Origin of the sequence: uncultured Litoreibacter sp. (assembly GCF_947501785.1) — a bacterium.
Classification (GTDB): domain Bacteria; phylum Pseudomonadota; class Alphaproteobacteria; order Rhodobacterales; family Rhodobacteraceae; genus Litoreibacter.
Genome location: NZ_CANMXB010000001.1, coordinates 3,717,663 through 3,833,005, shown reverse-complemented (window position 1 = coordinate 3,833,005; position 115,343 = coordinate 3,717,663). Strand labels below are relative to the sequence as shown.

106 protein-coding genes and 1 tRNA gene (2 of these 107 cut by a window edge) are annotated in these 115,343 nt (G+C 60.3%); 53 read left to right on the top strand and 54 right to left on the bottom strand.

The window, feature by feature from the left end; translation table 11 throughout:
- Positions 1–606: the 5' portion of a hypothetical protein gene (locus Q0899_RS19065; RefSeq protein WP_299195125.1), read on the bottom strand. 117 nt of this gene lie to the left of the window's left edge; 606 of the gene's 723 nt are visible here — the first part of the coding sequence; its start codon is at positions 604–606; its stop codon lies off the left edge, out of view.
- The gene (locus Q0899_RS19060; RefSeq protein ID WP_299195122.1) at positions 603–1,925 is read right to left on the bottom strand and encodes an AAA family ATPase; all 1,323 of its coding nucleotides are present in this window, start codon (positions 1,923–1,925) and stop codon (positions 603–605) included. The genes Q0899_RS19065 and Q0899_RS19060 overlap by 4 nt, the downstream gene beginning before the upstream one ends.
- Between Q0899_RS19060 and Q0899_RS19055 the strand changes: the two genes are divergently transcribed.
- The 3 genes from Q0899_RS19055 (at position 1,843) to Q0899_RS19045 (ending at position 8,399) form a co-directional block, all read left to right on the top strand.
- Positions 1,843–2,355 carry a BRO family protein gene (locus tag Q0899_RS19055; RefSeq protein WP_366942112.1) on the top strand — a complete coding sequence of 171 codons (513 nt, stop codon included), beginning with the start codon at positions 1,843–1,845 and terminating at the stop codon, positions 2,353–2,355. The two genes, Q0899_RS19060 and Q0899_RS19055, sit on opposite strands and share 83 nt — an antisense overlap.
- A gap of 913 nt (positions 2,356–3,268) precedes the next feature.
- Positions 3,269–4,447 (top strand): hypothetical protein, encoded by a 1,179-nt coding sequence (locus Q0899_RS19050; protein ID WP_299195115.1) that lies wholly within the window; start codon positions 3,269–3,271, stop codon positions 4,445–4,447.
- A gap of 196 nt (positions 4,448–4,643) precedes the next feature.
- Positions 4,644–8,399 carry a hypothetical protein gene (locus Q0899_RS19045; protein WP_299195111.1) on the top strand — a complete coding sequence of 1,252 codons (3,756 nt, stop codon included), beginning with the start codon at positions 4,644–4,646 and terminating at the stop codon, positions 8,397–8,399.
- A 901-nt stretch (positions 8,400–9,300) separates the two neighbouring features.
- Here Q0899_RS19045 and Q0899_RS19040 read toward each other — a convergent pair.
- From Q0899_RS19040 to Q0899_RS18985, 12 genes are all read right to left on the bottom strand, one after another.
- Complete coding sequence (locus Q0899_RS19040; protein WP_299195108.1) at positions 9,301–9,981, bottom strand: recombinase family protein; 681 nt, start codon at positions 9,979–9,981, stop codon at positions 9,301–9,303.
- 121 nt (positions 9,982–10,102) lie between these two features.
- Complete coding sequence (locus Q0899_RS19035) at positions 10,103–12,163, bottom strand: ATP-binding protein (RefSeq protein WP_299195105.1); 2,061 nt, start codon at positions 12,161–12,163, stop codon at positions 10,103–10,105.
- A gap of 298 nt (positions 12,164–12,461) precedes the next feature.
- Entirely contained in the window at positions 12,462–15,764 is a 3,303-nt protein-coding gene (locus Q0899_RS19030) for an error-prone DNA polymerase (RefSeq protein ID WP_299195102.1), read from the bottom strand.
- A gap of 69 nt (positions 15,765–15,833) precedes the next feature.
- Positions 15,834–17,363, bottom strand: a complete 1,530-nt coding sequence (locus Q0899_RS19025; RefSeq protein WP_299195099.1) for a DNA polymerase Y family protein — start codon at positions 17,361–17,363, stop codon at positions 15,834–15,836.
- Positions 17,266–17,958 carry a hypothetical protein gene (locus Q0899_RS19020; protein WP_366942111.1) on the bottom strand — a complete coding sequence of 231 codons (693 nt, stop codon included), beginning with the start codon at positions 17,956–17,958 and terminating at the stop codon, positions 17,266–17,268. Before Q0899_RS19020 ends, Q0899_RS19025 begins: the two co-directional genes overlap by 98 nt.
- 147 nt (positions 17,959–18,105) lie before the next feature.
- Positions 18,106–19,995, bottom strand: a complete 1,890-nt coding sequence (locus Q0899_RS19015; protein WP_298293063.1) for an acyl-CoA synthetase — start codon at positions 19,993–19,995, stop codon at positions 18,106–18,108.
- Between the two features lie 153 nt (positions 19,996–20,148).
- On the bottom strand, positions 20,149–20,589 hold the full coding sequence (lysM, locus tag Q0899_RS19010; protein WP_298359668.1) for a peptidoglycan-binding protein LysM: 441 nt from the start codon (positions 20,587–20,589) through the stop codon (positions 20,149–20,151).
- 68 nt (positions 20,590–20,657) lie between these two features.
- Positions 20,658–22,445, bottom strand: coding sequence for an ABC transporter transmembrane domain-containing protein (locus tag Q0899_RS19005; protein WP_298293067.1), 1,788 nt, complete (start codon positions 22,443–22,445; stop codon positions 20,658–20,660).
- Between the two features lie 87 nt (positions 22,446–22,532).
- The gene (locus Q0899_RS19000; RefSeq protein WP_299195094.1) at positions 22,533–23,795 is read right to left on the bottom strand and encodes a urate hydroxylase PuuD; all 1,263 of its coding nucleotides are present in this window, start codon (positions 23,793–23,795) and stop codon (positions 22,533–22,535) included.
- Between the two features lie 237 nt (positions 23,796–24,032).
- Positions 24,033–24,106 (bottom strand) — tRNA-Gly (locus Q0899_RS18995).
- 96 nt (positions 24,107–24,202) lie between these two features.
- Positions 24,203–24,820 carry a hypothetical protein gene (locus tag Q0899_RS18990; RefSeq protein ID WP_299195091.1) on the bottom strand — a complete coding sequence of 206 codons (618 nt, stop codon included), beginning with the start codon at positions 24,818–24,820 and terminating at the stop codon, positions 24,203–24,205.
- A gap of 138 nt (positions 24,821–24,958) precedes the next feature.
- Positions 24,959–25,597, bottom strand: a complete 639-nt coding sequence (locus tag Q0899_RS18985; protein WP_298359680.1) for a TetR/AcrR family transcriptional regulator — start codon at positions 25,595–25,597, stop codon at positions 24,959–24,961.
- Positions 25,598–25,712: 115 nt separating this feature from the next.
- Here Q0899_RS18985 and Q0899_RS18980 point away from each other — a divergent pair, with 115 nt between their 5' ends.
- From Q0899_RS18980 to Q0899_RS18965, 4 genes are all read left to right on the top strand, one after another.
- Entirely contained in the window at positions 25,713–27,674 is a 1,962-nt protein-coding gene (locus Q0899_RS18980; protein WP_299195088.1) for an MBL fold metallo-hydrolase, read from the top strand.
- Positions 27,671–28,591: a DMT family transporter gene (locus tag Q0899_RS18975; protein ID WP_299195085.1), complete on the top strand. Its 921-nt coding sequence runs from the start codon at positions 27,671–27,673 to the stop codon at positions 28,589–28,591. Before Q0899_RS18980 ends, Q0899_RS18975 begins: the two co-directional genes overlap by 4 nt.
- A 266-nt stretch (positions 28,592–28,857) precedes the next feature.
- Positions 28,858–29,277 (top strand): secondary thiamine-phosphate synthase enzyme YjbQ, encoded by a 420-nt coding sequence (locus tag Q0899_RS18970; protein WP_299195081.1) that lies wholly within the window; start codon positions 28,858–28,860, stop codon positions 29,275–29,277.
- 289 nt (positions 29,278–29,566) lie between these two features.
- Positions 29,567–30,463 carry a sugar kinase gene (locus Q0899_RS18965; protein WP_299195078.1) on the top strand — a complete coding sequence of 299 codons (897 nt, stop codon included), beginning with the start codon at positions 29,567–29,569 and terminating at the stop codon, positions 30,461–30,463.
- 11 nt (positions 30,464–30,474) lie between these two features.
- Here Q0899_RS18965 and Q0899_RS18960 read toward each other — a convergent pair whose 3' ends face one another.
- Positions 30,475–30,627, bottom strand: coding sequence for a hypothetical protein (locus tag Q0899_RS18960; protein WP_299195075.1), 153 nt, complete (start codon positions 30,625–30,627; stop codon positions 30,475–30,477).
- Positions 30,628–30,694: 67 nt separating this feature from the next.
- Entirely contained in the window at positions 30,695–31,510 is an 816-nt protein-coding gene (locus Q0899_RS18955) for a 5-oxoprolinase subunit PxpA (RefSeq protein WP_299195072.1), read from the bottom strand.
- A gap of 522 nt (positions 31,511–32,032) precedes the next feature.
- On the opposite strand from Q0899_RS18955, the gene Q0899_RS18950 reads away from it, so the two are divergent.
- The 16 genes from Q0899_RS18950 to Q0899_RS18875 are packed head-to-tail and all read left to right on the top strand — an operon-like array spanning position 32,033 to position 51,150.
- Positions 32,033–32,743, top strand: coding sequence for a hypothetical protein (locus Q0899_RS18950; protein WP_299195069.1), 711 nt, complete (start codon positions 32,033–32,035; stop codon positions 32,741–32,743).
- 35 nt (positions 32,744–32,778) lie between these two features.
- Positions 32,779–34,260, top strand: coding sequence for a phage tail sheath C-terminal domain-containing protein (locus Q0899_RS18945; protein WP_299195066.1), 1,482 nt, complete (start codon positions 32,779–32,781; stop codon positions 34,258–34,260).
- Positions 34,261–34,287: 27 nt separating this feature from the next.
- The gene (locus tag Q0899_RS18940; protein ID WP_298293093.1) at positions 34,288–34,743 is read left to right on the top strand and encodes a phage tail protein; all 456 of its coding nucleotides are present in this window, start codon (positions 34,288–34,290) and stop codon (positions 34,741–34,743) included.
- Positions 34,744–34,753: 10 nt separating this feature from the next.
- Positions 34,754–35,242, top strand: coding sequence for a phage tail protein (locus Q0899_RS18935; RefSeq protein WP_298293094.1), 489 nt, complete (start codon positions 34,754–34,756; stop codon positions 35,240–35,242).
- Positions 35,243–35,264: 22 nt separating this feature from the next.
- Complete coding sequence (locus Q0899_RS18930) at positions 35,265–35,429, top strand: DUF5908 family protein (protein WP_298293096.1); 165 nt, start codon at positions 35,265–35,267, stop codon at positions 35,427–35,429.
- Positions 35,430–35,444: 15 nt separating this feature from the next.
- On the top strand, positions 35,445–36,095 hold the full coding sequence (locus Q0899_RS18925) for a hypothetical protein (protein WP_298293098.1): 651 nt from the start codon (positions 35,445–35,447) through the stop codon (positions 36,093–36,095).
- Entirely contained in the window at positions 36,095–37,879 is a 1,785-nt protein-coding gene (vgrG, locus tag Q0899_RS18920) for a type VI secretion system tip protein VgrG (RefSeq protein WP_299195059.1), read from the top strand. Before Q0899_RS18925 ends, vgrG begins: the two co-directional genes overlap by 1 nt.
- A gap of 41 nt (positions 37,880–37,920) precedes the next feature.
- Entirely contained in the window at positions 37,921–38,181 is a 261-nt protein-coding gene (locus Q0899_RS18915; protein WP_298359707.1) for a PAAR domain-containing protein, read from the top strand.
- 4 nt (positions 38,182–38,185) lie between these two features.
- The gene (locus Q0899_RS18910) at positions 38,186–38,632 is read left to right on the top strand and encodes a GPW/gp25 family protein (protein ID WP_299195056.1); all 447 of its coding nucleotides are present in this window, start codon (positions 38,186–38,188) and stop codon (positions 38,630–38,632) included.
- Positions 38,633–38,656: 24 nt separating this feature from the next.
- Positions 38,657–42,397 carry a baseplate J/gp47 family protein gene (locus tag Q0899_RS18905; RefSeq protein WP_299195053.1) on the top strand — a complete coding sequence of 1,247 codons (3,741 nt, stop codon included), beginning with the start codon at positions 38,657–38,659 and terminating at the stop codon, positions 42,395–42,397.
- Positions 42,394–43,446 (top strand): hypothetical protein, encoded by a 1,053-nt coding sequence (locus Q0899_RS18900; RefSeq protein ID WP_299195050.1) that lies wholly within the window; start codon positions 42,394–42,396, stop codon positions 43,444–43,446. The genes Q0899_RS18905 and Q0899_RS18900 overlap by 4 nt, the downstream gene beginning before the upstream one ends.
- Before the next feature lie 43 nt (positions 43,447–43,489).
- Positions 43,490–45,820 (top strand): hypothetical protein, encoded by a 2,331-nt coding sequence (locus Q0899_RS18895; RefSeq protein WP_299195047.1) that lies wholly within the window; start codon positions 43,490–43,492, stop codon positions 45,818–45,820.
- Positions 45,817–48,201, top strand: a complete 2,385-nt coding sequence (locus tag Q0899_RS18890; RefSeq protein ID WP_299195044.1) for a contractile injection system tape measure protein — start codon at positions 45,817–45,819, stop codon at positions 48,199–48,201. Before Q0899_RS18895 ends, Q0899_RS18890 begins: the two co-directional genes overlap by 4 nt.
- Positions 48,198–49,541, top strand: a complete 1,344-nt coding sequence (locus Q0899_RS18885; RefSeq protein WP_299195041.1) for an ATP-binding protein — start codon at positions 48,198–48,200, stop codon at positions 49,539–49,541. The genes Q0899_RS18890 and Q0899_RS18885 overlap by 4 nt, the downstream gene beginning before the upstream one ends.
- Positions 49,538–50,110: a DUF4255 domain-containing protein gene (locus tag Q0899_RS18880; protein WP_299195038.1), complete on the top strand. Its 573-nt coding sequence runs from the start codon at positions 49,538–49,540 to the stop codon at positions 50,108–50,110. The genes Q0899_RS18885 and Q0899_RS18880 overlap by 4 nt, the downstream gene beginning before the upstream one ends.
- Positions 50,107–51,150 carry a hypothetical protein gene (locus Q0899_RS18875; RefSeq protein WP_299195033.1) on the top strand — a complete coding sequence of 348 codons (1,044 nt, stop codon included), beginning with the start codon at positions 50,107–50,109 and terminating at the stop codon, positions 51,148–51,150. The genes Q0899_RS18880 and Q0899_RS18875 overlap by 4 nt, the downstream gene beginning before the upstream one ends.
- A 9-nt stretch (positions 51,151–51,159) precedes the next feature.
- On the opposite strand, the gene rbsK is transcribed toward Q0899_RS18875, so the two are convergent.
- Genes rbsK through Q0899_RS18855 form a run of 4 tightly spaced genes read right to left on the bottom strand, consistent with a single transcriptional unit; the run spans position 51,160 to position 55,146 of the window.
- Positions 51,160–52,062 carry a ribokinase gene (rbsK, locus tag Q0899_RS18870; RefSeq protein WP_299195030.1) on the bottom strand — a complete coding sequence of 301 codons (903 nt, stop codon included), beginning with the start codon at positions 52,060–52,062 and terminating at the stop codon, positions 51,160–51,162.
- 3 nt (positions 52,063–52,065) lie between these two features.
- The gene (locus Q0899_RS18865; protein ID WP_299195027.1) at positions 52,066–53,124 is read right to left on the bottom strand and encodes a Gfo/Idh/MocA family oxidoreductase; all 1,059 of its coding nucleotides are present in this window, start codon (positions 53,122–53,124) and stop codon (positions 52,066–52,068) included.
- Complete coding sequence (locus Q0899_RS18860; RefSeq protein ID WP_299195025.1) at positions 53,121–54,128, bottom strand: Gfo/Idh/MocA family oxidoreductase; 1,008 nt, start codon at positions 54,126–54,128, stop codon at positions 53,121–53,123. The genes Q0899_RS18865 and Q0899_RS18860 overlap by 4 nt, the downstream gene beginning before the upstream one ends.
- Complete coding sequence (locus tag Q0899_RS18855) at positions 54,121–55,146, bottom strand: Gfo/Idh/MocA family oxidoreductase (RefSeq protein ID WP_298293125.1); 1,026 nt, start codon at positions 55,144–55,146, stop codon at positions 54,121–54,123. Before Q0899_RS18855 ends, Q0899_RS18860 begins: the two co-directional genes overlap by 8 nt.
- Positions 55,147–55,243: 97 nt before the next feature.
- On the opposite strand from Q0899_RS18855, the gene uxaC reads away from it, so the two are divergent.
- Positions 55,244–56,620: a glucuronate isomerase gene (gene uxaC, locus Q0899_RS18850; RefSeq protein WP_298293127.1), complete on the top strand. Its 1,377-nt coding sequence runs from the start codon at positions 55,244–55,246 to the stop codon at positions 56,618–56,620.
- Positions 56,617–57,843 carry a mannitol dehydrogenase family protein gene (locus Q0899_RS18845; RefSeq protein WP_299195020.1) on the top strand — a complete coding sequence of 409 codons (1,227 nt, stop codon included), beginning with the start codon at positions 56,617–56,619 and terminating at the stop codon, positions 57,841–57,843. The genes uxaC and Q0899_RS18845 overlap by 4 nt, the downstream gene beginning before the upstream one ends.
- On the opposite strand, the gene Q0899_RS18840 is transcribed toward Q0899_RS18845, so the two are convergent.
- The 12 genes from Q0899_RS18840 to Q0899_RS18785 all read right to left on the bottom strand — a co-directional run bounded on the left by Q0899_RS18840 (position 57,831) and on the right by Q0899_RS18785 (position 70,617).
- Complete coding sequence (locus Q0899_RS18840) at positions 57,831–58,727, bottom strand: DMT family transporter (protein ID WP_298293131.1); 897 nt, start codon at positions 58,725–58,727, stop codon at positions 57,831–57,833. The genes Q0899_RS18845 and Q0899_RS18840 overlap by 13 nt on opposite strands.
- Before the next feature lies 1 nt (position 58,728).
- On the bottom strand, positions 58,729–59,610 hold the full coding sequence (locus Q0899_RS18835) for an NAD(P)-dependent oxidoreductase (protein ID WP_299195016.1): 882 nt from the start codon (positions 59,608–59,610) through the stop codon (positions 58,729–58,731).
- Positions 59,607–60,707 carry an FAD-binding oxidoreductase gene (locus Q0899_RS18830; RefSeq protein ID WP_298359749.1) on the bottom strand — a complete coding sequence of 367 codons (1,101 nt, stop codon included), beginning with the start codon at positions 60,705–60,707 and terminating at the stop codon, positions 59,607–59,609. The genes Q0899_RS18835 and Q0899_RS18830 overlap by 4 nt, the downstream gene beginning before the upstream one ends.
- Entirely contained in the window at positions 60,704–61,594 is an 891-nt protein-coding gene (locus Q0899_RS18825; protein ID WP_299195013.1) for a phytanoyl-CoA dioxygenase family protein, read from the bottom strand. The genes Q0899_RS18830 and Q0899_RS18825 overlap by 4 nt, the downstream gene beginning before the upstream one ends.
- A complete protein-coding gene (locus Q0899_RS18820) occupies positions 61,591–62,409 on the bottom strand; it encodes a shikimate dehydrogenase (protein WP_299195010.1) in 819 nt (272 codons plus the stop codon). The genes Q0899_RS18825 and Q0899_RS18820 overlap by 4 nt, the downstream gene beginning before the upstream one ends.
- Positions 62,406–63,398: a Gfo/Idh/MocA family oxidoreductase gene (locus tag Q0899_RS18815; protein ID WP_299195007.1), complete on the bottom strand. Its 993-nt coding sequence runs from the start codon at positions 63,396–63,398 to the stop codon at positions 62,406–62,408. Before Q0899_RS18815 ends, Q0899_RS18820 begins: the two co-directional genes overlap by 4 nt.
- Positions 63,395–64,900, bottom strand: a complete 1,506-nt coding sequence (locus tag Q0899_RS18810) for a UxaA family hydrolase (RefSeq protein WP_299195004.1) — start codon at positions 64,898–64,900, stop codon at positions 63,395–63,397. The genes Q0899_RS18815 and Q0899_RS18810 overlap by 4 nt, the downstream gene beginning before the upstream one ends.
- Before the next feature lie 15 nt (positions 64,901–64,915).
- Positions 64,916–65,839, bottom strand: a complete 924-nt coding sequence (locus tag Q0899_RS18805) for a phytanoyl-CoA dioxygenase family protein (RefSeq protein WP_299195001.1) — start codon at positions 65,837–65,839, stop codon at positions 64,916–64,918.
- A gap of 13 nt (positions 65,840–65,852) precedes the next feature.
- Positions 65,853–67,478 (bottom strand): TRAP transporter large permease subunit, encoded by a 1,626-nt coding sequence (locus Q0899_RS18800; protein ID WP_299194998.1) that lies wholly within the window; start codon positions 67,476–67,478, stop codon positions 65,853–65,855.
- A gap of 1 nt (position 67,479) precedes the next feature.
- Entirely contained in the window at positions 67,480–68,310 is an 831-nt protein-coding gene (locus Q0899_RS18795; protein WP_299194995.1) for a TRAP transporter small permease subunit, read from the bottom strand.
- 24 nt (positions 68,311–68,334) lie between these two features.
- A complete protein-coding gene (locus Q0899_RS18790; protein WP_298293149.1) occupies positions 68,335–69,507 on the bottom strand; it encodes a mandelate racemase/muconate lactonizing enzyme family protein in 1,173 nt (390 codons plus the stop codon).
- An 84-nt stretch (positions 69,508–69,591) separates the two neighbouring features.
- On the bottom strand, positions 69,592–70,617 hold the full coding sequence (locus tag Q0899_RS18785; protein WP_298293151.1) for a TRAP transporter substrate-binding protein: 1,026 nt from the start codon (positions 70,615–70,617) through the stop codon (positions 69,592–69,594).
- Between the two features lie 197 nt (positions 70,618–70,814).
- Between Q0899_RS18785 and Q0899_RS18780 the strand changes: the two genes are divergently transcribed.
- Positions 70,815–71,504, top strand: coding sequence for a GntR family transcriptional regulator (locus Q0899_RS18780; protein WP_298359766.1), 690 nt, complete (start codon positions 70,815–70,817; stop codon positions 71,502–71,504).
- Positions 71,505–71,524: 20 nt separating this feature from the next.
- On the opposite strand, the gene denD is transcribed toward Q0899_RS18780, so the two are convergent.
- Complete coding sequence (denD, locus tag Q0899_RS18775; RefSeq protein WP_299194988.1) at positions 71,525–72,493, bottom strand: D-erythronate dehydrogenase; 969 nt, start codon at positions 72,491–72,493, stop codon at positions 71,525–71,527.
- Positions 72,494–72,672: 179 nt separating this feature from the next.
- On the opposite strand from denD, the gene Q0899_RS18770 reads away from it, so the two are divergent.
- The 5 genes from Q0899_RS18770 to Q0899_RS18750 all read left to right on the top strand — a co-directional run bounded on the left by Q0899_RS18770 (position 72,673) and on the right by Q0899_RS18750 (position 77,705).
- A complete protein-coding gene (locus Q0899_RS18770; protein ID WP_299194985.1) occupies positions 72,673–73,416 on the top strand; it encodes an SDR family oxidoreductase in 744 nt (247 codons plus the stop codon).
- 96 nt (positions 73,417–73,512) lie between these two features.
- Entirely contained in the window at positions 73,513–75,300 is a 1,788-nt protein-coding gene (locus tag Q0899_RS18765; protein ID WP_299194980.1) for an IlvD/Edd family dehydratase, read from the top strand.
- Between the two features lie 11 nt (positions 75,301–75,311).
- Positions 75,312–76,160: a fumarylacetoacetate hydrolase family protein gene (locus Q0899_RS18760; protein WP_299194977.1), complete on the top strand. Its 849-nt coding sequence runs from the start codon at positions 75,312–75,314 to the stop codon at positions 76,158–76,160.
- Positions 76,157–77,113 (top strand): 2-hydroxyacid dehydrogenase, encoded by a 957-nt coding sequence (locus Q0899_RS18755; RefSeq protein ID WP_299194974.1) that lies wholly within the window; start codon positions 76,157–76,159, stop codon positions 77,111–77,113. The genes Q0899_RS18760 and Q0899_RS18755 overlap by 4 nt, the downstream gene beginning before the upstream one ends.
- Before the next feature lie 163 nt (positions 77,114–77,276).
- On the top strand, positions 77,277–77,705 hold the full coding sequence (locus Q0899_RS18750; protein WP_299194971.1) for a type II toxin-antitoxin system Phd/YefM family antitoxin: 429 nt from the start codon (positions 77,277–77,279) through the stop codon (positions 77,703–77,705).
- A 226-nt stretch (positions 77,706–77,931) separates the two neighbouring features.
- On the opposite strand, the gene Q0899_RS18745 is transcribed toward Q0899_RS18750, so the two are convergent.
- The 5 genes from Q0899_RS18745 to Q0899_RS18725 all read right to left on the bottom strand — a co-directional run bounded on the left by Q0899_RS18745 (position 77,932) and on the right by Q0899_RS18725 (position 83,395).
- The gene (locus Q0899_RS18745; RefSeq protein WP_299194969.1) at positions 77,932–78,222 is read right to left on the bottom strand and encodes a GIY-YIG nuclease family protein; all 291 of its coding nucleotides are present in this window, start codon (positions 78,220–78,222) and stop codon (positions 77,932–77,934) included.
- A gap of 234 nt (positions 78,223–78,456) precedes the next feature.
- Positions 78,457–79,431, bottom strand: coding sequence for a 2-dehydropantoate 2-reductase (locus tag Q0899_RS18740; RefSeq protein ID WP_299194966.1), 975 nt, complete (start codon positions 79,429–79,431; stop codon positions 78,457–78,459).
- Positions 79,428–80,951, bottom strand: coding sequence for an acyl--CoA ligase (locus tag Q0899_RS18735; RefSeq protein ID WP_299194963.1), 1,524 nt, complete (start codon positions 80,949–80,951; stop codon positions 79,428–79,430). The genes Q0899_RS18740 and Q0899_RS18735 overlap by 4 nt, the downstream gene beginning before the upstream one ends.
- Positions 80,952–81,011: 60 nt before the next feature.
- Positions 81,012–81,692: an SOS response-associated peptidase gene (locus Q0899_RS18730; RefSeq protein WP_298293173.1), complete on the bottom strand. Its 681-nt coding sequence runs from the start codon at positions 81,690–81,692 to the stop codon at positions 81,012–81,014.
- A 128-nt stretch (positions 81,693–81,820) separates the two neighbouring features.
- A complete protein-coding gene (locus Q0899_RS18725) occupies positions 81,821–83,395 on the bottom strand; it encodes a bifunctional metallophosphatase/5'-nucleotidase (RefSeq protein ID WP_298293175.1) in 1,575 nt (524 codons plus the stop codon).
- A 120-nt stretch (positions 83,396–83,515) separates the two neighbouring features.
- On the opposite strand from Q0899_RS18725, the gene Q0899_RS18720 reads away from it, so the two are divergent.
- The 3 genes from Q0899_RS18720 to arsC are packed head-to-tail and all read left to right on the top strand — an operon-like array spanning position 83,516 to position 85,232.
- A complete protein-coding gene (locus Q0899_RS18720; RefSeq protein ID WP_299195425.1) occupies positions 83,516–83,854 on the top strand; it encodes a DUF952 domain-containing protein in 339 nt (112 codons plus the stop codon).
- Positions 83,851–84,909 carry a quinone-dependent dihydroorotate dehydrogenase gene (locus Q0899_RS18715; protein ID WP_299194959.1) on the top strand — a complete coding sequence of 353 codons (1,059 nt, stop codon included), beginning with the start codon at positions 83,851–83,853 and terminating at the stop codon, positions 84,907–84,909. Before Q0899_RS18720 ends, Q0899_RS18715 begins: the two co-directional genes overlap by 4 nt.
- On the top strand, positions 84,900–85,232 hold the full coding sequence (gene arsC, locus Q0899_RS18710; RefSeq protein ID WP_298359795.1) for an arsenate reductase (glutaredoxin): 333 nt from the start codon (positions 84,900–84,902) through the stop codon (positions 85,230–85,232). Before Q0899_RS18715 ends, arsC begins: the two co-directional genes overlap by 10 nt.
- A 53-nt stretch (positions 85,233–85,285) precedes the next feature.
- Here the strand turns inward: arsC and Q0899_RS18705 are convergent, their stop codons facing one another.
- Positions 85,286–86,413 (bottom strand): zinc ABC transporter substrate-binding protein, encoded by a 1,128-nt coding sequence (locus Q0899_RS18705; RefSeq protein ID WP_299194954.1) that lies wholly within the window; start codon positions 86,411–86,413, stop codon positions 85,286–85,288.
- Between the two features lie 56 nt (positions 86,414–86,469).
- Here Q0899_RS18705 and Q0899_RS18700 point away from each other — a divergent pair, with 56 nt between their 5' ends.
- Genes Q0899_RS18700 through Q0899_RS18690 form a run of 3 tightly spaced genes read left to right on the top strand, consistent with a single transcriptional unit; the run spans position 86,470 to position 88,552 of the window.
- Entirely contained in the window at positions 86,470–86,988 is a 519-nt protein-coding gene (locus Q0899_RS18700) for a transcriptional repressor (RefSeq protein WP_298359801.1), read from the top strand.
- A complete protein-coding gene (locus Q0899_RS18695) occupies positions 86,985–87,758 on the top strand; it encodes a metal ABC transporter ATP-binding protein (protein WP_299194951.1) in 774 nt (257 codons plus the stop codon). The genes Q0899_RS18700 and Q0899_RS18695 overlap by 4 nt, the downstream gene beginning before the upstream one ends.
- Positions 87,758–88,552: an iron chelate uptake ABC transporter family permease subunit gene (locus Q0899_RS18690; RefSeq protein WP_298293186.1), complete on the top strand. Its 795-nt coding sequence runs from the start codon at positions 87,758–87,760 to the stop codon at positions 88,550–88,552. Before Q0899_RS18695 ends, Q0899_RS18690 begins: the two co-directional genes overlap by 1 nt.
- Positions 88,553–88,578: 26 nt before the next feature.
- On the opposite strand, the gene Q0899_RS18685 is transcribed toward Q0899_RS18690, so the two are convergent.
- The 3 genes from Q0899_RS18685 to Q0899_RS18675 are packed head-to-tail and all read right to left on the bottom strand — an operon-like array spanning position 88,579 to position 90,840.
- On the bottom strand, positions 88,579–89,868 hold the full coding sequence (locus Q0899_RS18685; RefSeq protein WP_299195422.1) for an MATE family efflux transporter: 1,290 nt from the start codon (positions 89,866–89,868) through the stop codon (positions 88,579–88,581).
- A 34-nt stretch (positions 89,869–89,902) separates the two neighbouring features.
- Positions 89,903–90,400, bottom strand: coding sequence for a PaaI family thioesterase (locus Q0899_RS18680; RefSeq protein WP_299194949.1), 498 nt, complete (start codon positions 90,398–90,400; stop codon positions 89,903–89,905).
- Positions 90,397–90,840 (bottom strand): PaaI family thioesterase, encoded by a 444-nt coding sequence (locus Q0899_RS18675; RefSeq protein ID WP_299194948.1) that lies wholly within the window; start codon positions 90,838–90,840, stop codon positions 90,397–90,399. The genes Q0899_RS18680 and Q0899_RS18675 overlap by 4 nt, the downstream gene beginning before the upstream one ends.
- A gap of 165 nt (positions 90,841–91,005) precedes the next feature.
- Between Q0899_RS18675 and Q0899_RS18670 the strand changes: the two genes are divergently transcribed.
- The 13 genes from Q0899_RS18670 (at position 91,006) to Q0899_RS18610 (ending at position 101,656) form a co-directional block, all read left to right on the top strand.
- Positions 91,006–91,374 carry a MerR family DNA-binding transcriptional regulator gene (locus tag Q0899_RS18670; RefSeq protein ID WP_298293196.1) on the top strand — a complete coding sequence of 123 codons (369 nt, stop codon included), beginning with the start codon at positions 91,006–91,008 and terminating at the stop codon, positions 91,372–91,374.
- 286 nt (positions 91,375–91,660) lie between these two features.
- Positions 91,661–92,071, top strand: a complete 411-nt coding sequence (locus Q0899_RS18665; RefSeq protein WP_298293198.1) for a MerR family DNA-binding transcriptional regulator — start codon at positions 91,661–91,663, stop codon at positions 92,069–92,071.
- 31 nt (positions 92,072–92,102) lie between these two features.
- Positions 92,103–93,881, top strand: a complete 1,779-nt coding sequence (locus tag Q0899_RS18660; protein ID WP_298293200.1) for an acyl-CoA dehydrogenase C-terminal domain-containing protein — start codon at positions 92,103–92,105, stop codon at positions 93,879–93,881.
- Positions 93,882–93,934: 53 nt separating this feature from the next.
- Positions 93,935–94,147, top strand: coding sequence for a hypothetical protein (locus Q0899_RS18655; RefSeq protein WP_299194947.1), 213 nt, complete (start codon positions 93,935–93,937; stop codon positions 94,145–94,147).
- Positions 94,148–94,271: 124 nt separating this feature from the next.
- The gene (locus Q0899_RS18650) at positions 94,272–94,895 is read left to right on the top strand and encodes a glutathione S-transferase family protein (RefSeq protein WP_298293204.1); all 624 of its coding nucleotides are present in this window, start codon (positions 94,272–94,274) and stop codon (positions 94,893–94,895) included.
- A 73-nt stretch (positions 94,896–94,968) separates the two neighbouring features.
- Positions 94,969–95,433 (top strand): membrane protein insertion efficiency factor YidD, encoded by a 465-nt coding sequence (gene yidD / locus Q0899_RS18645; protein ID WP_299194946.1) that lies wholly within the window; start codon positions 94,969–94,971, stop codon positions 95,431–95,433.
- Positions 95,434–95,451: 18 nt separating this feature from the next.
- Positions 95,452–95,790, top strand: coding sequence for a hypothetical protein (locus Q0899_RS18640; RefSeq protein WP_298293208.1), 339 nt, complete (start codon positions 95,452–95,454; stop codon positions 95,788–95,790).
- Positions 95,783–96,994 (top strand): acetyl-CoA C-acetyltransferase, encoded by a 1,212-nt coding sequence (locus Q0899_RS18635; protein WP_298293210.1) that lies wholly within the window; start codon positions 95,783–95,785, stop codon positions 96,992–96,994. The genes Q0899_RS18640 and Q0899_RS18635 overlap by 8 nt, the downstream gene beginning before the upstream one ends.
- Before the next feature lie 7 nt (positions 96,995–97,001).
- Positions 97,002–97,472, top strand: a complete 471-nt coding sequence (locus Q0899_RS18630; protein ID WP_299194945.1) for a hypothetical protein — start codon at positions 97,002–97,004, stop codon at positions 97,470–97,472.
- A gap of 37 nt (positions 97,473–97,509) precedes the next feature.
- A complete protein-coding gene (locus tag Q0899_RS18625; protein ID WP_299194943.1) occupies positions 97,510–98,040 on the top strand; it encodes a hypothetical protein in 531 nt (176 codons plus the stop codon).
- Positions 98,027–98,488, top strand: a complete 462-nt coding sequence (locus Q0899_RS18620; protein WP_299194941.1) for a cupin domain-containing protein — start codon at positions 98,027–98,029, stop codon at positions 98,486–98,488. Before Q0899_RS18625 ends, Q0899_RS18620 begins: the two co-directional genes overlap by 14 nt.
- Positions 98,481–99,467 (top strand): hypothetical protein, encoded by a 987-nt coding sequence (locus tag Q0899_RS18615; RefSeq protein ID WP_299194939.1) that lies wholly within the window; start codon positions 98,481–98,483, stop codon positions 99,465–99,467. The genes Q0899_RS18620 and Q0899_RS18615 overlap by 8 nt, the downstream gene beginning before the upstream one ends.
- Positions 99,464–101,656: a 3-hydroxyacyl-CoA dehydrogenase NAD-binding domain-containing protein gene (locus Q0899_RS18610; protein ID WP_299194937.1), complete on the top strand. Its 2,193-nt coding sequence runs from the start codon at positions 99,464–99,466 to the stop codon at positions 101,654–101,656. Before Q0899_RS18615 ends, Q0899_RS18610 begins: the two co-directional genes overlap by 4 nt.
- A gap of 60 nt (positions 101,657–101,716) precedes the next feature.
- Here the strand turns inward: Q0899_RS18610 and Q0899_RS18605 are convergent, their stop codons facing one another.
- Together Q0899_RS18605 and Q0899_RS18600 are read right to left on the bottom strand one after the other, a co-directional pair.
- Positions 101,717–102,061 carry a hypothetical protein gene (locus tag Q0899_RS18605; protein ID WP_299194935.1) on the bottom strand — a complete coding sequence of 115 codons (345 nt, stop codon included), beginning with the start codon at positions 102,059–102,061 and terminating at the stop codon, positions 101,717–101,719.
- A gap of 18 nt (positions 102,062–102,079) precedes the next feature.
- A complete protein-coding gene (locus tag Q0899_RS18600; protein ID WP_299194933.1) occupies positions 102,080–102,931 on the bottom strand; it encodes a hypothetical protein in 852 nt (283 codons plus the stop codon).
- 196 nt (positions 102,932–103,127) lie between these two features.
- On the opposite strand from Q0899_RS18600, the gene Q0899_RS18595 reads away from it, so the two are divergent.
- A complete protein-coding gene (locus Q0899_RS18595) occupies positions 103,128–104,039 on the top strand; it encodes an MBL fold metallo-hydrolase (RefSeq protein WP_299194931.1) in 912 nt (303 codons plus the stop codon).
- Positions 104,040–104,142: 103 nt separating this feature from the next.
- Here the strand turns inward: Q0899_RS18595 and Q0899_RS18590 are convergent, their stop codons facing one another.
- From Q0899_RS18590 to Q0899_RS18580, 3 genes are all read right to left on the bottom strand, one after another.
- Positions 104,143–104,760 carry a Hint domain-containing protein gene (locus Q0899_RS18590; RefSeq protein WP_298293227.1) on the bottom strand — a complete coding sequence of 206 codons (618 nt, stop codon included), beginning with the start codon at positions 104,758–104,760 and terminating at the stop codon, positions 104,143–104,145.
- A gap of 116 nt (positions 104,761–104,876) precedes the next feature.
- Complete coding sequence (locus tag Q0899_RS18585) at positions 104,877–105,527, bottom strand: sulfotransferase family 2 domain-containing protein (RefSeq protein WP_299194927.1); 651 nt, start codon at positions 105,525–105,527, stop codon at positions 104,877–104,879.
- The gene (locus tag Q0899_RS18580) at positions 105,524–106,435 is read right to left on the bottom strand and encodes a DMT family transporter (RefSeq protein WP_299194924.1); all 912 of its coding nucleotides are present in this window, start codon (positions 106,433–106,435) and stop codon (positions 105,524–105,526) included. The genes Q0899_RS18585 and Q0899_RS18580 overlap by 4 nt, the downstream gene beginning before the upstream one ends.
- Before the next feature lie 83 nt (positions 106,436–106,518).
- Here Q0899_RS18580 and Q0899_RS18575 point away from each other — a divergent pair, with 83 nt between their 5' ends.
- Together Q0899_RS18575 and Q0899_RS18570 are read left to right on the top strand one after the other, a co-directional pair.
- The gene (locus tag Q0899_RS18575) at positions 106,519–108,144 is read left to right on the top strand and encodes an AMP-binding protein (RefSeq protein WP_299194921.1); all 1,626 of its coding nucleotides are present in this window, start codon (positions 106,519–106,521) and stop codon (positions 108,142–108,144) included.
- A gap of 169 nt (positions 108,145–108,313) precedes the next feature.
- On the top strand, positions 108,314–109,333 hold the full coding sequence (locus Q0899_RS18570) for a hypothetical protein (protein ID WP_298293235.1): 1,020 nt from the start codon (positions 108,314–108,316) through the stop codon (positions 109,331–109,333).
- Positions 109,334–109,338: 5 nt separating this feature from the next.
- Here Q0899_RS18570 and Q0899_RS18565 read toward each other — a convergent pair whose 3' ends face one another.
- The 7 genes from Q0899_RS18565 to Q0899_RS18535 form a co-directional block, all read right to left on the bottom strand.
- Positions 109,339–110,322: a hypothetical protein gene (locus tag Q0899_RS18565; RefSeq protein ID WP_299194917.1), complete on the bottom strand. Its 984-nt coding sequence runs from the start codon at positions 110,320–110,322 to the stop codon at positions 109,339–109,341.
- A 67-nt stretch (positions 110,323–110,389) separates the two neighbouring features.
- On the bottom strand, positions 110,390–111,022 hold the full coding sequence (gene upp, locus Q0899_RS18560; protein WP_298293239.1) for a uracil phosphoribosyltransferase: 633 nt from the start codon (positions 111,020–111,022) through the stop codon (positions 110,390–110,392).
- The gene (locus Q0899_RS18555; protein ID WP_298293241.1) at positions 111,015–112,001 is read right to left on the bottom strand and encodes an adenosine deaminase; all 987 of its coding nucleotides are present in this window, start codon (positions 111,999–112,001) and stop codon (positions 111,015–111,017) included. The genes upp and Q0899_RS18555 overlap by 8 nt, the downstream gene beginning before the upstream one ends.
- A complete protein-coding gene (locus Q0899_RS18550) occupies positions 111,998–113,131 on the bottom strand; it encodes a phosphopentomutase (RefSeq protein ID WP_299194914.1) in 1,134 nt (377 codons plus the stop codon). Before Q0899_RS18550 ends, Q0899_RS18555 begins: the two co-directional genes overlap by 4 nt.
- Positions 113,128–114,438, bottom strand: a complete 1,311-nt coding sequence (locus Q0899_RS18545; protein ID WP_299194910.1) for a thymidine phosphorylase — start codon at positions 114,436–114,438, stop codon at positions 113,128–113,130. Before Q0899_RS18545 ends, Q0899_RS18550 begins: the two co-directional genes overlap by 4 nt.
- Complete coding sequence (locus Q0899_RS18540) at positions 114,438–114,824, bottom strand: cytidine deaminase (protein WP_298293246.1); 387 nt, start codon at positions 114,822–114,824, stop codon at positions 114,438–114,440. Before Q0899_RS18540 ends, Q0899_RS18545 begins: the two co-directional genes overlap by 1 nt.
- A 352-nt stretch (positions 114,825–115,176) precedes the next feature.
- Positions 115,177–115,343 carry the 3' portion of a propionyl-CoA synthetase gene (locus Q0899_RS18535; RefSeq protein ID WP_299194906.1) on the bottom strand. It continues 1,726 nt past the right edge of the window, so only the last 167 of its 1,893 coding nucleotides appear in the window; its start codon lies off the right edge, out of view — the gene reads right to left on this strand; its stop codon occupies positions 115,177–115,179.

Sequence of the window (115,343 nt, the reverse complement as noted above, 5' to 3'; positions counted from 1 at the left end):
GTTAATTGCGGCATAGGGCAAAGTAGGCGACTTTCCTTCGGACACCTCAAGTGCGGTCATAAAAGCGTCAATGAGCTCCTGACCAGCAAGGGCTTCAAAGTTTCCCGGTTTTCCCGAAAATGCAGCAATGCACCAAGCTTCCGTTGACTCGACTGCTGGTGCGATAACGTGTTTTCTAACGTCTCCATCTGTCATCTCCGAAATTCTAGAGGCACTTTCCAAGATGGCACTGATCGCTTCTGCTCTGTTTGGTGGGCTTGGTGGGTTACTTGCGGCAATACCGTAGCGATCTGTAACAAAACTGGAAAAGGAAGCCTCCCCCAAAACATCGCTGTCAAGTTGGATCAAAATTCCATCAAGAGTTGGCGAGGACAAGTCACCACCAAAAAGCCCCCCTCCAAAGTATTTTTGGATACGGAAACTGGGAGGGTTATTGCTGAGCCAGAGTAACACGTTGCCCCATCCACCATCGGAGGAAGTCTGGTCTGCAACGGGCTGGATCGGCAAAAACTCCACGTTCAAACCACGTTCACTTGCAGCATGACCCAGAAAGCACTCAATAGCGTGGAAATCAGTTAGCCCTTCACAAACAACTCCGATTTTCAAAGTTGTTCCCCCAAGGCTCCTGGAATATCCCCATCCAGCCATACTTGAGATAGATTCCGCCCGTTCATCATTACCTGCCAATCGGTCCTGCTCATTCCTTCTGCTGGAACGAGAGGCGTTGCCGTTGTGTGCCCAAGATCATTACGCCGAACTACGAATACTTTCTGGTCTGAGTCAAAGAGATCAAAAGCATCCAAGGCCGTCGGGTTATGGCTCGTAAGAAACACCTGCTTCGCACCAAGCGTTGCGTCTTGATCAGTTTCCTTGGTTGTGACGTAGATGATTTGCTCCACCAACCTCCTCGTGAGTAGAGGGTTGAGAGCGTTGTCGACGTTGTCCAACGCAAAGGTTCGTGGGGCTTCTGGATGAGATAAGATAATTGCGGCAAACAAAAGGAAAAGCGTTCCCTCACTACTATCATAAACTGATAATCTATTCCGACTTGCGTGCATAAAACGATCCACGAAATAAACCATTTCACTGGACCGATCAAACAAATCCCTAGATGTCAGGTTGGCCTTGCCGTGATGCACACCGAAGCGTTCTGCCCATCCGGGCAACCAGACCAAGTCTACACAATCGGATATGATTTCCCAGTCACTGCCACCTTCCCCTCGCCTTCCTTTGCGTCGCAGACGGCCCCAGTGATCGAGGAAGCTAGATGCAGCTTCAGGGAGGCCTCCCCCCCTCAGTCCAATCGGTGGATTGTCAACTGCGCCAGCTTGACGACCGCGCAAGACATCTGTTTGCGGGCTGTAGATGATATATCTTGAAAATTCAGCGAACGCTTCGGCGACCACGTCAGGAATCTCATAGGTCGCTTTAATTTGATCCCAAATTCCCCGGCTCTTGTCCAACCGATCAGCATGCTGAACACCTGTTGCCCGCGCTCCACGGTTGCTCCGTCCGAAAACTTTTTCGCCTTTGTAGGATGATGCCTCTGAGAAAAACCGCAGTAACGGGTCATTTTGTCGGCTCTGAAGAACGGCACGATATTCCAAACCATCGGAAAACTTTGCATCTAGCTCCAGAGTTTTTGGCAGGTCCTCGTTCTTAAACGACGACTTCATCAATTCAGAGGGCGTAATCCGCAGGCCTTTGCTACCGATGTCGGAGTCACCTAGGCCGCGAGCGAGACATGCAGACGTAAGCCCGATAGCCTCCAATAGATTGGACTTACCCGTCCCGTTCCCTCCGATGAAAATATTCACCTTTCCAAGTTGGAGGAATTGATTTTTGACGGATTTGAACCGTTGGATCTTGAGCTCTTCAAGCATATCAGCGTTTTGCACCGCAACTGATTTCAGTGCAAGGAACAAACATGCATATAGGCAACTCTCTGGATTACAGACGCAACTGAAACACAAAGGCAGTTTGGCCTCTGCTCTGAAGCCAGAGGAATACCAAAAAATCACGAGCTCAACTGTCCATAGTATGGACAATAGCATCCCTTTCCCCAACTCAGGGATGCTCGCTGTAAACGAGAGCAGTCTCTACGCCCTCATCTTCAAATCCCGTAAGGCATCCGCTGAAGCCTTCCGCTACTGGGTAACGTCCACTGTACTCCCCTCCATCCGCAAAGACGGAGCCTATGTCATGGGCGAGGAGAAGGTTTCCACTGGTGAGATGGATGAAGATGAGCTGATCGCGAAGGCAATGGCGGCGCTGCAGCGGAAGGTGGAGCGACGGACTGAAGAGCGCGACCTGTATAAGCGGGAGCTGGAATTTCTGACCATCTCTGATGCCTAGGTGATGGTTCTTTAGCCACATTGAGTTCCACCATTGCAGAAGAGCCACGGAGCTCGCTGCTGCGCCAAGAGGCGTATCCTTCAAAAAATCAAAAAAGGAAATGGTATGAACGACCTTAGTTTCAGCCCTGCCCCACTGACTGCTCACGAGGTAGATCGGTTCGGGAACGTCCACCATGAAGATGGATCAATCACAGTCGCGAAGAAGGAACGGACAGATGGCCGCAATCTTCCCTACAAGCTAACACCCGATCAAGAGAGAGCGGTTGCTCAAGAATACGCCGACGGAACCTTTCATGTAAGCGTTATCGCTCATCACCACAAAATTTCACACACAACAGTGCGGCGAATAGCTCTACAGCACGGGCTCCCGCAACGACATCCCGGAAAATCTGCGGGCAAACTGAAGATAGACCCCAAGAGAGCGCGGTCTTTGAGAAAGGCTGGATACAGCATACCTGAAATCGCAGAGCAACTAGGGCAAAGTGTTGCAGCGGTTGGAAATTTCTTCACACGCACTCCTTTGGCGAGGCTATCACATGAAGAGACCCTCGCGCGGCGAGAAAGAAGCAAGCGAAGCGGGGACAAGTTCGCCAATGCCTAGACGGGGAAGTCTTCGCATCACTCATTCCCCGTTGACGCGAATGGAGGTTGTTCGGCGGTCGGAGGCTATCAAAGTTCCCTGCCCGACCTGTGGAGCGGCTGAACAGACACCGTGTCAGGGTCGTCGTGGGGACCGCATCTCGTTTCACATCGATAGACATCAGGCCTACATCAAACAGGCAACGGAAGATCGTATCGCCAGAGAATAAGGAACTGAAATGAGTTCGCCGCAGCCTGAGAAGGAGAGACCCTTCGACCCTTGGCGCTTGCCCGCCACCGCAGCGTCTCGGCAGCTCATACAGGAGGTAATCGTGGACTTCCTTGCATTCGAGGAGGGCAGCGGCCTGCGAAAGCGGCAGCGAAAGGAGGCAGACCAACAGGTGTTTGAGGAGACCCTCAGCATGGTGGTCTGTGACGTCTCTGTAGATGCGCTGTTGGGTGGTGGCGGCGTTCATATTTCCCGGGCAAGAAAGGAGAAGAAGACCCGATACCGGGAGCCGGGACAGTCGAGCAAGCAGCTCCCTACGATCTTGGACGGCCTAGCGGACTTGGGATATCTGGTGCAGCAGGTTCCCGACACGACCCCAAGAGCCAATCGCAAGAGGCGGACCACGATTGAGGCTGGCCCAACGCTTATTCAGAAGCTTCGTGACGCAGGGATCACCGAAGATGAGTTCTCAAGAGAGTGGCGGGGAGAGCCTATCGTTCTCAAGAGCCCATCAGACCCGGATGACTTCTGGGATCGGGCGGAGCTGCAAGAGTATTCAGACGACCTTTTAACCACCAAGTACCGCAACGAGATGGAGAAGATAAACGTGGGCTTGGAGAGTGCAGATATCCAGTGGCTACCCAACGCCCGAACGATGCAAACTCCTGACCTTCCTCAGCGCAGCATGAAGCGGGTCTTCAGCAGAGGGAGATGGGACAGCGGAGGTAGACTGTACGGTGGGTTCTGGATGACCATGCCGAAGCAGCATCGCTTTGACGGGATCAGGATCAACGGGGAGCAGATCGTTGAGGTGGACTATGGGCAAGTGATGCTGAGGCTGATCTACGCCCTGAGGGGAAAGACCCCGCCTGCTGGTGACCTGTACGCCATTCCCGGTTTTGAGGTCTCTCGGGAAGGCATCAAACGGATAGTGAACGCGATGTTCTTCCGTTCCACTCCCTTCACCCAGTTCCCGAAAGAGACCCCTCGGCTTTTCCCTAGAGAGACCACCATCCACCAAGTCTCCTCTGCAATCTTGGCACGTCATCATGCCATCGCTGAATGCTTCTTCTCAGAGGTGGGCCACAAGGGACAGTATATGGAGAGCAACCTCCTCATCACCGTCCTTCAGCGTCTTCGCTCCCAGCACATCACCGCCCTACCCATCCATGATGCTGTACTCGTCCCTGCTTCAACTGAGGCAAAGACCGTCGCGACTATGGAAGAAGTTTTCAGGGATATGACGGGGATGGATGGAAGTGTCACCGTAACGAGAGGCTGATAACACCATCCCTACAGGTTACCATCCTCTTACAGAGGACTGGTGGGGGAGAAATCGCTACGCTTCATCAGTGTAGATATCCCTATAGCACAGGACGCCCCGTAAGGAATTGGGGCCTCCACTCCTCATCCCACACCCAAATCACACCAATACAACCGCTCAGCACAGGCTCAGCGGACGAAAGGAACATCAACGTATGGCCGAGTTTACCTTCGATGAAGACGGCAACCTCCTCCCGCCCGGATCAACACTACCCCCTAAACAAGGAGCGCCCGCCATCGCACCAGCAACCACGCGAGCGGGCTTCCAGTTCGACGCAGAGGGCAACCTCATGCTATCCGGCACCCTCCCCCCAGCAATCGCCGAGGATTCTCCTGCAGAGTCCGCTCTTGAGGTCTCTATCTCGCCCACCCCAAACCCTGAAGCTACTCCCACCAACACCATCTCCGCCGACATCACCCTCCCAGAAGGCACCGATCTCCCCGCCATCGCCGATCAGGTCATGGGCCGCGCAGCTATTCCTGCTCAGCTCCCCGTTGACGCTGGCCCCGGCGTTGTCACTGAGACTGCCCGGGCCGTCGTGGGTGGTGTTCGCGACGGCGTCCAAGAGCTGGGCGAAACTGCTGACTGGATCGCTGGCAGTGTAGCCTCAGGCGTCAAGTCTGTCGTTACCCCTAGCGGCGACTACTACCCCACCGATGACGGCATGGTCTGGCTGACCACCGAGGAAGCCTCTAAGCGTACCGATGTACCTGACTGGCTCCGTCCAGATGTCCCACTGATCGGTGAAGGTGGCCTTGCCCTCCCTGAAGTCCCTGAGAATGAGACTGTGGTGGGTGGCATGGCGCGGGGCATCACCCAGTTCATGGCCGGATACGGCGTGGTGGGCAAAGCTGCCAAAGCCGCTAAGGTCACTGCCGGTGGTTTCAAAGCTGCTGCAGTCAAAGGTGCAGTCACAGACTTCGCTACCTTCGACGCCCACGAGGACCGCTTCGCTGACTTCCTACAGGATCACGCTGGCCTCCAAGACCCAATCACTAGCTACCTCGCTTCAGACGAAGACGACACTATCCTCGAAGGGAAGCTGAAGAGCGCTGTCGAAGGTCTCGCCCTAGGCATCCCCGCAGAGGGACTGGTGCGTTTGGTCAAGGCGTTCAAGGGAGCGAAGAAGGTTCAGATCGAGCAAGGCGACGAAGCTGCGGCTCAGTTCATGAATGACGAGATCGAGGTTATGGCGGAGACGGGTCAGCTCGACCTATTCGATGCTTTCTCTGATGTTAACCTGAGGACAACCGCTGACGATGACATACCAAGAGTTGAAGCAGAAGGAGCGAACTCTACTGCTCAAAGCAATGCGCGAGCCAAGCCCGCTCCTCAAGTATCTGAACGACCCGCAGTCGATACCGAAAGCCTTACCGCAGCCCTCAACCGAGAAATCTCCCTAGATCGCGGCGGTTCCATTGCTGACCCTACACGCGAAGTAGAGGGTAACCTCTTCAACTTCGACAAGATGGACAGTGACGTGTCGATCAAGGACATCCTCAACATGGCCTCCGATGCCGTGGACAGCTCCGTGGTTCCCAAGTCGGCCTCCCTAGAGGATGTCACTAAACAAGCCCGGGACTATCTCGCTGAGAGTATCGACGTTGACCCTGACGTGATCGATGCCTCCCTCGCCCGTATGGCGGACAATGCTGAACGGCAGAGTTCCATGATCGTGGCGGGTAAGGTTCTGGTCCAGTCCCTCTCGGGGGAAGTGGAGCGGATGGCTCACGTTATCAGCGCAGGCGGCGCGACCCCGGAAGTCTACAACAAGTTCCTGCGGCTCCAGTCCCGACTGGTTGAAACCTCAGGGAACCTGAAGGCGACGATTACAGGGGCGGCTCAAGCTACCTCTGCTGGACGTATCCGCACCGCTGACTGGGTCTCCGGTCAAGAGCTGGCCTCAGCTGACATCCTCTCCCAGATGAAAGCGAACATTGAAGCTGCTGGGGGCGATGGTGGGCTGGATGATCTGGCGCGTGCTATCGTGATGAACAAGCAGACCAATGGCGGCGCTAAGGGTATCTTCGCTTTGGCTGAAGGTGCTGCTGGCCCTATGCGGGTCATCAACGAGGTGTGGATCAACTCCATCCTGTCTGGCCCCAAGACGCACATGATCAACATCATCTCCAACGGGCTGAACACTGCGCTGCTTCCCGCTGAGAAGATGGTGGGCGGTGCTCTGTCAGCCAACCCCGACATGATCCGTGAAGGTGCGCGACAGTACGCCGGTATCGCTCTCGCTGTGAAGGACGCGACCAAGATGGCGGCAATCTCTTTCAAACAGGGGCGGAACATGATCGACCCTGAGGCTGCTATACTGGAAGCTAACGGGAACGCCTTTCAGGCCATCCGTTCCAACAGTGATAATCCGCTAGTGCGGGGACTGATCAATGGTCTGGGGACGGTGATCCGTATTCCAAGCCGAGGGCTCCTGTCCTCTGACGAGTTCTTCAAGCAGCTGAACTATCGCTCCAGCACCTACGCTGAGCTTGCCGGTCAGGCCCACGACATGGTGGCTGCTGGGAAGATGAGTAAGGATCAGGCGCAGCAGTTCATCGCTGATCGGATGAAGACGGCTATCAGTAAAGATGGTTCAGCTAAGCACCAGCGAGGTTTGGACCACGCACGGGAAGCTACGTTCACGCAGGACCTGAGAGCGGGAAGTATCTCCCGTGGCATTCAGAACCTGACAAACAAGCACCCTGCCCTGAAGCTGATCTTACCCTTTGTTCGGACCCCTACAAATCTGATCAAAGCCGGTGTGCAGCGGACTCCTCTTATTCGACGCCTCAGCCATTCGCTAGATGCTGACATTAAGAGTGGCGATCCTAGACGGGTGGCTGCTGCGAGAGGGAAGTTGGCGACAGGGTCTTTACTTTGGACTTCAGCAATCTTGCTTGCGCAGGAAGGTAAGATCACAGGGTCCGGGCCAAAAGACCCCAATCAACGGCGCTTGTTGATGGAGACCGGGTGGAGACCATACTCCCTTGTGGTTGAAGATGATGCCGGTGGTCGGAAGTATGTCGAGTATCGCCGTATGGACCCCTTCGCCATGTTCTTTGGGATCGCAGCAGATGTCGCGGACATTGGTGGGCAGTTAGACGACATGACATTGGGTGACGTGGCTCTCGCCTCAGTGATCGCTTTGACTAACAACATCACATCTAAGACCTACCTCACCGGTCTGTCTGATGCCATCAACGCCATGAACGACCCACAGCGATATGGTCAACAACTCCTCAATAACTACGCCTCCAGCATGGTACCCATGTCAGCTGGGTTACGGGAACTGAGGAAACGGAAAGACCCTGCGCTGAGAGATGTTCGTTCTGTTGTCGATGCGGTCACGAACACCCTGCCGGGATACTCAGAGACACTTCCCGCTAGGAGGTCATGGATCACAGGGGAGGTCATCCACTATCCGAAAGGATGGGGCGCTGAAATGATCTCACCGATTGGAGAAGCATTCGCTTCAGCAAACCCCATCGTCGCAGGGGCGTGGAAGGAAGACCCGGTGTTGGATGAACTGGCCAACCTAGAATTCTCCTTCTCGCCTCCTACAAGGTCCATCAACGGCGTCGATCTTAGCCCTCAACAGTACCAGAGGCTTTTGGAGTTGCACGGCACCGTAAAGAACGGTTCTCGAACCATGATGGATGAGCTCGCGAAGCTGTTTGAGACAGCGGCCTACGACAAGGAGCGCGAACGGTATCCTGATGGTGCCGATCCAAGTCTGAACCCTCGCATTCGCGCGGTACGAAAGGTCATCTCAGGCTACCGAAGAGCTGCTCGCGCAGAGCTCGTGAAGGAGTTCCCTGAGTTGAAGCAGGCGCTATCACAACGGGCTAGCGAAGGGGCTGAAAAGGCGCGGTCGGTTTATGGTGGGATTGCAGATTTAGCAGACTAACTGGGCGACTATTTTTGCCGCAAATATCTGAGCGCCTATAAGAATACCGCCGTGATAGCGAACACCCCCCGCTCCCTTCTCAAGAGGGGGGTGGGGCAAGAACAATTAGGGGGGTTCACTATGCCAGTTTGCACAGATTATCCTTATTTATCAGATTGTTAGTGTTGACTTTCACCAAGGGAGGGGCTAGGTAGAGTGGCATTGAGCATGCGGTCTGAGCCGCTGCAATTCACCAAAGGAGCCTACCATGACCTTCCACACACTTCGTCTTCCCTTCTGTCACCTGTCGCTTGAAAAAAGCACCAAGCTTCCCCTTATGATGCCTCGCATTGAACGGCCTCTTGCCAGCGCAAGAGAGTGGGTATTGAGCACCGGACGCTTCAACGTTTACTTCACGGCTGGACAACCACAAGGCTGTTAGGGCTGTCTTACTCGACTAAGGGGGCTTGCCTAGCGGCTGGCCCCTTTTGCTTTTCACGCCATCTTGCCCAGTTAACTTGCCTGTGCGGTCCCCCCCGAAATTTGAGTTCCACCATTGCAGAGAGTGGAGCGATCTTTCAGCCGGAAAACCGCCGCTCAATTTTCCCTAATGAGGCCTTTCTGATGAGACACGCAGGACCTGCACTTAAGGTTGTGACCTACCTCGCTTCTCAGCGCCCTAAAATCACCCTCTCCAAACTTCAAATCTTACTCTTGATCGCTCAGCGCCAAGATGTGGCCTGCGATGACTTGACCAAGCTCACAGGGCTAAATCAAACAACGGTCTGGCGATGCACTGGCGAAATGGGGGACAAAAGTGACAGAGCAGGGAATGAAGGACTAGGTTGGATCAGTATTCGTCCCGATCCTGAAGACCCGCGAAGAGACCTGTTCAGCTTGTCCCGCAAGGGTCGCTATGTGTTTAGAGAACTTGAGGCGATGTTTGGGTAGCGAGGCGCTCCAAGACACGCGAGACTTGATTAGCCCGCCACTTGCCCCCACGGGCTGTCTCGACGCCTGACTTGTTCAAGGCATTCGCTATCTGCCGCAGGGTCGCTCCGGCTTCCCGCATTGGAACTATCAGCCCCGCAACCTTCTTCGCCCGCGCGAGCGCCTCAGCTTGGATAGCCACATTCCTGCGCCCAGTGGCATCACGTAACCCACCTAGCTTCACACCCTTGGCCTTCGCCTCCTTGAGAGCGGCCTTGGTGCGAATGGATATGAAGTCTCGTTCCTGCTCAGCCAATGCAGCGTAGATGTGCAGCTGAAACTTGTCAGCCATCGGCATGGCGGCAACCCGAAGGTTAACCTTGGGGTCTTCCATGATGGACGAAATCACCGACACTCGCCTGCTGAGCCTGTCGAGCTTGGCAATTAGCAACTCAGCGCCGGTCTGCTTCGCCAACGCAATGGCCTCCGTCAGGACGGGGCGGTCCTTTGATTTACCGGAAACGACCTCCACAAACTCGCCCACTATCTCGAATGGCTGTTTGCTGTAGGTGTCTAAGTACAGCGCGATGTCCCGCTCTTGCGCAGCTATCCCAAGGCCAGACGCGCCCTGCCCCTCAGTCGATACCCTTTTATAAGTAACGTATTGCTGCATCTGATCCGCCTAGGTTTGGTCTGTTCCTACGCAGATATGTTTTTTTGTTCCTAACGTCAATGATCGTTGTGAGTGTAACTACCGCTAACCTCTCCACTCTTGATTGCCCAACCGGCTTCCACTAGCGAAGCTTCTTTGCCCTAGATAAGCCTGCGGCGTTGATGGTTGCCTCGTTTCGCATCCAAGCATCATTTACAAGGTCCTGCCACTGAACGACTTCGATTGTTGAACCTTTGAACTCATTATCAAGACTTCGAATTCTTCCTTCACCATTGGCAGTGGTTGGCCAGCCTCCCAGTTGGTCTTCGAGATCACCAGTAATATCCGCAATGACATAACAATGGAAAAGGCAGTCCTTGGCTATCCGCACTTTTTGCTGACTAAAGGATTCAACATCGCCTCCCTTTAGTTGCCTAAGGTACTTGGTGATCTGGTGTTCAATTTGGTCCTCAACCTTCTGGTACTGTGTCCGCCCCGGGCGTTTGAATTCAACAATCATCACTTTTTTCAAGGGTTCTGAGATGTCTAGTTCGTCGCCAGCATCCTTCGGGTCAACAACACCAAGGCCATGAGCAAGGTTCCAAACGAACAAGTCTGGTCTCCCTGCACTATCAGATTGCTTGATTGTCTGATTGAGTCTCTGATCGGAAGAAAAGGAACGTGTGAAGGCTAGTCGCTCATCTACGATCCAAAGGTCATGCGCAGTTGCTTCAACCCTATTCGGATCATCGCCTTGTATCCTCATCGGAACGATGAATGAATGTAGCGTACTCTCAAGGTGGTAGTCTTCCTCCTTTTCACCACGAGCGCGTATCTTCCGGATAAGTGTTTCCAGCAGTTCAAGCACCAATTTGCGGCGAACTACGTGCTGGGCCAGCGCCAGTCTTTCAGAGTCCTGTATTTCTTTTGTGGCAGCTTGCAGTGTTTCAGCGAAACCCTCAGTCACAGTATCATCATCTTCAAGAAGCCCAATGACACGTTCGATTTCGGACTGCCGCCTCTCGTCTCTGCGAATTTGATATTTAACTAAGCCCGTGGCGAAGTCCTCTGGCTCCCGCGCAGCAAACGGGACGCGACCAAGTTGAGTTTCTTCATCTGCAAATCCATAGATCGGGTAGCGTCGAACAAAGTCTTGATAGTCATCTTTTCTTTCCTTTTCGAATTGCTTCATCTGCTCTTCAAGAAAGGTTTTCTTAATGTGCTCAGCGCAATATCGACATAATTCCTTAATCTTAGCTTCTTTCAAATTAAACGCTGTTCGACCTTCATTCACGTGCTGGTCTAGATACTTTCCCGACACGCAACCATGGAACACAAGGTCTTTGTCTCCGTCTCTTTCTATTCTCAAGACGGCAAGTAGTTGATCAATCTTTCGGGGTTCGACGGTCCTGCCATTTGCCAAAAGATGGAGTTGATGGGTTCCATCTAACCCCGTGCTGGCCTCTGGTTTGCATGTGTATCCCACAATACTTAGCTTTCCGAACTCATCATGCTCATCGGTCTCTCCTTTGAACGGCACACCAACGACCAAATCAGAAATGGCTGAGGGGTACGACGTCAAGTCTCCATCTAAATCCACCACGACTTCCGCCCCGCCACCAACCAAAAAGTCAGCGATGAAGTGAGCGCTGAAGTATCTAAGGAAAGTATCTCGCCTCCTTGGAAACTGCTTTCGATAGCTTTCAGCTCTCAACCCTCTGAACTTTACTAATGTGCCACGAGTTTGAAGCGGTTCATTATCGCCATCCATTGCGTTCTCTTTGACTTGCTCAGCATTCGAAAGTTCGAATGAAAATGCGCGGTCTTGAAGAGTGCCTTGCTCGTGGAACTTGCTGATCACATCAATTCTTGAAAATGCATCCAACCAATATAGACGCCCAACTCCCTTGCCGCCTCTGTCACTCTTGAAGTCCGTATCTACTTCACAGAATGCCGAATATCGAGCTTGATCAAGACCAATTCCGTTATCCTGAACCTCAATCTCGATCTTGTCCAAATCAGAGAGGCTTCTCACGGTGATCTGCACCTTACCATTGTACTGGTCACTACCATCGTTTCTGTCATCAATTCCAAAGAATGCGTTGCTAACTGCTTCGAATAGAGGAAGTAATCCTTGAGCAGAGTTTGACGGCTTAGGAAGTTTACGGACTCTATTTTCAATATTGGGGGACAGGCTAGGCATCAAATACTCCACTTAAACTATTCACACATTGTTATGTGGACAGACGACGGTCAGCAACACCTCCCTTAGTCGTCTTGAGAAAGGGGCGAGTGAGCACAAAGGGGGTACACACGGCTTGACCAACACCAAAAATTACTCAATAAAAACAATACGAAACAGTCAAATTCTCTGAGTTCAATCCTCCCTCACAGCACCATCCCTTATTATTCCCGAAAACCGAATGGCTCCCAGCCGCTATGAACGGTCCCGACTTTGAGGGTCTGCTACGCCTCCTGTCTCCCGCGGCATTGGCCTAACATCAATGAAAATCCCGCGACTTGGGGATGATGCGCACGTCCCTTGGATGGGTGCGGGGTGGGGCCGGTATGGGGCGTTTGACCTCGTCGGTGGGCATGGTGGTGTCGGGCATCCGGTCCTCGGACAGCCGCGCCAGGTTGTCGGTGCGGTTGACCAGCCGATTGGCCACCACATGGATCACCTTGCCATCCGTTTGCACCACCCCATGCACCACCAGCAGACGGGAGGTCATGATGACGGGGCGGAATGCCTCGAACAGCGTGGGCCAGATCACCAGATTGGCGACCCCGGTCTCGTCCTCCAGCGTGATGAAACACACCCCCTTGGCCGAGCCCGGCTTCTGGCGCACCAACACCAGCCCGGCCAATGACACATGCGCGCCATTGCGCAGCTTGGGCAGGGAGGACGCGCGGATGTAGCCCTGCTCGGTCAGGCTGGAGCGGAAAAAACTGAGCGGATGCGCCTTCAGCGACAGCCGCAGGGTCTGGTAGTCGGCCACCACATGTTCGGCGCGGGGCATCTCAGGCAGTTTCACCTGCGGCTCGTCGCCGATGTCGACCGCATCCGCATGGGTGAAAATCGGCAGGTCGGGCGCGTCTTTCAGCGCCTTGGTCTCCCAAAGCGCCTGACGGCGGTCCAGCCCCATGGAGCGCAACGCATCCGCCGCCGCCAGCTTGCGGCATGAGCCCGCATCAAGCCGCGCGCGTTTCTTCATCTCGCGGAAATTGGTGTAGGGCGCGTCGCGCTGTGCCACCAAACGCTCCATCGCGTCCTTGCGCGCGCCATCGATCTGGCGCAACCCGATGCGCAACGCAAACACGCCGGGAGAGACGGGTTCCAACGTATTGTCCCAGTCGGAGAAATTCACATCCGCGGGCCGCACCTCCACCCCATGATCCCGCGCGCAGCGCACGATCTGGGCCGGGGCGTAGAAGCCCATGGGCTGCGCGTTCAAAAGCGCGCAAGCGAAGGCGGCGGGGTAGTGGCATTTCATCCAGCTTGAGACATAAACCAGCTTGGCAAAGCTGGCCGCATGGCTTTCGGGGAAGCCGTAATCGCCAAAGCCCTTGATCTGGCTGAAGCAGCGCGCCGCAAAGACCGGATCGTAGCCGCGTTCGGTCATGCGGCCCACCATCTTGTCCTCCAATTCCCCAATGGTGCCTTTGGAGCGGAACGTGGCCATGGCCTTGCGCAGCTCATTGGCCTCCGCCGGAGAAAATTGCGCCGCATCCATCGCGATCTGCATCGCCTGTTCCTGAAAAATTGGCACGCCGAGTGTGCGCCCCAGGATTTTGAGCAGCTCGTCTTGCGGGTGCTCTGGCCCCGGCGCCGGGTAATTGACCCGCTCCTTGCCTTGGCGGCGACGCAGATAGGGGTGCACCATGTCGCCCTGAATGGGGCCGGGGCGCACGATGGCGACCTGAATGACGAGGTCGTAGAACTCACGCGGGCGCAGCTTGGGCAGCATCGCCATTTGCGCCCTGCTTTCCACCTGAAACACGCCGAGGCTGTCACCCTCACACAGCATGTCGTAGGTCGGCGCATCGTCCTGCGGCACGGTGGCCAGGTTTTTGACATCACCGTAATGCGCCCCAAGCAGGTCGAAGCATTTGCGGATGCAGGTCAGCATGCCCAGTGCCAAAATATCAACCTTGAAGATGTTCAACGCGTCGATGTCGTCCTTGTCCCATTCAATAAAACTGCGCTCGGGCATGGCGCCGTTTCCAATTGGCACGATCTCGGTCAGGGGGCGTTCGGTCAGGATGAACCCGCCCACGTGCTGGCTAAGGTGGCGCGGCATGCCGGTCATCTGGTTGGCCAGTTTCAGCACCATCCGCAGGTAGCGGTCTGATAGATCCAGGCCCGCCTCCGCCGCGCGCTTTTCTTTCATTTCCGGCTCAAAACTGCCCCATACGGTTTTGGCCAAGGCCGAGGTGATGTCTTCGCTCAACCCCATCGCCTTGCCAACCTCCCGAATGGCCGACCGGGGCCGATAATGGATCACGGTGGCGCATAACCCCGCCCTGTCGCGCCCGTATTTTTCGTACATGTACTGGATCACCTCCTCGCGCCGCTCATGTTCGAAATCGACGTCGATATCGGGCGGTTCCTCCCGCTCGTCGCTGAGGAAACGCTCAAACAGGACAGAGGTTTCATTCGGGTCCACCGAGGTGATGCCGAGACAGAAACACACCGCCGAATTGGCCGCCGACCCCCTACCCTGACACAGGATGGGCGGGCTCGCCTCGTGGCGGGCGAAGCGGACGATGTCGTAGATCGTCAGAAAATACTGCGCGATGTCCTTCTTGGCGATCAGCGCGAATTCCTTTTTGACGGTTTGGGTAACGTGGCCGGGCACACCTTGCGGGTAGCGCTTCTCAGCCCCCTCCCATGTCAGCCGCTCCAGCTCCTGCATGGGGGTGCAGCCGTCGGGGATCACCTCGCTGGGGTATTGGTATTTCAGATCATCCAGCGAGAAGGTGCAGGCGTCGGCCATGTCGCGCGTGGCCCGGATCGCGTGGGGCCAATCGGCGAAAAGCCGGATCATCTGGGCCGGCGATTTCAGGTGCCGCTCCGCATTGGCATGCAGCAGAAACCCCGCCTTGGCGATGGTGGTCTTCTCGCGGATGCAGGTCATCACGTCCTGCAGCGGCCGCCTGTCGGGGGCATGATACAGCACGTCATTGGTCGCCATGATGGTGAGGTTGTGACGCTTGGCCAGTTGGTCCAGCCTGTTGATCCGCGCCCGGTCGTCGCCCCGATACAGGTGGCTGACGGCAATATGAGTAACCCCGGGCAGCGCGCGGGTCAGCCGCTTCAGGTCAGCCTCGAACGGCGGGAGCTTTTCGGGCGGGATGGCGATGAGCTGGATGCCGTGGGCGTGGCCCGCCAGCATCTCCAGCGTCAGGTCCGTCTCCCCCTTTAGCTGCCAGCTGCCATCATGGGCCGCCATCTTGCCCTTGGACAAAAGCGTCGACAGCCGCGCATAAGCGGCATGGTCTTTGGGGTAGGCCAGAAACTCCGCGCCGCAGAGCAGCCTGAGACGGCACCCGATGATAGGGTGTATCTGCGCGGTCTTGGCCTCGGTATGGATGCGCACCACGCCCGCCAGCGTGTTGAGATCCGCGATGCCGATCGCGTCATAGCCAAGCAGGTTCGCGGTTGCAGTCAGGTCCGACGCGTCGGACGACGCGTGCAGAAAGGAGAAGCAACTGGCCAAGCCAAGTTCCACGTAAGCAGCGCGTTTATTGCGCTGAAACGCGCCGTCCAGGCGCTTGCGCGGCAGACCTTCAGACAGCGGCATTGGCCACCTGGCAATTTTCTTCGTCGAAGAAAACTACAATTTTTTTAGATAAAAAAATTGCGCCCCGCATCATGCGAAAAGCCCATGAATGAACCAGCGCGGATCCCCCTGCCCGCGCCCATCCTCATGCAGACCCTCGCGGTACATCCAGACCCTGAGACCCTTTGCATCCTCCACCTTGTAATAGTCGCGCAGGCGCGACCCGGGCCGGTCTTGCCACCACTCGGGCGCGATGCGTTCGGGCCCCGCGAATTTCGCCACCCGGTGGGTTTGGCGGCGCCACACAAATTGCGCAGGCGGGCCTTCGGGTACGGCGTAGAGCACGCGCACCTCTTCAGGCGGGCGCAGCAATCGGAGCGGGCGTTCGCGGGCCTGCGGCCGCACCAGCTCCCGCGTGTCAGACAGCGCGCCCCGCCACCCCACCGCGCGTTCGGGCATATGGCTTTCATGCAAAACGGGTCGCGTCACCGCGTCCCGCCCCAGCCGCGCGGACAGCCGGTCAATCAGGCGGGCCAGTTCGACCCCGTCATCGGCGCGGGTATCGAGCCACCCCTGCCGCTCCTGCAGGGGTTCTGCAAGCGGGGCCTCCAACGTGATCAGGTCAAAACCAAAGCCCGGGTTGATCCGCTCCAGCTTATCGTCGAACAACGTCAACAGATGGCCCGGCTCCCGGGTCGCCTGCGAAGTCGCCACATGCAAATGGCTCACCTCTCCGTCACTGCGATAGACCGCCAAATGCAACGCACGGCAGCCATGGTTTTCGGCGGCCATAACCTTGCACAGCTCTGCGCAAAGTTCCGGCAGATAAGGCGTGGGGTCCTGCACTGGCTCGCTCAGGCGGGACTGCACCCTGAAATAGGGGCGCTCCTCGATGCTGGAAACAGGTTCGGCCAGCCGCCCCAGCGCCTGATCCAGACGCAAGAGCGGGTTGGCCCCAAATTCCGCCCGCGCAAACCGCCGCGCTAGGGTGGCGCGCGGCACGGCGGCAATGGCCCCCACCGTCTTCAACCCCAAGCGGCCCAGCAATAGCAGCGTGGCGGCATCCAGCCGCAACGCCCGCGCCGGCAACCCGCCCATGTCGCGCAACGGGTCTGCACAGACCACGCGCCCCGTGCCGTAGCGCGCCAGCCCCCAGGCCGCCCCCCATGTGGGCGCCACGGCCAGCTGCGCGCTCAACCCGAGCGCAGAAAACTGCGCCTCCATGTCTTCCAACATGGCGGCCTCCCCGCCCCAGAGGTGGTCCGACCCGGTCGTGTCCAAAATCAACCCGCGCGGGCCGTCCACCACGCTCCACGGGCACCAGCGCCGGGACCAGAGCATCAGGCGGGCCATCAATGCCACGTCGCCCGCCACATCGGCATATTCCACCCGCAGGTCGGGGCAAAACGCCCGCATGTCAGTGACCCGCCCGCCCTCCTCAATGCCGGTCAGCTGGGCTGCACGGTTGGCGGCATGGACCACCGGCCCATGCGGGCCCTCGCTGGCCAACACCAGCGGAATGTCATCCGGCGGCGCGTTTCCCTGATCCGACATCGCGCGCTGGAACCGCTCCATCGCGAGGTTCGGCAACGAGATGGAGGTGACCCGTTGCCCCATCATAGCTTGCCACCCAAACCCCGGGCTTGGTCTTGCGAGACCGGAACAGCTCTACCCGCCAGCGTGGCATGCCGGGGGCTTGTGTGTCGAAACGCTGCGGCACAGAGGGCAACACCCCCACCCGCCACCGGTCGCGGGCAGCACTTAAATTGGCCTCCGCTGCACGGCGCATCAGCCAGCAGGGCACGCCGGACGCCTCCGCCCGCATGGCAAGCCTTTTGGTCGCGGTAAAACTCAACGCGGGCGGGTCGCCCCAAATCTCGCCAATGACGCCGCGCAAGCCGCCGCAGCGCAGGCCTTCCTCCATCGCCCAAAGCGCGTCGATGGGACGGTTCACCGCCACCCGCAGCACTGCAATATCGGGCATGCCCGACAAATAAGATAACCCGCTTTCCTTGCCCGACACGCGGTCCTGCACCCACAAAACCGGGCCCTGCCCTGCAGGTAGTCGCGCCAACACAAACCCCACGGCGCTGGCATCGGCAGCGGTCTCGGCAAAGACCTCCGACAAGATTGGCGCGGCGGTTTGCGGGGCGCAATCGCGCTGCAAACGGCGTTTGGTGGAGGGGGCAGCAATCCACGACAAAAGAGAATCCAACTAAATGTTCCTCTTTTGTTCTAATTCACGGCAACGCCCGCGTCAAACTTTCCATGTTCAAAAATATCCTGGGGGATGCCCGCGTGGCGGGGGCAAAGCCCCCAAGAACGCAAAACATGGATGCGCGCCCGAAGGCGCACATCTGGATCAGGCAGCGTCCGCCCATTCCCATGGGCGGGTGAAGTTGCCAAGCACGGTGGTGACAGCGGTGTCAGACACCTCGCCCTTTTTGCTCAGCTGGGCCACAAGGCCCCGCTTCTTGTCTTCCAGAACGGATATCACCTCAGCCTCGACACCGGCCTCTTCCAAAGCCGCATTGTAAATGCGGGTGATGGCCGCACGGCGCAGGTCGGGTTTGAAGATCTTTCCTACAGCCGTCTTTGGCAACTCATCCATAAGCTCAATATATTTCGGCCAGGCCGCACGCTCATGAACATGCTCTTTGCAATGTGCCATCAGATCTTCAATCGTGGCGGTCGAGCCCGCCACCAGCTCGACATAGACACATGGGATTTCACCCGCATGCGCGTCAGGCTGGCCAATCGCGCCTGCGAAGGCCACGTCGGGGTGGCCCGCAAGGGCCTCTTCGATCTCGGCAGGGTCGATATTGTGGCCGCCGCGGATGATCAAATCCTTGGCGCGGCCGGTGATCCACAGGTAGCCATCGGGGTCGATGCGGCCCAGATCGCCGGTGCGCAGGTATTGCTCGTCGCGGTAAAGGTCGACGTTTTTGTCAGCCTCCGTATAGGTGTTGCCCGCGAAAACGCCGGGGTTGGACACGCAAATTTCGCCAATCTCATCCGGCCCGCACATGGCCCCATCCGACACCGCGCGAATCTGCACGTCGCAATAGGGGAACGGGATGCCGATGGAGCCGATCTTCTTCTCGCCATCGGGCGGGTTGATCGACACAAGGCAGGTGGCTTCTGTCAGCCCGTACCCTTCGGTGATCGTCACGTTGCAGGCCTTCTCGAACCGTTTGTACAGCTCGACCGGCAGGGGCGAGGAGCCCGAGAACGCCATCTTCAACGAGGAGATATCAGCGTCCACCGCGCGCTGCATCAGCGCGGAAATCGCCGTGGGCACGGTGATCATGAAGGTCACCTCATAGCGTTCGATCAGCTTCCAGAAATTGTCGAACACGCCTTCGCCGCGATAGCCTTGCGGGGTCGGGAAGACCACATGGGCGCCAGACCGGATCATCGCCATCAAGATCACATGCACCGCGAAGACGTGGAACAGCGGCAGCGGGCACATGACCACGTCCTGTTCATCAAACAAGAGCGTGTGGCCAAGGAAGCCGTTATAGGCCATGCCCGAATATTTGTGCTGCGCCACTTTCGGCATACCCGTCGTGCCGCCAGTGTGGAAATAGGCCGCGACGCGGTCGCCGGCGCTGTCGGCAAAATCAAGCGTCTTGTTCTGCTTGCCCATTTCGGCGTTGAAATTCTGCACCGATGCGTGATGGGTGTGGCCTACTTTGGGCCGGATCAGCGGCACGATGAATTTCTTGAGGCCTGTCAGGTAGCGCAGCAGGTCGACCTCCAGCACATGGGTCACGCCGGGCGCGTCCTTGACGGCCTCGGCCACCTTCTGGGCCAGATCGGTTTTCGGGAAGGGGCGCAGGGTCACGACCACCTTGGCGCCGGTTTCGCGCAGGATGGCGCTGATTTGTTCGGGCTCCAAGAGCGGGTTGATCGGGTTAACGATGCCCGCGATCATGCCGCCCATCAGCACGTCCAAAGTCTCGGTGGCGTTGGGCAGCACATAAGCCACCACGTCATCTTCACCCACCCCAAGGGAGCGAAACAGGTTCGCAGATTGGCAAGAGCGGTCATAAACGTCGGACCAGCTGAGCGTCTCATTGGGGTCTGTCGGACCAGAGGTCAGCTGATACGAAAACGCAGGCCGCGCGCCATGGCGGTTTTTCACATCTTCCAAAAGCCCGTGCATCGTTTTGGGAAGATCGCGGTCCTCCCACTTGCTTTCTGCCTCAATCGCGTCACGGTCTGCGCGACCTGCGTATGTCTTTCCCATGTATTCCTCCCTGTGGTCGTTTGCCGACCTTTGTCCCTTACGTAAAAAGATGTGCGCAAACGCGCGCCCGCGCAAGTCTGACGCTACGCAAATTTGCCTCAACCACGAAAAAGGGCGCCAATTGGCGCCCTTCCCCGGTCTATTTGCTGTGCCTTAAGCCTGCGGGATGCGCAGCACCTGGCCCGGGTAGATTTTGTCTGGATGGGTCAGCATCGGCTTGTTGGCCTCGAAAATCTTTTCGTAATGCGCGCCGTTGCCAAGCGTCTTGGCCGAGATCGCCCAAAGCGTGTCGCCCTTCTCGACTGTGTGGAAGGTCGGCTCGCCGCCGCCGTCGCCGGCTTCCAGCTCGTCCTCGACGCTGGCCACGCCGGTAACGTTGCCCACCGCCAGAATGACCTTCTCGCGCAGCTCCTGCGTCAGCGTCTTGCCCTTGATCTTGACCTTGTCGCCTTCGGTTTCGATCTCGACGTCTTGCGCGTCCAGCCCGAGGCTTTCGATCTCCGCCTTCAGCGCTTCGGGTTCCGGCTCAGCCGCCTCGGCGTCGCTGCCAAACAGCGATTTGCCCGCGTCTTTTACAAAGCTCCACAGTCCCATGTTCGTCTCTCCCCTTGGGTTATTGTTGGGGCGACGATGCAAAGCCCGACGGCGATTGGCAAGGGGAATTACTCCGCCGCCATGCCAGCGGTGAACTGCAACTGCGCCAGACGGGCGTACAGGCCGCCCTCTGATACGAGGCTGTCATGGGTCCCGGTGGCGACGATCTTGCCGCCCTCAAACACCACGATGCGGTCGGCTTTTTTCACGGTCGCCAAACGGTGCGCCACCACCAAGGTGGTGCGGCCCGCGCTCAACTTTTCGACCGCGCCCTGCACCGCCGCCTCGCTTTCGGCGTCCAATGCTGAGGTCGCCTCGTCCAGCAGCAAAATAGGCGCGTCGCGCAGGATGGCGCGGGCAATGGCGATGCGTTGCTTTTGTCCGCCAGACAGCATCACGCCGCGCTCGCCCACATAGGTGTCGTAGCCCTCCGGCAGGTCGCTGAGGAAGCCATGCGCTGCTGCGGCAATCGCGGCCTCCTGCACCTCGGCATCGGTCGCATCGGGGCGGCCAAAGCGGATGTTGTCCATGGCCGACGCAGCGAAGATCACCGGGTCCTGCGGCACCAAAGCGATGTATTTGCGGAAGTCGTCGCGCGCGACCGAGGTCAGCGGCTGCCCATCAATGGAGATGGTGCCGCTGTCGGGATCATAGAACCGCAAAAGCAGCTGAATAATGGTCGTTTTACCGGCCCCGGACGGGCCAACAAGCGCGACAGTTTCGCCGGGCGCCACCTCAAGCGAGACCTGATCCAGCGCCGCCACAGAGGGGCGCGCGGGGTAATGGAAGGTCACGTTGTCAAAGGCCACGCGGCCCTCGACCTTTGGCATCACTTGGGGCGTTGCTGTGTCCAGAACACTGTCTTCAGTGGTTAGCAGCTCAACCAAACGCTCCGTGGCACCGGCGGCGCGCTGCACCTCGCCCCAGATCTCGGACAGGGCGGCGACGCCGCCTGCGACCATGATGGCGTAGATCAGGAACTGCACCAGCTCGCCCGCTGTCATCACCCCGCCGCGCACGTCGCGCGCGCCGATCCAGAGCACACCGACGATGCCGATGAACACGAGGAAGATGACGATCACGGTCATGATGGCGCGGACGCCGATGCGTTTGCGCGCGGCGTCAAATGACCGTTCGGTCAGGTCGGAAAACAGCCGTTTGGAGGGGGCTTCATGCGTGAAGGCCTGCACGGTTTGCACCGACAAAAGCGCCTCTGACGCGTTGCCGGAAGACGCGGCAATATGGTCCTGATTTTCGCGGCTGAGGTTACGCACACGGCGACCCAGAAGGATGATCGGGATGATCACGGCAGGCACGATCAGCAGCACCATGCCAGTCAGCTTAAGCGAGGTTGCCAGCATCAAGATCAGCCCGCCCACAAGGATCAGCAGGTTGCGCAGCGCGATAGAGGCCGACGACCCGATGACCGACAAAAGCAACGTGGTGTCGGTGGTGATGCGGCTGAGAACCTCGCCTGTCATGATACGTTCAAAGAAGGCCGGCGACATGCCAATGGTGCGGTCGAACACTTCCTTGCGGATGTCGGCCACGACGCGTTCACCCAAACGGGTGACAAGGTAGTAGCGCAGGCCTGTGCCAATGGCCAAGAGCGCCGCGATGCCGACGGCGGCCCCGAAATACTGGTCCAGAAGCGCGGCTTCCTCTGTCCCGAACCCGTCGACCACGCGGCGCACGGCCAGCGGCAGGATTAGCGACACAACCGCCGTCAGGGTCAGCGCCAGAATGGCCGCTACGGCCAGCCCCCTATAAGGGCGCATGAACGGCCACAACGCGGCAAGAATGCCGATTTTGCGCGATGATGCGCGCTCCGCCTCGCTGCCTTTTGGATCTGCCATACATCCCTCGAACAAATACTGCGCACCGCATTAGCCAAGCCCGCCCCCGCCCGCAAGCGGCGAGAGGTCACAGCTGCGCCAGTGGTGTTACGAGTTGGGCGAAACTTGTGCTTGGGACGTGGCCCCGGCCCCACGGAACCAGCGCACGATCTTGGCCCGGTCCTCGCGCGGCAATTCGGTGATGTTTGCTGGTGGCATGGCGTGGCTCACCCCCGCCTGCAGGTAAATCTCGCGCGCGGCGCGGGCGATGTCGCCTTCGGTTTCAAGGAACACGCCTTTTGGGGCCCAGCGGATGCCGTCCCAGACCGGCTCCCGCGCGTGGCACATGGAGCAGCGGCCCAGCACGATGTCATGTACGTCCTCGAACCCATCCGCGCTTGCGAAGCTTTGCTCATAGGCGGTCAGCGGAGCGGCTTCCGCCGTTTCATAATCTTCGTCCCACGTGTTGGCGGTCGACAGCCACGCGATCAGGATGAACAGGATCACGGTGACCCCCCACGTCCAGTTTGGCCCCTTCCCGGTCGCGTGCATCGTGTTGAAATAATGCCGGATGGTGACGCCGGTCAAAAAGATCAGCGACGCGATGATCCACGCGTATTCCGTGCCAAAGGACAGCGGGTAGTGGTTGGACAGCATCAGGAAGATCACCGGCAGGGTCAGGTAGTTGTTATGGGTGGAGCGCAGCTTGGCAATCTTGCCGTATTTGGCGTCCGGCGTGCGCCCCGCCTTGAGGTCTGCGACCACGATACGCTGGTTCGGCATGATGATGAAAAACACGTTGGCGGTCATGATGGTCGCGGTGAAGGCGCCCAAATGCAGCAGCGCCGCGCGGCCCGTGAAAGTCTCGTTATAGCCCCATGACATGGCAACAAGGATTACGAAAAGCAGCACCATCAGGAAGGTTGGCGCCTCCCCCAACTTGGATTTGCAAAGGACGTCATAGAGGATCCAGCCGACCGTCAAAGAGCCCGCTGAAATAGCAATCGCCTGCCATACTGCCAGATCGGCTTTCGCGGGGTCGATCAGGAACAGCTCCGCCCCGGCCCAATAGACGATCATCAGCAAAGCCGCGCCGGACACCCAGGTCATGTAGCTTTGCCATTTGTGCCAGATCAGATGCTCGGGCATGTTTTCCGGGGCGACCAGATATTTCTGGATGTGGTAGAACCCGCCGCCATGGACCTGCCATTCCTCGCCTGACGCGCCTGCGGGCATGTTGGGCGCCTTCTTCAACCCCAAATCCAGCGCGATGAAGAAGAAGGACGCCCCGATCCACGCCATGGCGGTGATGACATGCAGCCAGCGGACGGCGAATGACAGCCAGTCCCACATAATAGCCAGATCATACATTGATTGCGTCCTTGTCCAACGGGCCCGCAGGCCCACGCTGCGCATTATCTGCCCAGAACTGCGGACCGCAAGAGAGAACACCCAAACCCGGAGCGCGAGGCTGAGAACGGGGATGCGGCTGCCCTGCCCGACAAAGAGGCTGGAGCACCTCTACAGCTGACAAAAAATGGATGGCCTATCAAGGGCCTACAAGACGACGCGCCCTCAAAATCCACCAAAAATGTCCGGAAGAAAGGTTGGAGCGGGCGACGGGAATCGAACCCGTATCATCAGCTTGGAAGGCTGAGGTCTTACCATTACACAACGCCCGCGCTCGGAAATTGGCTTAGGCGATGCCAATTGAATCGTCAAGAACTCTGCCGGGGCCTTATTCGGTCAATTCCCGAGCAGCCCACAATCGTGGCGGGCTAATTTGCCAAGGCTCTCAGGATCAGATCGACAAGCTGGGGGCCATAGGGTTCATCAAACATCTCCTGCCCATGTGCCTTGCCCGGGTAGACCACCAGGTCTTTTGGATCGGCGGCCTTGTCGTAGCTCGAATAGGTTTGCGCGCTGAAAAAGTCGTTTTCGGTGATCACGAAAAGCTTTTCGATGGAATTTGCTTCAGCCATGTTGCCGCTTGCGGTGCCCAGCAGGACAACGAGAACCACCTCAGAGGGCACGCCCTTTGACACGGCGCTTTGAATCCCACCACCGCCTATGCTGCCGCCGATCAACGCAATGCGCGTCTTACCGGCCTGTCGGAGGTGTTCTACTCCGCTCATGACATCCTCTGTCGAGATCGATTCAAGTGCGATTGACGCGTAACCTTCGTACTGCAGACGTTGTGCAAAGCCGGTCCAGCTTTGCGCGTCTTTGCCAGATTGATGGGCGAGCAGGACGCCAGTATCGCCGTCCGCAGGGAACAGCAGGGCTTGCCGTTCGATCACATCCCTGATCGACAACGTCACGACGTCTTGCCCAAATAGTGGTGCCACCATCAGAGCCGTGATCGCACAGACCAGAGTATGTTTGAAATGTCTCATTGTCCGACCCACCTATCAGAAAACCGCCTGCCAGATGGCGGCGCAACGGCCACAGCAGGACCAGGCCCGGAAGGCGCGCGCACACCTACTAAGCTTATAGTATTTCATTGATAGGCAGACGTCTTGCGAACAGCAAGGCTAAGATTTGTTGCCATGTTGGGCCGCCGGAGGAAATGTGTGTCCGAACTGACCGTCTGCAGCGTCACCGAAAGACGGCAGGACATTTCTTGCGGCAGCAAGAATTTCGGTCTGGCGCTCAGGGTCAGGCTGCAAACGCGCCACGTTAATCGCGCCCGACAGGACTGCGATCAGAGTGGACCCGGATATGCCCGCCTGCCGCTGATCCTCTGTCAAACCGGCATCCAGCACCTCCGCCAGCCGATCAGTCCCTTGTTCCAACTCGACCCGCTCAGCCGCCGAACACCGGGCCATGTCCGCGCCGAGTGCGGCGACGGGGCACCCTTTTGATATGTCGTTCAAATGCTCCGTGCTCAGGTACCGATCCACAAAAGAATTCAACGCGACATGGGGCGGATGAGCTGCCAGATCTTGCTCCAACTCTTTGACGAAAAAAGAGAATGCGCGACGGGTGGCGGCAATGGCCAGATCCTCTTTGCTTTTGAAATGGCGGTAGAACCCGCCATGGGTGAGCCCTGCCGCCTTCATGACCTCCGACACGTTCAGGCCTGAAAACCCGCGTCGCCGCAGTTGGTCGGCGGCAACCGAAAGAAGAAGAGCATGGGTCTTTGCCTTCTCGGTTTTGGATGTTCTCGGCATCTTGGTGCCCTCTTGACAGTTTAGATTATCACTATCATCTAAATGTATAGATGACAAGAATCATCTAAATGAAGATCGGCAGCGAACGCGCACCCGCCAAATCGGAGATTGGACCATGAACCAGCACCTGGAATTCGAAACAGCGGGCAGGACGTTGCAACCGCAAGCACGGGTGAAGGACCTCAAATTTGGCGCATCCCTGGACTGGCAGGACGGGTTTCAGTCTGCTTTGCCCACGACCGAAAAGCGCAGCTTTCAGTCCATGCTGCATCAGTACGAAGTGATCATGTCCTACGGCACGATCGACGACCCGCGGGTCATTCTTCAGACGATGAACCTCTACATGATGGCCAATCAGCAAAACCACGGCATCGCGCTATTCGCCGGAATTCTTACCCAATATGGCCACGGCATGGCGCCCGAGCTGCGTGCGGTCTACGAATCCGCGCTTGGTGTTTTGCGGGCCACCCATGCAGATGCCGTCCCCCTGAGCCGCCGCATTGGCTGGGTCAAGGAGAGCTTCGAGCTGATCGAAACGGCCTTGCGGCGCACCGGAGGCAGCCACCCGATCCCCCATTGGGCTGCTGGCATGGTCTACGCACAGGTGCCGTGGTTCTTTTTCAAGAAAACGGAGGCCAAGCAGCACCTGACCTGGCTTGTCGACCGCCCCGACACCGAACCCACCTTCGGCTTCTATCGCGAAGTTTACCGGCAACTGTCCAACCTGGAAGCCAAGACCGGCAATGCGGACGCCGCTACGGCGTGGATGCAGCTCAGTGGATACGACGGCCCCCAACCACATGCGCCGCTGATGGGGTGGTTTGCGACCGGCCCGGACGGCACAACGATGGCCCCGCGCCCGGTGATCGACGAAGTCATCAGCGGCCGGATCTTCGCCCTGTACGGGTTTGGCTTTTCGGACGTCTACTTCGTCTTGTCAGATGACGGCGCGCATCTGATCGCCATTGACGCGGGCACCCAACCCCATTCTTTGCAGGCCGCCCATGAGTTCCTGCTTGCCACATATCCTGGCCTGCCTAATATCTCGACCGCCTTCATCACCCATTCCCACTGGGACCACATTGGCGGGCACAGCTACCTGCAACGCCACAACCCCGAAATTGACATTTACGGGCGGTCCAACTTTGCCAGCGTGCAGGATCGCGTGATGCGCGAGCACAGCTACCAATTCTTCCGTGGCGCTGATTTCGACCATGCCTGGGTCAAAAGCTACGCCCCCACACACCCGGTCAGCGACCCAATGGTCGTAAATGTCGGCGGCACCGACATGTCGCTGCTGCCGGTCACCGGCGGCGAAACCGAAGACGCCATGCTGATCCATATTCCCAAGCTGAGCTGCGTGTTCGTCGGAGATGTGGTGATGCCTTGGTATGGCGAGCCATGGGTAAACGAAGGCTTTGCCTCAACGGCGCCGCAGGCAATGGACGCGGTTCTGTATCTCGGGGCCAAACATATCCTGCACGGCCACCACCCGCTGACCTTCCTCTATGGACCGCAGAACTTGCGCGCCTACAAGGGGCTGCATGAATGGCTGGTCAGCGCCACCCAATTCTATGTCCGTCGCGGGTATTCCGCCAAGGACATCATCAGGCTGAACCTGATCCCCCCGGCGCTTTTGGATCACCCTGATGTCACCATGGGATACGTTGCCGCGCGCGATAACGTCATTTCGCGGGTCGCCGCCGAGATGGCGGGCATTTGGCGCGAGGACCGCACCGGGCAGGCCCCCGAAGGATTGGACGTCATCACCACCGCTGAACGCGCCCGGATGCTGTCGGAGTATTTCAACCTGAGCGAGGCCCAGGCCATTCGCGGCCTGAAGCGGATGATTGCGGCTGGCGACAACAGCCTGGCGCTGCAAATGTCTGTCGCCGCCGAACACGCATTCGGCCCGACCTCCGGCGTGACCCTTGCGAAGGAGCACGCCGCGGACCGGCTGCGCAGCATCGCGCAATTCACCGACCCGTTCGGTTTCACCACCTATTCCGAAATGACCAAACGCGCGCATCCGCCAATGCCCGCCGTGACCGGGCAAGAGCGAAAGCAAATCCAATGACACTGAAAAACTGGGCTCTGCTCGTTCTGACCGCGATGCTGTTTGGGTCTTCCTTTCCATTGATCAACGTCGCGGTTGCGGAGGTGCCGCCGATGTACATCGCCCTGGCTCGGGTGACGATCGCCTCGCTCATCCTGCTGGGTTTTCTGTTTGCCACCGGGCGGCGGTTTCCTCCGTTCGGGGCGGGGTGGCGACCGCTTTTGGTTCTGGGTGTTTTGTCCGCCGCCCTGCCCTATTTTGCCATTGCCTGGGGGCAGGCGCATATTAACAGCAGCCTCGGCGGCATATTGTTTGCCACGATCCCGATATTCACCATCATCCTGGCCCCGATTTTCGTCGATGAAGCCCGCTTACCAGCAAAACGCATGGTTGGGGTTGCTGTCGCGTTTGCCGGTGTGGTGACGGCCATCGGGGTCGAACACCTGTTTCAATTTGGGGGGCAAGCCATGGGGGCAGCCGCCACGCTCGTGGCCGCGTTGAGCTACGCGACCGGAAACATCTATGCCCGCACCCAGACCGCGCTGCACCCGTTTCAACTGGCAGCGGGGCAGATGCTGGCAGCAACCGCTATATTGATCCCGCTCACCTTGCTGCATGGCAGCCCAGCGATTACCGCCCCTGGTCCGGTCACGATATTGGCCACCATCGCAGTTGCAATTGTCAGCACTGCGATGCCGGTCATTCTGATGTTCACCCTGATAAAACGGGTCGGAGCGACACAGACCTCGCTTTTGGCATTCTTCATCCCGGTCGCCGCAGTATTGATTGGCGTTATCGCTTTGGGCGAGCCTCTTGGCGCGCTTACCTTACTGGGATTTGCCATGGTCATTGCCGGCGCGGTCTGGGCTACGCGGACGCCTGCAAACGCCCTCATCCCTGCCGAGCCGCTCCCGCCAAAGAGATCGCACGCTGAATAGGGTCGGCTGGCCGTCGTCCGAAAAAGGGGCGCCTTGGTCTGAACGCAGCCCAGTGATGCATCAAAACGGCTCATGTTTTGCCACGTTGCAGGGATTGAACGCTTTTGGCGACGTCGAATGTTCCACCAAATCGACCCACCCGCCTTGGTTGTCCGCGTGTAAGCAATGTGAGTAAGTTTGGAGTGGGACGTGTAGGACCACGCCAAGTTAACTTGTTGACCTCACCGGCAGGAGCGCTCTTCGCAATGAAAATAGAACCCGAATAGATGAAACAGGCGTTTTTCGACCTGACAGTCGATGTAGCAGGCAAGTCGCTGCACGACATCAGCAAGACAGTACAGGACGAGGTGACCAGCCGCGAGCTGTGTTCCGGGTTGCTGACAATTTGGTGCACCCATACAGGGGCATCTTTGTTGGTGCAGGCGAACGCGGATGACGACGTCGCAGCCGATATTGTCGCCTTTTTTGAAGAGCTGGTGCCGAAGCGGCCTGGCCATTACCGCCATGCCCCGGATCAGGACGACAATGCGCCGTCGCACCTGCGGGCCTTGTTGACCCAGACGCAGATTTCGATGCCCGTGGAAGATGGCCAGCTGGCACTTGGAAAAGTGCAGAGCCTCTTTGTGTTCGAACATCGCGAAGTTGGTCGGGCGCGCCGGCTGCGGCTGCATTTCATCGGAAAGTAACGGGTTTCGTATTGAGCCGTGACGCGCCAATGCCTGTTCCCCTTGGCAGTCATCCAGGTGCGCTGGGCTTCATGGGCAACGTCCCATCAGGATGAGATCGTACCTTGCGCGCTTGGCTCAGGCGGCACGCCGAAGGCGTGGCTGTGCTGTTTGGTTCAGATGGTTTTGGACAGCAGATTTCGGACGCAAAACAGAGGTTACTTTTTCGTCGACGAGCTTGTATGTCAGCTTGGTCAATCATGGTCATCCACAGCCATGTGGTTTATGAGCTGGCGGCGTTGGAGGTCACATGAACACACGGATCGTTTCTATCGGGGAGGCCATGGTTGAGCTGGCCCCCGCACCCCAGGCCGGGCTGTTTCAACAAGCCTTTGCCGGAGACACGCTGAACACGGCTTGGTACCTGAAACAAATGCAGCCCGAGCGGGCGGTCGACTACGTCACCCGCGTCGGGGCTGACGCGATTTCGGATGCGATGGTCGCATTTCTGGCGGAAAAGAACATCGGCATTGACCATGTGCTGCGCGACCAAGATAGAACGGTCGGTTTGTACATGATCAGCCTGCAGGACGGGGAACGCAGCTTTTCTTACTGGCGCGGACAATCAGCCGCGCGGCAGTTGGCGACAGATGCCTCCGCACTGCACGCCGCCTGCGCGGGGGCCGGGATCGTGTATTTCTCCGGCATTACGCTTGGTATCCTGGATGAAGCTGGCCGCGAGACCTTGCTGCAAACGATGCGCGACATCCGCGATCAGGGCACCGTGGTCGCGTTTGACCCGAACCTACGCCCGCGCCTTTGGCCCGACAATGACACGATGTGCCGGGCGATCATGGAGGCCGCAGCGGTCAGCGACATCGCCCTACCCTCGCATGATGACGAGGCCACATTCTTTGGCGACGCCGATCCCGCCGCCACGCTGGACCGATACGCGGGCGCCGGGGCCGCAACCGTTATTGTCAAGAACGGCGATGGGCCAATCTTGCATCTGCACCGCGGCGCACAAGGCACATTCACCCCCGCCCCGGTGACCCGGATTGTCGACACAACCGCGGCTGGTGACAGCTTCAATGCGGGCATTCTTGCTGGATTTGACCCCAGCGCTGACATTGCCCCTCATGTTGAAGCCGCCTGCAGCCTGGCTGGCAAGGTGATTCAAAGCCGCGGCGCGCTTGTGGAACTTTAGGTCGCCGGTCGTCAGAGTGACGCGCCGGTGTCGTCTGCGACCTTGCCGCTGGCCTTTGCGGTTTGGGTCTGCGCGTCCAGAATGCCCCGCTTGTCATTGCCCAGGTATAGGTCCAGGTCTAGGTCCAGCGACACCGCTTTGCACGAGTTGAAGAGGCGATCCATATGTTCGTCAAAGAAGGCCCATATTCAGTTGTAGAGGCGTCTTCATCCGCGTCATGGGTTGTCTGGGTTACAGAGGAGCCCTCGCATCCGGCAGAAAAGGTGCGAGTTCGACCCCGGCGGCCGTGATCTTTTCACGGATTGTGCGGGTCATCGAGACAGCACCCTCGCTGTCACCATGCACACAAATAGAATGCGCCTCCAACGCAATAGGCGCACCGTCGATCACCGGCATCAGCCCGGATTGCAGATACCCGATGAGGCGGTCGGCGGCTTCATCCGCGTCGTGGATCATCGCCCCGTCCTGCCCCCGCGGGACCAACTGGCCGTTGCTGAGATAGCCCCGATCCGCGAAAATCTCTGAATAGACGGGTTGGCCTGCAGCGCGAGCCGCCTGTTCCAGTTGCGCCCCCGAGATCGCCAGCACCGCCAGCTCAAGACTGATTTGGCGCGTGGCGGCCACAATCGCGTCGGCCACATCGCGGTCCCGTGCGGCCAGATTGCCCAGCGCCCCGTGGGGTTTGACATAGGCCACTTTCACCCCGACTTGCGCGGCGATGCCCTGAAGCGCCCCGATTTGGGCGGCGCACATCCGGCCTATTTCATCAGGGCGCATCGGGATGACCCGACGGCCAAACCCTTCACGGTCGGCGTAACCCGGATGAGCCCCCACGACGACGCCGTTTTGCGACGCCAACTGCAGAGTCTGGAACATGGTTTCGGGGTCGCTGGCATGTCCGCCGCACGCGACATTGGCCGATGTCACCAGCCCCAACATCGTTTCGTCCTCGCCCATTTGCCAGGGCCCGAACCCCTCGCCCAAGTCAGAATTGAGATCAATCCGCCGCACCATGATTTGTCCTTTGTTGCGCAGCTCGTTATCCAAGCTCGCGCCCCGTTGCGCAAGAGAGCGCGCCGCGGATGCTTCGCCATAGCCATGTCCAACACCGGTCGGAAGGCGAGCGAATCACAGAAGGCGGCAGACGCAAGGAACGGGGGACAACAGGCAGATAGCGCCCCCAAAATTTGGCCAAAACAACGTAAATGACACCGCATTGGGGACAAAAATTAACCGCCCATCTGGGGTGCTTTGGTACCTGTGGATAGAAAAAATTTTGGGCCTATCCACCAATAGCTTACGTAAGGTAAACCGCTGGGGACAAATCAGCGTTCTCCTCCAAATTCAACGGCACCGCGCGACTGGATCAAGTCTTTCTATCTCGCAATTTGAGTTCGTTTGTGCCAGCGTCTGCTTCCAGTAGTCGATTGTTTTTTATTACCTTTCGCGGCCTGCGGACAGGCCCAGGGGCGTTCGCGCGCCCCTCATTTGTCCCGGCGTTTCGCGGGAAATTTTTTTATCGCCTGCCTGCAACGGCGGCCAAAGTTTTGAATTGAGAAAGGCTTTCGCATGGCTCAGCCCCCAGCATCATCGGGCAAACAACCCACCACCGACAAAACCAAGAAGGACCCTGTCAAGGACGCCAAGAAAGCCGCAGCCGCAGCCGCCAAAAAAGCGGCGGAGGAACAGGCCGCCGCTGACCGCGCCGCCGCCTTGCTGATTTGGGTTCAGGCCCAAAGCACCAAAGATCAGGCCGACGTCTCCGCGCAAAACAAATACAACGAAACCATCGCCGCATCAGACGCCACGCTGAAGGCGCTGCAGCCCGCCACCAAGGAAGCCGCCCAAGCCGTCGCGACCGCGAATACCGACCTTGGCAACAGCGTCACCGCGCTGAAAGAGGCCACCAAGGAATCCGATACCGCCAAATCAGCCGTGCAAAAAGCACAGACCAATGTGACGGAGGCCAACAACGCCCTGACCCGGGCCCAAAGCGACCTGACGATCAAGGCCGCAACCACCACCGCCGCGACCACTGCGCATACCAACGCCGTCGCCGCCGTGGCCACAGCGGACGCGGCAGAAGTGACCGCAACGGCCAATGAAGCCGCCGCAGAAGCAACCCATTCCACGACAAAGCAGAACGCCCAGGCCGAATTGGCGCTTGAACAGGAGCAGGCCAAACTGGCCCTGGCCAATGCCTATGCCGTTTACCAAAAAACCCTTGCAGACATCGAAGCCAAGGCCGCCTGCGCCGCCAACACATCAGACGACAGCTAAGCCGGCCCGCCGCCGGCCCACTTCGGGAGACCTAAATGAACCAGATCAAAACCCCAGGCGTCTACGTCGAGGAAAAGAACGCATTCCCGAACTCAGTCGTTGAGGTCGAAACCGCCGTTCCGGCCTTTGTCGGCTACACCAAGATTGCCAAGAACGGGAAGATTGACCTTTCAGGCAAACCCATCCGCGTCACGTCGATGGCGGAATATGAAATCTTGTTTGGTGGCCCCCCACCCTTGAGCGTCACCCAGGACAAGACAGACCCCAACAAGCTAGTCGCCGACAACCGCTTCCTGATGCACATGTCGATGCAGTTTTTCTACGATAATGGCGGCGGACCCTGCTACATCGTCTCCATCGGGGACTATTCGGCAACCATGTCCGCCGACGATTTCAAGACCGGCATTGCGACGCTGGAAACCGAGCAGGAACCGACGATGATCCTGGCCCCCGACGCGGTATTGCTTGGGTCCAAAGACGACTACATCAAGGTGCCACAAGCCGCGCTTGCCCAGTGCGGAAAGCTGAAAAGCCGGGTTGCCATCATCGACATTTTCAACGGCAACAAAGCCGCCGTGCCGGGTGGCGACGACCCAATTGCCGACTTCCGCAACACCATTGGTACGAATGACCTGAATTACGGCATGGCGTATTACCCATGGGTCAACACGTCCATCCTTGAGCCCTCAGCCGTCGACTACACCACGCTCGACAGCAAGGCCCGCAAATCCCTGGCCACCGAGATGACGGCCGAAGCGCAGGCCGCGGCAGATCAGGCGACGGGCCAACCGAAATCCGCGATCCCCGACGCGATGACCAAGATGATCACCATCGTCGAGAAAGGCACCGACGCCTCTGTTGTGACCAAGACCCACCAAGCGATGATGAGCGCGAGCCAAGTGTACAAGCACACGATGACGCAGACGCTTGAGGCCGTAAATCTGATGCCGCCCAGCGCCGCCATGGCGGGAATCTACACGGCGACCGACAACAGCGTGGGCGTGTGGAAGGCTCCGGCAAACGTGTCGATGGTGGACGTGGTTTCCCCCGCGGTTTCGATTGACTCAGAGCAACAACAAGATCTCAACGTCCCGTTGGACGGGCTGGCGGTGAACGCCATCCGTACTTTCCTGGGGCGCGGCGTTCTGGTGTGGGGCGCGCGCACATTGGACGGCAACAGCCAGGACTGGCGCTACATCTCGGTGCGGCGGACTTTGATCATGCTGGAGCAATCGGTGAAAGCCGCGTGCGAGCCTTATGTCTTCGCCGCCAACGATGCCTCTACGTGGACCACCGTGGAGGCGATGATCGAAAACTTCCTGACCAACCAATGGAAAGCGGGCGCGCTTGCAGGTGCCACCCCGCCAGAGGCGTTTCAGGTCAGCGTGGGATTGGGGTCTACCATGACCGGCAACGACATTCTGGACGGCTATATGCGCGTCACGGTGAAGGTCGCGGTCACCCATCCGGCCGAATTCATCATTCTGACCTTCCAGCAAAAGATGCAGACCTCGTGATGCAGGACCAAACAAGGAGATTGACCCATGGCGGGTGAAAAAGAAAATGCGGTTTGGCCACTGCCAAAGTTCTACTTCAGTGTGGACATTTCCGGGGTGGGCACCGACCTGCCCTTCCAAGAAGTCAGCGGATTGGACACCGAAACCCAAGTAATCGAGTACCGCGCGGGCAACTCGAAAAACTTCAGCACCATCAAGATGCCGGGCATCGCCAAGGTGACCAACGTGGTTCTGAAGAAGGGCATCTTCGTCAAGGACAACAAGTTCTTCGACTGGTATTCCAAGATCAAGATGAACACCATCAAACGCGAAACGGTGACCATCAAGCTGCTGGATGAAAGCGGCAAGCCGACCATGACCTGGAAGCTGGCAAACGCGTGGCCCACCAAGATCACTGGCACCGATCTGAAATCCGAAGGCAACGAGGTCGCCGTGGAAACGCTTGAGATGGCGCACGAAGGCCTGACCGTCACCAACAAGTGAGCATTGAGGGATGGCAGACTACTACCCGCCGGTCGCGTTTTCCTTCGCGGTGTCCATTGCCGGAACCTCCACAGGAATAGACGCAGGCTTCTCCGAGGTCAGCGGCCTGAATGCGGAGGTAGAGCTGAACGAGGTGATCGAAGGCGGCGAAAACCGCTTTGTCCACAAACTGCCGGGCCGCGTCAAAAACACCAATATCGTGCTCAAGCGCGGCCAGATGGTGGCCACCTCGCCGCTCTTCAAATGGTGCAAGGAAACCCTGGAAGGTGGGTTGGCTAAACCGATCAAGCCGCAGACCGTGGTCGTGTCGCTGCTGGATCAGACCCAAAAGCCGATGTTGGCGTGGTCACTTGACCGCGCATGGCCGGTGAAATGGCAGGTCGCAGAATTCAAGGCCAACGGAAACGACCTGGCAATCGAGACGATGGAATTGGCCTATGCAGCCGTTACGCGAAAACTGATGCGCACCAAACCCAAAACCGGGCTCCTGAAGCCTTAACGCACCGATGAGGAGGTAACACATGCCTGTAGAAATCCGCGAATTGGTGCTGCGCGCCCGCGTCACCGAGGACCCTACCCCGACCCGCGACGACCACAGTCTGGACGATGAGGAACGCAAGGCAGACCTCCTGGCGGCTGTGGACAGACGCATCGACGCCGCCCTTCGCCGCCTCACCGATCGATGATGGGGCCCATCTGACATGCTGAGCAAATTCAAGATCATTTCATTCTCGGATGACGAGCTGCGGTCCAAGACGGGCCAGTACCAAGTTCAGATCAACCCTGAGAACTACGAGCATGGTCACACCACCGAATACACCATTGACCGGGGCATCGACGCGGCAGGAGCCTTGGCAAAGTTCAAAACCCACAAGCCCGAATACGTCAAATTCGACCTGATCATCGACGCCACGGGCGTGGTGCCCGGCGTGACCTCCATCGAGGACGAAATCGCCAAATTCCGCAAAACCGCCTACGCGTTCGTCGGCAAGGTCCACAGCCCCAACTATTTGAAGCTGATCTGGGGCAAGTTGGCCTTCGACTGCATGCTGAAGTCGATGGACGTGTCCTACCTGCTGTTCAGCCCCGCAGGCCTGCCACTGCGGGCCAAGCTGGCGTTGAACTTCCGCCAGCACCAGACCCCGGCCGATCTGGCGCGGCGGTCCGGCAAACAATCCGCCGACCTGACCCATGCGCGCGTGACCAGCTCTGACCGGACGCTGCCGCTGATGTGCTACCAAGTTTACGACGACGACACGCTGTACCCGCAGGTCGCCCGCGAGAATGACCTCAACGATCTTATGCATCTGAGCGTCGGGCAAGAACTGAACTTTCCGCCGGTGGACAGCTGATGGCCAAATCCGTCCGCGCCCCCAATGCCGAGCTGGTCACCGCCGAAATACTGATCGACGGCAGCCGCCTGCCCGACACGGTTCTGGTGTCCAACATCGAAGTGACACGAGAGGTCAACCGCATCCCCACGGCCCGCGTCATAGTGGCCGACGGTGACCCGTCTACCGAGACGTTCAAGGTCAGCGAATCCGACACGCTGACGCCAGGCAAGAAGATCGAGATCAAGCTGGGCTACCACGCCAAGAACGAAACCGTGTTTCAGGGCATCGTCCTGCGTCAAACGCTGCAAGTGGGACCCACAGGCGAAAGCAGCTTGGTCGTCGGCTGCAGCGACAAGGCGATCAAGCTGACCGTCGCCCGCACGAGCCAGAATTTTCTGGAAATGTCCGACTCCTCGGCCATGAGCAAGGTGCTTGAAAGCGCAGGACTGGAAGCGGATGTGGCCTCCATCAGCGGGGAGCAGGAACATATCCTGCAATCGCAATCAAGCGACTGGGACTTCCTGCTTGCCCGCGCCGAAGCCAATGGCCGTGTGGTGCTGGTCGACAACGGCAAAGTGTCCATCGCAAAACCCAGCTTCTCATCCGCTGAATATGAGGTGTCCTTTGGCAATTCCCTGACAGAAATGAACCTTGAACTGGACGCAGTCACCCAATTGCCCGCTGTGAAAGCCGCCAGCTGGGACCCCAAATCGCAAAAGGCCACCGAAAGCAGTGCCAGCGAGCCAAGCGTGAACAGCCAAGGGGACCTGACCGGCAAGAAGCTGGCCGAAGTGCTGGGTGTCACAGATTTTGAGCTTCAAACCATCCGCGAGCTGGAGGAAGCCTCGTTGAAGGACTGGGCCGATGCGCAGCTGCTGAAATCGCGTCTATCGCGAATACGCGGGCGGGTCAGCTTCCCGGGCAACGCCAAGGTCTTGCCGGGCAAGCTGCTGGAGCTGAAGGGCATCGGCAAACGGTTCAATGGGTCGGGCTACGTGTCCGGCATCACGCATGAAATGGGTGACGGCACCTGGACCACCGAAGCCACGTTTGGCCTGCACCGCCGCTGGTTTACCGACACCCACCGCGACACCAGCGCCGCGGCGGCGGCCGCGTATACATCGGGCGTCAGCGGCTTGCAGATTGCCAAAGTCTTGCAAGTTTATGAGGACCCAAAAAATGAAATGCGCATCAAGGTCAAACTGCCGCTATCCTCGCCCAATGAAGGCATTTGGGTGCGCATTGCCAGCCCCTATGCCGGAAACTCCATGGGTATCACCTTCCTGCCCGAGGTCGACGACGAGGTGGTGCTGGGCTTCCTGAACGCCGACCCCAATGCCCCGATCATTCTGGGCGCGCTGCACAGTTCCGGCCGCCCCGCCCCGTTCACCCCAGACGAGAAGAACACCGAGAAATCTATCGTGACCCGGTCTGGCCTGAAAATCGGGTTCGATGACGAAAAGAAGGTGCTAACCATTCTGACCCCCGGCGGCCACGTTGTGACGATGAGCGACGAGGACAAATCCGTCACCGTGGTCGACAGCAACTCAAACAGCCTGAAGATGTCCGAGGAAGGCGTATCGCTGACCACGCCGAAGGACATGACCATTTCGGCCGATGGCAACGTATCCATTAACGGCGACGCCGGAGTGTCGATCAAAAGCGACGCCAGCGTCAGCGTGGATGGCGGTACGGTCAGCCTAACGGCAGAGACCGAGTTTAGCGCGACCGGGTCGGCGTCGGCCTCGCTCACCTCATCGGGGTCCACATCCGTTTCCGGCACAATGGTGGAGATCAACTGATGCCGCCAGCCGCCCGCCTCACGGATATGCATGAATGCCCAATGCAAACACCTGCGGTCCCCGCGCCTATCCCCCATGTGGGTGGCCCAATCACCGGACCCGGTGTGCCGAACGTGCTGGTAGGCGGCATGCCCGCGTCAGTTGTTGGTGACATGCTTGTCTGCGTGGGCCCGCCTGACGCCGTGGTCGAAGGCTCTGCGACTGTGATGATTGGCGGCCGCCCCGCTGCGCGGATGGGTGACGCAACGGCCCATGGCGGGTCCATCGTTGTGGGCTGCCCAACCGTGATGATCGGGGGATAGCGACGTGGATAAAAGCACAAGCGGTTTTCTGGGTCAGGGGTGGAGCTTTCCGCCAAAATTTGAGGTGTCCGTGCCCCCCACCGGCGGGCCGCCGATTGGGCTTGTCACGATGGTGCAAGGCGACGCCGACATCGAACAGAGCCTTGAAATCCTGATGATGACCATTTCGGGCGAACGGATCATGAGGCCGACCTATGGGTTGGGCCTGCAGACCCATGTCTTTGACGTCATCGACGAAAACAACCTGACTTTCTTGCGCTCCGAGATCGAGAAGTCCGTCCTGTTTTACGAACCTCGTATTGAACTGGAACAGGTCGCCTTTGACACTGGCGCGGTCCTGGATGGTCGCATTGATATCACGCTGGAATACACCGTCATCGCGACCAACACCCGCGGCAACAAAGTCTTCCCCTACTATTTCGAGGAGGGCACCCATGTCGAGATGCCCTGACCTCGCGATGAACCGGGGGGTGACATGACCGGGAAACCTAAGCGGGCAATGACATATGGCGATGTCGGCCACCTATGGCGCGACGGTCGTTGGCATGCCGCGCTCGATACACAATACTTCGTCATGGATGAGCGCGGCCTTGCGGATATGGTGCGCTACGCGGTCGGCGTGGCCCGGCTCCTCACCTATTTCACCAGCGAAAACAAAGCCGTCGCTTCTACCGATGGCAAAGGCTGGGACGCCTTTTTTGGCGGCGACATCACCTTCCTGCTGGCCCAGATGGCCGGCTACCAAGCCCCAAAGATCGACCCGACGGTGCCGGTCGCGGACTTGGAGAGCTGCCTTGAAAGCGAAATAGAGGCGCTGATGTTGAATTACGCCCGCGCCGAACAGGTCGCCGAGATTGATGCGCCGGACCAGCTGGAAGACGGTATTTTTGGCACCATGAAAACGGCCGTCTCAGCCGAGTTGGCCGGGGTTCTGCCTGACATTGATGGCGGCCCGCAGGCTCAGCCAATGCAGAGGCTGACCAACGCCAAAGCCTCCACATCCCCGACCGAAGACATTCTGAAGGTGGTCATAAGGCTGAACGAGCAACTCGCCAAAGTCGCCTCCCGGTCCTTGTCCAGTTCGCTAAACGAGCAAAGCAACCATCCCGCCCATGCTGGCCTGTTCCTGAGCTTTCTGTCCTTGCTGCAGGACTCAAAAACACAGCTTAACGAGCTGACCGAGCGCCACCTGGTTTTCTATTATGAACGGATGCTGATGCTTCGGGCCAAGCCCGCTCAGCCTGACCGTACCTGGCTGTCGTTTCAACTGTCGCCGAAGGATGAACGGCTCGACCTTCCTGCCGGGTCGCACTTCCTTGCGGCGACCCAATCTGACGGCACAACGCCCACATTCGCGACCGATGGAGACTTTGTTCTTACCCGGGCAAAGCTGGATCGGATGCAGGCCGTCCAGATGGTTACGGGGTCCCATCACGAGATCGGCGGCATTCATGCATACCCCGCCCCGCTTTCGCGCGATGGTTTGGGCGCGCCATTGGCCGAACCTGCGCTTGGCGCCCCTGTATTTGGCCCGACCTCCCTAGACAGGAATGCTGCGCGCGCCGCGACGATGGCCGCGGCCGCGGGCGTCATTTTCACGAGTGGGGAACTGGGGCTGAGCGAAGGGCATCGCCGCATCCGGCTGAGCCTAACACTGCGGGCAACTGCGCAAACCCATCTCTCGAAGGCCATTACCCAGTACCGCAGGTTGCTGGCCCGCGGGCATGAGGGCACGATTGACGATGCGGAATTTGCGACGATGCTGACGGACTGCTTCTTGTTGACCTGCAGTGGCAAGAAAGGGCCTCAGAAAATCACAAGTTTCGTTGTCGATACGAGCGCTGCCGCGAGCAATCGCCTGAATTTCGATATCACCCTGCCACAGGATTTCCCGGCAATTGAGCCCGACCCAAAGTCGCAGGTCTCGCTGCCCAGTTTGACTTTGATGCTGAACCCCGCCGCCCGCGCTTTTGGCTACCAGCCGTTTGGCGCCCTGCAAATAGTCGGGACCGAGCTGGAGGTGTCTGCGCAGGGGTTGCGAAAGCTCAAAATTGGCGCGGGAGCGGGCAAACCCATCTCGACCAAGCCAATCTCACCGTTCGGCGCGAACCCGAAAGTGGGCGACGACATCGTCTTTTCTCATCCCGATCTTGCGGGCAAAGCGGTGAGCGATCTCAACCTGTCATTTGACTGGTTGGGACTGCCGCAAGCGCCAGAAACACTTGCTGCCTATTACAGCAGCTATGAACTGGAGACCCAAAACAGCAGCTTCCGCGCCAGTTTTCAGGTGGCAGGACCCGATGGCTGGAGCGCGGTCTTGCCCTCAGGCGCGCCCAAGAACGACCTCGATCACGGGGTGCCATTGTTCACGTCTACCACCGACGCAGACACGCTGGCGCCGTGCCAGAAATGGTCGTTTGACCTCAGCGAGCTTGATCTGGCCGCCGTACCGCAACTGCAAATGACATTCGCCGCCCCGGGATATGGCTTTGGTGCTCAAATCTTCCCCGACGTCGTCGCCGCTACGGTTCTGGAGAACGCGCACGCAAAGACGTCCATCGTCGGCAAAATTACGGGCAAGCCGCCGCCCTTAAAACCGATGCCAAACCCGCCGCTGCAACCCAAGATGGCAAACCTGCAATTGGGATTTAAAGCCCGCGCCAGCACGCAGGCAGGCGACCTGGTGACCTACGCATTCAAGCCTTTCGCCGCCCCGCAAATCTCGGCGCGTCCCACCCTTGCGCCGTTGGACTTTTTTGGCCGTTCCGCCCTCTATTTCGGCTTCACCCAACTGGAGGCCGGCGAGACGATCACGGCCCTTTTTGAGATGGTCGACAGCGCCGTTGGGCAGGCCGCCGCGTCGACAGCGGATGCGGATGCGCCGCTGGAATGGGCCTATTTGGGTGCGCGGGGTTGGGCTGCGCTGCCGCGCCAGAACGTGTCCCTCGATGAGACTGAGAACCTCACCAGAACCGGGGTGATTGCCTTGGCGATCCCGTTTGACGCAGCACCAGACAGCGACGGGATCACCTGGCTGGCGGTAACGGCAAAGGCCGGCATCCGCCCATTGGGGCAGATCGTATCGGTCACGCCACAAGCGACCTCGGTTACGCGGGTTCTTTCCAACGCGGAGGCAGCTGGGGCGCTTCCCCCGCTCGCCGCAGGCAAGATCACCAAACCGGCATTGCCGACACCAGCCCTGACCAAAGTCATTCAGCCTTTGCCTACATTTGGCGGCGCCGCGGCTGAGGGGACACGTGACTTCCGCATTCGTGTCAGCGAAAGGCTGCGCCACAAGGGCCGGGCAATCTATGCCCGTGACTATGAGGAACTGACGCTGGACGCGTTCCCCGATATTTTTGAGGCCAAATGCACCAAGGCGGCGGACGGTGCGCTGACCCTCGTAGTGACCCCCACCGAAGGCCGCACCGGCATAGGCACCCGTCCAATTGTCAGCCGCAGCCGCAGGGTCGCCATTGCCACCTATCTTGAAGGGCTCAGCGCGAACTGGGGCGCGCAGATCAACGTCATTAACCCGCGCTACGAGCCAATCCAGCTGCGCGCCTGGGTCGCGCCGCACAGTCCGGTTGAGGTCAACAGTTTCATTCACGCCCTGGAAACCGCATTCATCCACCACATCACGCCTTGGCGGGCCGACCCTTCGCACCCGATGGCAATCGGCGCGGGTCAGCTTGATCTGGCAGGATTGGCCGCCACCCTTAAGTCGGTCGCCAATGTCGACGTAGTCACCGGCATGTCGCTGACGCAGTTCTTTTTGCGGGGCGGGTCGGGCCGGAATACGACGCATCATGGCCTAAAGGACACGGCTCGGCTGGAGGCGCATGAGGCCAACACGTCAGTGGTGTTGCGGCCCTCTTCGCCCTATTCGGTTCTGGTGCCCGCGACCCAACAGGACCTGCATATCCTGCCCCCCACGCGATCTATCGGGGATCTCGCGGTGAACCGCGACTTGTATGCGGCCAGCGATCAACAACACGACCTTTGGAGCGTGGATTCCAACCTCATCCCGGCGCGCCCACAACCGGTTGGCATCGGTGATCTCAGCGTCGGCCACACGATGATTGTCACCACTCCGCGCGATGCGCGACCATGGGTCCAACCCGCATTTGCGTCACCTCCCCCGTCGGTCGCGCCACTGATGGCGATGTTGCCGCCGCTCCCCGTTGCCGAAGCGGCAAAAGGATTGCGCTCATGACAGTCACCAAAGAAGATCTCAAACACGCTTTCTCGGACGGGATGCTACCGACCGGCGACAATTTTGCCGACCTGATCGACTCCACGGTGTCCACCGATGCCTTCAAGGATCATGTCGCCGCATTTGAGGCGTGGAAGGCGCGGCCAAAAATCACCATTGGCACAGCACCAACCGACTGGGACCTGACCGTCACAACCGCGGACACGCTGACGGTTGGGCCGGGGCAGGCTGAATTCGCAAAGACCGCGGCTGACGTGAATGTTTGGGGCTATGCAGGGCTTTCCGCCCGCATCGGGGCCGCCGCAAACGCCGACGCCTTTGCGGATCCGACGCCAACCTTGAGCGTGGAAAACATGGACGCCGTTCTGGGGGACGGCGCCTGGCACACCATCATTGATCACCCCGGCAGACCTTGCAGCTTTGAGGTGACGGCCATGGCGAACGCCCCAGCCACCAAACCCGACAAATGGTACATGAAGCTGTTTCGGGCCGTCACGGGCTGGCCCGTCATTGGGCCCACGATGCTTCAGGCCGTTGCCGCTTCCTCCGGCGGGAATGGCCAGCCGTCCTTGCAGGTCACCCAATGCCCCAACCCCCGCGCAGCCATGGAGAGTTTGAAGTCCAAAGCCGCAATCGCCGCACTTTTGGCGACCGTTGCGGCGATCATCTATGCGCTGGGTTGGGACGCGCCATTTGTCAGTGCGTGGGACAAGCTGATGGAGGTCGTCAACGCGCTTCTCAAAGGTCTTGAAAGCGCCATCAACGCGATCACAATACTCATAGAAAAGGCGCTGTCAAAACCTGAAAAATCGCTCGCTTTGAACCTGGTGGATCACAAGGCGGAGATAGCGCTTATCCTGCTGGGCTACCTGATTGCGCGGGGCGTGACTCATGCCACGCTGCTGAACCGTCGCACCTGCCACATTAGGTGGCGCAAGACAAAAAGCGGCAAAAAGAAAAGCTATGCATTGCAGATCCGCAGCGCCAAGGGGTTTCGCGACATCAAAGCGGCAAAGGTGTCTTACGCCATAACCCGGCTTTGGGACTGAGCGCGTGCCGCCCGCCGCGTCCCGATTATCACGTGCGAAGGCCTTGCCCGCAGCGCTGGACTTTTCGCAGCTGCGCACCAAAGGCATCGAGACTGCTCAGCGCTATTCCGGCGACATTTGGACTGATTTCAACGACCACGACCCCGGGCTGACAATTCTGGAGGCGCTTTGTTACGCGCTGACCGACATCGGCTATCGCACCTCCCACCCGATGGCGGACCTGCTGTCATCGTCTTCCGCATCCGCCGGGGTACCCACCAGAGAGCAACCGCTCTTTACCGGCGACAAGATTTTGGTCTCGGCGCCGGTCACCAAAGCTGATGTCAGGGCCTTGGTCGTGGGTAAGGTTCAAAATGTGCGCAACCTTTGGCTGCTGCCACTGGACGGAAAGCCAAATCATTTCGATGTGCTGATCGACATTCATCCGCGGTCCAAGACCGGCGCCCTGACAGAGGCGGAGATAAACAGCCAGGCCCGCGCCGCCTTGATCGACGCCACCAAAATCCTTCAAAGCAACCGGCCCTTGGGCGTCGCCTACGAGACCATCCGCCCGATCGGATACACCTATGCCCCGCTGATTGCACAGGTCAATATCTTGCCCCATGTCTCTGCCGAAACGCTGGCGGCGAACATCATATTCGCGGTCGAAGAGCTCTGCGATCCGTTGCCGAAAATCTCCTCTTTCGAAACGATGATGAAAGCGGGGAACGATCCCGCCAGCGTATTTGACGGTCCGCCGTCCGTCATTGGCCATATCGATACCCGTAACTTCCGGGCGCTGCGTGCCAGCATTCCCGAAGAGTCGTTGCTATCGGCAATTCAACAGGTCGCCGGGGTACAAAGCGTTGCTGGCCTATCTTTTGACAGCGGCGTGCGCACGAAAGTCAGCGCGTCAGAATTAACCCTGCCAATGCCTTCGCGCGCCGTCGCAGACCTGTCACGGCTGCAATTTCATCGCAACGGGGTGCCTGTCCCGTTTGATGCCGAGAAAGTCGTGCGGGCATTGCAGAACTTCGACAGCGAGCAGCGCTGGGCCTCCCTTTACGAGCGCAATTCCGTCAAAACTCTGCCCTACGCAACCATCCCCCAAGGTAACGCCAATCGCCACCTGGACCGCTACCGATCCATCCAGCATCTGTTTCCGCAGATTTACGGTTTGGGAGAATTCGGGTTACAAAAATCACCCAAGCCTGCCAGTATCGCCCATCAGGCCGCAATCCGGCAGCTCAAAGGCTACCTGTTCTTGTTCGAACAGCTTCTGGCCGACCAGCTTGGGCAACTAGATCACATTGCAGAGCTCTTTTCCTTCAAGGCGTCCGATGCGAGTTACTTCGCGCAACCCATTGCCTCCGCAAAGCCCAACCCTGACAACCCTCCACATGTGGACCAGATACTCGGGTCAGGCAAAGATAGCGACTGGCACGCCCACTACGTTCGCGACCTGTCAAACCTGAATTCCCATAACGATCCCTACCGCGACCGAAACGACCGCGCGCTGGATCATATGCTTGCCCGCTTCGGAGAAGTTTTTGACAATGACGCACTTTGGCTGCGGCTGCGCGCGGCCGGTATCACGAAGGAACATGCCGACGACACCCGCATCCGGCTGAAACGTGCCTTCCTGTCCCATTGCGTGACGCTTGGCCGCGATCGCGGGTTGGGCCCGGACCTGACCGACTACAAGGAAACCGCTCTTCAAACACGGGTGCGGCTGAAGTCAGGCTACACGGAGCGTTGCCTGATCATCGAACATGCCACATTAGCGTCCGGTTCCTACCAATTGGACGAGGTTCAGGCCTTCCGCGTGCGCGCCGGCAAAGTGTCGCTGCTGGCTGTCCTGCGCGACCCGATCCAGACCCATCAATGGCCGCAGACCCGCGTCGCCATTGCCGAGGCCCTGAGAAACGGCGCCGACTTCGCCGCATCGCCGATGCCGGACTATACCGTGGCGTTGAGCTGTTCGGCTCCAAATCACCCGCAGTTTTTCTTTGTCGAAAGGTTCGGCTCCTTTGCCGAGATCAACTGGGCCAAGAAACTGCTGACCACGGACCGGTTGACCATCGAACGCCAACTCTTCCCCACCCCATTTTTTGATGGTCAGCTAAGCGCGTTCTTCGAAACGCCTGCGAAGGCGGGCCATGCCGACATTCGCAGTCTGACGGAAAGAACGCTGTCTGATTGCTTACCCGCCCACCTGACTTCTTCGATTTTTTGGCTGCCCAAAAAGGCCTACGCGACATTGGCGCAAGCCCATAAGACCTGGCTGAACGGCGGCATGGCGGATCCGGGCGCGCTGATACAACTGATTAACCGCAATGCTTGCGCTGCCTTTTTGGCTGAGCTGGATCAATTTCCCGCAGACAGCCCAAAATGACGCATCAGGTGTCCCGAGTGATGTTCGAATTCGACGTCCCCTCAATGCGGGCCGGAGAGCAGCTTCTATCACGCCTGTCACACTTTGGTGCAACCCGTCTGGAGGCCGCAATCGACACCGGTTTTGGCGATAAATCGTTCCGCCTAGGGAGGCTGGAAGTAGACCTGGGCGACCTGCCAATGCGCGAATTGGAACCGCGCACCGAGGAGCGGATCATCGCGGCCCTGAGCAATCTGGAAGGCGACGTCCCAAGTGCCATTAATAACACAACTGACCAGGTCGAGAATGATCCGCCGGACGCCGCGTTCAACATGTTGGCGACTGGCGTCGGGCAACCCATTGCCGGCGGGATTGTTGAGCCGGCCAACGTCGCGCAGCACATGTTGGCGATGCCGGTTCAACAGCGGCAGACCTTGCTGCAGCGCGCGCTTGAAAGCGCTACGGCGGCCAAACGCCTTGTCGGGATTACCACTTGGCCCGAGTTCGCGGCCCTTACTGGCATTCATGACGCCGACCAGATCAAAACTGCGCTTGACGCGCTGCGGCACCGCCTTGGATGGAATGTTGTCGAATTTCGATCCCGTTCCCGGCTGGCCATTCTGCACCTCATTTCCGATAGGGCAGCGATAGATATTCGGCGTATCGAGGCCTATCTGGCGGCGTCCACAATTGACGCACCAATCCCTGCCGCAGCGCCGTCTTTCGGCGGCGACAACCCACCCAGCAAAAGCAAGGAACCGGCGAAGATTGCCTCCGTGCCGGAGTTTTTATCGGCACTGCACGCACTGACGGAAATTGGCACGCCGTCCGCAGAGGCGCTCAGCCGACTTGCCGAGATATTCGCAGGGCTTGACCAACAGCAGCTTGGCACATTGGCCCGCTCGGTCAAATCGGCTGAAATGCGCGCTATCAACGTGACCAGGCTAATCGAAGCCCTGCCCCCGTGGTCGTTAATGTCGTTGCTTCGCGTCTTGTTCTCCAGCACCGAAGCACATGCCAACTTACTGGTGGACCTGGCCGACACCTCCCATTTCCACGGGCAGGCTGCCCTAGTGCGGCGACTGTTGATGGTGGGGCTCCAACAACAACCATCCAATGGCGAGGCGATCCTGCAGGACACTTTCTCAAGACTGCTGGGTTCAGCGGATCTACATCCAGCCGATCTTATCGACGCGTCCAAGAGGTTGCGGCCTGATCAGCGGACCATGATCAAGACCGCCGTAGACGCGATCATGTCAAACCGTCGCGACCCAGCGGGGTCGCAACGTCCACCAGCCGCAACAAAGGCGCAGGAGTGGCCAGCATCCGCAACCCAATTGCACACCTTTTTGCGCTACGGGTTGATGGGCGGGCAAACGATCTTGGAACTGCGCAACCAAGTGTCGGACATCATAACGTCGGACGCCGCGACGCTTCGTGATCTGATTGACGCATTCCCCTTTTGCCGCAACCGCTTGGTCGACCTCCTTGAACCATCAACTCGGATTGAGCTCTTGAACGCCGTTGGGGCGGACCGAACATTCTTTGAGGCCGTAAATGTGCTGCAGGATATGGCAAAAGGGGTGATACTTGAGACTGATAACGCCGCATTCCGGATTGCAGCCGCGGCAGCCCTGACGGCAACGTTCGAAACACAGTCTGGACCTGACCGATGCCGCGTCTTGGTCCGCGAGGTGTTCGGCACATTGGCCGAGCAAACGGGCCTATTGCCTGATGATCTGGCAACGGCCATGCTCAACACCAACAAAGAAACACCGGCGGACGTCGCCGAATTGCTGGTTGCACAGGCCAAAACGGCGTCCGCCTTTCTGCGCGGCCCGGGCGGCGCGACCCAAAGGAAAGGGCTTGAAAGCAAATCTGCCATGGACATGCCGGAAACCATCTATGTCGACAACGCAGGTTGCGTTTTGCTGTGGCCGTTTCTTCCGCAGCTTCTGCGCGCGTTGGATTTGTTTGTGGATGGAGAATTTCGGTCCCGCGCCGCGCAACACAAATCAGCTCAGCTCGTACATTTCCTTGCAACCGGCGAGGAGACCCCTGCAGAACACGCCGTCGGTCTCCCAAAGCTGTTGTGCGGCATCCCACTGCATGACGTGGCCGAGGTGGGGCAAACGCTTACTCAGGAAGAACGAAGCTTGTCGGCCGACTTGCTTCATGCCGTGACCCAGAATTGGCCGGGCTTGGAAAACACATCTTCCGACGGGCTGAGGGAAACCTTCCTGACCCGAAGCGGGGTACTAAAACTTCAGCTCGAGGAGACGGTTTTGCATGTCGAAAGCGGCCCGTTTGACATGCTGCTGGACCGCCTGACCTGGGCAATTTCGACGATTTCACTTAGTTGGATGGCGCACCCTTTACATGTGAAGTGGCGCGACCAATGACAACAAATGCAGACACGCTCGGCCGAGAGCTTGACTGGCTCAGCGCCCATATTGAACGGACCATTACGCTTCACTTTGACGCCGCGTTTGATCAATCCAAACTGCCCGATAGCGCACCACCTGACCTGGCCAATGATCCGTCAGAATACGCCAGTTTCCTGAAAGAAGGTGGTTTTAGCGACGATGAAAGGCTGGTTTTCATCCTCGCGCTCGCCCCGCTGCTGAAGCCCGAAGCGCTCGACCAATTCATGATCCGCAACGAAGCGCTGAACCGTCGATTCACCGAATTTGGCGGCACCCAGACCAGCCAGTCAGGGTTCAGGCCAACGGTTGAAACCGCGATATTTTTGTTGGCAGGAAGTCAGCTGGACCGACGGCTCCGGCTTTCCACAACATTTGCGGAGGACAGTGCCCTAATGCGCGGCCGGTACCTTGTGCTGGGCAATCCAGAGGGAGGCGGGTTCAATGACAGCCCATTATCGCCAGGCACCGCTCTGCTAGATCCATTGGGCTCCACGTTTGCAGATCAAGCGGCGTCGGTGCTCGGCTTTCCTGCTCAACGGATAGAGACGCAACTGACCTGGGACGATCTGATCTTGCCCGCTCAAACCAGACATGCGTTGGACGAAATTTTGGCCTGGGTCAAATTTGAGAGCAACATTACAGCCACCTCTGGGCCTGGGCGTCTGATCGCCCCGGGCTATCGCAGCCTGTTCTACGGCCCACCCGGTACAGGGAAAACACTGTCGGCTTCTCTTCTGGGTCAAAAAACCGGTCGCGATGTTTACCGCGTTGATTTGTCACTGATCGTCTCGAAATGGATCGGCGAGACCGAGAAAAATCTGGCGCGGGTCTTTTCCGAGGCCGAAAACAAAGGCTGGATCTTGTTTTTTGACGAGGCAGACGCGCTGTTCGGAAAGCGCACCGCGGTCTCATCCTCCAATGACCGCCATGCCAATCAGGAGGTTGCCTTTATCCTCCAACGCATTGAAACATTTACCGGGTTGGTGATCCTTGCCAGCAACCTGAAGAGCAACATTGACCCGGCATTTTCCCGCAGATTCCAATCAACCATCTTTTTCCCGGAACCGGGCGCCGCTGAGCGGCACCTGCTATGGAGCAACGCGTTTGGTGACAGCGGCTGGAAAGGCGCGGACATCGACATCGATGTGCTTGCGGAGAAATTTGAGCTGACCGGAGCCACCATCGCCAACAGTCTGCGCACCGCAATGCTGGAAGCCGCGCGCACGCAACGGCAGGCATTGTCGATGAAAGATATGGAGGCCGCTATCCGGCGGGAATTCCTGAAACAAGACCGCGTACGAAGGGCCGAGCAATGATCCAACAAACAATTCTCTTCATTGAGAAACGCTTAAATCAATACCTGATGTCGCGGTTTCCATCTGCCAGCGACTGGGTCGTCACGTCCTCCGTCACAGGCCCTGGCGGCACCCCTCCGCTGGCGACGAACAACAAAATCGTTCTTACCCTTGTCAATATCGAGCGAGACGCGACAGCCACGGCCACTCACCCGAAGTCGAAGGTCGAAGACAAGTCCATTGCCAAAATGAACCCCGCCATGCGGATCAATCTCGATATCCTTGTCTCCGCTCAATTTGAGACCAACTATTCCGACGGCCTCGTTTTGCTGTCCGCGGCATTGGGCTTTTTTCAAGGCTCCTCGCACTACACCGCCAGCAGCGCGCCTGATTTGCCGCAGGGGCTGGACAAGCTCACCACCGAATGGGTCGACCAGAACCGGCAGGAATTACATAACCTTTGGACGGTTCTCGGTGGCAAATACATGCCCTCGATGATGTTCAAGCTTCGCATGCTCAGTGTTCAGGAAAACTGGGTGACCGAAGACGTACCGATCATCACCGGCACAAGCAGTGACCTCGTGCCATGAGTACCACCGAATGGTCGTTGCTTTGCGTGCTGGACTTACGCCACGGCTATTACGCAAACGACATCTGGCAGGATGCCGAGATCGAACCCTCAGAAACCACAGCGCTGATGTTTCAGCGCTATGGATGCCGACTGCGCAAGACGGCGGCAGGGGCCGAAATCTGGTATCAAACAAACAACGGCGTAGCCCCTCTGAAATCCATACCGGCGGAGACGTCGTTGGGGTTTATCCTGTCTTCATCCACCCAATATTTTCATACGTTCACGCAGACCGCTGACGCCGGGATGGAAGACGTGCTTGTGTTTCGGGATACCCAAACTGCGTCCACTGGTGCTCTAGGAATGGATGCCCGGTTTTTTTCGCCCCCGGCAGGCGTCGGGATGCCAGTCAAATCAGCCGACTTCCAGCAGTCCTTTCGGACCCCTCGCGCGGCCCAACAAGTCAGCGTCGTCGGTGCCAGTGACGGGGTGATCTACTGGCAGGAGCCGAACCTGCAAACCGCATTCAAATCGTTGGCCCTGAAGTTAACGGGCGTGCCCGAGGGCCTGTATTCCCTGCGGTTTGACCATGACACCGTTATGGACTTTGTGTTGCTGAACACGCCGAATGCCGTCGGCTACATTTCTCTGACGCCAGCGGGCAAAGACATTCCACCAACTCAGCGCATGGTGTTGGACGGCAATACTATCCAGCCTCAAACCCTGATTTTGAAACTGGAGCCCAGAACGTCAATCTGGCGATACGTGGTTTCCGGCCTGCCAGACCAAGCGGCGACGATCACCACAAAAGAAGGTGGAGACACATTCACCTCCCCTAAACCACTGCAGGTGACGGGGCGGGCAGCAGTTGAGTTTATGTCCAAAGCTGCCTTGCCACTGCGACAATCCCAAACGGCGCGGGACAGCTTCGCGCTGACATTCAATGACCATAACGGGGTACCGGCAAAGATTGCGCTTCCCATCGCCTCGCCGCAAACGACGCGGATGGAGCAAACCTCTCTGGGCAATCAGCTCGTATCGACGATGTATGTAAACATCTAAGCGTTACGGTCAGATCAGCGCCAGCACCTCCTCCCGCTGCGGCATGGACAGTGCAGCACCGGCGCGGGTGACCGACAGACCTGCAACGGCGCAGGCGTAGGTCACGGCCTTCTCGGGCGCCATACCGTCAGCGAGGCAAGCCGCAAAGCCGCCGTTAAAGGCATCCCCTGCCCCGGTCGTTTCGACCACTTTGCCCGCGGCAACCGCCGGAACCAGACCGAAGCCGTCCAGATAGGCGCCTTGCGCGCCCATTGTGATGATTGGACGCGCGACGCCCAAACCCTTCAACGCTTCGCAGGCGAGGGCCGCGTCTTCGGCGTTCGCCACTGGAAGGCCCGTCAGAATTTCGGTCTCGGTTTCGTTCGGGGTGACGAAGTCGCACAGCGCCAGCATCTCGCGTGGTAATTCCACGGCCGGGGCCGGGTTCAGGATCGTCGTCACGCCCGCGGCCCGCGCGATCTGCAACCCGCGCATTGCCGCGTCCAGCGGTTGTTCCAGCTGGGTGATGAACACATCCGCGCCTTCGATCACGGAGCGCGCTGCCTCAAGGTCCGCCGGGCTGATTTCTGCGGCCGCCCCCGGCGCAATGATGATTGCGTTGTCGCCGGTTGCCTCATTAATGAATATATGAGCTGCCCCAGTGTAGCTTCCCGCATCCTCAACCACTTCTGCCGTGATGCCGTCCCCGGTCCATAATTCCCGCGCCATGGCGGCGAAATCATCCGCGCCCAGCCGGGTGATCATCGACACATCAGCCCCCATCCGCGCAGCGGCGACAGCTTGGTTAGACCCCTTTCCGCCGGGGTTCATGGCGAAAGAGTTGCCAAGGAAGGTTTCCCCCATCACCGGCATACGGTCGGCGCGAAACGCCAAGTCCACAACAAACACGCCCAGAACGGCCACCTTGCCCATCGCTTAATCCTCCAACGGCTGCCAGCCGCCATAAAGTGGATGATCCGTGCCGACCGGGCAAGTAACCGGCGCACCACCAGAGCGTGCGGAGGCGTAGATTGCCGTGATCAGCTCAATCGAGGCGCGACCATCCGCCAAACGCACCGCCTTATTCGACGCGCCATTCATCGCGGCGGCAACCTCCGCCAAGTAACCTGTGAACCCCGCACCCGTTTCGGGCACTGCTGCCACCACAGCGTCAATCGCCGCCTGATTTTCAGGGTCGCGCGCTTGAAACGCCCAATCCTGATCCATCGGCGCGTAGGGCTTGGAGCCACTCGTTGCGGTCAGCTTTTCATAGATCAGTTTGATCCTTGTTTTGTCGTCTGCCCCGCCCAAAGTGACCGAGCTTGTCGCAAGTGCGCCATTTCTCATCTTGAGGGTCAACGCCGCGCAATCTTCGGTCTCGATCAGGTTGATCCGGGTATCCAGCACCGCTGAAACTTGGGCAACCTTGCCAAACAGCGTGCTCAACAAGTCATGCGCGTGAATCGCGTGGCCCACCACCGCGCCGCCCTTTTCCCCCGCCCACGTCCCGCGCCACGGAACCGTGTAGTAATCCGCGCGCCTTGCCCAATGGGTCTCCAGGCTGGCCATCTGCGGCGCGCCAAGCAGGCCGGCGTCGCCCAACGCCTGCAATTGCGCCATGGCGCGACCAAACCGGTATTGGAAAACAGGGTATATTTGGCCGCCCGACTGCGCCTCAGCCTTTTCCAGAACTGAGACGTCTTTCAATGACGTCGCAATCGGCTTTTCGCAGATCACCGACTTGCCCGCCTCCAACGCCCGAAGACTCATGGGCACATGCAGATGGGGCGGCAGGCAGACGTCAATCAGGTCAATCTGCGGGTTCTCAAAGACCACGCCCGCATCAGCAGTCGTTGGCGTCCCGCCTGCGATGTCTTTGGCGCGCGCCTCGTCCAGATCACAGATCACGACGACCTCAAACAGATCGGGCAAGGCGCGATAGCCCTGCAGATGCTCCGCCCCGATGCCCGCACCAAGGATGCCGACGCGGATCATGCTTCCGCCATCTCTTGCGCTTTGATCGCCAGCTCCATCACCTTGAACGCATGCGCCTGCGGCATCGCTGTTTCGGTTCGCTTGCGAATGTCATCAGCCAGCCGCGCGAAATACGGCAACCCCGCGTCTTTGCAGTCAATCCCTTCGCACCGGCTGCCATTGACCAGAAACAGATGATCACCGCCTTGGGCGCCACCAACATCCACGTATTTGCGCAGCTCGATTGTGCCCTCGGTCCCCAGCAGCATTAACCGCCCGTCGCCCCAGCTGGGCAAAGCGTCCGGCGTGAACCAGTCCACGCGGATATACCCCTCGCCCCGGTCGCTATGCAGTACTATTTGGCCGAAATCCTGTAGATCCGGCGTATCGGGGTTACCGTAATTGCCGGTGCTGGCCAGCGTCACCTCAGCGTCCGTGGAGCCGGTGAAAAACAGGAACTGATCAATCTGATGCGAGGCAATATCCGTCAGGATCCCACCAAACCGGTCGCGCTGGTAAAACCAATCCGGCCGCGTGTTGAGGTTCAAACGATGCGGCCCGATGCCCACGGTTTGGATCACCCGGCCAATGGCTCCTTCCGCCACCAATTCGGCGGCGCGGGTGACCGCGGGCACCTCGAACCGTTCGGAAAAATCAATCGACCAAATGCGACCCGTTTCCGCCACACAGGCCTTGATCGCGGCCAACTGACCCAATGTGGTGCAGCCCGGTTTGTCGCTCATGACGTCCTTGCCTGCGCGCATGGCGGCGATCGCCTGATCTGCGCGGTCCGCCGGGATGCCTGAAAGCAGGATTAGGTCTATGTCGTCGCGCTCGATCACCTCGGCGGCGGCTCCAACCCTCGGCAGATCGGGAAACCGCTTGAGAAACCCGTCCTGCGTGGCGGGCGTCCCTTCAGTCCACCAGCACACTAGCTCGCATCCCACCTTCACCATCTCGGCGGCCATTCCGTAGATGTGGCGGTGGTCAATCCCAACAATGCCAATGCGAAGCGGGTCAGACATGGGGAACCTCAATCAATTTCCGTTCTTTGGAAGACAATGTCAGCGCATCAATGAGCGCATGCACCTGCAACGCCTCACGCCCCGGCACCAAGGGAGGTCGACCATGTTTCACGGCTTCAGAAAAATCCTCGATGATCGATTGGTGCCAGGCATGGGTGAATGCCATCGGATCTGCGCCGCCACCGGTGGCGGCGCGGGCACCGACCTGCTCTGTCCGCCCGTCGCGCCAATTCAACGTCAAAACGCCATTGCCCAGGACAGCGCTTGCATGGGCACAATGCAGGGTGATCACCTCAGCGCCGCCGGGGTAACTTGCTGTACTGGCGTGCAAGGAGCCGATCGCACCATTCGCGAATTCCAAGCCAGCGGACACGAAATCTTCGGCCTCCATCTCGTGGCTGGCACTGGTTCGCGCGAAGGCCTGCACTGAAGAAACCGGTCCGACCAGGGACAGCGCCAAATCCAGAGTGTGGATCGCCTGCGTGATCAACACTCCCCCGCCATCCTGCGTATAGGTCCCACGCCCCGGCGCGTCATAGTAGCTTTGGTCTCGCCACCACGGCACAGTTATTTCCACGACCTGCACTGGACCCAGGAGGGGCAGCTTTTCAAGCAACGCTATCGACGCCTCCCGAACGCGGTGCTGAAAGACGATGCCAAACGGCACCCGCCCATCGCAAAGCGTAACCAACGCCGTCGCCGCCTCCAGGTTTCTTTCCAGTGGCTTCTCCATAAGGATCGGTTTCCCGGCCTCGGCCAGGGCACGCACGATATCAAGCCGGGCATTGGGAGGGGTTGCGATGATGGCGAAGTCTACGGAGGGATCGTCCGCAACTGCGGCCACATCATCATAGGCCTGAACCTGCAAGCCATACTCTGCGTCCAGCCTGTCAGCGTACCGCCTTGCCGACGCGATCGAGGTGGCGCAAACGCCGGCCAATGCAACCTTGTCGCTGTCGCGGCAAGCCAGAACATGGGTGTCCGCCACCATGCCGGTTCCGATTAATGCTGCGTTCATCCGCCCCTCCATCTGCGCCCATCTTACGGGCGCGCGCGCGGGACGAAAGGGCGAAATGAACTGGCACCCGGCCCGCCACACGGCTAGGCTTGGGCGCATGACAGAACTCGCCCTGACCGGCCTTGCCGCCGAGCTATACGCGCCGCTGCGCGACCTACCGATCGTGTCGCCCCATGGCCATTGTGATCCGGTCTGGTTCGCACAGAACACGCCCTTCGCTGACCCAGCCGCGCTGATCATCACGCCCGATCACTACGTGTTCCGCATGCTATATTCGCAAGGCGTCTCCCTGGATGCTCTGGGCATCGGCCAACCTGCCGGCAGCACCGACCCACGCAAGGTGTTCCAGATATTTGCAGACAATTGGCACCTGTTTCTGGGCACCCCCTCGCGGCTGTGGATCGCGGACATGTTGCGCGGTGGGTTCGGGATCACCGATGCGCTGACCAGCGCCAATGCCATGGACATCTACGACCGGATTGACGCCGCGCTGAAGACCGACGCGTTCCGCCCCCGCGCACTGTTTGAGACGATGAACCTGGAGGTACTGGCCACCACCGACGCCGCCACCGACCCGCTGACACATCATCAGGCCATTCTCGACAGCGGTTGGCGCGGCCGTGTCGTGCCAACCTTCCGGCCCGATGCGGTGTTGGACCCGTCCGATCCCCGCTTCGCGGCCGAGCTGACAACACTCGCCCAAATCACTGACACAGACATCACTACCTTTGAGGCCTATCTCAACGCCCTGCGCGCCCGCCGCGCCTTTTTCAAAGATCTTGGCGCCACGGCCACCGACCATGCCATCGAAACCCTGCAAACCGATCTGTGTGCCCCTCGCTTCGCGGCTGAACTATTCGACAAAGCGCGCAAGGGCGAAATTGATGAATACGAGGCTGCCCTTTTCCACGGCCACATGCTGACCGAGATGGCACAGATGTCTTGCGAGGACGGCTTGGTCATGCAGTTACATGCGGGCAGCAGGCGCAACTCCAACCCCGCAATCTTCGACACATATGGTCGCGATATGGGCGCCGACATTCCCGTCGCAACAGATTGGGTGCGCGGCCTCGAAGGGCTGTTGAACCGCTGCGGGAATAACCCGAATTTCACCCTTATTGCCTTCACATTGGACGAAACCACATATGCCCGCGAACTGGCACCCATGGCGGGCCACTGGCCCTGCCTGAAAATTGGCCCGCCCTGGTGGTTCCACGATTCCGTGGCAGGCATCGCGCGCTATTTTGATCAGGTGGTGGAAACTGCGGGCTACCAGAACCTCGCCGGTTTCAACGACGACACGCGGGCCTTCATGTCCATTCCCGCGCGCCATGATGTGTGGCGGCGCTGCGTGGCGCTCCATCTTGCTGGTCAGGTTGAGCGAGGCTTTTTCGGCAAGGAAGACGCCGCCGCGCTTGCGCGCCAGCTCAGCTATGATCTGGCGCGCGACAGCTACAACCTGCTGCTGCCATGACCGAAATTCTGCATTTCGGCATCGGCAATTTTCATCGCGCCCATCAGGCGTGGTACACCCATCACGCCAACCTTGCAGCAGGCGAAGACTGGTCCATAATAGGCGTCTCCCTGCGCAGCCCTGCCATGCGCGACACGCTCAACCCGCAAGGGTTCGACTACACGCTCGCTATCCGTGATGCCGCAGGCGAAACGCTCGACCGTATCTCCGTGCTGGACGATATCCTCTTCGCCGACCCAAATGACACAACCGCGCAAGAGGCAGTGTTGAATGCCGCGATCAAGGCCGACATCATCACGCTTACAGTCACCGAAAAGGGCTACCATCTCGGCCCGGACGGCCAGCTTGACCTGGACCACGCCGCCATTCGGGCCGACCTCGCCGGGACGCCAACTACCGTCTATTCATACTTGTTTCACGCGCTGCAAAAGCGCGACGCCCCGGTCACGATCATCTCCTGCGACAACCTCTCTGCAAACGGGGACAGCTTAAGCACGGCTTTGGACCGCTTCGCAGGCGCGATGGGGAAGAAAAACTGGCCCGAAACAAGCTTTCCAAACACCATGGTCGATCGGATCACGCCAGCCACGACAGATGCGTTGCGCAACCATGTTGCAAACAAGGATATGCGCTGCGCCTCTCCCGTCGAGACCGAGACGTTCTGCGAATGGGTCATCGAAGACCGCTTCGTCACCCCGCGCCCGGCTTGGGACAAGGTTGGCGCGCAGATTGTCACTGACGCGACCCCCTACGAGCTGCGCAAGCTGCGGCTTTTGAACGGCGCGCATTCCGCGCTCGCCTATGCCGGTACGCTCGCGGGCTTTGAATATGTGCATCAGGCCATTGCAGAGCCTGAATTGCGCGCGCTGGTCAACGGTATCTTCGACGAGGCAAGCGCCACGCTGCCATCAGGCATCGAGACGGAGAACTACCGGGCCGCCCTGCTCGACCGCTTTGCCAACCCCGCACTGAAACACCGGCTGCGCCAGATCGCGATGGACGGCACACTGAAACTGCCAGTGCGCCTTCTGGGCACGATCGAGGCCCATGACGGCCGCGCGCCGTGGTGCCGCAAGGCGGTTGAGGCATGGATGGATTTCGCCATTTCCGAGACATGGGCGGGCAGCGTGGTGGACGACCCGAAATCCGCAGATATCAAGGCCGCCTGCACGGGCGAGACGCCCAAAGCAGACCTCGCAAAGCTAATTGGCTACACCGGCTGACGCCGCCGCTCCCGGGCCCAGATCAGCAGGCCTGACGCAATGATGATCGCAGCCCCAAGCACCGTGTAAAAATCAGGGATATGCCCCCAGATCAGGTAGCTCCACGCGGTCAGGAAGATCAGAAACGAGTAGGTGTAGGGCATCAACGTGTTGGCCGCCGCATACCGGTGCGCGCGCGTCAGAATTTCGTGACCCGCCCAGCCCCAGATGCCCAGCAGGAACATGATCACCCAGTCAAACGCCGTGGCCGGATTGACCCATTGCCACACAGCAAAGGGCAGCAGCGCCGCGGTGCCAAACGCCCCCATGTAGAACTGCATCGTTTCGGTCGAGACCACCCCCGACAGCTTGCGGGTGATGATCGAATACAGCGCCAAGGCGAAGGCGTTGTGAACCGAAAGCAGCATCGCCCAGTGAAACTCTGCCCCAAAGGGCCGCATCACCACCAATACGCCCACAAACCCCATGCAAATGCCGAACACCCGCCACGGCCCCGCACGTTCGCCCAGCAACGGCCAGCCCAGCAAGCACACCAGGATTGGCGAGGTGAACATGATCGCGCCGGTGACGGTCAACGGCAGGTACAGCAGCGCGATGAAATTCAGCGCGGTCGACGAGGTCAGCAGGTAGGCGCGGAACACCACCCATCCCGGCTTGTCGGTCTTGAACCGCTCCAAATCCGCCCCGCCCCGCAAAACCAGCGCTGTGGAGATGAAGAAATGCGCGAAGTACCGCATGAAGGCCAGCTGCAGCGCGGGCAGCCCCGCCAAAACCAGCCACTTTACCGACGTGTCAATCAGCGAGAAGAAGAACCACGCGCCCAGCATCATGGCGATGCCCAGCTGCGCGCGGTCCTCGGTCGCAAGAATGGCGACCTTTGACACCTTAGCCGTTAAATCGTTTGGCGTAGAAATCTACCATCTGGCTGACCATGTCGTCGCCGCGCCCCTCGTCGCGGGCCGTCTGCAGCGCCTTCAGCGTCGATTGCGACATGATGCTGTCGACGCCCGCGTCGTCGGCCATTTGGGCGTAGTATCCCACGTCTTTGGCCGCGTTCTTGATCGCAAATTCCAGCTTGTTGGGGTCACCCTCAACCCCGTAGGCGGACACGAAATCCATCATCCCCGAATGCAACGGCCCGGCGCTCATCACGTCGTAAATCGCCTTGCGCTCCACCCCTTGGGCGTCGGCCATGGCGAAGGCCTCGGCCATGGCATTGGCCACGGTCATGCCGAAGAAGTTGTTGATCAACTTGATGGTGTGGCCCGAGCCCAGCGCGCCCAGGTGGAAGACGTTCTCGCCCAAGTCCTCCAACACCGGCTTCACTTTTTCAAACGCCGCCTTATCGCCCGAACACATGATGTTCAGCAATCCGTCAACCGCATGGGCCGGCGTCCGCCCCAAAGGCGCGTCCAGATAGGTGCCGCCGGCGGCCGCCACGGCGTCGCCCAGCGCGCGGGTGGAGCCCGGCAACGAGGTGCCGAAATCAATGACCACAGCGCCGTCGCGCAGTCCCGCAATCACCCCGTCGGGGCCATTCATCCGGCTTTCCACCTGATCCGAGGTCCCCATACACAGCATCACAATGTCGCTGGCAGCGGCAACCTCGCGGGCAGTTCCGACCTCGACCGCGCCGCGTCCAACGGCGGCCTCCACGTTGCCGCGTGACACATTTGCCATCACCGTCAGCGCATGGCCTTTTTTCTGCAAACACTGAACCATCGCGTCGCCCATCAGGCCCAGCCCGATAAATCCGATCTCACTCATACCGCCACTCCTATTTTTTCGCCGACCAGCGCAGCACCGCGTCGGCCCAATTCGTCAGAACATTTTGCGCCCGCGCCGTTGCCGCCGGTGCACACCGCGACGCGCTCCCCCAGTCGCCGGATTTCCGGCATCCGGTCGGGCGTCCAGCTGGTCACACACGCATCCATGGTTACGCTCCGAATGTCCAGCGAGGGCATCAACGCGCGGATCATTTCTTCCAGCCGGTCGCGCACATCCGCGTTGCCGCCAGAGCGGAACCAGTCGCCCACAGCCTGCGGCCCGTCCAGCCGCACATCCTCGGGGTCGCCGCCCAATTTCACATAGGTTTTGCCATCCGGGTACATGATTGGTGGCAGCAAATACGGGTCCTCCGGCGCTTCCCAGACCAGTGAGGGCATGCTTTTGAGCCGTGCCGCCTCGCCCGCATCAATCTCAAACAGGGCGACAGTGCGGGCATATACATCCAGCATCGCGGGCCTCCCCAATATTGCATCCGTCCAGCCACCTGCAGTGACCAGTATTTGGTCAAAGCTTATCCGGCCCTGGCTGGTCTCGACCGCGCCGCCCTCAGTGACGCTGCGGACTTCGGTCTCCACCAGCGTCGCCCCGTGCCGCGTGGCAGCTGCCGTTTGCGCGGCGACCAATCGGCGTGGACTGACATGGCCGGCGCGGCGGCGCTCATAGGCTCCGGAATACCCGCCGGGAAACTCGAAAAATGGGAAGGTCTCTGCAAGCCCGCCGCTGTCCAATGCATGGCTTTCCACCCCATGCGCAGCAGCCGCCGCATCTACACGCGCCATCCACGCGTCGCCCCCCGCCATCAGCGCGCCCACTTCCGCGAAGAACGCCACGCCGCCCTCCTCCTCAATCTCCTCGTAGCGCGCAATCGAGGCTTTCGACACCTCCACCCAAAACGGATTGGAGGCGTTGTGCCGCGTAATCCGGCCCTCGTCATAATGCGATCCGAACGCACCTCGATGGCTGCGTTTGTCCGCAGGCTCCGACGGGCCAATCAAGGTTACATCGGCGCCCGCCTTGGCCAGATGCCGCGCGGCGGCAGAGCCCATCAGCCCGCGACCGATAATGCCTACCTTCACTCCACGACTCCAAAACTGCGGTTCTTGAGCTGCTTTTGCACTTCGTAAATCGTGAACTCTTCGGTGGGCAACGGGGCGGGTATGCGCGCGCCGATGGAGGCCACGCGAGGCTCCAGCACCGGATCACCACAAAGCAACCGTGTGTTGTAATCCTCAATCCCGTTCCATTTGGTCATCGACCCCATGATCGGGAACGCATCCGCGGCCATCATCTCGTAAAACAGAAGCCGCCGGTCCCGGTCGCTGACATTGAGGGCCGAGCCGTGCACGATGCGCCCGTGATGAATTGAAATGGACCCTGCAGGCCCGGTCAGCTCAACCGCGTCCTTGATGTCGTAGCCGCAAGCCTCCAGGTCCATGGCCCCGGCAAACACCCCGTCCACATGGTGGTTGTTAATCGGGTGTTTGTGCGAGCCAGGAAACACCATCAGCGGGCCGTTCTCGCTGGCCATGTCGTCTATGATCACCGCAATCGCCAATACATCGTCATTGGTATGGGGGTAGAAGGCGAAATCCTGATGCCATTCGACGGCGGCACCGTAGCCCCCCATCTTCATGTTCAGTTTGGTTGTGTGCAGCCGCAATGCCGGGCCAATGAGGTCGCGCGCCGGGGCCAGCACATGGTCTGAATACATCAGATCGCGCATCACCTTGATATGGGTATGCGGCAGCTTGATGCGTCGGATCCGCGGGTCGTCGCGCGTGTGACTGTCTTCCAGGTCAATCTCCGCGTTCGGGGCCGTCATCCCCCGCGCCTGCTCCTGATATTTGGCGATCTCGTCACGGATATCTTGCAGCGTGACCTCTGGTATGCGGTTTTCCAGCACCAGATACCCGTTCTCCTCATAGAACGCCTTCTGGTCGCGGGTGAGGGTTTCCAACGTCATGGCCTGAGCGCCTCCAGCTTGGGCAAAATATCATCTGCGTCTACGGCAAAGCCAGTGTAGGCCGCGAAGGAGCGGATCGCCATATGGCGGAACAGATCGAAGCCCGTGACACATTCCAGCCCCGCCGCCTGCGACGCGTTCAGAAAGGCTGTATCCGTGGGGGTGTAGACCGCGTCAAACGCCCAGACCTGCCCGCCAATCAGCGTTGGATCAAAGGCGGAGCCGGGATATTCCACCATGCCCACCGGCGTTGCGTTGACCAAACCCGACGCTGTGCGCACGGTATCATGCAGCGCTGACACCGGGATGGCGCGGGCGGGTGGGCCGATGCTGAAAGCGAGGTCCTTCGCCCGCAGCGTATCCGTGTCGTAAATCGCCAGATCCTTGACGCCCAGCGCTACCAAAGCCGAGCCAATAGAGCGCGCCACGCCGCCCGCCCCCACCATCACAACCGGCCCACGGTCTTCGACCCGCACAAACGCCGCCATAAACCCGGTGTAATCCGTGTTGTAGCCGATCAGGTAATCGCCAAAGATCAACGTGTTACACGCCCCCAAATGCGCAACATCCGGGTGCATGCCGTCCTCCGCATAGCGTGCGGCATTGGTCTTGTAGGGATGCGTCACCGTCACGCCGTTCCACCCGCGATTGGTCAACCCGTGCACCGTGGCGTCAAAGTCAAATGCGGCCAGCTCGGCGGTATCAATCAACTCAAATGCGAGCGACAGGCCATGCGCGTCGCACATGATCTCCAACGCCGCCGGCAACCGCGTGCGCGAGATATGCGATCCGATTAGCCCTGCCCGCAACGTCACGCCGCCACCTCACGACGTGGCGCAACCGCCTCCTCAATCGCCAACGTCACCCGCAGGCTTTCCGTCGCATCCGCCGCGCTGACCAAAGGTGTGGCGTGACCAGCCACGACCTCCGCAAAATGTTCTAGCTGCGCCACGAGCGGCACGTTATTCTCGCCCGTGCAAGCCTCAGGCACCGCAGGCTGCGACCAATCCTCCGCCCCACCCCACACAGTTAGTGACGGAAACCCGATCGACCCACGGCTCCCACTGATGCGCAGGTAATCCTCGCCTGTCGTCCCGATATTTGGGTTCTCCCCGGTCCCGGCCTCAAACCCCCAAGGGCTCAACGCACTGTCAGCAAATGCAATCGATGCGGCCAACCCGCTCTCAAACATCAAACTCACCGCCCCGCTTTCCACCCGCGCGGCCCCGCGTTGTGCGTTTGAGCCGACACCGGTGACCGAGACCACCTCACCGAATAAATGCCGCAGCAAATCGACCTCATGGACCAGATTGATCAGCACCGGCGAGCCATCCGCCCCAGACCGCCAGTTGTCCTCGAAATAACTGTCCGGCTTCTTCATCGCCCAAATCATCGAGGCAAGAATCGGTGCGCCAATCGCCCCGCCTTCAATCATAGCCTTCAGCTGCGCCACCCCCGCATGGTGCCGCCGGTGATGGCCTACCAGCGTCTGCACGCCCGCCGCCCGCGCCGCGCGCGAAATACGTTCTGCCGCCTCCACGCTATGCGCCACCGGTTTCTCGATCAGCATATGCCAGCCGCGCACAGCCGCAGCCTCTGCGTGGCGGGCATGCAGGTGTGATGGGGTGGCGATCACAATCGCGTCCGCCGACACGTCCACATCCTCAATCGCCGCGAAATGCGGCACATCCGGCTGCGTCAAGGCGGGGTCAATGCACCCCACGACCTCGACCCCGGGCATCTCCAAAGCATGCCGCAAATGCCGCGCGCCAATCAGTCCGATACCCGCGATCAGCAGTCTCACATCACCGCCCCGATCTGCCACGGCACGAATTCGTAGTCGCCAAGGCCTTGCGCCTCCGACTTCGACACTTCACCCGAGGCCACCTTCAGGATCAGCTCATAAATCTCGCGCCCCTTCTCCTCCAACGTCACGCCGCCCGACAACATGTCGCCCGCGTTGACGTCCATGTCGTCGGTCATGCGCTGGTACATCTCGGTGTTGGTCGCCACCTTGATTGTCGGCGCGGGCTTGGACCCGAAGGCCGAGCCGCGGCCCGTCGTGAACACCACCACATTGCAGCCCCCCGCGATCTGGCCTGTGACCGAAGCGGGGTCGTAGCCCGGCGAGTCCATGAACGTGAACCCTTTCGCCGTCACCGGCTCCGCGTATTTATAAACGCCGGTCAACGGAGACGTCCCCCCTTTCGCCGCCGCCCCCAGCGATTTCTCCAAAATGGTGGTCAACCCACCCTTCTTGTTTCCCGGCGAGGGGTTGTTATCCATCGAGCCGCGGTTACGCTCAGTGTAATCCTTCCACCAATCAATCAGCCCAATCAGCCGCTCCCCTTCGGCCCTCGAGACCGCCCGCCGCGTCAACAAATGCTCGGCGCCGTAAATCTCCGGCGTCTCTGCCAACACCCCCGTGCCGCCCTGCGCCGCCAGCAAATCGCACGCATACCCAAGTGCCGGGTTCGCCGTCACGCCCGACCACGCGTCAGAGCCGCCGCATTGCAACGCCACCTTCAGTTCCGACACGGGGCATTCCTCCCGCACCGCCTCATTGGCAATCGGCAACATCGCCTCAATCTTCGAAATCCCCATCTCAATGGTGCGCTGCAACCCGGCCACGCCCTGAATGTTCATCACCTGAAACGTGTCTGACGCCTTTAGCCCGTAGGCCTCCAGCAGCCAGTCGATCTGGTTCATTTCGCATCCCAGACCAACCATCAAAACGCCCGCATGGTTGGGGTGTTTGGCATAACCCCACATCACGCGTTGCAGGGCCTCAAACCCGTCGCCGCTATCAGCCATGCCGCATCCGGTGCCATGAACAAAGGCGCAGACCCCATCCACATTGGGATAATCCGCCAGACGCTCAGGGGTGAAGTAATCCGCAATCCGGCGTGCCGCAGTGGCAGAACAATTCACGCTCGTCACAATCGCAATGTAGTTCCGCGTCCCGACCGCGCCGTTCTCTCGCCGATACCCCAAAAAAGTATCACCAGATGCAGGAACAACCTCCCTCATATCCGTCCCGAACTCATAGTCCTGATCCGTCGCCACGAAGTCGCAATTGTGCACATGCACGTGCTCACCCGGCGCAATGTGGTCCGACGCCACCCCGATCATCTGCGCGTATTTGCGGATTTGGTCGCCTTTCGGGATCGCGCGAATTGCCACCTTATGGCCGGATGGGATCAACGCTGTGGTCCGCTTCCCATCGGCGACCTCAACCCCGACCTCCAAAGCGCGGGTGGCCGTCACGACATTGTCGTCGGCATCAAGGCGGATATAGTCTTTCATCTGTTTTCTTTCGGGTTACGCGCAATAGGGCGCGTCTGATTGCCATCTGTGAATATCGATATGTGGTTGCGCCGCAAGCCTCGCGCGGGCGTCCTCCCACATGGTTTTGTACTGCCGCCAATCGCGCATCTCAGTCTCGGGCGCAGCCTTGGACCGCGCCACAAAATCCGGGAAATGCGCCCGCCCCGTAGGCTGGCCCAATTTGTTGAATCGCAAGTCGAAAGACCAGCGGATGCCGTCGGTTGTGTTGACTAAGGATGAATGCGGCACCAGCGGGTGAAACAGCACCATGCCCCCCGCTTTCACGGGCAAAGGCACGGCCCCCTCTTCATTGACAAACGCATCCGCAATCGCTGTCTGTTGCTTTGGACAATGCGGCAATATCTCTTGCGGGCCGTTGAAAGGCTGCACTTGCAAACACCCGTTCTCCACCGTCGCATCCGTCACGGCGACCCAACAGGTGATCATGTCGGTCTCATCCGCCTCTTCCAGCCCAACGGCGCGGTCCTGATGCCAATCGGTGGCCGTGATATGCGCCCGCACCTCGTCACGATGCAGGTCCACCGCCGGAGGTTTGATCCGCACATGCTGAATGGGGTTCGACACCAATTCAGGCCCAATCAGGCTTTCCACCACATCCAGCAATGCAGGCGCGGTCATGAAGTCGAAAACGGCAGGGCCAATATGAAACGGGGTATCGGCATAGATGCGATCCCCCGGCAGCGAGATATCCATCGGCTGATGCCAATCATGCCCGGCGCGGTACGCCGCAATCAGCTTCTCCTCAAAGCTGTCGCCCTCAATCCCCCATTCCGCACATAACCGGTCCAGCAGCGCTGCATATTCCGCTTTCAGGGCGGGCAGCTTGTCGGTCAGCAAATCCTCTACGACCAGATAGCCGTCTCGGTTGAACCGGGCGATCTGGTCGTTGGTGAGCATACGTGTCCTTTCGCTACGGCAGCAGCAGCGCCACGATGGGCGGCCAGATCAACAGAACCGACAGCGCGCAAATCTGGATGCCGATGAAAGGCAGGAAGCCTTTGAAGATATCAGTCAGCGAGATATGCGGCGGGGCCACAGATTTCAGGTAGAAGGCCGCAGGCCCAAAGGGCGGGCTGAGGAATGACACTTGCATGTTCATACAGAACACCACCCCAAACCAAATCGCGACATGCTTCGGCTCCAGCTGGCCGAAGAATCCGATCTCGTCGATAGGCAGGCGCAGCACGATGGGTAGGAATACCGGAATGATCAGCAGCACGATGCCGACCCAGTCCATGAACGCACCCATAAAGAGCAAGATCACCATCATCACGAGGATGATACCCATGGTCGGCACATCCAGACCAACAACCAGATCGGCCACGAAAACAGGACCGCCCGCGATGGTGTAAGCGCCCGCAAGCGCCGCAGCCCCGATGGTCACCCAGATGATCGTACCGGTGGATTTCAGCGTCCGCATCAGGGAGTCCCAAAGAAGATCCCAAGACGCCTCGCCCCGCAAGGCGGCCATGACCAGCACTGCGAATGCGCCCATGCCAGCTGCTTCCGTGATACCAGTGATGCCCATGTAGATCGAACCCAGCACCACGCCGATAATGATGATCGGCGGCACAAGGCCTTTGCCCATGCTCCAGCCCTTTTTGGTGCGTTCAACGCCCACCACGAAGAAGATCAACGCTAGCGCAGCAGCGATGGTGCCAAGGAACCAAGGCAGGTAGTTCATCGTGCCAAACCGGATTGCGTCGCCTGTGTTGGACGCGTTCTGTCCGGAGAATTCAAAGAACAAAACCCGGGCGGTGAAGAAGCTCCATGCGCCCACAACGACCACGCACAGGAAGCCAAGAAACAGCAGCCATTTCTCCAAACCTTCCGGCTCGCCCGGTACAGGCTCCGGCAATGGCGCGTCTTCAGGGCGCAATCGGGTGCGCACCAGAATGTAGATGATGAAGAACGACGCCAGCATGAAGCCCGGCAAGAACGACGCGGTAAACAGCGCCTTGATCGAGGTCTCAGTGATCAGCCCGTAGATGATCAAAACGATCGAGGGCGGGATCATAGTACCCAGCGAGCCGGATGCACAAATCGTCCCGATGGCAAGGTTCTGATTATACCCAAGCCGCAACATCTGCGGCAGCGCGATGAGGCCCAGCAGCACGACCTCGCCGCCAATGATGCCCGACATCGCCGCCATGATCACAGCCATGATCGAGGTCACCACCGCGATGCCGCCCCGCGTGCGGTTCAGCCAGATGTTGAGCGAAGAATACATGTCCTTGGCAATGCCGGAGCGTTCCAGCAGCGCCGCCATGAAAATGAATAGCGGGATGGATATGAGAACATAGTCCGTTAAGAGCCCGTATATCTTCTGCGCTAAGATATTTAAGGGTCCCGACCCCGGCCTCCCCGTCAATATCCCGTCCCCAAAGGTCCAGGGTGCGGTTAGCAGCTGCGGCTCAAATTTCATGACCAGCACCAGCACCGCCAGAATGGCCGATGCAAAGCCCAGCGGCATGCCGATGGCCAGTAGCACCAAAAGGCCCAAAAGCAGGACCAGTGAGATTGTTCCGATATCCATGTTAGTCGGCCCCCACGGCTTTTTTCAGCCGCTCAATTTCGTCTTCGTCAATGTCGTCGGCAGCGCTGTGCACCACCGGCTCGTTGTTCCAATCCGAGATCAGGTTGATCACCGACTGGATCGCCACCAGCGTCACCACGATCAGCACCGTCGGCTTGATCGTCGCCGGGATCGGTGGGTCAAAAGCGGTGCCAAACGTCTCCCAGCGGCCAAACTTGGCGAAGGCCTCGCCGTAGCCGCCGTAGACCAGAAAGCCCGCGAAGGTGACGATCAACAAGGTCGAGACACAGTCGCACACCCGCTGCAACCAGCGCGGGAACATGTCGTAGATCAGGAAGATGCGGATGTGGCTACGCTGCTGCATGGCGTAAAGCCCGGCGCACAGGAACACGAAGCCAGCCAGCCACAGCGACAACTCGTTGGCCCAAAGCGTGCCTGCATTCAGCACGTAGCGCACAAATACCTCATACAGCATTACGCAGGTCAGCAGCACCACCAACAACATGGTGACCCGGCCAATAAACACCGACACCCGGTCAAGCGGCCCCCAGCTTTCATATTCCATCGCCGCACGGCGCACGGTCTTGATCCCGAAATAGCCCAGCACCGGTAGGGCGAGTAGCGCCAAGATATCGATGATGTCGATATACTGCCCCATCACCACCGGCATACCCGGAGCCACGTCCAGTCGCTTGTACTGTTCCGAGAGCTGCTGGCCGTCGCCGCCCCAATCGAGAATGAAGGCAGGCATGTGCCACGTGACCCAAGCCGCGCAGAGGATGAATGCCAAGGGCATCAACCACTCTATGAGCGATCCTGATTTCTGTTCCATGTCCCCTCCTCCAGTCATGTGGCGTTACGCGGCCACGGCGTAGTGATTGATAAAGTCGCGGTCCGGCTCAACGCCGATCCCATGTCCCTGCGGGATAGCCACCCGCCCCCCGTTGGCTTTGACCTGCCCCTGAATGTCCAAAGGTTCAGCCAGCAGGTTGTCGCGGAATTTATTGTCGGTGGTATCGAATTCCAGCATCGGCTCCCACGGGTGCAGGCCGCCGGGCATCGGCGGCATGGCCGCCAGCAATTGCAGGTTGGTGGCCACGGCAATGGCCGATCCCCAGACGTGGTTGATCACCGGCGTGAAATGCGCGTGGCACAGTGCCAGCACCCGCAAATACTCGCTGACGCCGCCCAAGGCACACACCTCGGGTTGCGCAATGTCCAAGCCTCGGTTTTCCAAAATGGCGCGCCATCCCCAGCGACCAAATTCGGCCTCCCCGCCGGAAATGTTCACCTGCAGCCCCGACCGCAATTCGCGGTAGCCGTCGTGGTCCTCAGGGGCCACCGGTTCTTCGAACCAGTAAGCCTCCATCTCGTCTAAGGCGCGGCCAACGTAGAAGGCGTCCGATGTGGTGTAGCAGTGGTTGGCATCCACCATGAATTTGAACTCCGGCCCCACCCCGTCACGCACGGCCTCGCACAGCCGCACGTCGTCACGCGGGCCCAGCCCGGTTTTCATCTTGGTGGCAACGAAGCCAGCGTCACGGATCGCGGCGGCCTCGTCCTTGAACAGTGCCACCAGATCGTCAGCGCTGTGCTCAGGCCGCAGCATCATGCCGTAGCCGTAAACCGGCACGTCCGCCCGATGCGCCCCGCCGATCAGTTTGTGCAATGGCATGCCCGCGGCTTTGCCGGCAATATCCCACAGCGCGATATCGACGCCGGACAGGGATTGCATCGGCATCCCCTTCTGGCCGTGGTCGCGCATCAGGTTGTAAACTTTGTGCCAGATCACGTCGCGGTCCAGCGGGTCCATGCCCACGACCATGGGGGCAATCACTCCCTCGACGATCCCCTTATTGGCCAGCGCAATGGCGCCCGGCCCAAAACATTCGCCCCATCCGGTGACGCCTTCGTCGGTCTCCACCTCCACCAGATGCGCGGTGCGCTTGTCATAATATTGCTGCGAATACCCAAGCGGTTCGGGCATGTCGTATTGCAATACATGGCTGGTGATGCGGGTGATTTTCATCGGCTCAAGGCTGTCCAAAAAAGGCGGCAGGGACAAAAAAACGCGGGGCCTCGGTCACAAGGCCCCGCGCCGGAAACGTCAGGCTTACTCTTGTACGAGGCCCAGCTGTTTCAGGTACGCAACGTGGCTTGCCACCAGAGCTTTCGCCTCTGGGGTTGTCGCGAACTCAGGCCATGTGGCTTGAGCGGCGTTGCGGAACTCTTGCAGGTCTTCAGCGGACCACTGCGAAATGGTTACGCCCTGTTCAGCCAAAGCTGCCGCCGCTTCTGCGTTCTCTTTTTCGAAGATCAACGCGGATTTCAGCGCGATGTCGGAGATTGCAGTTTCCATGATCAGGCGGTGGTTCTCTGGCATTGCGTCCCAAACTGCTTTGTTACAAGCAATGTGGTCAGATGGCATCGAGTGGAAGCCTGGGAAGTTTGCGTATTTCGCGATGTCGTACAAACCCAGACCCACATTGTTGGCCAGACCGGATGCGTCAGCACCGTCGATGATGCCGGTTTCAAGCGCGGTAAAGATTTCGGTGAAATCCATAACGATCGGCTTTGCGCCCAGCTTTTCGAAGATCTTGGTTTCCATGCCCGGAGGCGAACGGAATTTCCAGTCTTTCAGGTCGGACAGGCCCGCGATTGGCTTGGTCGATGCGAAGGATTCCTGGCCGTAAACAATCCAGCCAACCAGCTGCATGTCATATTGGTTGTACAGCGCTTGCGCCGCTTCGCGACCGCCGCCGTAGTAGAGCCAAGACAGCTGCTGCGCAGGTGTCGCGTAGCCGCCCATGATGTCCCCAACGAATTGGAACGCAGGGTTTTTACCAGTTTGGTAGCCGCCGCCTGTCGCGTCGCAATCCAGAATGCCTGTCGCAGCGGCGTCAAATGTCTCAACCGATTTCACAACGGAGGAGGAGTAGAACATCTCAATAGCGATATCGCCGCCAGACATAGCTTCTACGTTGTCTTTCCATTCGGTCAGCAATTTGCCGGATGTTGTCTCAGGCGCGTAGTGTGTTTGAATGCGCAACTTGGTTGTGGCGTGGCCATCTGCAAGTGCGGCAGTTGCAGCAATAGCTGCTGCTGCGACGGATGCCGCAGCGGTTTTAACGAAACTCATTGGTTTCCTCCCAGTTTAATACGTCCGGCGCTTTTCGTTTCTCGACAGAGTGCACGCCGCGTGACGATGAGCCTAGCGAGCGAATCTCCACCCGACAACAAAAAACCTGATTTTCAAAAATTTTGAAATTTTGTAGAAATCGCGAGATTTTTCGGTAAGTTGAATGACGAACATACTGTGCGGGGGAAGACCACAAAATGCTGAAACAAAAGCTGTCCACGCCGCAGATATACGATGATCTGCATATGCAATTGGTCACGGCGCAAATCCCACAAGGTCAGAAAATGCGCTCCGAGCGGCTGCGCGAAGATTATGATTGCTCGGCCAACACGATACGGGAAGTGCTTTTTCGTCTGGCCTCCGAAGGGTTGGTCATCTTTGAAGACCAGCGCGGTTTCCGTGCCCGCCCCACCGACCCAGAGCGCCTGCATTACCTCGCCAAATTTCGGATCATGCTGGAACAGGAGGGTGCGACCGCCTCGATCCAACATGGCGGGCTGGAATGGGAGGCACAGCTTGCCGCCTCCCATCACAAACTCAGCCATATCGAGCGTAAGCTCACCGATACCCCGCTCAGCGGAAACACCCTCAAGCTGTGGTCACTGGCCGAGTTGGAGTTTCACGACACGCTACTGTCGGCCTGTGATTCCCCTTTCCTGCGCTCCAGCTACCGGCGGACCTATGACCAGTTCCGCCAGCAAAAGATCATGCAGCCCAAATACGGCTACCATCCCGAAAATATAGCCGAGCACCATGCAATCGTGACAGCCGCGCTCGACCGCGACGCCCATGCCTGCCGCGTCGCGATTTACGAGCATATGAAACGTAACCTGCGCGACGGAGGGGCCAGCGGCGTGCTGCACCCGGACGCAGCACGCGCTGGTTAGCTAAGCCGCACTCAAGGCGGTCACCTCTTCAGGTCATCCTCCAGATAGACCTGAATTATCTCTCCAAAATTCTTCTCCGCCTCGAAGCCCAAAGATATCGCCCTCTGTGGGTCAAAGTTGCGCGGCCAGCCCTGAACGATTTTCATAATGGCTCCATTGGGCTCCGGCTTGATCAGCCGCACAACGTCATTGCCCGCAGCCTGCCTCAAAGCCTCGATTTGTTCCGCTACGGTGCAACTCACGCCGGGCAGATTCAAAGCCCGCCGCCCTTCTAGCCGCGCTGTGTCCAGCGTTGCCGCGTGGGTCAAAAACCTCGCCGCCGCTCTGGGGCTGGCATGCCAATGACGGACCGTGTCCGGGACCGGAAGCAGCGCCTCCATCCCGTTCAAAGGCTCGCGGATAATGCCTGAGAAGAACGAGGATGCCGCGAGATTTGCTTTGCCGGGCCGCACGCAAATCGTGGGCAACCGGATCGACATCCCGTCAATGAACCCTTTGCGCGAGAAGTCAGAGATCATCGTCTCGCAAATGGATTTCTGCGCGCCGTAGCTGGTCTGCGGGGCCGACAGGAACGTGTCGCTGATCTTGTCGGGGTATGGCCCGCCAAACACCGCTATGGACGAGGTGAAGACCATACGCGGCACGTAGCTGGGGTCGGCCTCATGCTCGGCCCGCAACCCTTCAAGCAGCCGCCAGGTCGGGAACATGTTGACCTGCCAGCCCTTTTCAAAGTCGGTTTCCGCTTCGCCCGACACGATCGAGGCGAGATGAAAGATCACATCAAACTTCTCTGCCGCCAGCACCTCCATCTGCCCGGCATCTGCCAGATTTCCCAGGCGCCGGGCACCTTTGGCGCCGCCTTGCGTTGGAAACGCAATGTCATGCAGCGTGATGTCGCATGGCCGGCCGTTCAATCCGTCCACATTCAATCGATGCGCCAATTTTTGGCCCACCATGCCGCCGCCGCCAAGGATCAAGACTTTGGTCATGCGAAGAGTCCCCCTCAAAATGTTTGCGGTAACGATAGAACAGGTGCTGGGGACTTAAAAGCATTGCCGAGCCTCCAAATTGACCTTAGGTCTTGAGGCAAAGCTGCCTTGCCAACACCCTTGGCTGACCTTGGTCAGAGCAAGATGTGTGTGGCGAAATTCGGAAGGACTCCGTCGGAATGGACAGACTGAGTAGTAAGCGCGCGCTGGTCACCGCCGCCGGTCAAGGCATTGGTCGCGCGAGCGCCCTAGCCATGGCCGAGGAGGGCGCGACCGTCTTTGCCACCGACATCAATGAAGATGCTCTGGCCGAATTGGAACATCCCAACATTGAGACCTTCGTGCTGAACGTGCGCGACGATGCGTCCGTCAAGGAGGGCATCGAGCGGGCGACGCCGGATGTGTTGTTCAACTGCGCAGGCTTCGTGCATAGCGGCTCGATCCTGGACACGACTGACGAAGACTGGGACATGGCGTTTGACCTGAATGTGCGGTCGATGTTTCGCACCATGCAGGCGGCCCTGCCCGGGATGCGCGAACGCGGCACCGGGTCGATCATCAACATGTCTTCCGCGCTGTCCTCCATCATCGGCGCGCCAAACCGGTTTGTGTATGGCACCACCAAGGCCGCCGTCATTGGCATGACCAAATCTGTTGCCATCGAGTTCATCAAGGAAGGCATTCGGTGCAATTGCATCTGCCCTGGCACAGTAGAAAGCCCCAGCTGGCATGGCCGTGTCAGAGCCTTGGGCGAACAGCTCGGCAGCTACGAGGCAGCGATGGAGCAATTTGTCTCGCGCCAGCCCATGGGACGTGTGGCCACTGCAGAGGAGATCGCGGCATTGGTTGTGTATCTGGCCAGTGACGAGAGCGCATTCACCACAGGGCAGCCGCACATAATTGACGGCGGATGGTCTGGCTGAGGGGGGGCCTCCGGCGGGCATATTTGTGCCAAGATGAAACAACAAGTCACTCTCTCAAGGGGCGGCGTTAACCTTTACTATGGATGAAGAGAGCACATGGCGGACAAGTCGAAGCTGAGATCGCAGAAATGGTTTAACAACCCGGACAATCAGGAAATGACCGCGCTGTATCTGGAGCGCTACCTGAATTACGGGCTGACCCGCGAAGAACTGCAATCCGGCAAACCAATCATTGGCATCGCGCAGACCGGGTCCGACCTGTCGCCCTGCAACCGCCACCATATCGAGCTGACCAAGCGTGTCCGCGACGGCGTCATCGCTGCGGGCGGCACGGTGATTGAGGTGCCAGTGCATCCCATTCAGGAGACCGGCAAGCGCCCCACGGCCATGCTGGACCGCAACCTTGCCTATCTGTCTTTGGTCGAGACGCTGTTTGGCTACCCGCTTGACGGCGTGGTCCTGAATATCGGGTGCGACAAGACCACCCCTGCCCTGTTGATGGCTGCGGCCACGGTGAACATCCCCGCAATCGCGCTGTCCGTGGGCCCAATGCTAAACGGCTGGTTCAACGGCGAGCGCACTGGGTCCGGCACTATCGTCTGGAAGGCCCGCGAAATGCAGGCTGCGGGGGAAATCGATGATGACGGGTTCATGGAGCTGGTGGCGTCTTCCACGCCGTCGGTGGGCTACTGCAACACGATGGGGACGGCCACCACGATGAACTCCTTGGCTGAAGCCTTGGGCATGCAATTGCCCGGCTCCGCCGCAATCCCCGCACCTTATCGGGAGCGTGGCCAAATCAGCTACGAGACCGGCAAGCGCATCGTTGAAATGGTGCATGAGGACCTGCGCCCCTCTGACATCATGACCCGGGAAGCGTTTGAGAACACCATCGTCATCAACTCCGCGATTGGCGGGTCGACCAATGCGCCGATCCATCTGAACGGCGTTGCGAAGCATTTGGGGCTGGAGCTGACCAACGATGATTGGCAGGGCGTCGGGCATAAGGTGCCTTTGCTGGTCAACATGCAGCCCGCGGGGAAGTATTTGGGCGAGGACTACCACCGCGCCGGTGGTGTTCCGGCGGTCATTGGCGAGTTGATCAACGCGGGCCTGCTGCCCCACCCGGATGTGATGACCGCCAACGGCAAGACCATGCGGGAAAACTGCGGTGACACGTTGACCGGCAACCCCGATGTGATCCGATCCGCTTCTGAACCGATGCTGCAGGATGCGGGCTTCATCAACCTCAAGGGCAACCTGTTTGACAGCGCGATCATGAAAACTTCGGTTATCTCCAAGGAGTTCCGCGACCGCTACCTGTCCAACCCGGATGACCCGGAGGCCTTTGAGGGCCGCGCCATCGTGTTTGACGGGCCGGAGGATTTTCATCACCGGATCGACGACGAGAGCCTTGGCATCGACGAAAACTGCATTTTGATCATGCGTGGCGCCGGGCCAAAGGGCTACCCTGGTGGGGCCGAGGTCGTGAACATGCGCCCGCCGTCATATCTGTTGAAGAGGGACATTCATGCCCTTCCTTGTGTCGGCGATGGGCGGCAATCGGGCACGTCTGGCAGCCCCTCTATTCTGAACGCGTCGCCAGAGGCGGCCGATGGTGGCGGGCTGGCCTTGGTGCAGACCGGCGACATGCTCAGGATCGACCTGAAAAAATGTACCGCGGACATGCTGGTAGATGACGCGACGCTGAAAGCCCGCGCCGAAAAGCTGGTGGATGGGTCCATCGAGGTGCCCGACAGCCAGACCCCTTGGCAGGAAATCTTCCGCGCCATGGTCCGCCCCTTCAGTGAGGGCATGACCCTTGAGGGGGCAGCCAAATATCAAGACATTGCGCGCAAATACATGCCGCGCGACAACCACTAAGGAGACCTGCAATGAAACTCGTCCGCTATGGTGAACCTGGCCAGGAGAAACCCGGCCTCATTGATGCCGAAGGCACGTTGCGAGATCTGAGCACTCAGGTTGCTGACATCTCGGGAGAGACCTTGTCAGATGCCGGTCTCGAGGCTCTGCGCGCCCTTGATACGTCGTCTTTGCCAGCAGTGACCGGCTCCCCACGCATGGGACCCTGCGTGGGGGATATCGGAAAATTTCTTTGCATCGGGCTGAATTACACGGACCATGCCGATGAAATGGGGCTGGATTACCCGAAACATCCGATCCTGTTTTTCAAGGCCAACTCAGCGATTGTCGGGCCAAATGACGACGTGATGATCCCGCGCAACTCGAACAAAACCGACTGGGAGGTTGAGCTGGGTGTGGTCATTGGAAAGGCCTGCAAATACGTCAGCGAGGCGGACGCGCTGGATTATGTGGCGGGTTACTGCATCGTTAACGATGTCAGCGAACGGCATTTTCAGACCGAGCTTTCGGGCCAATGGACCAAGGGCAAAAGCTGCGACACATTCGGGCCGACGGGGCCCTGGCTGGTGACAAGGGACGAAGTGACGGACGTTCAAAACTTGTCCATGTCGTTGGATGTAAACGGAAAACGGATGCAGACCGGGACCACCGCGACGATGATTTTCGGGGTGGCGGAGATCATTTCCCACCTCAGCCAGCTGATGACGTTGCATCCGGGTGACGTGATCTCGACCGGGACGCCACCGGGTGTGGGGGGCGGCATGAAGCCGGAGCCTGTGTTCTTGAGGGAGGGCGACGTGATGGATTTAACCATTGAAGGCCTCGGGACCCAGCGCCAGAACGTGGGGGCGGACGCATGAGCAAGCCAGATCTGTTGATGATTGGCGGCGCGACGGATGTGATGCTGGAGCGGATGGAAGCGGAATTCACGCTTCATAAGATGAATGATATCAAAGACTTCGACGCTTGGGTGGCGGAGCATGGCGGCAAAATCGTGGCTTTGGCGACCAACGGCCATGACGGGGTGCCTGCGCATGTGATGGCGGCGTGCCCGAACCTGCAGGTCGCCTCTGCCTATGGGGTTGGCTATGACGCGATTGACACCGACGCCTGCGTGGCGCGGGGCATCAAGGTGACGCACACGCCGAACGTTTTGAACGCCGAGGTCGCCAACACGGCCATGATGCTGATGCTGGCCTGCTTCCGAAATTTCCTTTCAGATGAACGACATGCGCGGTCCGGAGACTGGGAGCGGGACGGCAACGCGCCGCTGTCAAACTCACCCGACAACCGCACGATTGGCATCCTGGGGATGGGGCGGATCGGGCAGGAAATTGCGGAAAGGTTGCAGGTGTTCAACCCGACGATCCTGTATCACACGCGGTCCAGGAAGGACCTGCCATACGAGTATTGCGAGACGTTGGTGGGCATGGCGGAGCGGAGTGACGTGTTGATCTGCATCACGCCGGGCGGCGCGTCCACGAATAAAATCGTGAATAAACAAGTGCTTGAGGCGCTAGGGCCAGAGGGTATGGTGATCAACGTGTCGCGCGGGTCGGTGATTGACGAGGAGGCGCTGATCGAGGCGCTGCAATCGGGCAAGCTGGGGAAGGCCGGTTTGGACGTGTTTGAGCAGGAGCCGAAAATCCCTAACGCGTTGAAAGAGATGGAGAATGTGGTTCTGCTGCCGCATGTGGGGTCCGCCACACATGAGACGCGGGCGGCGATGGGCAAGCTGACCGTGGACAACTTAATCCAATGGAAACAAGACGGTACGGTTATAACGCCGGTGCCGGAATGCGCGCATTTGTAAGCGAGCTTTGCGGGCAAATCACCCCTGCCCGCATTAACCTTTTCAGCACGGTGTTTACCGGCGCTTAACCGCACCGAACGGTGCGTTTACGGGTTTTGAGACATTTTGGGACAAAACATTTGGCCTCAAAACCCAAAATGTCCCAAAATTTTCAAGGCCCCAAATGTTACCAATCTGTAAAACCCACCGCGTGGCGACCTCTGCGGCGCGCAACCAGCTGCCCGCGCTGATCCACCTCGTCCAGGACCCCCGCGCGGCCTGCATCCTGACCCGCCACGGCAAGGACGTCGCCGCGATTGTGTCGATGGCGGAGCTGAACCGGATCGACAAGCAACATGACATCGAAGCGATCACCGAGCACGGGCACCGCCCGTCGAGATTTACGGTCGGCTCACACGGGTTCTGGACCAACGCGGAGGCGGCGGAGCATATCCAACAGCTGCAAATGGACCGCCGGATCGAGCGGGAGGTGCTGGCGAAAGCCGGACTGGAGCCGGTGCCGGGCGGGGAGTTGACGGAGGAGGTTGCTGTGGTGCGGGAGGTTGAGGCAGACCAGCAGGTCAGGCGGCGGCGGTGGTGGTGGTTTTGGTGAGGGGGGTGGTGGGTGCTCCTTTCGGCGTGCCGCCTGCGGAACCTCCCACCCTACGGGTTGCTTCACCCAACAAAGACAATTGGCTTTCAGGATAGAGTTGATACCAACCAATATCAGTAATTGTCCAAGCGTTCGGCGCCATCATATCGGGGTCCCCGCTTTCGCGGGGATGACGGGGGGGAACGGCGTGATGGTGTCATTCCCGCGAAAGCGGGGACCTCGCAGTTCAGGGCCGCTCTGCAAGTTCCAGCAGATCTTCCCACGAAGGATTACTCGCTTCGATCAACGCTATCTTCCACGCGCGTTTCCATTTCTTGATGCGTTTTTCGCGTAGGATCGCCTCGTTTATGTCCTGATGCTCCTCATACCAAACCAGCGTTTTGCATTGGTATTTTTCGGTGAAACCAGAGATGAGGCCATTGCGGTGTTCGTTGGCGCGGCGGACCAGATCGTTTGTGACACCGGTATAGATCGCGCCATGGGGGCGAGAGGCCATGATGTAGACGTGGTAGGGCATGGCCCGTAGTTTGAGTGGTCAAGGGTTAACGGTTTATTGATGAAATTCCGGCTGAAGCGGGAAGTTCGCAGTTGTTGGGTTGGACTGCCGGTTCATCGGGGTCCCCGCTTTCGCGGGGATGACATGTGGGGACGCGGTGGACACTAGCGCTGTCATTCCCGCGAAAGCGGGGACCTCGATGAAATGACGTGGTGCGCTGATTCATCGGGGTCCCCACTTTCGTGGGGATGACAATTACGCTGTTCCTGCCGTCACCGCCCTGAGCCTGATCAACGCCAGCAGCGTATCGACCGTCGGTGTCTCCACCCCCACCAGATCGCCCAGCTCGGCGACGGAGCCTATCAGGGCGTCGATCTCCATCGGCCTTCCAGCGTCCAAATCCTGCCACATAGACGTGCGGTGCGCGCCGACGGCGGCGCCTCCGTCTATGCGTTTTTCGACAGTGATGGGGAATTTGACGCCCAGGGTCTCGGCGACCTGTTGGGCCTCTACCATCATCGCGCGGGCGACGGCGCGGGTGCCGGGGTCGGTGCAGAGCTGCTCCAACGTGGCGTGTGTCAGGGCGGAGATCGGGTTGAAGCTGAGATTGCCCCAGAGCTTGACCCAGATCTCGTCGCGGATTTTGGGGCGCACAGGCGCTTTCAGTCCGGCCTCGATCAGCTTTTTCGACAGGGCAAGCGCGCGAGGTGATTTCTCGCCGGAGGGCTCGCCCAGGGTGAAACGATTGCCCTCGATATGGCGGATGACGCCGGGTTGGACGACTTCTGCGGCCGGGTAGACGACGCAGCCCAGCGTCTTTTCGGGCGTGAAGGTATGCCATTGCGCGTCGCCGGGGTCGACGGAGGCGAGGCGCGTGTTTTCATGGGGCCCGTCGAGGCCGTAGAAATACCACCACGGCACCCCGTTGACGGCGGAGACGACAGTGGTGTCGGGCCCGATGAGCGGCGCGATTTTGTCCACCACGGGGGGCACGGAATGCGCCTTGAGCGTGATGAAGACGTAGTCCTGCGGGCCGAGGAAAGTGGCGGTGTCCGACGCGATGACGTCGACATTGACGTAGCCGTTTTCGTCCATGAGCGTGAGGCCGTTGTCCTGCATCGCCTCCAGATGCGGCCCGCGCGCGATCATCGAGACCTGCGCGTCGGTTTGGGCCAGTTTGGCCCCGAGATAGCCGCCGATCGCGCCCGCGCCGAAGATGCAGATTTTCATTTGGTTAACCCCAGCTTTTCGGCCATGCCGATGCGTTGCATCTTGCCGGTGGCGCCTTTGGGGATCTCGTCCATGATGACGATGTGTTTGGGGATTTTGAAGGCGGCGACGCGGGTTTCGGCAAAGGTCTTGAGGTCTGCTTCGGTTGTGGCGGGGTTGGACAGCACGATGGCCGCGCCGACCTCCTCGCCCAGCTTGGGGTGCGGCACCGCGAAGCTGACCACCTGCGCCACATCGGGGTGGTCCATCAGCATTTCGTCGATTTCGAGGGGGGAGATCTTTTCGCCGCCCCGGTTGATGATTTCCTTCAGGCGGCCGGTCAGCGACAAGTAGCCGTCCGCGTCGAACTGACCCTGGTCGCCGGTGCGGAACCAGCGTTGCCCGTCCACTGTGAAGAAGTTGTCGGCATTGGCTTTGTCGTTGTTTTCATAGCCCGGGGTGACGTTGGGCCCGGAAATGACGATTTCCCCGGTGCCTGTGATCAGGCGCGGCTCCGCTTCATGGGCGATGCGCACCTGCGGGCCTGCCTCGACCCCGACGGAGCCGGGCTTTTGCACGCGCGGCGGCAGCGGGTTGGAGGCCATTTGGTGGGTCGCCTCCGTCATGCCGTAGCCTTCGATGACGGGGGCGTTGAAGGTTTCCACCAGCGCCGCGAAGACCTGCGGCGGCAGGGAGGCCGACGACGACCGCAGGAAGCGCAGCGGGTTGGCGGCGATAGCCTCGGCGTTACGGGGGGCGCGCGACAGGATGGCCTGATGCATGGTGGGCACGGCGGTGTACCAGCTGGGCGCGGCCTCCTCCATCCAGGTGAAGAATTTCAGCGCGTCAAAGCCGGGCGCGCACCAGACCTGCCCCCCCGCCGCCAGCGTGGCGGAGACGGCGGCGATCAGCCCGTGGATGTGGAAGAGCGGCATCACATTCATGCAGCGGTCCTGCGCGGTCAGGGCCAGCGACGCCTCGATGTTGCGCGCCGACGCCACGACGTTCGAATGCAGCAGCGGCACGATCTTGGGGCGCGAGGTGGTGCCCGATGTGTGCAGGATCAGCGCCACGTCATCCGGGCCGGGCGCGGCGGTGTCTGCGCCGTCCAGCGTCTCCCCGTCCAAGGCCAAAGTGAAGGCCCCCGCCGCATGTTCGGGGCGCACATGCAGCCGGATCACCGCGATGCCCAAGCCAAGTGCTGCGGCCAGGGCGGGGCCGTCATAGCCCTCCATCACCACCAGCGCGCGGGCTTTCAGGTCGTCCAGATAGAACGCGTATTCGTCTTGCTTGTAGCCGGGGTTCAAGGGGGCGGTCACCGCCGCCTGCGCCACGCAGACAAAGGCCGATGCCATCTCCGGCCCGTTGGGCAGCACAATCGCCACCCGGTCGCCGCGCCCGATGCCGAAGCCGTGCAACGCGCCTGCCACATACCCCGCCTGATCGCGCAACGCGCCGTAGCTCAGCCACGCCCTGCCCGGCGCGCCAATCGCAAAATCCGGGGCGTCATGATCGGCAATCAGGGAGGCAAAATTGGGCATATCGTGTCCTTCATCATCAGCCCCCCTGACCTGCCGCAGGGCGCGGGGGAGTGCAAGGGTTCAGGCAGTCTTGGTCTCCGCGTCATAGGGCTCAATCAGCTCAGGGCCCGAGGCGCGGTTGGAATTCACGGCCGGGTCCACGCGGAAAAACTCCAGCTGTTCGGGCGGGGCGGCGGTCATCAGGGTGGCCGCGCCATGCCCCTCCTCGCCCAGCCACAGCCCGTAATCCGCAGGCGCAATGGTCACGGGCTGGCGCGAATGCAGCTCCGCCATGCGGTCATTGGCCAAGGTGGTGACAATGGCGCAGGTGGTATGGGCCTCCCCGTCCCGCTCCCAGCGCTGCCAGACGCCGGCAAAGGCCAGCGCCTCCTCCGCTGCGGGGTGGATATACCAGGGCAGCCGGTTGCCAGTCTCATCCTTGGTCCATTCATAAAACCCGGTGGCGGGGATCAGGCAGCGGCGCTGCCGGACGGCAGCCTTGAAGGCGGGTTTCTCCGCAATCGTCTCGCTGCGGGCATTGATCAACAATGGCCCGCCATTGGGCTTGGCGTACCAATGCGGGATGAACCCCCAGCGCATGGAGGTCACATGCCGCACGCCCGCATCCGAGGTCACGGCGCAGACCTGATTGGTCGGGCAAATATTGTAATTCGGCACATCGGGCAGATCATTGGCGAGGGTCGCGCCAAACATCTGGCTCATCGCATCATGCGGCAATGTCAGTGCTTGGCGTCCGCACATGGCCGCGTCCCCATCATTGTTTCAAAAATACCTCGGGGGTTTGGGGGCTGGCCCCCAATAATCCGGAGGGGTCTGGGGAGGCAGAGCCTCCCCAGCGTGTCGACGCGCCAGAGGCGCGGCGAAACTGCTTACTGCTTGGTGATGCGGCCTTCGACAGATATCGCGTTGTCACCATTGGCGGCCATATACTCCGCCACAACATCAGCCACGTCGGGGCCAAAGTCATAGGCGTTCTCGGCGGTGGTGAACATTTTGAACCCGTCCCCGCCATTGCGCACGAAGTTGTTCGACGCAACACCATAGGTCTTGGCCGGGTCAATCGGCACGAACGCGTCGCCCTCCATCACCATGACCTCTTTGATGCGGCCCTCATTCGGCGCGACCGAGGCGTCCCACGTGTATTTCAGACCTGCCACCTGCGGGAAGCGGCCTTTGACCTCCTCCACTTGGCTCACGCCGTTTTCCAGCGCGTCAATGATGGTCTGGCCCGACACCTGGAACGTGGACAGCGTGTTCTGGAACGGCAGCACGGTCAGCACCTCGCCCATCGTCACTTCGCCCGCGTCAATCGAGGCGCGGATGCCGCCGGAATTCATGATCGCAATGTCGATGCCCTGATCTTTCACCCGCGCCAGCATGGCGTCGGCGATCAGGTTGCCCATGGCACATTCCTCAACCCGGCAGACCGAGCGGTCGCCTTCCAGCGCACCCGCCGCATTGGCCACGACCTTATTGCGGATCTCATCGAGCGGGCCTGCCAGCTCGCCGATACGGGCGACGATGGTTTCATCCTCAGGCACGCCGCCGTCAATCAGCAGCGGCTCGCCTTTGGCCTCGGTGATCTTGCCTGCGTCGTCGAAGGTGACGTTCAGCTCGCCCAGGAACTTGCCGTAGGCATAGGCCTGCACGATCGCCGTGTCGCCGACCATTACGGGGTAGACGTCCACCGCGCGGTCCTGCGTATTCGACAGCAGCGTGTTGGAGTGGCCACCGACGATCACATCCACACCCGTGGTATTGGCCGCGACCACCTTGTCGACCGCGAAGCCCGAGTGCGACAGCACCACGATCTTGTTCACGCCCTCGGCGGTCAGCTTGTCCACCTCGCCTTGCACCGCGCCTGCGGGCTCGGTGAAGGTGATGTTTTTGCCCGGTGACGCCAGATCAGGGGTGTCCTGCGGGGTCAGCCCGATCAGGCCGATCTTCTCGCCGCCGCGCTCGATCACCGTCGATTTGGCCAGCTTGCCCGCCAAGGCAGGCTCGCCCGAGACATCGGCGTTGGACATCAACACGGGGAAGTTGACCGACGCCATGAAGCCCGCCAGCACCTCCGGCCCGTCGTCGAATTCGTGGTTGCCAACGGTCATGCCGTCATAGCCCAACCCGTTCATCATCTCGGCCGCGACCTTGCCCTTGTAATAGGTGTAGAACAGCGTGCCCTGGAACTGGTCGCCGCCATCCACCAGAATGGAGTTGTTGGTGCGCGCGCGCGCGTCCTTGACCGCGTTGACCAACCGCGCCCAGCCGCCGAAGCATTCGCCGGCGGTGTTGTCCTCGGCAGAGCAGCCGCTGTCATATTTGCTGATCGGCTCGAACCGCGCGTGGAAATCGTTGGTGTGCAGGATGGTCAACGAATAATCCGCCGCCGCGACCCCGGTGCCCAGTGCAAGCGCCGCCGCAGATGTCATGAATGTCTTGAGCATAGGATAAATCCCCCAGTTGAATGGATCGTATTTGATTGCCCCCAGCTTGGCGGCAGGCCCGCCCAGAGTCAAAGGGCTATCGCGCTTGACCCTGCGTCCGGCACAAGGCAAGTCATGGCCATGCTGATTTACAAGATACTGACCCGCGCCCAATGGGCAGAATTTGAACAGAACGGCGTTTTCAAAGGCGCGCCGATTGATCTGGCCGACGGGTTCATCCATTTCTCCACCGCCTCCCAGGCGCGGGAGACCGCCGCCAAACATTTCGCGGGCCAAGACGGCCTGTATCTGGCCTGGGGCGACGCGGACGCGATGGGCGGCGCGTTGAAATGGGAGGTGTCGCGGGGTGGCGACCAATTCCCGCATCTCTACCGCGACTGGCCCATGTCAGAGGTGCTGGGCCACGCGGAACTGCCGCTGAAGGGTGGCCACCACCAGTTCCCGGAGGGCATCGCATGAGCCTGCTGGAACGCATCGGGCTGCCCCTTCTCAAAAGCTTCCCCCCCGAAACCGCGCATGGGCTGTCGATCAAGGCGCTGAACATGGGGCTGGCGGGCGGGCGTGGGCCGGTCACCTCCCCCCGGCTGAAAACATCCGTCGCGGGCATCGAGATGGCCAACCCCGTGGGGCTGGCGGCGGGCTTTGACAAGAACGCGCAGGCCGTGGGGCCGCTGTCCAAAGTGGGGTTCGGTTTCCTTGAGGTCGGCGCCGCCACCCCCCGCGCCCAGCCCGGCAATCCCAAGCCGCGCCTGTTCCGGCTGGACGAGGACCAGGCCGCCATCAACCGGTTTGGCTTCAACAATGACGGCATGCACGCCATTGCCGACCGGCTGGACGGCGCGCGGGCGACCATCCCCGTGGGCCTCAACCTTGGGGCCAACAAGGACAGCGCCGACCGCGCCGCCGACTTCGCCACGGTGCTGGAGCGCGCGGGCGATGTGGTGGATTTTGCCACCGTCAACGTCTCCTCCCCCAACACCGAGCGTTTGCGCGACCTGCAGGGCAAAGCCGCGCTGCTGGACCTGCTGGACCGCGTCATATCGGTGCGCAACGCCCATGCCCGCGGCACGCCGATTTTCCTGAAAATCGCCCCCGACCTGAGCGGCGACGAGCTGGCCGAGATTGTCGAGGTCGCGGCCCATACCAAGATCAACGGCATCATCGCCACCAACACCACCCTGTCGCGTGACGGGCTGCAAAGCCCGCACAAAGGCGAAGCGGGCGGGTTGTCCGGCCAGCCGGTGTTCGAGGCCTCAACCCGCGTGCTGGCGCAGCTGTCCAAGCTGACGGACGGCAAGCTGCCGCTGATTGGCGTGGGCGGCGTCAGCAACGCCGAACAGGCCTATGCCAAGATCAAGGCCGGCGCGTCGGCGGTGCAGTTATACACCGCGATGGTTTACGCCGGCGTGTCGCTGGCGGCGGACATCGCCAAAGGGTTGGACGCGCTGCTGGAACGCGACGGGCATGCCTGCCTGCAAGACGCCGTTGGCACCGGGAGAGACGCATGGCTGTAACCATCTGGCACAACCCGCGCTGCAGCAAGTCGCGCCAAACATTGGCGCTGCTGGACGCGCCCGAGGTTCGGCTTTATCTGAAGGACCCGCCAAGCGTTGCCGAGATCACGCAGGCCTTGGCGCTTCTGGACATGGCCCCGATCGAGCTGATGCGCACCGACGAGACGCTGTTCAAGGAATTGGGCCTGAGCAAGTCAGAGGACGGCGCCACGCTGATCGACGCCATGGCGCAAAACCCGATCCTGATCGAACGCCCTATCGTTTTTGCCAATGGCAAGGCCGCCATCGGCAGGCCGCCAGAGGCCGTGCTGGCGATCATCTAGGAATTTTCGGGGATCGGCCGCCGCATGAGCGGCAGCCGATATGTTTTGTGGCGCTACAAGCAGTCCGCCAAAGTGGTCGCCATATTGCGAATGAGCTGCGGATAAAGCGCGGCCCCCAACTCAAGCTCTGCCCCAAGTGGGTCGATCACACCGGTTTGCGCATCTGTGCCTTCCAGAACGGTAGCGATCAGGCCCGCGTTGAACTGGGGTTCTGCCAGCACGCAATCAATGCCCTCTTCGCGGATGCGCCCTTGGATTTCAGCGATGCGCGCCGGGCTTGGGTCCGCGGCATCCGCAATGGAGATTGCGCCAGATGCCGGGAAATCGAATTCCGCCTCGAAATACTGATAGGCATCGTGGAAGACGATGAAGCTGCCGCCGCGCACGGGCTCAAGTGTGGCGGTTACCTCGGCTGACAATGTCTCGATCTCGGTTTTGGCAGCGGCGGCATTGGCGAAATAGGCCCCGGCATTGTCCGGGTCAGCCGCCGACAACTGTGCGGCAATCACGTTTAGCCAAGTGCCCGCGTTTTGGAGCGAAAGCCAGGCGTGGGGGTCGTGATCGCCATGCGCATGGCCCTCGTGATCATCATGGTCATCGTGCTCGGCATGTTCTTCATGCTCATCGTGGTCCGCATGTTCTTCATGACCATGCTCATCGTGATCGTGTTCATCGTGATCTTTTCCTTCGGCATGTTCCTCGTCAGCATGGTCTTCGTCAGCATGCTCGGCATGGTCGTGCTCTTTGTCTTCCGCGTGATCATCGTGGTCGTCGTGGTCATGATCTTCGCCCTCGGCATGGTCGTCGTGATCATGCGCCTCAAACAACGTGCCTTCCCGGAAGTCGAGGAGCTTGGTCCCCTCCGTCTCCAGCAGTGCGGTGACCGACGCCTTCGCGGCCAAATTGCCTATCGCGTCCTCCAGCCAGGGGGTCAGATCTTCGCCCATCCAAAAGACCAGATCGGCATTCTGCAAAGCCGCCGCCTCGGAGGGGCGCAAGCTGTATTCATGCGGGGAGGCGCCGGATTGCACGATCAGATCCGGCGCACCAACGCCATCCATCACCCGGGCCACCAACGAATGCACCGGTGCGATATCAACCGCCACGCTGGGGACGTCGGCGACAGCCGTGCCGCCCAACAATATGGCAGCTGTAGAGAGTGGGAGAAGCTTTCTGGACATTGGGGACCCCATGTGATTTTATAACATTAACATCCATCTATATGATATGGAATAACATGACAAGTGACGAACGCGCTGCGGCCAAAGGCGACCCCACACCGCTGGGCTTTGAACGGCATGATCACGACCAGTGCGTGGCGCAGGCCTTGTCGGCGGCTGAATCGCGTTGTGCCCAACAGGGCCTGCGCCTGACGCCTGTTCGGCGCAAGGTGCTGGAGCTGCTTTTGCAGGAACATCGCGCGCTTGGGGCCTACGCAATTCTGGATCTGCTGCGGGACGCCGGGTTCGGGTCCCAGCCCCCCGTCGCCTACCGGGCCCTCGAATTTCTGTCCGAGCATGGGTTTGTCCACAAGATTGAGCGATTGAACGCCTTTGTCGCCTGCGCTCACCCGGGCGAACATCATTCGCCCGCCTTCATGATCTGCCGACTTTGCGACGCCGTCGCCGAGGCGCAATCCGCCCCCGCCAAAGGCGCGCTTGGCGACGCCGCACGGGCGGCCGGGTTTCAGATTGAAAAGACGGTTGTTGAGGCTGAAGGGGTTTGCCCCGGCTGTTCGGACAAGGCCCCGGCATGAGCCTGATCTCCGTGAAGAACCTGAGCATCGCCTACGGGGCGCACGTTGTCCTTCGCAACGTCGCGCTTGATTTGGAGCCCGGGGAGATCGTCACCATTGTCGGGCCCAACGGCTCCGGCAAGACCAGCCTATTGCGCGCGATTATCGGGGCAACGACCCCCGTCAGCGGCGACGTCCGCCAAAAGCCGGGCATCAAGATCGGATACGTGCCGCAACGCCTGCATATTGACCAGACGCTGCCAATCACCGTGGAACGCTTCATGACCCTGACGGATCGCGTGGGGACGGACGCCTGCAAAGCCGCCTTGGGCGCGGCCGGCGTGCCCGACCTTCTGAAACGGCAAATGTCGGGCCTGTCCGGCGGGCAGTTCCAACGCGTCCTGCTTGCGCGCGCGTTGATCAACCAACCCGACGTGCTGCTGCTGGATGAGGCGACCCAGGGGCTCGACCAACCGGGGTCCGCCGCGTTTTACCAGCACATCGAGGCGGTGCGCAACGACACCGGATGCGCCGTCCTGATGATCAGCCACGACCTGCATGTCGTGATGAGTGCATCGGACCGGGTGATTTGCCTCAACGGGCATGTCTGCTGCGAGGGCACCCCCGCGGTCGTCGCCTCCGCGCCCGAATACCGGGCGTTGTTCGGCGCCGGAACGGGCGGCGCCCTTGCCCTGTACCGGCATGAACATGATCACCACCATGAGCATGACCACGCGCACCCGCATGACCACGACCATACGCATGAGCATGAGCATGAGGTTGCAGAATAGTGTTTGACGATTTCATGACCCGCGCCACGCTCGCCGGCGTCGGCGTGGCCTTTGCGGCGGCGCCCTTGGGATGTTTCGTGGTCTGGCGGCGGATGGCCTATTTCGGCGACGCCACGGCCCATGCGGCGATCCTGGGCGTGGCCCTGTCCCTGACCTTTGAGATGTCAATTTTCCCCGGCGTCCTGGCCGTGGCCCTTGTGATGGCGCTGACGGTGACGCTTCTGGCGGGACGGGGTTACGCCATGGATACCCTGTTGGGGGTTCTGGCGCATTCCGCCCTGGCCTTCGGCCTTGTTGCGGTCTCCTTCCTGTCGGGCATTCGGATTGACCTGATGGCCTACCTTTTTGGCGACATTCTTGCGGTGTCGCGCACCGACCTTTTGGTGATTTGGGGGGGCGCGGCCATGGTGGTCGCCTTGATCATGTGGCGGTGGGCGGCCCTGCTGACATCAACGTTAAACGAAGAGCTGGCCCATGCCAGCGGCATCAACCCGAAACGCGAACAGCTGATCCTCACGCTATGCCTGGCCATAACCGTTGCGGTCGCCATAAAGGTGGTCGGCGTCCTGCTGATCGCCGCGATGTTGATCATCCCCGCCGCCGCCGCAAGGGGGTTGGCCCGCACCCCCGAAGCAATGGCCATAATCTCGGCATTCATTGGCGCGGCATCGGCGGTTGCCGGGCTGCAGGGGGCCTACCTGTTCGACACCCCCGCGGGACCATCGATTGTCTGCGTCGCCGCGTTTCTCTTTGCCGCTTTGAACGCCATCGGGTGGCAAAGCCAGCGCCGGTGACCTTGTTAAGGTTTGGAGCGCAGTAGTTACCCGTCCCCCGCCGCCGCCGCGCGCTCCAATGCCGGGTATTTTGCGCCAAGGGTCACGCCGCGCGCGATGAAGCTGATCAAGAGCGCCGCCCAGAGGCCGTGGTTGCCCAGCCACGGCATCAGCGCGAAGATCGCGGCCCAGTAGATGACGAAAGACAGCATCATCATGTTGCGCATGTCGCGGCCTCGGGTGGCGCCGATGAAGATGCCATCCAGCATCCATGCGGCGCAGCCCACCAAGGGGGCGGCGACCATCCACCACAGATAAAGCCGCGCGTCGGCCTGCACCTCGGGGGCTTTGGCCATGACGTCGATCAGCCACGGGCCTGCCAACGCGAAGAAGGCGGACATGGACACGCAAACCATGGCCCCGCCGCCGGAGGTGACGATGGCCGAACGGCGGACGCGTTCAGGCAGGCCGCGGCCATAGGCGCGGGCGATCAGCGTCTCGGCGGCGAAGGCGAAACCGTCCATCGCATAGGCGGTGATATACATGAACTGGATCAGCACCTCGTTGGCGGCCAGCGTCACGTCGCCAAAGCCCGCCCCGAGGAACACGAAAGACGAGAAGATGATCATCAAAAGCGCGGAGCGGATCAGGATGTCGACATTGACCAGCATCATCTTGATTAGCCGCGCCCGCGCGAAAATGCGCGGCCATTCGCGCCATGCGGGGTGATCAAAGGCAGAGCGGCAGAGGTAGAGGCCCAGTGCGGCACCCGTGACCTCGGCGATGACGGTGGCAATAGCCACGCCCTCCACCCCCCAGCCGAAGCCGAGCACGAAGAGGAAATCGAGCGCCACGTTGATCCCGTTCATCACCAGCTGCACCCAGAAGACGCCGGTGGTTTTTTCCATCGCGACCAGCCAGCCGGTCAGCGCGTAGACGGCAATGGCGGCAGGGGCGGACCAGATGCGGATATAGAGGTAGTCGCGGGCGAGGCTTTCGACCTCGGGCGTGGCGGGCGACAGGGCGAAGGCGGCCAGAAAGATCAGCGGTTGCAGGACAATCAGCAGCAGCCCGCCCGCGCCCGCGATCAGCAGGGCACGGGTCAGAAGGGCGGAAACCTCGGCGCGGTCCCCTGCCCCCTCGGCTTGGCCCACCATGCCGACCGTGCCCATGCGCAGAAAGCCGAAGATCCAGTAGATCGTGGTCAGGATGATCGCGCCCATGGCGACGGCGCCAATGGGCGCGGCCTCCCCCAACTGGCCGACGACGCCCACATCGACGGCGCCCAGGATCGGCACAGTGGCGTTTGACAGCACGATAGGCAGCGCGATTTTCATCACGCGGCGGTAGGTGATGTCCTGTAAAGGAGCGCTAGCCACCTTGCGGGGGAGGCATCAGGAAATGCCCGGTGGCCTGCGCAAACAGCCGGTCGCGATTGTCTTGCCACGCCTCGACATGGACGCTTGCGTAGCGCCGGCCGGAGCGGTTGATGCGCGCCCGCGCATAGCCGTCGCGCGGCAGGCCGGAGCGCAGATAGTCAACGGTAAAGTCGATGGTCTTGGGGATGCGCGGCATCACATCGCTTTCCGGGTCGATGCGCCCGGCCTCCAGATCGGCCCAGAGGGTAGCCCATGTGAGCTCAACAATCGAGGTGACCTCCAGAAATGACGCCGTGGCCCCGCCATGCAGCGCCTGCAGCGCGGGGTTGCCGACCAATTCGGGCTTGTAGGGCAGGATCGCCGTCAGCTCGTCGCCGCGGCGTTCAAATTCGATGCCCAGAAAGCCGATATAGGGCACCGCGCCGGTGAGCTTATTCAACATCGCGTCGCGGCGGGTTTTGACGACTTGCACGGGTTCGGGCGTTTTCATTGTTTGCCCCCCTCTTTCGCACGCTGAAACGTGAAGGCCCCCGTGGCCGCCGCCACCGGACGGTCCGTGTCTTCATCCCAAGCGGTTGCGCGAACGAAGGCCACGGCGCGAGTGACGTGGTAGCAGTTGGCCTCGGTCCGGATACGCTGGCCGGGGGTGGCGGCGCGCATGTAGTCGATGCGCAGGTCAATCGTGGCGGTGGAAATCGGGGCATCAGGGTGGCTCATCACCGCCGCGCCGCCGCATGTGTCCATCAGCGCAGACACCGCGCCGCCATGGATGACCCCGGTGCGCGGGTCGCCCACTAGCTTGGCGTCATAGGGCATCGAGATCACCGCGCGCCCCTCCCCGATCTCATCGAGCGTCATGGCGAGCGCTTTGGAGAATGGGATGGCCTCGATAAACTGTCGTGCCAATTTGGTGCGGTCGGTCTGTGTCATTGGGCCTGCGCTCTGTTGCTTGCCGCCCAGTTAGTCAGGCCCGGGCGGAACCCGCAAGCCGGAATAGCCGGGTGATGTATACATTATCTCCGACATTAAAACTGGAAATATTTGCGCAACGCGTTCAGTATGGAACCGTCACCCAAGATATTGTAAACTGTAGCCATGCCCACAACCCGCCTCAGCTTCAAAGACATGTGCGCCGAATTCGACGTCACCCCGCGCACGCTGCGGTATTACGAATATATCGAACTGCTGCAGCCCGAACGCGACGGCCGGTCGAGGTTTTACCACGCCCGCGAAGTGGCGCGGATGAAGCTGATCATGCGGGGCCGCAAGTTCGGATTCTCGTTGGAAGACATCCGCCAATGGCTGGACCTGTACGACACCACCGAGAAGAACACCGCCCAGATGCAGGCCTGGATTGAACTGGCCGACGCCCAGATGGGCGAGCTGACCAGCCGCCGCGACCAAATCGAAGAGGCGATATCGGAATTGCAGGCCCTGCGCGACCAGGTTGCCAAAGGGCTTTGAGGTCCGAGCCTGCCGCCAAACGCGATTCCCGCCGCCTCCGATGCCTCAAAAATGACGAAAAACCTGAGGTTTTCCCCGTATTTCGCCAATTTTAAGCGCTTTGGCTGCGACAGAATATTTCCTATGACCTAGGGTTACCTTTGCTGACATTACGTCAACCTCGTTTTGACGCGACGTCACGTTTACGTAAACGTCAACTAAGGTTGTAAGAAGGGGGCAACACGCTCACGTCGCCCTCATCGACACTGATACTTAATTTGTATTTCGGCAAAGTGAGGGAAACACCATGACCGAGGAAATTATGACGATCCGTGAAATGTGCGAAGCCTTCGGCGTAACGCCACGGACCCTGCGCTTCTATGAAGCGAAGGAACTGATCTTCCCCGTCCGCGACGGGCAGAAACGACTGTACAACAGAAGCGACCGGGCGCGGCTGAAGCTGATCCTGCGCGGCAAGCGCTTCGGCTTCTCGCTGGAGGAAATCCGCCAGCTGCTGGACATGTACAACCTTGGTGACCAGCAAGAGACGCAGCTGGCCAAAACCTACGAGATCGCAAAAGACCGTCTGGCCGACATGATCCGCCAGCGCGACGAGCTGACCGAGGCCATCGAGGACCTCTCCAACCAGCTGCGCTGGGGCGAGAAGATGCTGGCCTCCTTTGACACCCAATCCATGCCCCGCGCCGCTGCGGGCTAACCTGACAAACGACGCCTAACCGGAGGACAACATGCCGACTTACACCGCTCCAGTAAAAGACATGCAATTCGTATTGCACGAGGTGCTGAACGTGACTGACCAGGAGGTCCCCGGATACGAGGACCTTGATGCGGATTTCACCAACGCAATTCTGGAAGAAGCCGGCAAAATCTCCTCCGAGGTGCTGCAACCTTTGAATGCCGTTGGCGACAAAGAGGGCTGCACGCTGGAAAACGGCGTCGTGCGCACGCCGACCGGGTTCAAAGACGCCTTCGACCAAATGAAGGAAGGCGGCTGGACCGCGTTGGATTGCGACCCCGACTATGGCGGCCAGGGCCTGCCCTACCTGATGGGCACGGCTGTGGGCGAGATGATGGTGTCGGCCAACATGGCCTTCAACATGTATCAGGGCCTGACCCACGGCGCCTATTCGGCCATCCACGCCCATGGCACGGATGAGCAGAAAGCCACGTATCTGCCCAAGATGGTCAGCTGCGACTGGACCGGCACCATGAACCTGACGGAGCCGCATTGCGGCACCGATCTGGGCCTGATGCGCACCAAAGCGGCCCCGCAAGATGACGGCAGCTACAAAATCTCCGGCCAGAAGATCTTCATCTCGGCGGGCGAGCATGACTTGTCGGACAACATCATCCACCTGGTTTTGGCCAAGATCGAGGGTGGCCCCGAGGGCATCAAAGGCGTGTCATTATTCATCGTGCCGAAATTCATGGTCAATGAAGACGGCTCGCTGGGCGCGCGCAACGGCGTGTCCGTGGGCAACATCGAAGAAAAGATGGGCATCCACGGCAATTCCACCTGCGTGATGAATTATGACGAGGCGACCGGCTACCTGCTGGGGACCGAACACAAAGGCATGCGCGCCATGTTCACCATGATGAACGAGGCGCGTCTGGGCGTGGGGCTGCAGGGCTACGCGCAAGCCTCCGTCGCTTATGAAAACGCCGCCTGGTACGCCAATGACCGGCTGCAAGGCCGCGCGGTAACAGGCGATGTGTACCCTGACAAACCAGCTGATCCGCTGATCGTGCACCCCGACATTCGCCGCAACCTGATGGACCAGAAATCCTTTGTCGAAGGCGCGCGCGCGTTTGTGTTCTGGGGCGCCAACCTGATCGACCGCCACCACCGCGCGGGCGATGATGACGCGGACGGGCTGATTTCGCTGATGACGCCTGTGATCAAGGGCTTCCTGACCGACAAGGGCTTTGAATATGCCACCGCGGCGCAGCAGGTTTATGGCGGCCACGGCTACATCGAAGAATGGGGCATGTCGCAGTTCGCCCGCGACGCACGGATTGCGATGATCTACGAGGGCGCAAACGGCGTGCAAGCGCTGGACCTCGTGGGCCGCAAGCTGGCGCAAGACGGTGGCAAGCATGTCATGGCGTTCTTTGAAATGGTCAAAAGCTTCATCAAGGAGAATTCCGGCGACGAGGCGTTCGACAAGGAATTCCTTGAGCCGCTGAAAGCCGCGTCCAAGGACCTGCAGGCTGCGGGCATGTATTTCATGCAGAACGGCATGAAGAACCCCAACCACGCCCTGGCTGGTTCTTATGACTTCATGCACATGATGGGCCATGTTTGCCTGGGCCTGATGTGGGCGCGTATGGCGAAAGCCGCGCAGGCCTCGCTGGATGGCGGCGCGTCGGACAAAGCGTTCTACGAGACCAAAATCGCCACCGGCCGCTACTACATGGCACGGCAATTGCCGGCGACAGCGATGCATCTGGCCCGCATCAATTCGGGCGCAGATACCGTAATGGCGCTTGAGGCGGCAAACTTCTAAGCTGGGGGCGGGGTGAACCCCGCCCTACCCCGCCGCATGTTTTGGGAGGATCCATGGCAGAGCGTTTCAAACCCACCCGCCGCGTCAACCTTGCGTTGACCGAACGCGGCTGGCGCAACCTCAAGAAATTCAGCACGGAGGCCGGTTTGGATGAGGGCGAGGCGATCTCGTTCCTCTTCGAGAATTTCGGCTCCGTCATGGACGAGGACAACCTCACCCACCGCTTGCGCATCTTCAATTCCGAGCTGGAGGCGCGCAAGAAATGACGCTTTGCCATTTGCGACCTTCCAACATGAGTATTTTTGCCAAAACGAAACCAGCAGACCGCCTTGAGCTTCGTTTTGGCTCAAATACTCAAATCCGCCCCCACCACACACGGAGCGCCAGACCATGATGAAACTGCATTGCTTCGGCGAAAGCGGAAACGCTTACAAAGCCGCCCTGACCCTTGAGTTGGCGGGCGTGCCATGGGAGCCCGTATTCGTCGACTTCTTCAAGGGCGCGGCCCGCAGCGAGGAATTCCGCGCGATCAACCCAATGGGTGAGGCGCCGGTCTTGCAAGATGGCGATCTGACGCTGACCCAGTCGGGTGTGATCCAGCAATATATCGTGGACCAGACCGGCAAACTGGGCGGTGCACCCGCCGACAAATACGAGGTGCTGCGCTGGGTCTTGTGGGATAACCACAAGATGTCGTCGCAGGCGGGCGTGACCCGGTTCCTGATGAACTTCCTGCCCGAGGACAAGCGCCCCAAAGAAGCCATTGGTTTCATGCAAGGCCGCCTGCAGGCCGCCTACAAAACGCTGGACGACCATCTGGCGGGGCGCGACTGGATCGCGGGCGACGGCCTGACCGTGGCCGACATCTCCAACTGCGGCTATCTGTTCTATGAAGAGCCCTTTGGCTTTGACCGCAAGGCCTGGCCCAACATTGACGCGTGGCTGACCCGGATCAGCGAGACGCCGGGGTGGAAGCACCCTTATGACCTGATGCAACGGGCCTATGCCGGATGAGCCGCATAGCCCACATTTTGCTGGATTATCCAAGCCCTGCCCGCAATGATGCGCACAAGGTTGCGGAGAATGTATGTTCAGCAAATTGGCGCTTGGCGCGATCTGGGGCTACCAGCAATATGTCTCTCCCCGCAAAGGGTTCCGCTGCGCCTATTCGGTGCATCACGGCGGCACGGGCTGTTCGGGCTACGCCAAATACGCGATCCGCGACCACGGCCTGTGGCGCGCCATCCCCATCATCCGGCAACGCCTGCGCGACTGCAAAGCGGCCTATGAGGATATCAAATCCAGCTGCACCTGCCGAAGCGAGCCGCTCAACGAAGACGCGCGCGCTGAGCGGGAGCGGCGGCGCAAGAAAGACGGCAAATGCAACGCGGGTGACTTCTGCATCGGATGCGGCGATTGCGGGGGCTGCGGCGGCTCTGCTGCGCGCAGCGCGGGCAGCAGCAAGATGTGTGACCTCAACCCGTGCGACGGCGACATTGGGTGCGGCAGCTGCGACGCGTGCTCTTGCGACGTGTGTTCCTGCGGCGGATAAACTGCACGAGGCCCGCGCATGATCCTCGCGGCCTTCATAATCGGCATGGCGCTGTGCGCCATGACGCTGGCGCTGATCCACGCTGAGGATAGCGGCGACAAGTTCGGCAGCGCCGTGGCGATGTTCGCCGCGTGGTGCGCCTTTGGGATGCTTTTGATGGGCGGGACATGGGGCCTCGGGATTGTGATCCCGGGACTGCTGGCCGCCGTGGTACTGGTTTTGCGAACAACGAATTTCGGCACGGCGATCTCGCCGCTTGCCCCTTACAAAATGCCCCTCGGGATTGGCGCGCTGGTGTGCAGCGTGCTGGTCTGGGTGGGCGTGCTCAACATGATGGAAGGACTCCCCAATGGCTGAAGCCTATATCTACGACGCCGTGCGCTCCCCCCGCGGCAAGGGCCGCAAAGACGGCGCGCTTCATGAAGTGACCGCCGCGCGCCTGTCGGCGCAAATCCTGAACGCCGTGAAGGAGCGCAACAACCTTGAAGGCCACGCCGTCGAGGACGTGATCTGGGGCAACGCCACCCAAGTGATGGAGCAAGGCGGTTGTCTGGCCCGCACGGCGGTGCTGGCCTCTGATCTGGATGAGCGTATTCCGGGCCTCTCCATCAACCGCTTCTGCGCCTCGGGCATGGAAGCCGTGAACCTGGCCGCCAACCAAGTCAAAGGCGGCGCGGGCGACGGCTACATCGCGGGCGGCGTGGAAATGATGGGCCGCGTGGCCATGGGCAGCGACGGGGCGGCGATTGCCGTGGACCCGTCCATCGCAATGGACAGCTACTTCGTGCCGCAAGGTATCTCCGCCGACATCATCGCGACCGAGTACGGCTTCAGCCGCGACGAGGCGGATCAGCTGGCGGTGCAATCGCAGCAACGCGCCAAAGCGGCGTGGGACGACAACCGGTTTGAAAAATCGGTGATCACCGTCAAGGACCAGAACGGGTTGCCCATTCTGGATCATGACGAGTACATGCGCCCAAACAGCGACATGCAGTCGATGGGGTCGCTGAACCCGGCTTTTCAGGCCATGGGCGAGGTGATGCCGGGCTTCGACAAGGTCGCGCTGATGAAGTACCCGCATCTTGAAAAGATCAACCACATCCACCACGCTGGCAACTCGTCGGGGATCGTGGACGGGTCGGCCGCCGTGCTGATCGGCTCCAAGGAATTTGGCGAGCAGTTCGGATTGACCGCGCGCGCCAAAATCCGCGCGACGGCCAAGATCGGGCTGGACCCGACCATTATGCTGACCGGCCCGGTTCCCGTGACCGAGCACATCATGAAGACATCCGGCATGAGCATCTCGGACATTGATCTGTTCGAGGTGAACGAGGCCTTCGCCTCTGTCGTGCTGCGCTTCATGCAGGCCTTTGACGTGGACCAGTCCAAGGTCAACGTGAACGGCGGATCGATTGCCATGGGCCACCCGCTGGGCGCCACCGGCGCGATCATCATCGGCACGCTGCTGGACGAGCTGGAACGCTCGGACAAAGAGGTTGGCATGGCCACCTTATGTGTCGCATCGGGCATGGGTGCCGCCACCATCATCGAGCGGGTGTAAGCCCCCGGTGGAAGACAGGCAGGCCATATCAGCCTCGGCAATCGCCGAAGAATTGCTGGAGATCACGGGTAACGCCATGATCACCGGCGATTTTGACGCGTTTGCGGCGGCGTTCCACCTGCCGAACACCATGACCACGTCGTCCGGAACCATCGTCGTCGAGGATGAAGACCATCTGCGGCGGGTTTTTAACGGGGTCCGCGAAAAGTTGAAAAATGCCGGCATCACTGAACTGGTACGCTTCGTCGAGGTGGCAGAATTCAGATCGCCCACGCAGATCGCGTCGACGCATATCTCGTACCTGTTGTCGGGAGGCTCCCAGCTAGAGGACCCCTACCCGGTCTTTTCGATCATCGAATTGATTGATGGCGACTGGAAAGGCGTATCTTCCGACTACGCGGTCAAACCGCGAGGCGCGCAGGAAAGCGCCATTCTTGGCAGCGGCGCGCCCTGCCCCATCCCTGGCAATAAAGAGTGAATGTGATGATCAATCGCCAGAAAGAGGAGACCGTGACATGACCCGTCTGTCCAAGCTGCGAGACGCAGCCGACATTCACCAAGCCCATCTGGACGCGCTCTCCATCGCGCAGCTGAGCGGCGACTTCGACGCCTTTCTGGCGGGCATCGGATTGCCCCACACCATGATCTGCGAAGACACCGAAACCCTGATAGAAAGCCCTGCCCATCTGGAACGGCTGTTTTTCTCTTTCCACCGGACGTTGACATCGCAGGGGGTGACCGAATTTGTGCGCCTGTCCACCGGGGCCGATTTCATCACCCCAGATGCGATTTGCGGCCAGCATGAAACGCATATCATCCGCGACGGGTTCCGACTGGTCCCCCCATATGCCAACCGCCTGCGGCTGGAACGGCTCAACGGCGGCTGGTTCGAAACCAAAGCCGCCAACGCCGTGAAATGCGACGGCGACCGCATGTTGATGCCCAGACCGTCCCGCAGCGCGCAGCCCCCGAAAATGCCAAGCTACGTGGCGCAGCGCGAATTGACCCAACCCCCTCGCTGGAGCTCTGAAAATGCCCAAGATTGATATCGCCTCGTTGCCCGTAAAGACCGGGTCCGGCTACCCCGGCCATCGCGCCGCCATGGTTGGCGACCGCCGCCAGGTCGCCCTTGGTGACCCCAGCGGCCTGACCCAGTTTGGGGCCAATCTGGTCACCCTGGGACCGGGCGCGCTGTCATCCCTGCGCCACTGGCACGAACAGCAAGACGAATTTCTGGTGGTCACCGCCGGGGTCTGCACCCTGATCGACGACAGCGGCGAAACAGAATTGCGCCCCGGCGACTGCGCCGCCTTCCCTGCCGGCGACGCCAACGGGCACCATCTGGTCAACAAGACCGACGCGGACGCGTCTTTTGTGGTCGTGGGCACCCGCACGCCCACCGAGATCGGCTATTACAGCGACGAAGACATGATGGTTACCGTCGAAGGCGGCACTTTCAACTTCACCCGCAAAGACGGATCGGCCCTTGAGTAAAGATCAGGCATATCCCGACGCGTCCGTTTCGCAGGCCGCCGCCAAGGCCATCTACCAGAAGTTTCTGGACGAGATGTCGGTTGCGGTGATGAATTACGACACCGATGTGCTGACCTCGCGTATCAAACTGCCGCTGCGGGTCACCACCCAGACCACGGATTTCTTGATGGAGTCAGAGGAAGACTGGCTGGTGATGATCAAGCGGATGCAGCGCAGCCTGCATGCGATGGGGATCAACCATTACATCCGGCTGGCCAACCGCGCCGAGTTCCTGAGCGAAAATTACATTGAGGGCACGCATATCACGCACACGTTGTGCAACTCGACGCCGATGATCCCGTCCTATGAAAACCGCGCAACCCTCAGCCGAGAGAATGGCGAATGGAAGATGACGCTGCTTGAGACCTCGCTGGTCAACAACAGCTACCCCATCGCCATCCCGCGGATTGACACCAGCGCCAAGCCGATCTTTTCCCAGACCGACGCCGAACGCGACATTCGGCGCACCAACTCCTCCCCGTTGCGGCTGTATCAGGAGTATTTGGACGCGCTGACCAAATCCAACATGGAAGACGATTTCGATGCCTGGTGCGAGCTGTGCGACTTCCCCCACACCGTGCATATGGAGCGGATCGACGAGGTCATCGAAAGCCCCGCCCAAATCCGCCCCTTCTTCGAGATGCTGAAGGAGCAGATCGAGCACCACGATATCGACGAATTCCGTCGCACCGCCCACCGGGCCGAATTTGTCAGCGCCACCCAGCTTTGCGGCTATCACGAGGCCACGCTCTACTCGAAGGGCAAGCTGAAGCTCGGCCCCGTTTCCAGCCGCTACATCCTGCGGCGCACCGGCACCAGCTGGCGCGCCGTGTCGATCACCAATTCAGTCAAGAATAACCAATTCCCCTATTCCATACCGGAGCTCAGCGACGCGCTGGTCTCCCTGCGAGACATCCAAGAAAGGACAACACGCACATGACCGACTTCACCATGAAAACCGACGCGGACGGCGTCGCCACCATCACATGGGACACCGTAGGCAAATCCATGAACGTCATGAACCAGCAGGGGTTTTACGACCTCGACGCGCTGATTGACGAGGCTTTGGGCGACGACAAGATCAAGGGCGTGATCCTGACCTCGGGCAAGGAGGGTTCCTTTGCAGGCGGTATGGACCTCAACATCATCGCCAAGATGAAGGAAAGCGCGGGCGACAACCCCGCCAAGGGCCTGATGGACGGGCTGATGGCCACCCACCAGATGCTGCGCAAGATGGAACGCGGCGGCATGGACGACAAAAACAAGGGCGGCAAGCCTATTGCCTGCGCCATGCAGGGCACCGGCCTTGGCATCGGCTTTGAGATCCCGCTGGCGTGTCACCGCATCTTTGTGGCCGACAACCCCAAGGCCAAAATCGGCCTGCCCGAAATTCTGGTTGGCATCTTCCCCGGCATGGGCGGCACCACGCGCTTGGTGCGCAAAATGGGCGCCATGGCGGCATCGCCCTTCCTGTTGGAAGGCAAGCTGAGCGACCCGAAGAAGGCCAAGATGGCCGGATTGGTGGACGAGGTTGTGCCTGTCGATGAGCTGCTGGCCAAAGCCAAGGAATGGGTCCTGTCGGAGCCCAAAATCGTGAAACCATGGGACGAAAAGGGCTACAAAATGCCCGGCGGCAAGCCCTATTCCGCCGAGGGCTTCATGACATATGTCGGCGCGTCCGCGATGATCAACGGCAAGACCCAAGGCGTCTACCCCGCCGCCAAAGCGCTGCTGTCGGCGGCCTACGAAGGCTCCATGGTGCCGTTTGACACTGCGCTTCGCATTGAGGCGCGCTGGTTCACCAATGTGCTGCTGAACCCATCGTCTGGCGCAATGATCCGGTCGCTCTTCATCAACAAGGAAGCGCTGGAAAAAGGCGCGGTCCGACCGCAAGGGATCGAAGACCAATCCGTCAAGAAGGTCGGCATCATCGGCGCGGGCATGATGGGGGCGGGCATCGCTCTGGTCTCCGCGCTGGCCGGCATCGAAGTGGTGCTGATCGACAGCAAACAGGAAGCCGCCGACAAGGGCAAAGCCTACACCACCGCCTATATGGACAAGGGCATCGCCCGCAAAAAGGCCACGGAAGAGAAGAAGGAAAAGGTGCTTGGCCTGATCAACGCCACCACCGATTACGCAGCCCTTGAGGGCTGCGACCTGATCGTGGAGGCGGTGTTCGAAGACGTGGGCGTCAAGGCGGAGGTCACCAAGAAGGTGCAAGCCGTCGTCGGCAAGGACTGCATCTTCGCCACCAACACCTCCACCCTGCCGATCACCGAATTGGCGAAGGCGTCCAACGACGAGGAGCAGTTCATCGGCATCCACTTCTTCTCCCCGGTGGACAAGATGCTGCTGGTGGAGATCATCAAAGGCGCCAAAACCGGCGACCGCGCGGTCGCCAAGGCGCTGGATTATGTCCGCCAGATCCGCAAAACGCCGATCGTGGTCAATGATGAGCGCTTCTTCTACGCCAACCGCTGCATTATCCCTTACATCAACGAGGGCATTCGCATGGTCACCGAGGGCGTGGAGCCCGCGCTGATCGAAAACGCCGCCAAGCTGGTCGGCATGCCACTTGGCCCGCTGCAACTGGTCGATGAAACATCCGTCGATCTGGGCGTCAAAATCGCCAAAGCCACCAAGGCCGCTTTGGGCGACGAATACGACGACGCCGTCGACGAAATCCTGTTCTGGATGGAGGCGGAGGGCCGCTTGGGCCGCAAAGCCAACGCGGGCTTCTACAGCTACGACGAAAAGGGCAAGCGTCAGCTGCTTTGGGACGGGTTGGAAGCCAAATACCCCGTCTCCGACGACCAGCCAGAACTGGCCGAGGTGCAGAACCGCCTGCTGTTCGCGCAAGTGCTGGAGGCCGTGCGCGCGATTGAGGACAACGTGCTGCTCGACATCCGCGAAGGCGATGTCGGCGCGATCCTGGGCTGGGGCTTTGCGCCTTGGTCGGGCGGGCCGCTGTCCTGGCTCGACATGGTCGGCACACCTTGGGCGGCGGAAACCACCAACGCGCTGGCCGAAAAGCACGGGCCCCGGTTCAAGGCCCCGGCTTTGCTGGAAGACATGGCCGCGAAAGGTCAGGAATTCTACGGCCGGTTTGACCCCGCCAAAGCGGCGTAAGTCACTAACATAGCTTGAAAAAGGCCCGCCCATAACGGTGCGGGCCTTTTTCTTTGGGGCCTAAATCAAGCTAAGCACCTTGGTAATCGACCCCAGAATTTTCGACACGGACACAAGGGCATTTGCCAACCTTTGGCGATCCTCCTTGATCTTCGTCAGGTCGGCCTCCGCCTGCTTGAATTTCTGGGTGACCCTGGCGTAGGGCGACCCATCATCGTCTTCGTCCTGCATCTGCTTGCGAATGATCCCAAGATATTCGGCATCCAAAGCGTCGATAGACGCCTCCAACGCCTTCTTGTCGGCCGCGGTCAGGTTGTCGGTTTTCAACTGGATCAGCAGCAAGTCACCCAACGCGTTCTTCAGCCGGTTCTTTGCAAGCCCATAATTGACGTTGGTAGCTGGCATATCCTCACTCCCTCACTGCTAATTGACCGCATCGCGTATCGCGTCGAGCTCTTGCAGGACCTCAACCACGTCCTTGATTGTGTCCTCGAAACTCTCCGGGCTTTTGGCGGCGATCAGATGCGCAAAGCGCAGCTTCTTCACTGCCGCCGGGGCGTTGCGCACCGCGCCAAGCAATTTGGACATTTCCAACCGTTGCTGGTCGTAATCCTGAAGCCGCGGGATGGCGTCGGAGCGGCTTCTATTGGCGCGCAGCACGCATCTGGTGGCGCGGTCCCAGGCGGCAACGGCCGCTTCCGTTTCGCGGGTGACGCGGCTGAGATCGTCTGACAGCAAAATTTCCAACCGGGCCAATGTGTCGACGTTGCTCCACATCACGTCCCTGATCTTTTGCTGCCTGCGCGATTCCCCTGCCCGGACGGCCAAGGCGACGCCAGCGGAAATGACACCTGCCTTCAGCGAGGACACATTCGCGGCCTTCAACAGATCGCCTGCGCCGGACTGGAATTTCTCTTTGGCCTCGTCCAGCTTGCTGATGCTGCCGCCACGCGACGCGTCTACCAGCGCCTCGACGTAGCTTTTGAGCGCTTTGCCCGCCGCTTCCTGTTCCGCCGCCAGCTTGGACACGTTGATTTTGGTGCGATCCTCGCCCAGCGCGTAGGGTCTGCCGTTCAGATAGTTGCAGACGTTCTGGTGCTCCCGCGCGCCGCGCAAGGCTTTGCGTTGCAACTCTCCGGGGGCTCCTACGAAAGACGCCGCTGCATTTGCAAGGCTTTGGAATTCTTCGCCCGTTTCTTGTGACAAAGGGTCCGTGCAGGCCCCCAGCAACACCATAAAAACGGCGAGAGCCTTTGGTCTGAGCGCGCTCAGCATCACAATCTCCTAAATCAAATCTCTTCGTCAAAATATGCAGGCAAGCGTACCCAACAAACCGATTCCATGCAAATCAGCCCCGCCCCGAACGCCCGGGCGCACCCGATGCAGCACCCCGTTCACGGCAGCTTGAGTTGCCGCAGCGTCATCTTGCCCTATTTTCTACCCAATGCTGCTCAACAGAAAGGTTCACCCCATGAAACTCACCCGCCGCCAAACCCTTCTTGCGGGGGCCGCCCTGCCGATGGCCGCCGTCCCCACCGTCACGCTGGCCGACGGCCATGCGGCAACGACCATGCCGACCCACCGCGACTTCACGCTCGGCGACTTCAAGGTCACCACCTTGCTGGTCGGCAGCCGCAGCGTGGAGGACCCGCACAAGATCTTCGGGCTGAACGTGGATGACGCCACTTTCAACGAGGTCAGCGCCGCCAACTTCCTGCCCACCGACGCCGCGCAGTTCTTCTTTACCCCGACCGTGGTCAACACCGGGTCGGAGGTGATCTTGTTCGACACAGGCCTGAACCCCGCTGGCACCACCAAGGCGCTTGAGGCCGCGGGCTACGCCGCATCCGACGTCACCCACGTGGTCATCACCCACATGCATGGCGACCACATTGGCGGTCTAAGCGACGAAGGCGGCGCAGAGACCTTTGCGGGCGCCGCCTATCTGACCGGCCAGGTGGAATTCGACGCCTGGGCCAAGGCGGAGAACGAAAACTTCGAGGCCAAAGTCCGCCCGCTGGCGGAAAAGATGACCTTCCTCAGCCCCGGCCAGGACGTGCGCGGCGGGGTCACCGCCGTGGACGCGTTCGGCCACACCCCGGGCCATATGGGTTATATGCTCGAAAGCGGTGGAAAGCAGCTGTTCTTGATGGCTGATCTGGCCAACCACTACGTCTGGTCCGTGGCCTACCCCGAATGGGAAGTGCGGTTCGACATGGACAAGGCCGCGGCCGCCGCCAGCCGCAAAAAGCTGATGGACATGGCCGCCGCGGACCGCTTCCCGATCATCGGCTACCACATGCCCTTCCCCGGCATGGGCTTTATCGAAACACGCGGCGAGGGCGGCTACCGCTACGTGCCGCATAGCTACCAGCTGCTCTAAGAGATCTCCGCGTAGCCAACCGGGACACGAAAGAAAGGCCCGCTCGGACTGAGCGGGCCTTTTCATTTGGAAACCGTCATTGGAGGAGGACGTCTCAGGAGGGTTATATCCAAGCCGCCTTTGGCGTCGGCCCGCGCTGCTTGCGCTCGGCGTTCGACATGCGGCTGACCAGCTGGCGGGATTGCCGCTCGTCCAGCGGTAAGAAGTTGCTCACGCCGCGGGCGTCGGGAAGGTCAAAGAACAGCCCGCCCCCGGCCACCACGCATTGCGGGTCAGCAAAAACCAAAGTGACATGCGCCATCGGGCCAGAGACCCGTGCACGCGCGATACCATTATATCCGATGAGCGCTTCGGCCTGAACTGCCACACAGCTTTGCCCAAACAGCGCCTCGGCCGCGTCATCCTCGATCACCACCCGCATGCCCGGTGACACCATCATCGCCTTTTCGTTTCCCAGCGCGCCTTCGGGCACCAGCAAAGGCCACTGCCCCGCCGCCGCCGCGTGGGCCGACACGTTCAATTCACCGGTTTCGATCCGCACGATGTCCTGCTCGCCATTTTGGGCGGTCAGCACCGTGTCGCCAACCTTGAGGTCTTCTACCTTGGTCCAGGCGTAGCGCGTCGCCACCTCGGTCCCGGCAAAGAACCCCGGAGCCGGGGCCACGTTCAGCACCAGCGGTGCGGCGGCCTTTGCGGCCTTGGCTTTCGATTTGAAAAACATCAGTCCCACCTGTCGTTTACGTTCGATTGAGGTGAGGATGCGTTGGGAACTGGCCGCTCGTTCGGCGGCAAAGTGGTCATTTCGGGGCGAATTGTGTCCAGATTGAGAACAATGACTCAATCGAAGCTGTAGCCGAACCGTTCGATGTCTTCCGCCGCCAGCTGCGACACCAGCCGTTTGTCCGACAGCCCGTAATAGCCTTGATAGGCCGCGCCCCGCTCCGAGCTGTTCTCATGCGGGAAGGGCTGCAGCTTCAGGCCAATCAGCGCCTCCAGCTTTGGCAGGTCCTCGTCCAGATGCTCCAGCCGCACGAACAGGTCGCACTGTTCCCTGCCGTCCGCGCCGGTCACGTATCGGCCATAGGGGTTGGCCTTGAAGGTCGCCTTGGTGTGGTCGTGGTTCAGGAATTCGCTGAAATCAGACGTTTTGGCGATGCGCACCGCCTCGTGGTAGAAATTCTGGGTTTGCAGCCAGTGGTAGTAGCTGACAACGCGGTCCCACGGGTTACGCACCATGCAGAAAACCTTGCTGGCGGCGACCTGTTCGCGCGTCACCAGCCCGTCAATGTCAAACAGGGTCGAATGTTTCCAAAGCCGCCCCGCCGCCGCCACGTCTTTCACCCGCGTGCGCCGCTTAATGGCCTTCGGCGTGTCGCCCAGCATCACATCGTCCTTGGCGGCGCGGTTTTCCAGCGCCAATGCCATGGAGGTCCCGCCCGTCTTGGGGATGTGGATGAAGATGTAGCCGTGTTTGGGTGAATAAATCATGTGCTCTCCTGCCCGCTGCGCAGGATGATGACCACACCGGCGGCAATAATCAACGCAATGCCGAGCAGGCCCAAAGCGTCCGGCAGCTCATTGAACAAGATGTAGGACCAAAAGCCCGCAAAGATCAGAAAAGAATACTCAAACACCGCCACGCGGCTGGCCTCCCCGATCTGGTAGGCGCGGGTGATGCAGCCAATGGCAACAACCGAGACAATCCCTTGCGCCGCCGTCCAGAACACCGACGATGCCACCCAAGGCTGCCAGCCCGTGCCAAAAAAGCCGTCGCGCGCGGGGTCGGTCACCTGGCCCGTCGCCGCAAACCAGATCAGCCCCAACGTGCCCCACAGCCCCAACACCACAAAGAAGCCGGTTAACAGGGCAATCGTTCCCTCGCCCTCGCAATATTGCCGGGTGCAGACCGACCCGAACCCGTAAAGCGCCCCCGCCAGCACCGGGATCAGGGAAAAGGCGCTGAACGCGCCCGCTTCCGGCCTCAGCAGCACCAGCACGCCCGCAAAGCCAAGCATCACCGCAAAGATGCGCCACTTGCCAACCGACAGCCCGAAAAACAGCGCCGAAAACACCAGAATGAAAATCGGCGCAGTGAACAGACCCGCCCCCACCTGTGCAATCGGCAGCACCGCCACCGCGCCGAAATAGAGCACCATGGACGTGGCAATGAAAAAGCTGCGCACCGCAACCGCCCAAAAGCGCAGGGGCCGCACCTGCCACCCCATTGCCAAGGCCAGTGGCACCATCATCGCCAGCACAAAGCAGGAGCGCGCCAAATGGAACTGCCACAACCCGATATCCTGCGCCATCACCCGCACAAAATTGTCGATGAACCCGATCAGCGCCATGCCGGTCACCGAAAACAACGCCGCCTGGGTGGTGCGTGATGCTGCCATGAAATCCTCGTTTTCCCTCTTTCCAAATGTCTGACATTTGTCCAGTATCCGTGTCCATCAAATTACAGTTTGGGAGAGCTGAAATGGGTTGGATGTCAGACGAGACGGGTCTCGAAAAACGCGCCGCGAATTACGTGCCGCTGACGCCGCTGAGCCACCTCAACCGCGCCAAAACGGTGTTCCCCAACAAAGAAGCGCTGGTCTACGGGGCCCGCCGCTACACGTACGCGCAATACCACGCGCGGGTGTCGCAGCTGGCCTCCGCCCTGCACCAGCGCGGCATCAAGCCGGGCGACGTGGTCGCCACCCTGATCCCCAACCTGCCCGCGCAGGCAGAGGCCCATTTCGGCGTGCCCGCCTGCGGCGCGGTGCTCAACACGATCAACACGCGGCTGGACACCGGCACGGTCGCCTACATCTTCGATCACGGCGAGGCCAAGATTGTGCTGTGTGACACGCAATTCCTGCCGCTGGCCGAGGCCGCCAAGGACGCCTGCGACGGCGACGGCCCCGAAATCATCGAAGTCGCCGACCCGCAGGCCGACTACCCCGCCACCGGCCGGTTCCCCGAATATGAGGACGTGCTGAAAGGCGGCGACCCGGCGTTCCATTGGCTGATGCCCATGGACGAATGGGAAAGCCTCAGCCTCAACTACACCTCCGGCACCACCGGCCGGCCCAAAGGCGTCGTCTACCACCACCGCGGCGCCTATCTGATGACGATGGGCACGGTCATTTCGTGGCGCATGCAGCTGCACCCGCGCTTTCTGGCCATCGTGCCGCTGTTCCACTGCAACGGCTGGAACCACAGCTGGATGATGCCGGTGCTTGGCGGCACCGTGCATTGCTGCCGCGACATCACACCCGAAGCCATCTACACCGCCATCGCGGATGAAGGCGTCACCCATTTTGGCGGCGCGCCGATTGTGCTCAACATGATCGTCAACGCGCCGGAAACTGCCCGCAAACCCTTCGACCACACGGTCGAGGTCTTCACCGCAGGCGCCCCCCCCGCCCCCGCGACGCTGGCCAAGATCGAAACCTTGGGCTTCAACGTCACGCAGGTTTACGGGCTGACGGAAACCTACGGCCATGTCACCGAATGCGTCTGGGACAGCGACTGGGACGCGCAAAGCCAGGATGAAAAATCCGCCATCAAGGCCCGCCAGGGCGTGGCCTTCCCGATGATGGAATATGTCACCGTGGTGGATGAGAAGAACAGCCAGGTCCCCATGGACAAGCAGACTCAGGGCGAAATTGTCATGCGCGGCAATGCGGTGATGAAAGGCTATTTCAAAAACCCCGACGCCACCGCCGAGGCATTCGAGGGCGGGCATTTCCATTCCGGCGACATCGCCTTCCAGCACCCCGACAGCTACATTCAGATCGCCGACCGCGCCAAGGACATCATCATTTCAGGCGGCGAGAACATCTCAAGCGTGGAGGTCGAGGGCGTGCTGATGTCCCACCCCGACGTGAACCTCTGCGCCGTGGTCGCCAAACCAGATGACAAATGGGGCGAAGTCCCCTGCGCCTTTGTGGAACTCAAAGACGGCGCCAAAGAAGACGCCCAAGCCCTGATCGATCACGCCCGCGCGCAGCTGGCGGGCTTCAAAACCCCCAAACAGGTGGTCTTTCTGGAGCTTCCCAAAACCTCTACCGGCAAAATCCAGAAATTCGAGCTGCGGACGCAGGCCAAAACCCTCTGACCCCATCATTGTTTCAAAAATACCTCGGGGGTTTGGGGGCAGCGCCCCCATATAGCCTGCGTGGCGAACGCAAAAACGTCACGCGTGCGCAGCACACAATATAATTGAGCCGCCGCCCATTCCCCGTTAGGCTGCTCCAATAACAAGTAAAACAGGCAAGCCGCACAAAATGACGGCGCTCAAAGACTACGACAGACTGGAATCCATCGGCATCTGGCGCGAAAGCAGCGAGACCCAAAGGCGCGACGTGGCGGTCACCTTCGGCGATGCCTCACTGATCATCAAGGACAAGACGGACACCGCGCTCGCGCATTGGTCGCTTCCGGCGGTCCACCGCGTCAACCCCGGCAAGCGCCCGGCGCTGTTCAAACCCGCCCCCGACGCGGAGGAAGAGCTGGAACTTGACGACAACGAGATGATCGATGCCGTCGAAAAGATCCGCAAAACCATCGAGAAACGCCGCCCGCATTCGGGCAGGCTGCGGTTGGCGGTCTCCAGCGGCATTGTCGCCGCCATTGTCGCCGTCGGGTTTTTGTGGCTGCCGCAGGCGCTTGTGCGCAACACGGTCGCTGTGCTGCCTGAAAGCACGCGTCTTGCCATCGGCACCACGCTGCTGGGCCACATGACCCGGCTGACGGGCGACACTTGCCGCGACACGCTGGGCGCGGCCGCGCTGGCCCGCCTCAAGACGCGGGCCCTGCAAAGCAAATTGCGCAAGGCCTATGTCGTCCCCGATCTGGGCACCCGGGACACGCTGGTGCTGCCCGGGCGGCTTCTCTTGCTGGATGCCACGCTGGTCGAGGACCATGACAGCCCGGATGTGGCCGCCGGTTACATGATCAAAGCGCTCACTGACCGACGCGACGCCGACCCGATGACCGCCCTGCTGCAGCAGGCCGGGTCCAAGTCGACCTTCCGCCTGCTGACCACCGGCCATATCGACGATGCCGCGCTGAAATCCTACGCCGAAACCCTTCTGGCCCAACCCGAGCAGCCGATCCTGTCCCAGCCGCTGCTTGCCAGCCTCAAATCGGCGCGGGTCTCGGCCACGCCCTTTGCCTATGCCGTGGATGTCACCGGGGAGGCCACGATCGAGCTGATCGAGGCCGACCCGTTTCGGGGCGCCGACGCGCCGCGGTTGCTGTCAGATGGGGATTGGATCAGCCTTCAGGCGATCTGCACCGAGTAGCCGCCCTATAGGCCCAGAATGCCCAGCCGGCGCTTGCCCACAGGCTTGCCGGTGCTTGGGTTGATCAATCGCCGCGGCACCTCGTTGGACCACACCGCTTGCATCTGGCGTTTGCCCGCCTGCGTGCTGACCCCGCGATAGGGGTTGAGTCGATCGTCCTTCCACGCAGCTTTATATCCTTTGGGTGGCCGGATGGTCTGGGCCTCGGCAATCACGCGCGGTGCGCTTGCGGGACCAACACGCTGGTTCGGGTTAGTCGCGGCGACATCGCTTTGGGCGCCGGTGGTCTGCGGAACGCGCCGCACTGTGCGGGTCACGGTTCTGGATTGCGGCGCCTGGCCTGCGATGCGGGTGGTGGTGCGCGGTGCGCGCACCACACGGGTCACGGTCTGCGGCTGCGTGCGGCGGATGACCTTTTGCTGCTGCTGTTGCTGGCGCACCAGACGGGTTGTGGTGCGCAGCGTAGGCTGCGTACCGCGCACGACCCGTGTTGTGGTTTTCGGGGCGGCCGCTTGTGGTTGCACGCGCCGCACGACACGGGTGGTTGCCTTGGGTTGCGTCGCGGGACGCCGGACAACCTGGGTCGCGGCCGCCTTTGGCGCGGCCTGCGCTGCGGTCCGGGTGGTAACAGGTTTGGCCGTCTCCGCGGTTTTCACATTTGGTCCGCCAATGATCGGTGCGCCGGCCAGCGGGTCAACGATCTGCCCCTGGCTGCGCGCGGCGGTGCGCGACGTGGTGCGCTTGGCCGCCGACGGGGACGCGCCCGCGGTGCAAACAGGCTTGCGCGAGCGCGAGACGCGCGGCACCCAGCGGGTTTGCCCGCCAAAGCCTGCCCGGATGAACAGACAACCGCGGCTGTCGACATATTGATTGCCGGTGAAGCTGGCAGGCGGGGTTTCCGCGGGGCCCGAGAAGCCCTGCGCCGCGAGGTCGCCGACCCCCACGCCCAAAGACAGTGCCGCAACCGCCAGATACTTAAAAACGCGCATATCCATCCCCACAAAATGTGGGGTTAGAATGCCCGACGACCACTATTTAGTAAAGGCTGGATATACCCTATTTTGTGCCGAACATGCGGTCGCCCGCATCCCCTAGCCCCGGCACAATATATCCATTGTCATTCAAGTGGCTATCCACCGACGCTGTCACAATCGGGACGTCGGGATGCGCCTCTTTCATCCGCGCGATGCCCTCGGGCGCGGCCAGCAGGCACAGGAATCGGATGTTGGTCGCCCCGGCGTCCTTCAGCAAATCAATCGCCGCGACAGAGGAATTCCCCGTCGCCAGCATCGGGTCCACGGCGATCACCATCCGTTCGCCCATCGCGTCGGGCACCTTGAAATAATACTGCACGGGCTTGAGCGTTTCCTCGTCGCGGTACAGCCCCACAAAGCCCACGCGGGCAGATGGGATCAGCTCCAACATGCCGTCCAACAACCCGTTGCCCGCCCGTAGGATCGAGATCAGCGCCAGCTTGCGCCCCGCAAGGACGGGCGCGTCCATCGGCTCCATCGGGGTCTCGATGCGCTTGGTGGTCATCTCCAGCCCGCGCGTCACCTCATAGGCCAGAAACTGCGAGATTTCGCGCAAGAGCTGCCGAAATACGGCGGTCGACGTTCCCTTCTCACGCATCAGCGACAGCTTGTGTTGCACCAATGGGTGGTCGACGACGGTCAGGTGGTCAGGCATCTTGGGGCTCCAGTTTCTTCAGCAATTTCTCTCGGGTCGCGTCGTCGCAGAACGCGGCTTTGGCCGCGTCAATATTGACCGCGCGCACCACCTCTTCGTCCCAGCCGAACGTGTCGGCCAGCATATCATATTCGCGGCGCAGCGTGGTGTGGAAAAACGGCGGATCATCGGTGGACACGGTCACCCGCACGCCCTTGTCGCGCAGCGTTTCAATCGGGTGTTTCGACCATTCGGGGAAGACGCCCAAGGCCACGTTGGACCCCGGGCAGACCTCCAGCACGATGCCGTGCTCCGCCAAATGATCCACCAACGCCGGGTCCTCAATGCACTGCACCCCGTGGCCGATGCGTTCCACCCGCAAGTCGCGCACCGCCTGCCAGACGGAGGCCGCGCCGCCCCACTCGCCCGCATGGGTGGTCAGCCGCAACCCGGCTTCGCGCGCCATGTCGAAACTGTAGGCGTAATCGCCCTGCGTGCCGACGCTCTCGTCCCCGCCCATGCCCCAGCCGGTGACGAAATCGCCCATCGTTTCCGCCGCGCATAGCGCGTCAGGCTTGGCCGCGTCCGGCCCTTCATGGCGGATGCAGGTGACCACGCCGCGCATGATGATGCCGCTGTCGCGCTCGGCGGCATCCGCCGCCTCTTTCATCGCGGCCACGTATTCTTTCCACGCGCCCAGATCGCCGCCGCCGCAAAAATTGGGGCTGATAAAGGCTTCGGTGTAGATCACGCCTTCCGCCGCCGATTGTTCCAGCACGGCTTCGGTCAACCGCCGAAATTCTTCGGGGCCGGTCAGCACGGCGGTCGCCGCTTCATAGGTGCGCAGGAAGCTCACGAAATCTTCGAACCGGTAGGTCCCGTCTTCGTTGAACACGCCGTCCAGATTGACGCCCTTTTCCTGCGCCAGCCCGCGGATGAACGCGGGCGGGGCCGCGCCTTCCAGATGCAAATGCAGCTCAACCTTGGGAATACCGGTCATAGAAAGCTCCTGCCGGGGCCGCGTTGCGCCAGCCCCAAATGGTCCGCGACCGAGGCCGCCACGTCGACAAAATTAACCTCCCCGATGTCGCGCGGCCCAACGCCCGCGCCAATCACCGGCACCTGTTCGCGCGTGTGATCCGTGCCCCGCCAGGTCGGGTCGTTGCCGTGGTCGGCGGTGAACATCATCAGGTCACCGTCGCGCATGTCGGCCAACACCGGCCCAATCGCCCCATCAAACCATTCCAGATGCCCAGCATAGCCCTCAGGGTCACGCCGGTGCCCGAACTTGGTGTCGAATTCCACGAAATTGGCGAAGGTCAGGCTGCCGTCAGGTGCGTCGCGCACCAGATCGTGCAAGTGCCCCATCAGCTCTGCATCCGTGCCTTTCCGGCTCTCACCAATGCCACGGCCCGAGAAGATATCGCCAATCTTTCCAATACCATAGGTGGCGCGCCCCTCCGCCGTGGCCCAGTCCAGCAAGGTCTGCGAGGGGTTGTCCATCGCGAAATCGCGCCGGTTTTTGGTGCGCTCGAAATTTGCCGGGCCTTCGCCCAGAAATGGCCGCGCGATCACCCTGCCCAGCTTCATGTCATGCAGGGCAGGCGCGATGTGGCGGCAGAGGTCCAACAGCTTACCCAAGCCGAAACTTTCTTCATGCGCCGCGATCTGAAACACGCTGTCGACAGAGGTGTAGCAAATCGGTTTGCCGGTCCGCATATGCTCCGCGCCGTGGCGTTCGATGATCTCGGTGCCCGAGGCGTGGCAATTGCCCAAAATGCCGCCCGAGCCGCAAAACTCCGCCACCATCTGGGTGATCTCTTTGGGGAAAGCGGGCTCCGTGTCAGGAAAATAGTGCCACTCCCAAGTGGGTGGCGCGCCCGCCAGTTCCCAATGGCCCGTGGGCGTATCCTTGCCCGGCGCATGTTCCGTGGCCTTGCCAAACAGCCCGTCAGCCGCGCCGCCCAGCCCCATAACCTGCCCCAACCCCAACCGCATGAGGTTGGGCATCTTCAGGCCGACAGCTTTGTGGATATGGCCCAGCGTGTCGGACCCTTCATCCCCAAAATCAGCCGCATCAGGCGCGCCGCCGCAGCCTACGGAATCCAGTACGACCAGAAACGCCCTCATGCCGGCACCCGCGCATGGATCAGCGGCGCCGCGTCCGGCGCCTTCGCCGCCAGCTTGAACGCCTGCCGCACCGCTTTGACCGCGCGGTCCCCGCGCCGCTCGTCCGAGGCATGCACCATCGCAATGGGCGTCTTGGCGTCCACCTTGTCGCCCAACCGCGCAATGGCCGACAAACCGACCGCCGGGTCAATGCGGTCGCCGTCTTTCAGCCGCCCGCCACCCAGATGCACCACCGCCTCGCCCAAGGCGCGGGTGTCGATGGCGCTGACAAACCCCGTTTTGCCCAGCGTCACCTCCCGCAGCACGTTGGCTTCGGGCAGCACGCGGCTCCATTTCCCGGCAAAGTCGGATGGCCCGCCCATCGCATGTACCATGCGGGCGAACACCTCCGCCGCTTTGCCGCTGGTTATGGCGTCCGAGATCATCTCGGCCCCCTTCTCCACATCCTTGGCAAGCTTGGCGTCCGCCAGCAACACGCCACCAAGGCTGACCACAACTTCGCGCAGCCGTCGCTGCGCGCCTTTGACGGTCAGCGCCTCCATAACCGCGCGGATTTCTACCGCGTTGCCGGCGGCATTGGCCAAGGGCTGTGACATGTCGGTGATCAGCGCCGAGGTGGCGCAGCCGGTGCCGTTGGCCGCATCGACCAAGGCCTGCGCCAAAGTGGTCGCGTCCTCCAGCTTTTCCATGAACGCGCCGGAGCCGGTTTTGACGTCCAACACCAACCCGCCCAGCCCCGCCGCCAGTTTTTTGCTGAGAATTGAGGCGGTTATCAGATCCACGCTTTCCACGGTCGAGGTCACGTCGCGTATCGCGTATAGCCGTTTGTCGGACGGGGCCACCCGCCCCGTGGCCCCAACAATCGCGCAGCCCACCTCGCGCACCACATGGTCCAACCTTTGAGGGCCGATCTCGCAGACATAGCCCGGAATGGCCTCCAGCTTGTCTAACGTGCCGCCGGTATGGCCCAGGCCCCGCCCCGAAATCATCGGCACATAGGCCCCGCAAACGGCAAGCGCGGGGGCCAGAACAAGAGAGACCGGATCCCCCACGCCGCCGGTGGAATGTTTGTCCAGCACGGGCCCGGGCAGGTCCCAATTCAACACGTCCCCGGAATCGCGCATGCCTTCGGTCAGCGCCACGCGCGCCATGGGGCCGATGCCTTTGAGGCAGACCGCCATGGCAAAGGCCCCCGCCTGCGCGTCGGTGACGGCGCTGGTGTTCAACGCCTCGCCAAACCAGCGGGCTTCCTCCGGCAAAACGACCCGGCCCGCGCGCACTTTCGCAATGATAGATCGGGCGTCCATCAGGCCATGTGGCTCGCGTCAAAGGCGCCCGGCAGCAGGGCCGAGACGGACGTCACCTGCGTCTCGCCCGCGATGGTGCCCAGGGTCACGGGCACGGCGGCATTGGCAAATTCGGCAATCTTCTGGCGGCAGCCGCCGCAGGGCGGGATCGGCGTCGGGCTGTCGGCAATCACCGCAATCTCGGCAATTTCATACTCCCCCGCCGCGCACATGGCGGCAATGGCCCCGGCTTCCGCGCAGGTGCCTTCTGGGTAGGCCACGTTTTCGACATTGCACCCGGAAAAGACCGCGCCGGACGCGGTCTTGATCGCAGCGCCAACCTTGAACTTGGAATAGGGGGCATGCGCGTTTTCGCGTACCGCGCGGGCGTGGTCGATGAGGTCCATTGGGGCTCCTTTTTGGTGTTGCCCCATAGTGATCCCCGCCGCGCCGAGGTGCAATGGCGCGACATGCATATTTAGAGCAGAAAGAAGCCGAGGGTCAGGACCCGCTGATCCAAGGTTGCTGGTTCGGCAGATTTTTCTTGTGACAAGGCGCATCCGAGAAAAAATAGTGGTTCTATTTAGATCGGATGCAACGCAGCTCACAGGGAAAATCCGCCGAATCCGACGGACGACAAAACCGCTTCATTTCAGCGGCATGAGCCATTTGCAATGAACCCGTTCGTTGCTGCATGTCTCAGACCACCGAAATCTCGCGGTTTTGACGCCAGCATCCTTGTATCAGCGGGTCCTGACCCTAGCCTTGCGGATAACCTACAGCCGTCAGCGCCTCGGTCAGCTCGTCCAAAATGGCCGGGTCGTCAATGGTGGCGGGCATTTTGTAGTCCCGCCCGTCAGCAATCGCCGCCATCGTCGCGCGCAGAATTTTGCCGGACCGTGTCTTGGGCAGACGGTCCACCACCA

Coding starts and splice junctions, on each gene's coding strand:
- Q0899_RS19030 (WP_299195102.1), bottom strand. CDS start 15,764: ATGCCGCTGTCTGAAGGTCTGCCGCGCAAGCGCCTGGACGGCGCGTTT.
- Q0899_RS18745 (WP_299194969.1), bottom strand. CDS start 78,222: ATGCCCTACCACGTCTACATCATGGCCTCTCGCCCCCATGGCGCGATC.
- Q0899_RS19045 (WP_299195111.1), top strand. CDS start 4,644: ATGGCCGAGTTTACCTTCGATGAAGACGGCAACCTCCTCCCGCCCGGA.
- Q0899_RS18665 (WP_298293198.1), top strand. CDS start 91,661: ATGACCGAGGAAATTATGACGATCCGTGAAATGTGCGAAGCCTTCGGC.
- Q0899_RS18795 (WP_299194995.1), bottom strand. CDS start 68,310: ATGGAACAGAAATCAGGATCGCTCATAGAGTGGTTGATGCCCTTGGCA.
- Q0899_RS18865 (WP_299195027.1), bottom strand. CDS start 53,124: ATGATCCGCGTCGGCATCCTTGGTGCGGGCATCGGGGCGGAGCATCTG.
- Q0899_RS18990 (WP_299195091.1), bottom strand. CDS start 24,820: ATGAGACATTTCAAACATACTCTGGTCTGTGCGATCACGGCTCTGATG.
- Q0899_RS18565 (WP_299194917.1), bottom strand. CDS start 110,322: ATGCGCGTTTTTAAGTATCTGGCGGTTGCGGCACTGTCTTTGGGCGTG.
- lysM (WP_298359668.1), bottom strand. CDS start 20,589: ATGGGACTGTGGAGCTTTGTAAAAGACGCGGGCAAATCGCTGTTTGGC.
- Q0899_RS18810 (WP_299195004.1), bottom strand. CDS start 64,900: ATGAAAGACTATATCCGCCTTGATGCCGACGACAATGTCGTGACGGCC.
- Q0899_RS18905 (WP_299195053.1), top strand. CDS start 38,657: ATGACCGGGAAACCTAAGCGGGCAATGACATATGGCGATGTCGGCCAC.
- Q0899_RS18860 (WP_299195025.1), bottom strand. CDS start 54,128: ATGTCTGACCCGCTTCGCATTGGCATTGTTGGGATTGACCACCGCCAC.
- Q0899_RS18950 (WP_299195069.1), top strand. CDS start 32,033: ATGGCTCAGCCCCCAGCATCATCGGGCAAACAACCCACCACCGACAAA.
- Q0899_RS19035 (WP_299195105.1), bottom strand. CDS start 12,163: ATGCCTAGCCTGTCCCCCAATATTGAAAATAGAGTCCGTAAACTTCCT.
- Q0899_RS18765 (WP_299194980.1), top strand. CDS start 73,513: ATGGCGGACAAGTCGAAGCTGAGATCGCAGAAATGGTTTAACAACCCG.
- Q0899_RS18790 (WP_298293149.1), bottom strand. CDS start 69,507: ATGAAAATCACCCGCATCACCAGCCATGTATTGCAATACGACATGCCC.
- Q0899_RS18740 (WP_299194966.1), bottom strand. CDS start 79,431: ATGAAAATCTGCATCTTCGGCGCGGGCGCGATCGGCGGCTATCTCGGG.
- Q0899_RS18540 (WP_298293246.1), bottom strand. CDS start 114,824: ATGGACCTCATCGACCACGCCCGCGCGGTACGCGAAAACGCGCATGCC.
- Q0899_RS19000 (WP_299195094.1), bottom strand. CDS start 23,795: ATGTATGATCTGGCTATTATGTGGGACTGGCTGTCATTCGCCGTCCGC.
- Q0899_RS18760 (WP_299194977.1), top strand. CDS start 75,312: ATGAAACTCGTCCGCTATGGTGAACCTGGCCAGGAGAAACCCGGCCTC.
- Q0899_RS18885 (WP_299195041.1), top strand. CDS start 48,198: ATGACAACAAATGCAGACACGCTCGGCCGAGAGCTTGACTGGCTCAGC.
- Q0899_RS18680 (WP_299194949.1), bottom strand. CDS start 90,400: ATGAAAACGCCCGAACCCGTGCAAGTCGTCAAAACCCGCCGCGACGCG.
- denD (WP_299194988.1), bottom strand. CDS start 72,493: ATGACCAAAGTCTTGATCCTTGGCGGCGGCGGCATGGTGGGCCAAAAA.
- Q0899_RS18770 (WP_299194985.1), top strand. CDS start 72,673: ATGGACAGACTGAGTAGTAAGCGCGCGCTGGTCACCGCCGCCGGTCAA.
- Q0899_RS18880 (WP_299195038.1), top strand. CDS start 49,538: ATGATCCAACAAACAATTCTCTTCATTGAGAAACGCTTAAATCAATAC.
- Q0899_RS18670 (WP_298293196.1), top strand. CDS start 91,006: ATGCCCACAACCCGCCTCAGCTTCAAAGACATGTGCGCCGAATTCGAC.
- Q0899_RS18585 (WP_299194927.1), bottom strand. CDS start 105,527: ATGATTTATTCACCCAAACACGGCTACATCTTCATCCACATCCCCAAG.
- Q0899_RS18605 (WP_299194935.1), bottom strand. CDS start 102,061: ATGCCAGCTACCAACGTCAATTATGGGCTTGCAAAGAACCGGCTGAAG.
- Q0899_RS18980 (WP_299195088.1), top strand. CDS start 25,713: ATGAACCAGCACCTGGAATTCGAAACAGCGGGCAGGACGTTGCAACCG.
- Q0899_RS18580 (WP_299194924.1), bottom strand. CDS start 106,435: ATGGCAGCATCACGCACCACCCAGGCGGCGTTGTTTTCGGTGACCGGC.
- Q0899_RS18750 (WP_299194971.1), top strand. CDS start 77,277: ATGTTACCAATCTGTAAAACCCACCGCGTGGCGACCTCTGCGGCGCGC.
- Q0899_RS18735 (WP_299194963.1), bottom strand. CDS start 80,951: ATGCCCAATTTTGCCTCCCTGATTGCCGATCATGACGCCCCGGATTTT.
- Q0899_RS19015 (WP_298293063.1), bottom strand. CDS start 19,995: ATGGGAAAGACATACGCAGGTCGCGCAGACCGTGACGCGATTGAGGCA.
- Q0899_RS18620 (WP_299194941.1), top strand. CDS start 98,027: ATGCCCAAGATTGATATCGCCTCGTTGCCCGTAAAGACCGGGTCCGGC.
- Q0899_RS18725 (WP_298293175.1), bottom strand. CDS start 83,395: ATGCTCAAGACATTCATGACATCTGCGGCGGCGCTTGCACTGGGCACC.
- Q0899_RS18715 (WP_299194959.1), top strand. CDS start 83,851: ATGAGCCTGCTGGAACGCATCGGGCTGCCCCTTCTCAAAAGCTTCCCC.
- Q0899_RS18640 (WP_298293208.1), top strand. CDS start 95,452: ATGATCCTCGCGGCCTTCATAATCGGCATGGCGCTGTGCGCCATGACG.
- uxaC (WP_298293127.1), top strand. CDS start 55,244: ATGACAGAACTCGCCCTGACCGGCCTTGCCGCCGAGCTATACGCGCCG.
- Q0899_RS18985 (WP_298359680.1), bottom strand. CDS start 25,597: ATGCCGAGAACATCCAAAACCGAGAAGGCAAAGACCCATGCTCTTCTT.
- Q0899_RS18835 (WP_299195016.1), bottom strand. CDS start 59,610: ATGAGTGAGATCGGATTTATCGGGCTGGGCCTGATGGGCGACGCGATG.
- Q0899_RS18855 (WP_298293125.1), bottom strand. CDS start 55,146: ATGAACGCAGCATTAATCGGAACCGGCATGGTGGCGGACACCCATGTT.
- Q0899_RS18700 (WP_298359801.1), top strand. CDS start 86,470: ATGACAAGTGACGAACGCGCTGCGGCCAAAGGCGACCCCACACCGCTG.
- upp (WP_298293239.1), bottom strand. CDS start 111,022: ATGCCTGACCACCTGACCGTCGTCGACCACCCATTGGTGCAACACAAG.
- Q0899_RS18960 (WP_299195075.1), bottom strand. CDS start 30,627: ATGGATCGCCTCTTCAACTCGTGCAAAGCGGTGTCGCTGGACCTAGAC.
- Q0899_RS18555 (WP_298293241.1), bottom strand. CDS start 112,001: ATGACCGGTATTCCCAAGGTTGAGCTGCATTTGCATCTGGAAGGCGCG.
- Q0899_RS19005 (WP_298293067.1), bottom strand. CDS start 22,445: ATGGCAGATCCAAAAGGCAGCGAGGCGGAGCGCGCATCATCGCGCAAA.
- Q0899_RS18650 (WP_298293204.1), top strand. CDS start 94,272: ATGATGAAACTGCATTGCTTCGGCGAAAGCGGAAACGCTTACAAAGCC.
- Q0899_RS18730 (WP_298293173.1), bottom strand. CDS start 81,692: ATGTGCGGACGCCAAGCACTGACATTGCCGCATGATGCGATGAGCCAG.
- Q0899_RS18930 (WP_298293096.1), top strand. CDS start 35,265: ATGCCTGTAGAAATCCGCGAATTGGTGCTGCGCGCCCGCGTCACCGAG.
- Q0899_RS18590 (WP_298293227.1), bottom strand. CDS start 104,760: ATGTTTTTCAAATCGAAAGCCAAGGCCGCAAAGGCCGCCGCACCGCTG.
- Q0899_RS18900 (WP_299195050.1), top strand. CDS start 42,394: ATGACAGTCACCAAAGAAGATCTCAAACACGCTTTCTCGGACGGGATG.
- rbsK (WP_299195030.1), bottom strand. CDS start 52,062: ATGGGCAAGGTGGCCGTTCTGGGCGTGTTTGTTGTGGACTTGGCGTTT.
- Q0899_RS18600 (WP_299194933.1), bottom strand. CDS start 102,931: ATGCTGAGCGCGCTCAGACCAAAGGCTCTCGCCGTTTTTATGGTGTTG.
- Q0899_RS18545 (WP_299194910.1), bottom strand. CDS start 114,438: ATGGACGCCCGATCTATCATTGCGAAAGTGCGCGCGGGCCGGGTCGTT.
- Q0899_RS18705 (WP_299194954.1), bottom strand. CDS start 86,413: ATGTCCAGAAAGCTTCTCCCACTCTCTACAGCTGCCATATTGTTGGGC.
- Q0899_RS18625 (WP_299194943.1), top strand. CDS start 97,510: ATGACCCGTCTGTCCAAGCTGCGAGACGCAGCCGACATTCACCAAGCC.
- Q0899_RS18660 (WP_298293200.1), top strand. CDS start 92,103: ATGCCGACTTACACCGCTCCAGTAAAAGACATGCAATTCGTATTGCAC.
- Q0899_RS18695 (WP_299194951.1), top strand. CDS start 86,985: ATGAGCCTGATCTCCGTGAAGAACCTGAGCATCGCCTACGGGGCGCAC.
- Q0899_RS18575 (WP_299194921.1), top strand. CDS start 106,519: ATGGGTTGGATGTCAGACGAGACGGGTCTCGAAAAACGCGCCGCGAAT.
- Q0899_RS18875 (WP_299195033.1), top strand. CDS start 50,107: ATGAGTACCACCGAATGGTCGTTGCTTTGCGTGCTGGACTTACGCCAC.
- arsC (WP_298359795.1), top strand. CDS start 84,900: ATGGCTGTAACCATCTGGCACAACCCGCGCTGCAGCAAGTCGCGCCAA.
- Q0899_RS18785 (WP_298293151.1), bottom strand. CDS start 70,617: ATGAGTTTCGTTAAAACCGCTGCGGCATCCGTCGCAGCAGCAGCTATT.
- Q0899_RS18655 (WP_299194947.1), top strand. CDS start 93,935: ATGGCAGAGCGTTTCAAACCCACCCGCCGCGTCAACCTTGCGTTGACC.
- yidD (WP_299194946.1), top strand. CDS start 94,969: ATGTTCAGCAAATTGGCGCTTGGCGCGATCTGGGGCTACCAGCAATAT.
- Q0899_RS18970 (WP_299195081.1), top strand. CDS start 28,858: ATGAAACAGGCGTTTTTCGACCTGACAGTCGATGTAGCAGGCAAGTCG.
- Q0899_RS18965 (WP_299195078.1), top strand. CDS start 29,567: ATGAACACACGGATCGTTTCTATCGGGGAGGCCATGGTTGAGCTGGCC.
- Q0899_RS18675 (WP_299194948.1), bottom strand. CDS start 90,840: ATGACACAGACCGACCGCACCAAATTGGCACGACAGTTTATCGAGGCC.
- vgrG (WP_299195059.1), top strand. CDS start 36,095: ATGGCCAAATCCGTCCGCGCCCCCAATGCCGAGCTGGTCACCGCCGAA.
- Q0899_RS18570 (WP_298293235.1), top strand. CDS start 108,314: ATGACGGCGCTCAAAGACTACGACAGACTGGAATCCATCGGCATCTGG.
- Q0899_RS18610 (WP_299194937.1), top strand. CDS start 99,464: ATGACCGACTTCACCATGAAAACCGACGCGGACGGCGTCGCCACCATC.
- Q0899_RS18890 (WP_299195044.1), top strand. CDS start 45,817: ATGACGCATCAGGTGTCCCGAGTGATGTTCGAATTCGACGTCCCCTCA.
- Q0899_RS18595 (WP_299194931.1), top strand. CDS start 103,128: ATGAAACTCACCCGCCGCCAAACCCTTCTTGCGGGGGCCGCCCTGCCG.
- Q0899_RS18915 (WP_298359707.1), top strand. CDS start 37,921: ATGCAAACACCTGCGGTCCCCGCGCCTATCCCCCATGTGGGTGGCCCA.
- Q0899_RS18805 (WP_299195001.1), bottom strand. CDS start 65,839: ATGCTCACCAACGACCAGATCGCCCGGTTCAACCGAGACGGCTATCTG.
- Q0899_RS18755 (WP_299194974.1), top strand. CDS start 76,157: ATGAGCAAGCCAGATCTGTTGATGATTGGCGGCGCGACGGATGTGATG.
- Q0899_RS19025 (WP_299195099.1), bottom strand. CDS start 17,363: ATGATGGGGCAACGGGTCACCTCCATCTCGTTGCCGAACCTCGCGATG.
- Q0899_RS18845 (WP_299195020.1), top strand. CDS start 56,617: ATGACCGAAATTCTGCATTTCGGCATCGGCAATTTTCATCGCGCCCAT.
- Q0899_RS18935 (WP_298293094.1), top strand. CDS start 34,754: ATGGCAGACTACTACCCGCCGGTCGCGTTTTCCTTCGCGGTGTCCATT.
- Q0899_RS18780 (WP_298359766.1), top strand. CDS start 70,815: ATGCTGAAACAAAAGCTGTCCACGCCGCAGATATACGATGATCTGCAT.
- Q0899_RS18925 (WP_298293098.1), top strand. CDS start 35,445: ATGCTGAGCAAATTCAAGATCATTTCATTCTCGGATGACGAGCTGCGG.
- Q0899_RS19040 (WP_299195108.1), bottom strand. CDS start 9,981: ATGCAGCAATACGTTACTTATAAAAGGGTATCGACTGAGGGGCAGGGC.
- Q0899_RS18940 (WP_298293093.1), top strand. CDS start 34,288: ATGGCGGGTGAAAAAGAAAATGCGGTTTGGCCACTGCCAAAGTTCTAC.
- Q0899_RS18975 (WP_299195085.1), top strand. CDS start 27,671: ATGACACTGAAAAACTGGGCTCTGCTCGTTCTGACCGCGATGCTGTTT.
- Q0899_RS18825 (WP_299195013.1), bottom strand. CDS start 61,594: ATGACGTTGGAAACCCTCACCCGCGACCAGAAGGCGTTCTATGAGGAG.
- Q0899_RS18550 (WP_299194914.1), bottom strand. CDS start 113,131: ATGAGGGCGTTTCTGGTCGTACTGGATTCCGTAGGCTGCGGCGGCGCG.
- Q0899_RS18800 (WP_299194998.1), bottom strand. CDS start 67,478: ATGGATATCGGAACAATCTCACTGGTCCTGCTTTTGGGCCTTTTGGTG.
- Q0899_RS18685 (WP_299195422.1), bottom strand. CDS start 89,868: ATGAAAATCGCGCTGCCTATCGTGCTGTCAAACGCCACTGTGCCGATC.
- Q0899_RS18635 (WP_298293210.1), top strand. CDS start 95,783: ATGGCTGAAGCCTATATCTACGACGCCGTGCGCTCCCCCCGCGGCAAG.
- Q0899_RS18720 (WP_299195425.1), top strand. CDS start 83,516: ATGCTGATTTACAAGATACTGACCCGCGCCCAATGGGCAGAATTTGAA.
- Q0899_RS18945 (WP_299195066.1), top strand. CDS start 32,779: ATGAACCAGATCAAAACCCCAGGCGTCTACGTCGAGGAAAAGAACGCA.